112 protein-coding genes, 3 pseudogenes and 4 riboswitches (1 of these 119 running past the window's edge) are annotated in these 115,343 nt (G+C 51.7%); of the genes and pseudogenes, 26 read left to right on the plus strand and 89 right to left on the minus strand.

Going from position 1 to position 115,343, the window contains the following annotated elements; translation table 11 throughout:
* Positions 1 to 430: 430 nt before the first annotated feature.
* From thpD to PBA01S_RS04475, 9 genes and pseudogenes are all read right to left on the minus strand, one after another.
* The gene (gene thpD, locus PBA01S_RS04435; RefSeq protein ID WP_127575430.1) at positions 431 to 1,339 is read right to left on the minus strand and encodes an ectoine hydroxylase; all 909 of its coding nucleotides are present in this window, start codon (positions 1,337 to 1,339) and stop codon (positions 431 to 433) included.
* Between the two features lie 39 nt (positions 1,340 to 1,378).
* Entirely contained in the window at positions 1,379 to 1,756 is a 378-nt protein-coding gene (locus PBA01S_RS04440; protein WP_028538877.1) for an ectoine synthase, read from the minus strand.
* Positions 1,753 to 3,041 (minus strand): annotated as a pseudogene (gene ectB, locus PBA01S_RS04445) (diaminobutyrate--2-oxoglutarate transaminase). Before ectB ends, PBA01S_RS04440 begins: the two are co-directional and overlap by 4 nt.
* Positions 3,042 to 3,054: 13 nt before the next feature.
* Positions 3,055 to 3,564: a diaminobutyrate acetyltransferase gene (ectA, locus tag PBA01S_RS04450; RefSeq protein ID WP_085279669.1), complete on the minus strand. Its 510-nt coding sequence runs from the start codon at positions 3,562 to 3,564 to the stop codon at positions 3,055 to 3,057.
* Positions 3,565 to 3,580: 16 nt separating this feature from the next.
* Positions 3,581 to 4,369 carry an ectoine/hydroxyectoine ABC transporter ATP-binding protein EhuA gene (gene ehuA, locus PBA01S_RS04455; RefSeq protein WP_084628878.1) on the minus strand — a complete coding sequence of 263 codons (789 nt, stop codon included), beginning with the start codon at positions 4,367 to 4,369 and terminating at the stop codon, positions 3,581 to 3,583.
* 16 nt (positions 4,370 to 4,385) lie between these two features.
* Positions 4,386 to 5,048, minus strand: a complete 663-nt coding sequence (gene ehuD, locus PBA01S_RS04460; RefSeq protein ID WP_028538874.1) for an ectoine/hydroxyectoine ABC transporter permease subunit EhuD — start codon at positions 5,046 to 5,048, stop codon at positions 4,386 to 4,388.
* Between the two features lie 3 nt (positions 5,049 to 5,051).
* A complete protein-coding gene (gene ehuC / locus PBA01S_RS04465; protein ID WP_028538873.1) occupies positions 5,052 to 5,705 on the minus strand; it encodes an ectoine/hydroxyectoine ABC transporter permease subunit EhuC in 654 nt (217 codons plus the stop codon).
* Between the two features lies 1 nt (position 5,706).
* The gene (gene ehuB, locus PBA01S_RS04470) at positions 5,707 to 6,600 is read right to left on the minus strand and encodes an ectoine/hydroxyectoine ABC transporter substrate-binding protein EhuB (protein WP_085170175.1); all 894 of its coding nucleotides are present in this window, start codon (positions 6,598 to 6,600) and stop codon (positions 5,707 to 5,709) included.
* Positions 6,601 to 6,824: 224 nt separating this feature from the next.
* Positions 6,825 to 6,964: riboswitch (cyclic di-AMP (ydaO/yuaA leader) on the minus strand.
* Between the two features lie 126 nt (positions 6,965 to 7,090).
* Positions 7,091 to 7,360, minus strand: a complete 270-nt coding sequence (locus PBA01S_RS04475) for a hypothetical protein (RefSeq protein ID WP_051416922.1) — start codon at positions 7,358 to 7,360, stop codon at positions 7,091 to 7,093.
* Positions 7,361 to 7,559: 199 nt separating this feature from the next.
* Here PBA01S_RS04475 and PBA01S_RS04480 point away from each other — a divergent pair, with 199 nt between their 5' ends.
* Positions 7,560 to 8,789 carry an aminopeptidase gene (locus PBA01S_RS04480; protein WP_127575431.1) on the plus strand — a complete coding sequence of 410 codons (1,230 nt, stop codon included), beginning with the start codon at positions 7,560 to 7,562 and terminating at the stop codon, positions 8,787 to 8,789.
* A gap of 128 nt (positions 8,790 to 8,917) precedes the next feature.
* On the opposite strand, the gene PBA01S_RS04485 is transcribed toward PBA01S_RS04480, so the two are convergent.
* The 12 genes from PBA01S_RS04485 to PBA01S_RS04540 all read right to left on the minus strand — a co-directional run bounded on the left by PBA01S_RS04485 (position 8,918) and on the right by PBA01S_RS04540 (position 23,178).
* Positions 8,918 to 9,682, minus strand: a complete 765-nt coding sequence (locus tag PBA01S_RS04485; protein WP_127575432.1) for a MerR family transcriptional regulator — start codon at positions 9,680 to 9,682, stop codon at positions 8,918 to 8,920.
* 74 nt (positions 9,683 to 9,756) lie between these two features.
* Entirely contained in the window at positions 9,757 to 10,830 is a 1,074-nt protein-coding gene (locus PBA01S_RS04490; protein WP_127575433.1) for a Gfo/Idh/MocA family protein, read from the minus strand.
* A gap of 28 nt (positions 10,831 to 10,858) precedes the next feature.
* A complete protein-coding gene (locus PBA01S_RS04495) occupies positions 10,859 to 11,962 on the minus strand; it encodes a Gfo/Idh/MocA family protein (protein ID WP_016312229.1) in 1,104 nt (367 codons plus the stop codon).
* A 20-nt stretch (positions 11,963 to 11,982) separates the two neighbouring features.
* Positions 11,983 to 13,602, minus strand: a complete 1,620-nt coding sequence (locus tag PBA01S_RS04500) for a response regulator transcription factor (protein ID WP_016312230.1) — start codon at positions 13,600 to 13,602, stop codon at positions 11,983 to 11,985.
* A 64-nt stretch (positions 13,603 to 13,666) separates the two neighbouring features.
* Positions 13,667 to 15,469 (minus strand): cache domain-containing sensor histidine kinase, encoded by a 1,803-nt coding sequence (locus PBA01S_RS04505; RefSeq protein ID WP_127575476.1) that lies wholly within the window; start codon positions 15,467 to 15,469, stop codon positions 13,667 to 13,669.
* 96 nt (positions 15,470 to 15,565) lie between these two features.
* Positions 15,566 to 16,408 (minus strand): carbohydrate ABC transporter permease, encoded by an 843-nt coding sequence (locus PBA01S_RS04510; protein WP_016312232.1) that lies wholly within the window; start codon positions 16,406 to 16,408, stop codon positions 15,566 to 15,568.
* Complete coding sequence (locus tag PBA01S_RS04515) at positions 16,405 to 17,367, minus strand: carbohydrate ABC transporter permease (RefSeq protein WP_016312233.1); 963 nt, start codon at positions 17,365 to 17,367, stop codon at positions 16,405 to 16,407. The genes PBA01S_RS04510 and PBA01S_RS04515 overlap by 4 nt, the downstream gene beginning before the upstream one ends.
* Positions 17,368 to 17,483: 116 nt before the next feature.
* A complete protein-coding gene (locus PBA01S_RS04520) occupies positions 17,484 to 19,559 on the minus strand; it encodes an alpha-glucuronidase family glycosyl hydrolase (protein WP_127575434.1) in 2,076 nt (691 codons plus the stop codon).
* A 14-nt stretch (positions 19,560 to 19,573) separates the two neighbouring features.
* On the minus strand, positions 19,574 to 20,350 hold the full coding sequence (locus PBA01S_RS04525) for a Nif3-like dinuclear metal center hexameric protein (protein ID WP_127575435.1): 777 nt from the start codon (positions 20,348 to 20,350) through the stop codon (positions 19,574 to 19,576).
* A gap of 77 nt (positions 20,351 to 20,427) precedes the next feature.
* Entirely contained in the window at positions 20,428 to 21,744 is a 1,317-nt protein-coding gene (locus PBA01S_RS04530; RefSeq protein WP_127575436.1) for an ABC transporter substrate-binding protein, read from the minus strand.
* Positions 21,745 to 21,886: 142 nt separating this feature from the next.
* Entirely contained in the window at positions 21,887 to 22,828 is a 942-nt protein-coding gene (glsA, locus tag PBA01S_RS04535; RefSeq protein ID WP_127575437.1) for a glutaminase A, read from the minus strand.
* 59 nt (positions 22,829 to 22,887) lie between these two features.
* The gene (locus PBA01S_RS04540) at positions 22,888 to 23,178 is read right to left on the minus strand and encodes an alpha/beta-type small acid-soluble spore protein (protein WP_016312238.1); all 291 of its coding nucleotides are present in this window, start codon (positions 23,176 to 23,178) and stop codon (positions 22,888 to 22,890) included.
* Between the two features lie 147 nt (positions 23,179 to 23,325).
* Here PBA01S_RS04540 and PBA01S_RS04545 point away from each other — a divergent pair, with 147 nt between their 5' ends.
* Positions 23,326 to 24,198 carry a YitT family protein gene (locus PBA01S_RS04545; RefSeq protein WP_016312239.1) on the plus strand — a complete coding sequence of 291 codons (873 nt, stop codon included), beginning with the start codon at positions 23,326 to 23,328 and terminating at the stop codon, positions 24,196 to 24,198.
* 3 nt (positions 24,199 to 24,201) lie between these two features.
* On the opposite strand, the gene PBA01S_RS04550 is transcribed toward PBA01S_RS04545, so the two are convergent.
* Positions 24,202 to 25,248: an ABC transporter substrate-binding protein gene (locus PBA01S_RS04550; RefSeq protein WP_127575438.1), complete on the minus strand. Its 1,047-nt coding sequence runs from the start codon at positions 25,246 to 25,248 to the stop codon at positions 24,202 to 24,204.
* 202 nt (positions 25,249 to 25,450) lie between these two features.
* Here PBA01S_RS04550 and PBA01S_RS04555 point away from each other — a divergent pair, with 202 nt between their 5' ends.
* The gene (locus PBA01S_RS04555; protein WP_036624964.1) at positions 25,451 to 26,431 is read left to right on the plus strand and encodes a FecCD family ABC transporter permease; all 981 of its coding nucleotides are present in this window, start codon (positions 25,451 to 25,453) and stop codon (positions 26,429 to 26,431) included.
* Positions 26,431 to 27,480 (plus strand): FecCD family ABC transporter permease, encoded by a 1,050-nt coding sequence (locus tag PBA01S_RS04560; RefSeq protein ID WP_016312242.1) that lies wholly within the window; start codon positions 26,431 to 26,433, stop codon positions 27,478 to 27,480. The genes PBA01S_RS04555 and PBA01S_RS04560 overlap by 1 nt, the downstream gene beginning before the upstream one ends.
* A gap of 300 nt (positions 27,481 to 27,780) precedes the next feature.
* On the opposite strand, the gene PBA01S_RS04565 is transcribed toward PBA01S_RS04560, so the two are convergent.
* The 10 genes from PBA01S_RS04565 to PBA01S_RS04610 form a co-directional block, all read right to left on the minus strand.
* A complete protein-coding gene (locus PBA01S_RS04565; protein ID WP_028538854.1) occupies positions 27,781 to 28,566 on the minus strand; it encodes an ABC transporter permease in 786 nt (261 codons plus the stop codon).
* Between the two features lie 7 nt (positions 28,567 to 28,573).
* Positions 28,574 to 29,377 carry an ABC transporter permease gene (locus tag PBA01S_RS04570; RefSeq protein ID WP_036700098.1) on the minus strand — a complete coding sequence of 268 codons (804 nt, stop codon included), beginning with the start codon at positions 29,375 to 29,377 and terminating at the stop codon, positions 28,574 to 28,576.
* Positions 29,370 to 30,428 carry an ABC transporter ATP-binding protein gene (locus PBA01S_RS04575; RefSeq protein ID WP_028538852.1) on the minus strand — a complete coding sequence of 353 codons (1,059 nt, stop codon included), beginning with the start codon at positions 30,426 to 30,428 and terminating at the stop codon, positions 29,370 to 29,372. Before PBA01S_RS04575 ends, PBA01S_RS04570 begins: the two co-directional genes overlap by 8 nt.
* A 235-nt stretch (positions 30,429 to 30,663) precedes the next feature.
* Positions 30,664 to 31,356: a response regulator transcription factor gene (locus PBA01S_RS04580; RefSeq protein ID WP_028538851.1), complete on the minus strand. Its 693-nt coding sequence runs from the start codon at positions 31,354 to 31,356 to the stop codon at positions 30,664 to 30,666.
* A complete protein-coding gene (locus PBA01S_RS04585; RefSeq protein ID WP_028538850.1) occupies positions 31,353 to 32,891 on the minus strand; it encodes a sensor histidine kinase in 1,539 nt (512 codons plus the stop codon). The genes PBA01S_RS04580 and PBA01S_RS04585 overlap by 4 nt, the downstream gene beginning before the upstream one ends.
* A 24-nt stretch (positions 32,892 to 32,915) precedes the next feature.
* Positions 32,916 to 33,665: an ABC transporter permease gene (locus tag PBA01S_RS04590; RefSeq protein ID WP_028538849.1), complete on the minus strand. Its 750-nt coding sequence runs from the start codon at positions 33,663 to 33,665 to the stop codon at positions 32,916 to 32,918.
* Positions 33,637 to 34,395 carry an ABC transporter ATP-binding protein gene (locus PBA01S_RS04595; protein ID WP_127575439.1) on the minus strand — a complete coding sequence of 253 codons (759 nt, stop codon included), beginning with the start codon at positions 34,393 to 34,395 and terminating at the stop codon, positions 33,637 to 33,639. Before PBA01S_RS04595 ends, PBA01S_RS04590 begins: the two co-directional genes overlap by 29 nt.
* Positions 34,396 to 34,464: 69 nt before the next feature.
* Positions 34,465 to 35,409 (minus strand): hypothetical protein, encoded by a 945-nt coding sequence (locus PBA01S_RS04600; protein ID WP_127575440.1) that lies wholly within the window; start codon positions 35,407 to 35,409, stop codon positions 34,465 to 34,467.
* A 238-nt stretch (positions 35,410 to 35,647) separates the two neighbouring features.
* Entirely contained in the window at positions 35,648 to 36,649 is a 1,002-nt protein-coding gene (locus tag PBA01S_RS04605; protein ID WP_127575441.1) for a glycerophosphodiester phosphodiesterase family protein, read from the minus strand.
* Between the two features lie 31 nt (positions 36,650 to 36,680).
* Complete coding sequence (locus PBA01S_RS04610; RefSeq protein WP_028538845.1) at positions 36,681 to 37,367, minus strand: FHA domain-containing protein; 687 nt, start codon at positions 37,365 to 37,367, stop codon at positions 36,681 to 36,683.
* A 201-nt stretch (positions 37,368 to 37,568) separates the two neighbouring features.
* On the opposite strand from PBA01S_RS04610, the gene PBA01S_RS04615 reads away from it, so the two are divergent.
* Positions 37,569 to 40,898 (plus strand): DEAD/DEAH box helicase, encoded by a 3,330-nt coding sequence (locus PBA01S_RS04615; RefSeq protein ID WP_127575442.1) that lies wholly within the window; start codon positions 37,569 to 37,571, stop codon positions 40,896 to 40,898.
* 66 nt (positions 40,899 to 40,964) lie between these two features.
* On the opposite strand, the gene PBA01S_RS23050 is transcribed toward PBA01S_RS04615, so the two are convergent.
* The gene (locus tag PBA01S_RS23050) at positions 40,965 to 41,357 is read right to left on the minus strand and encodes a discoidin domain-containing protein (RefSeq protein ID WP_341860322.1); all 393 of its coding nucleotides are present in this window, start codon (positions 41,355 to 41,357) and stop codon (positions 40,965 to 40,967) included.
* 30 nt (positions 41,358 to 41,387) lie between these two features.
* Positions 41,388 to 42,635: pseudogene (locus tag PBA01S_RS04620) on the minus strand (family 8 glycosyl hydrolase); the annotation flags it as partial.
* A gap of 214 nt (positions 42,636 to 42,849) precedes the next feature.
* Between PBA01S_RS04620 and PBA01S_RS22680 the strand changes: the two are divergent.
* Both PBA01S_RS22680 and PBA01S_RS04625 read left to right on the plus strand, forming a co-directional pair.
* Entirely contained in the window at positions 42,850 to 43,026 is a 177-nt protein-coding gene (locus PBA01S_RS22680) for a hypothetical protein (RefSeq protein WP_016312251.1), read from the plus strand.
* Positions 43,027 to 43,179: 153 nt separating this feature from the next.
* Entirely contained in the window at positions 43,180 to 44,037 is an 858-nt protein-coding gene (locus PBA01S_RS04625; protein WP_127575444.1) for an SDR family oxidoreductase, read from the plus strand.
* 7 nt (positions 44,038 to 44,044) lie between these two features.
* On the opposite strand, the gene PBA01S_RS04630 is transcribed toward PBA01S_RS04625, so the two are convergent.
* The gene (locus tag PBA01S_RS04630) at positions 44,045 to 45,310 is read right to left on the minus strand and encodes an MFS transporter (protein WP_127575445.1); all 1,266 of its coding nucleotides are present in this window, start codon (positions 45,308 to 45,310) and stop codon (positions 44,045 to 44,047) included.
* Positions 45,311 to 45,336: 26 nt separating this feature from the next.
* Complete coding sequence (locus PBA01S_RS04635; RefSeq protein ID WP_255315289.1) at positions 45,337 to 45,792, minus strand: MarR family winged helix-turn-helix transcriptional regulator; 456 nt, start codon at positions 45,790 to 45,792, stop codon at positions 45,337 to 45,339.
* Between the two features lie 166 nt (positions 45,793 to 45,958).
* Here PBA01S_RS04635 and PBA01S_RS04640 point away from each other — a divergent pair, with 166 nt between their 5' ends.
* Positions 45,959 to 46,735, plus strand: coding sequence for a YheC/YheD family protein (locus PBA01S_RS04640; protein WP_085279027.1), 777 nt, complete (start codon positions 45,959 to 45,961; stop codon positions 46,733 to 46,735).
* A gap of 63 nt (positions 46,736 to 46,798) precedes the next feature.
* Here the strand turns inward: PBA01S_RS04640 and PBA01S_RS04645 are convergent, their stop codons facing one another.
* The 7 genes from PBA01S_RS04645 to PBA01S_RS04675 all read right to left on the minus strand — a co-directional run bounded on the left by PBA01S_RS04645 (position 46,799) and on the right by PBA01S_RS04675 (position 57,794).
* On the minus strand, positions 46,799 to 47,872 hold the full coding sequence (locus tag PBA01S_RS04645; RefSeq protein ID WP_127575446.1) for a glycosyltransferase family 4 protein: 1,074 nt from the start codon (positions 47,870 to 47,872) through the stop codon (positions 46,799 to 46,801).
* Between the two features lie 82 nt (positions 47,873 to 47,954).
* On the minus strand, positions 47,955 to 48,371 hold the full coding sequence (locus PBA01S_RS04650) for a PaaI family thioesterase (protein ID WP_085279025.1): 417 nt from the start codon (positions 48,369 to 48,371) through the stop codon (positions 47,955 to 47,957).
* 74 nt (positions 48,372 to 48,445) lie between these two features.
* Complete coding sequence (locus tag PBA01S_RS04655) at positions 48,446 to 50,140, minus strand: long-chain-fatty-acid--CoA ligase (protein WP_127575447.1); 1,695 nt, start codon at positions 50,138 to 50,140, stop codon at positions 48,446 to 48,448.
* A 26-nt stretch (positions 50,141 to 50,166) separates the two neighbouring features.
* Complete coding sequence (locus PBA01S_RS04660; RefSeq protein ID WP_085279023.1) at positions 50,167 to 51,951, minus strand: acyl-CoA dehydrogenase FadE; 1,785 nt, start codon at positions 51,949 to 51,951, stop codon at positions 50,167 to 50,169.
* Positions 51,952 to 51,978: 27 nt separating this feature from the next.
* The gene (locus PBA01S_RS04665) at positions 51,979 to 53,160 is read right to left on the minus strand and encodes an acetyl-CoA C-acyltransferase (protein ID WP_016312260.1); all 1,182 of its coding nucleotides are present in this window, start codon (positions 53,158 to 53,160) and stop codon (positions 51,979 to 51,981) included.
* A gap of 22 nt (positions 53,161 to 53,182) precedes the next feature.
* On the minus strand, positions 53,183 to 55,579 hold the full coding sequence (locus tag PBA01S_RS04670; RefSeq protein WP_016312261.1) for a 3-hydroxyacyl-CoA dehydrogenase/enoyl-CoA hydratase family protein: 2,397 nt from the start codon (positions 55,577 to 55,579) through the stop codon (positions 53,183 to 53,185).
* 37 nt (positions 55,580 to 55,616) lie between these two features.
* Positions 55,617 to 57,794: a (Fe-S)-binding protein gene (locus tag PBA01S_RS04675; protein WP_085279022.1), complete on the minus strand. Its 2,178-nt coding sequence runs from the start codon at positions 57,792 to 57,794 to the stop codon at positions 55,617 to 55,619.
* A gap of 329 nt (positions 57,795 to 58,123) precedes the next feature.
* On the opposite strand from PBA01S_RS04675, the gene fadR reads away from it, so the two are divergent.
* The 3 genes from fadR to PBA01S_RS04690 all read left to right on the plus strand — a co-directional run bounded on the left by fadR (position 58,124) and on the right by PBA01S_RS04690 (position 60,760).
* Positions 58,124 to 58,708, plus strand: a complete 585-nt coding sequence (gene fadR / locus PBA01S_RS04680; RefSeq protein WP_028538832.1) for a fatty acid metabolism transcriptional regulator FadR — start codon at positions 58,124 to 58,126, stop codon at positions 58,706 to 58,708.
* A gap of 272 nt (positions 58,709 to 58,980) precedes the next feature.
* Complete coding sequence (locus tag PBA01S_RS04685) at positions 58,981 to 59,748, plus strand: electron transfer flavoprotein subunit beta/FixA family protein (protein ID WP_028538831.1); 768 nt, start codon at positions 58,981 to 58,983, stop codon at positions 59,746 to 59,748.
* Between the two features lie 19 nt (positions 59,749 to 59,767).
* A complete protein-coding gene (locus tag PBA01S_RS04690; RefSeq protein ID WP_028538830.1) occupies positions 59,768 to 60,760 on the plus strand; it encodes an electron transfer flavoprotein subunit alpha/FixB family protein in 993 nt (330 codons plus the stop codon).
* A 53-nt stretch (positions 60,761 to 60,813) separates the two neighbouring features.
* Here the strand turns inward: PBA01S_RS04690 and PBA01S_RS04695 are convergent, their stop codons facing one another.
* A complete protein-coding gene (locus tag PBA01S_RS04695) occupies positions 60,814 to 60,996 on the minus strand; it encodes a hypothetical protein (protein WP_127575448.1) in 183 nt (60 codons plus the stop codon).
* Between the two features lie 140 nt (positions 60,997 to 61,136).
* Between PBA01S_RS04695 and PBA01S_RS04700 the strand changes: the two genes are divergently transcribed.
* Positions 61,137 to 62,963, plus strand: coding sequence for an ABC transporter substrate-binding protein (locus PBA01S_RS04700; protein WP_232228327.1), 1,827 nt, complete (start codon positions 61,137 to 61,139; stop codon positions 62,961 to 62,963).
* 49 nt (positions 62,964 to 63,012) lie between these two features.
* Here PBA01S_RS04700 and PBA01S_RS04705 read toward each other — a convergent pair whose 3' ends face one another.
* The 3 genes from PBA01S_RS04705 to PBA01S_RS04715 all read right to left on the minus strand — a co-directional run bounded on the left by PBA01S_RS04705 (position 63,013) and on the right by PBA01S_RS04715 (position 64,374).
* Complete coding sequence (locus PBA01S_RS04705) at positions 63,013 to 63,609, minus strand: nitroreductase family protein (protein ID WP_028538827.1); 597 nt, start codon at positions 63,607 to 63,609, stop codon at positions 63,013 to 63,015.
* Positions 63,610 to 63,711: 102 nt separating this feature from the next.
* The gene (locus tag PBA01S_RS04710; protein WP_028538826.1) at positions 63,712 to 64,029 is read right to left on the minus strand and encodes a DMT family transporter; all 318 of its coding nucleotides are present in this window, start codon (positions 64,027 to 64,029) and stop codon (positions 63,712 to 63,714) included.
* A 3-nt stretch (positions 64,030 to 64,032) separates the two neighbouring features.
* Positions 64,033 to 64,374 (minus strand): DMT family transporter, encoded by a 342-nt coding sequence (locus PBA01S_RS04715; RefSeq protein WP_127575449.1) that lies wholly within the window; start codon positions 64,372 to 64,374, stop codon positions 64,033 to 64,035.
* 57 nt (positions 64,375 to 64,431) lie between these two features.
* Positions 64,432 to 64,540: riboswitch (guanidine-I (ykkC/yxkD leader) on the minus strand.
* A gap of 178 nt (positions 64,541 to 64,718) precedes the next feature.
* Here PBA01S_RS04715 and namA (PBA01S_RS04720) point away from each other — a divergent pair.
* From namA (PBA01S_RS04720) to PBA01S_RS04735, 4 genes are all read left to right on the plus strand, one after another.
* Entirely contained in the window at positions 64,719 to 65,729 is a 1,011-nt protein-coding gene (gene namA / locus PBA01S_RS04720; protein WP_016312271.1) for an NADPH dehydrogenase NamA, read from the plus strand.
* A gap of 231 nt (positions 65,730 to 65,960) precedes the next feature.
* Entirely contained in the window at positions 65,961 to 66,971 is a 1,011-nt protein-coding gene (gene namA, locus PBA01S_RS04725; protein WP_028538825.1) for an NADPH dehydrogenase NamA, read from the plus strand.
* Positions 66,972 to 67,158: 187 nt separating this feature from the next.
* Complete coding sequence (locus PBA01S_RS04730) at positions 67,159 to 67,839, plus strand: futalosine hydrolase (protein ID WP_127575450.1); 681 nt, start codon at positions 67,159 to 67,161, stop codon at positions 67,837 to 67,839.
* Positions 67,836 to 68,672 (plus strand): 1,4-dihydroxy-6-naphtoate synthase, encoded by an 837-nt coding sequence (locus tag PBA01S_RS04735; protein WP_085279017.1) that lies wholly within the window; start codon positions 67,836 to 67,838, stop codon positions 68,670 to 68,672. Before PBA01S_RS04730 ends, PBA01S_RS04735 begins: the two co-directional genes overlap by 4 nt.
* Before the next feature lie 70 nt (positions 68,673 to 68,742).
* On the opposite strand, the gene PBA01S_RS04740 is transcribed toward PBA01S_RS04735, so the two are convergent.
* The 3 genes from PBA01S_RS04740 to PBA01S_RS23240 all read right to left on the minus strand — a co-directional run bounded on the left by PBA01S_RS04740 (position 68,743) and on the right by PBA01S_RS23240 (position 70,861).
* Positions 68,743 to 69,627 carry a radical SAM/SPASM domain-containing protein gene (locus PBA01S_RS04740; protein WP_016312275.1) on the minus strand — a complete coding sequence of 295 codons (885 nt, stop codon included), beginning with the start codon at positions 69,625 to 69,627 and terminating at the stop codon, positions 68,743 to 68,745.
* Positions 69,628 to 69,683: 56 nt separating this feature from the next.
* The gene (gene fosB / locus PBA01S_RS04745; RefSeq protein WP_085279016.1) at positions 69,684 to 70,100 is read right to left on the minus strand and encodes a metallothiol transferase FosB; all 417 of its coding nucleotides are present in this window, start codon (positions 70,098 to 70,100) and stop codon (positions 69,684 to 69,686) included.
* A gap of 89 nt (positions 70,101 to 70,189) precedes the next feature.
* Positions 70,190 to 70,861 carry a DUF4183 domain-containing protein gene (locus PBA01S_RS23240; RefSeq protein ID WP_127575451.1) on the minus strand — a complete coding sequence of 224 codons (672 nt, stop codon included), beginning with the start codon at positions 70,859 to 70,861 and terminating at the stop codon, positions 70,190 to 70,192.
* Positions 70,862 to 71,072: 211 nt separating this feature from the next.
* Here PBA01S_RS23240 and PBA01S_RS04755 point away from each other — a divergent pair, with 211 nt between their 5' ends.
* The 4 genes from PBA01S_RS04755 to PBA01S_RS04770 all read left to right on the plus strand — a co-directional run bounded on the left by PBA01S_RS04755 (position 71,073) and on the right by PBA01S_RS04770 (position 73,618).
* The gene (locus PBA01S_RS04755) at positions 71,073 to 71,486 is read left to right on the plus strand and encodes a DUF4183 domain-containing protein (RefSeq protein ID WP_016312278.1); all 414 of its coding nucleotides are present in this window, start codon (positions 71,073 to 71,075) and stop codon (positions 71,484 to 71,486) included.
* Positions 71,487 to 71,535: 49 nt separating this feature from the next.
* A riboswitch (Fluoride riboswitch) is annotated at positions 71,536 to 71,598 on the plus strand.
* Positions 71,599 to 71,639: 41 nt separating this feature from the next.
* The gene (crcB, locus tag PBA01S_RS04760) at positions 71,640 to 72,029 is read left to right on the plus strand and encodes a fluoride efflux transporter CrcB (RefSeq protein ID WP_371859496.1); all 390 of its coding nucleotides are present in this window, start codon (positions 71,640 to 71,642) and stop codon (positions 72,027 to 72,029) included.
* Entirely contained in the window at positions 72,026 to 72,397 is a 372-nt protein-coding gene (gene crcB, locus PBA01S_RS04765; RefSeq protein ID WP_028538920.1) for a fluoride efflux transporter CrcB, read from the plus strand. Before crcB (PBA01S_RS04760) ends, crcB (PBA01S_RS04765) begins: the two co-directional genes overlap by 4 nt.
* A 105-nt stretch (positions 72,398 to 72,502) precedes the next feature.
* Positions 72,503 to 73,618 (plus strand): chymotrypsin family serine protease, encoded by a 1,116-nt coding sequence (locus PBA01S_RS04770; RefSeq protein WP_085279015.1) that lies wholly within the window; start codon positions 72,503 to 72,505, stop codon positions 73,616 to 73,618.
* Positions 73,619 to 73,643: 25 nt separating this feature from the next.
* Here PBA01S_RS04770 and rpoD read toward each other — a convergent pair.
* A pseudogene (gene rpoD / locus PBA01S_RS04775) lies at positions 73,644 to 74,531 on the minus strand (RNA polymerase sigma factor RpoD); the annotation flags it as partial.
* A 267-nt stretch (positions 74,532 to 74,798) separates the two neighbouring features.
* Complete coding sequence (locus PBA01S_RS04780) at positions 74,799 to 75,437, minus strand: DsbA family oxidoreductase (RefSeq protein ID WP_028538922.1); 639 nt, start codon at positions 75,435 to 75,437, stop codon at positions 74,799 to 74,801.
* A gap of 203 nt (positions 75,438 to 75,640) precedes the next feature.
* Between PBA01S_RS04780 and PBA01S_RS04785 the strand changes: the two genes are divergently transcribed.
* On the plus strand, positions 75,641 to 76,327 hold the full coding sequence (locus tag PBA01S_RS04785; protein WP_127575453.1) for a metal-dependent hydrolase: 687 nt from the start codon (positions 75,641 to 75,643) through the stop codon (positions 76,325 to 76,327).
* A gap of 54 nt (positions 76,328 to 76,381) precedes the next feature.
* Here the strand turns inward: PBA01S_RS04785 and PBA01S_RS04790 are convergent, their stop codons facing one another.
* The 5 genes from PBA01S_RS04790 to PBA01S_RS04810 form a co-directional block, all read right to left on the minus strand.
* Complete coding sequence (locus PBA01S_RS04790) at positions 76,382 to 77,620, minus strand: MFS transporter (protein WP_085279014.1); 1,239 nt, start codon at positions 77,618 to 77,620, stop codon at positions 76,382 to 76,384.
* Positions 77,621 to 77,684: 64 nt separating this feature from the next.
* On the minus strand, positions 77,685 to 78,293 hold the full coding sequence (locus PBA01S_RS04795; protein WP_028538925.1) for a TVP38/TMEM64 family protein: 609 nt from the start codon (positions 78,291 to 78,293) through the stop codon (positions 77,685 to 77,687).
* Between the two features lie 29 nt (positions 78,294 to 78,322).
* Positions 78,323 to 78,838, minus strand: coding sequence for a GNAT family N-acetyltransferase (locus PBA01S_RS04800; RefSeq protein WP_085279013.1), 516 nt, complete (start codon positions 78,836 to 78,838; stop codon positions 78,323 to 78,325).
* Positions 78,839 to 79,057: 219 nt separating this feature from the next.
* A complete protein-coding gene (locus PBA01S_RS04805) occupies positions 79,058 to 79,360 on the minus strand; it encodes an antibiotic biosynthesis monooxygenase family protein (protein ID WP_016312289.1) in 303 nt (100 codons plus the stop codon).
* The gene (locus PBA01S_RS04810; protein WP_127575454.1) at positions 79,350 to 80,300 is read right to left on the minus strand and encodes an NAD(P)/FAD-dependent oxidoreductase; all 951 of its coding nucleotides are present in this window, start codon (positions 80,298 to 80,300) and stop codon (positions 79,350 to 79,352) included. The genes PBA01S_RS04805 and PBA01S_RS04810 overlap by 11 nt, the downstream gene beginning before the upstream one ends.
* 92 nt (positions 80,301 to 80,392) lie before the next feature.
* On the opposite strand from PBA01S_RS04810, the gene PBA01S_RS04815 reads away from it, so the two are divergent.
* Positions 80,393 to 80,761, plus strand: coding sequence for a DUF2512 family protein (locus tag PBA01S_RS04815; protein WP_127575455.1), 369 nt, complete (start codon positions 80,393 to 80,395; stop codon positions 80,759 to 80,761).
* 74 nt (positions 80,762 to 80,835) lie between these two features.
* Here the strand turns inward: PBA01S_RS04815 and PBA01S_RS04820 are convergent, their stop codons facing one another.
* The 29 genes from PBA01S_RS04820 to metE all read right to left on the minus strand — a co-directional run bounded on the left by PBA01S_RS04820 (position 80,836) and on the right by metE (position 110,155).
* The gene (locus PBA01S_RS04820; RefSeq protein WP_016312292.1) at positions 80,836 to 81,633 is read right to left on the minus strand and encodes an ABC transporter ATP-binding protein; all 798 of its coding nucleotides are present in this window, start codon (positions 81,631 to 81,633) and stop codon (positions 80,836 to 80,838) included.
* A complete protein-coding gene (locus PBA01S_RS04825) occupies positions 81,633 to 82,547 on the minus strand; it encodes an ABC transporter permease (RefSeq protein ID WP_085279011.1) in 915 nt (304 codons plus the stop codon). Before PBA01S_RS04825 ends, PBA01S_RS04820 begins: the two co-directional genes overlap by 1 nt.
* Positions 82,548 to 82,585: 38 nt before the next feature.
* Positions 82,586 to 83,665 (minus strand): ABC transporter substrate-binding protein, encoded by a 1,080-nt coding sequence (locus PBA01S_RS04830; protein ID WP_016312294.1) that lies wholly within the window; start codon positions 83,663 to 83,665, stop codon positions 82,586 to 82,588.
* 279 nt (positions 83,666 to 83,944) lie between these two features.
* A complete protein-coding gene (locus PBA01S_RS04835; RefSeq protein WP_028538930.1) occupies positions 83,945 to 84,451 on the minus strand; it encodes a metallophosphoesterase family protein in 507 nt (168 codons plus the stop codon).
* Between the two features lie 5 nt (positions 84,452 to 84,456).
* Positions 84,457 to 85,398 carry a DUF7916 family protein gene (locus tag PBA01S_RS04840; protein ID WP_127575456.1) on the minus strand — a complete coding sequence of 314 codons (942 nt, stop codon included), beginning with the start codon at positions 85,396 to 85,398 and terminating at the stop codon, positions 84,457 to 84,459.
* A gap of 94 nt (positions 85,399 to 85,492) precedes the next feature.
* Complete coding sequence (locus PBA01S_RS04845) at positions 85,493 to 87,190, minus strand: glycoside hydrolase family 13 protein (protein WP_127575457.1); 1,698 nt, start codon at positions 87,188 to 87,190, stop codon at positions 85,493 to 85,495.
* A 599-nt stretch (positions 87,191 to 87,789) separates the two neighbouring features.
* On the minus strand, positions 87,790 to 88,299 hold the full coding sequence (locus PBA01S_RS04850) for a hypothetical protein (protein ID WP_127575458.1): 510 nt from the start codon (positions 88,297 to 88,299) through the stop codon (positions 87,790 to 87,792).
* 327 nt (positions 88,300 to 88,626) lie between these two features.
* A complete protein-coding gene (locus PBA01S_RS04855) occupies positions 88,627 to 89,556 on the minus strand; it encodes a hypothetical protein (RefSeq protein ID WP_028538933.1) in 930 nt (309 codons plus the stop codon).
* 91 nt (positions 89,557 to 89,647) lie between these two features.
* Complete coding sequence (locus PBA01S_RS04860) at positions 89,648 to 90,580, minus strand: Gfo/Idh/MocA family protein (protein WP_127575459.1); 933 nt, start codon at positions 90,578 to 90,580, stop codon at positions 89,648 to 89,650.
* Between the two features lie 158 nt (positions 90,581 to 90,738).
* The gene (locus PBA01S_RS04865) at positions 90,739 to 90,969 is read right to left on the minus strand and encodes a hypothetical protein (RefSeq protein ID WP_127575460.1); all 231 of its coding nucleotides are present in this window, start codon (positions 90,967 to 90,969) and stop codon (positions 90,739 to 90,741) included.
* Positions 90,966 to 91,994, minus strand: coding sequence for a TIR domain-containing protein (locus PBA01S_RS04870; protein ID WP_255315290.1), 1,029 nt, complete (start codon positions 91,992 to 91,994; stop codon positions 90,966 to 90,968). Before PBA01S_RS04870 ends, PBA01S_RS04865 begins: the two co-directional genes overlap by 4 nt.
* A gap of 36 nt (positions 91,995 to 92,030) precedes the next feature.
* Positions 92,031 to 93,296, minus strand: coding sequence for an MFS transporter (locus PBA01S_RS04875; RefSeq protein ID WP_085279004.1), 1,266 nt, complete (start codon positions 93,294 to 93,296; stop codon positions 92,031 to 92,033).
* 141 nt (positions 93,297 to 93,437) lie between these two features.
* Entirely contained in the window at positions 93,438 to 94,187 is a 750-nt protein-coding gene (locus PBA01S_RS04880; RefSeq protein WP_127575462.1) for an SDR family NAD(P)-dependent oxidoreductase, read from the minus strand.
* Between the two features lie 9 nt (positions 94,188 to 94,196).
* Positions 94,197 to 95,087 (minus strand): NAD-dependent epimerase/dehydratase family protein, encoded by an 891-nt coding sequence (locus PBA01S_RS04885; RefSeq protein WP_127575463.1) that lies wholly within the window; start codon positions 95,085 to 95,087, stop codon positions 94,197 to 94,199.
* A 41-nt stretch (positions 95,088 to 95,128) separates the two neighbouring features.
* Positions 95,129 to 95,527, minus strand: a complete 399-nt coding sequence (locus PBA01S_RS04890) for a hypothetical protein (RefSeq protein WP_127575464.1) — start codon at positions 95,525 to 95,527, stop codon at positions 95,129 to 95,131.
* 299 nt (positions 95,528 to 95,826) lie between these two features.
* Entirely contained in the window at positions 95,827 to 96,429 is a 603-nt protein-coding gene (locus PBA01S_RS04895) for a nucleotidyltransferase family protein (RefSeq protein ID WP_127575465.1), read from the minus strand.
* Positions 96,429 to 97,676, minus strand: coding sequence for an MFS transporter (locus tag PBA01S_RS04900; protein ID WP_371859497.1), 1,248 nt, complete (start codon positions 97,674 to 97,676; stop codon positions 96,429 to 96,431). Before PBA01S_RS04900 ends, PBA01S_RS04895 begins: the two co-directional genes overlap by 1 nt.
* A gap of 37 nt (positions 97,677 to 97,713) precedes the next feature.
* A complete protein-coding gene (locus PBA01S_RS04905; RefSeq protein WP_028538940.1) occupies positions 97,714 to 98,559 on the minus strand; it encodes an aldo/keto reductase in 846 nt (281 codons plus the stop codon).
* Positions 98,560 to 98,729: 170 nt separating this feature from the next.
* Positions 98,730 to 99,221, minus strand: a complete 492-nt coding sequence (locus PBA01S_RS04910; protein WP_127575466.1) for a sigma-70 family RNA polymerase sigma factor — start codon at positions 99,219 to 99,221, stop codon at positions 98,730 to 98,732.
* Positions 99,222 to 99,414: 193 nt separating this feature from the next.
* Positions 99,415 to 100,506, minus strand: a complete 1,092-nt coding sequence (locus PBA01S_RS04915) for a sensor histidine kinase (protein ID WP_127575467.1) — start codon at positions 100,504 to 100,506, stop codon at positions 99,415 to 99,417.
* Complete coding sequence (locus PBA01S_RS04920) at positions 100,496 to 101,200, minus strand: response regulator transcription factor (RefSeq protein ID WP_028538942.1); 705 nt, start codon at positions 101,198 to 101,200, stop codon at positions 100,496 to 100,498. The genes PBA01S_RS04915 and PBA01S_RS04920 overlap by 11 nt, the downstream gene beginning before the upstream one ends.
* Positions 101,201 to 101,305: 105 nt before the next feature.
* Positions 101,306 to 102,370: a sensor histidine kinase gene (locus tag PBA01S_RS04925; RefSeq protein WP_051416948.1), complete on the minus strand. Its 1,065-nt coding sequence runs from the start codon at positions 102,368 to 102,370 to the stop codon at positions 101,306 to 101,308.
* Positions 102,367 to 103,047: a response regulator transcription factor gene (locus tag PBA01S_RS04930; protein ID WP_127575468.1), complete on the minus strand. Its 681-nt coding sequence runs from the start codon at positions 103,045 to 103,047 to the stop codon at positions 102,367 to 102,369. Before PBA01S_RS04930 ends, PBA01S_RS04925 begins: the two co-directional genes overlap by 4 nt.
* 1 nt (position 103,048) lies before the next feature.
* On the minus strand, positions 103,049 to 104,788 hold the full coding sequence (locus PBA01S_RS04935; protein ID WP_255315291.1) for an ABC transporter ATP-binding protein: 1,740 nt from the start codon (positions 104,786 to 104,788) through the stop codon (positions 103,049 to 103,051).
* A gap of 198 nt (positions 104,789 to 104,986) precedes the next feature.
* Positions 104,987 to 105,700 carry an MgtC/SapB family protein gene (locus tag PBA01S_RS04940; RefSeq protein WP_016312315.1) on the minus strand — a complete coding sequence of 238 codons (714 nt, stop codon included), beginning with the start codon at positions 105,698 to 105,700 and terminating at the stop codon, positions 104,987 to 104,989.
* Positions 105,701 to 105,940: 240 nt separating this feature from the next.
* Entirely contained in the window at positions 105,941 to 106,144 is a 204-nt protein-coding gene (locus PBA01S_RS04945; protein ID WP_028538946.1) for an ATP-binding cassette domain-containing protein, read from the minus strand.
* Between the two features lie 15 nt (positions 106,145 to 106,159).
* Positions 106,160 to 106,894: a hypothetical protein gene (locus PBA01S_RS04950; RefSeq protein ID WP_127575469.1), complete on the minus strand. Its 735-nt coding sequence runs from the start codon at positions 106,892 to 106,894 to the stop codon at positions 106,160 to 106,162.
* A gap of 187 nt (positions 106,895 to 107,081) precedes the next feature.
* The gene (locus PBA01S_RS04955; RefSeq protein WP_127575470.1) at positions 107,082 to 107,708 is read right to left on the minus strand and encodes an FMN-dependent NADH-azoreductase; all 627 of its coding nucleotides are present in this window, start codon (positions 107,706 to 107,708) and stop codon (positions 107,082 to 107,084) included.
* Between the two features lie 128 nt (positions 107,709 to 107,836).
* On the minus strand, positions 107,837 to 110,155 hold the full coding sequence (metE, locus tag PBA01S_RS04960) for a 5-methyltetrahydropteroyltriglutamate--homocysteine S-methyltransferase (RefSeq protein ID WP_127575471.1): 2,319 nt from the start codon (positions 110,153 to 110,155) through the stop codon (positions 107,837 to 107,839).
* A gap of 145 nt (positions 110,156 to 110,300) precedes the next feature.
* Positions 110,301 to 110,496: riboswitch (cobalamin riboswitch) on the minus strand.
* A gap of 219 nt (positions 110,497 to 110,715) precedes the next feature.
* Here metE and PBA01S_RS04965 point away from each other — a divergent pair.
* From PBA01S_RS04965 to PBA01S_RS04980, 4 genes are read left to right on the plus strand one after another with little or no spacing between them, the layout of a single operon-like run.
* Positions 110,716 to 111,714, plus strand: coding sequence for a multicopper oxidase domain-containing protein (locus tag PBA01S_RS04965; RefSeq protein WP_127575472.1), 999 nt, complete (start codon positions 110,716 to 110,718; stop codon positions 111,712 to 111,714).
* A gap of 43 nt (positions 111,715 to 111,757) precedes the next feature.
* A complete protein-coding gene (locus tag PBA01S_RS04970) occupies positions 111,758 to 112,312 on the plus strand; it encodes a DUF2249 domain-containing protein (RefSeq protein ID WP_127575473.1) in 555 nt (184 codons plus the stop codon).
* 13 nt (positions 112,313 to 112,325) lie between these two features.
* Positions 112,326 to 113,567 carry a heme-copper oxidase family protein gene (locus PBA01S_RS04975; protein ID WP_051416951.1) on the plus strand — a complete coding sequence of 414 codons (1,242 nt, stop codon included), beginning with the start codon at positions 112,326 to 112,328 and terminating at the stop codon, positions 113,565 to 113,567.
* Positions 113,568 to 113,593: 26 nt separating this feature from the next.
* On the plus strand, positions 113,594 to 113,893 hold the full coding sequence (locus tag PBA01S_RS04980) for a metal-sulfur cluster assembly factor (RefSeq protein WP_016312323.1): 300 nt from the start codon (positions 113,594 to 113,596) through the stop codon (positions 113,891 to 113,893).
* A gap of 56 nt (positions 113,894 to 113,949) precedes the next feature.
* Here the strand turns inward: PBA01S_RS04980 and PBA01S_RS04985 are convergent, their stop codons facing one another.
* From PBA01S_RS04985 to PBA01S_RS04995, 3 genes are all read right to left on the minus strand, one after another.
* Positions 113,950 to 114,336 (minus strand): cupredoxin domain-containing protein, encoded by a 387-nt coding sequence (locus PBA01S_RS04985; protein WP_028538952.1) that lies wholly within the window; start codon positions 114,334 to 114,336, stop codon positions 113,950 to 113,952.
* A gap of 109 nt (positions 114,337 to 114,445) precedes the next feature.
* Complete coding sequence (locus PBA01S_RS04990) at positions 114,446 to 115,093, minus strand: response regulator (protein ID WP_016312325.1); 648 nt, start codon at positions 115,091 to 115,093, stop codon at positions 114,446 to 114,448.
* A protein-coding gene (locus tag PBA01S_RS04995; RefSeq protein ID WP_016312326.1) for a sensor histidine kinase crosses the window boundary here: on the minus strand, positions 115,065 to 115,343 show its final stretch. The gene runs 585 nt beyond the window's last position; only the last 279 of its 864 coding nucleotides appear in the window; its start codon lies beyond the right edge, outside the window; the stop codon is at positions 115,065 to 115,067. Before PBA01S_RS04995 ends, PBA01S_RS04990 begins: the two co-directional genes overlap by 29 nt.

Consider the following 115,343-nt stretch of genomic DNA (forward strand, 5'->3'; position numbering starts at 1 on the left):
GTTATTACCTTATCGGCGACAACTTTTATATCATATCATGTCAGCAAGATTCATTGCAAGAAGTAATTCTTACCAATTCGCTTACCGCCTACCGTTCAACCGGCAGGACATTTAATATATCACATCAGCAGGGCTCTCATCAAGGCGTAAGTTTTTCCAAATCACTTCGATGATCGCTTATTGATGACCGACTCTTGCTCAACATCGTTAGGATGCCATTGCATAGGGCGGATTATTAATATATCACTCACATAAGTTACCCAGCAAGAAGTAAATCCTTCCAGTCCTTTGTGACCGCCGGTTTTTCGGCCGGATTCATAGATTACCACGGTGGCGAACCTAAAGCAACCATAATCTTTTTCCAAATTAAATCCCTGTGATTAGAAATGAAAGACCATTGTCCCAGAGGACAATGGCCTTTTTCCATGAATTAGATCCCTTGACGGGTCGCTATAAACTCGGGTCTCGGGTTTTGTCCGGAATACGGCTGAACCACCTTATTCTCCACACTGTTATATACCATAAAAATATTACTGCGAGGATACGGCGTAATATTACTATTGGATCCATGCATGATATTGCAATCAAACAATAGAATTGAGCCGGCTGGTCCCACAGGGGTGTCAATGCCAAAGCGCTTTACCATTTCGGTAAGGCTTTTATGATCGGGAACACCGTACTGCTGTTTGCGAAGCGACTCTTTATAATGGTCATCCGGCGTTTGACCGATACAAGGCACAAAGATATGCTGCGAGCCGGGAAGCACCATCAACGGACCGTTAAACGCATAGTTATCTTCCAGCGCGATAGAGCAGCTGAGTGCTCTCATTCGAGGCATCCCATCCTCCACATGCCATGTTTCAAAATCCGAGTGCCAATAAAACTCCTTGCCCGTAAATCCAGGCTTATAATTGATCCGAGATTGATGGATGTAAACGGAGCTGCCTAGAAGGAATTCGATGATCGCCAGAAGCCGCGGATGCTGTGACAGCTCGCGAAAGACCGGCTGGCTTCGGTGGACCGCAAAGATGGACCGCACTTCATCCCCGCCGGGTTCGCGGATAATTTCGTCCGCCTTAAGCCCACGCGAAGATTCTTGCAAACGCCGTGCTTCTTCTTGGTATCCTTGTAACTCTTCTTCTGCGAAAAAACTTTCCAAGAACAAGTACCCGTTCTTCTGATAAAATTCCACCTGCTCCTTGCGAATCGGACTCTCCGAGCTCCATTCGGAGTACACCACCAGATCCTGCCGGGGAAGCCATTGGGGATCTGTATCCATCCGAGAGGGGTAAACATCCTTCGTCAAGTCAAGATCCATAGAAACATGTTGTCCGCGCATTTCACTTCATCCTTTCTAACCTAACATTTTTCAGACAAGCTACAACAACGGATAAGTCCCTTCTTCATCATGCACTTCCCGTCCCGTTAGCGGTGGATTAAACACACAGATCATCCGCATTTGCGATCGCGCCCGCAGGTAGTGCTTTTCATGTCCATCTAGCGCATACATCATGCCAGGGGTGATTGGATAGGTCTCCCCCCCAATGACTTCAATTTCCCCTTCTCCCTCAATGCAGTAAACAGCTTCCACATGATTTTTGTACCAAATCAGCGTTTCTGTACCTTCTTTAATCAACGTATCGTTCAGCGAGAACCCCATCTTGTCTTTAGCCAGAAGCAATCTTCGAGAGTTCCAAGTTTCCGTATCTACGTCATCCAGCGTCCCAACCAAGTTGTTGAGATGTTTAACGATCATACTGAAGCCTCCTCTGCTAGTTGGTTATAACAATGCTCAAGTATTTGAAGACCTTGTTCAAGCGTCTTATTTTCAATCGTTAGCGGCGGCATGAGTTTGGCCACTTCATGGTTCGGACCCGAGGTTTCCAGAATCAAGCCCGATGCAAAAGCGAATTCGGCCAACTTCTCCGCCATCCCGGGTTGTTCAAATGCAATGCCTTGAATCATCCCTTTACCGCGAAGTTTCCCACGCAGTGCAGGCTGATGTTCAATCAACGTCTGCAATGAAGAGGTCATCCGGTTGGCTTTGTCTTCAATTTGCTCCCGAAAATCCTCGGTTTTCCAATAATCCAGGGCTTCCGAAGCCCCTACAAACCCAAGGTTATTACCTCGAAAGGTTCCGTTATGTTCCCCGGGCTTCCAGGCATCCAGCTCCGGTCTAATTAAGGTAAGCGCTAAGGGCAAGCCGTAACCACCGATGGATTTGGACAAGCAGATGATGTCCGGCTCGATCCCCGACGTCTCAAAGCTGAAGAACGAACCGGTTCGGCCGCAGCCCATCTGAATATCATCGAGAATTAACAAAATCCCTTTTTGGCGACAAAGACGTTCCAGTCTCTGCAACCAAGCATCGGAAGCAACGTTTAATCCTCCTTCTCCTTGAACCGCCTCCACGATAATTGCGGCAGGCAGAGGAACACCGCTCCCCGGATCGTCGAGTAACTTCTCCATATAGGAAATCGTATCGACCGATTCGCCAAAATACCCGTCATAAGGCATAAAGACGGAGTGAGTCAAAGCCATTCCTGCCCCTTTACGCTTAAATGCATTTCCCGTGACAGCCAGCGAACCCAGTGTCATCCCGTGAAAAGCGTTGGTAAAGCTAATGACCGTCGTGCGTCCTGTCACTTTACGGGCAATTTTTAAGGCACTTTCTACAGCATTCGTTCCCGTAGGCCCCGGAAACATAACTTTGTACTGCAACCCACGCGGCTTTAAAATGACTTCATCGAATTTACTCAAAAAATGCTCTTTGGCATGCGTCGCCATATCCAAACTATGGGTCACGCCATCATCAAGCAAGTAAGCGATCAACTTATCACGAATCTTACGATTGTTATGACCGTAATTTAAAGCACCGGCACCTGCAAAAAATCGATATATTCCCGTTCTTTTGTATCCCAAAGCTTGGCATTCTGCGCCTTGTGAAATACCGTTCTGAAGTTTCGGCAATAGCTTCGGACTTCCGATTCAAGCTGTTCGAACACGTTCATACTCGGTGTTTCAAGAGTTTGGGTCTGCATCTCATACCTCCATTTATCGTTGTGGTGTAAAAGGACCAATTCGGTACAACGGCTCCTCCTCATGATGGATCTCTGGAGGAAACATTTCCGCCTGATATCCGCATATGATCTCAATCGGTACGTCATAAGCCGCGGCTATCCTCGTAAACAGACGGGTCGAGGCCTCATTACTCCGGGAGATGGTGGCTTCCAAATAAGTTATCGGGGGCGCCGCAGTCTCCGAGAGCAGATACGTCAGCATCCGTTTACCGATCCCCTGCTTTCGATGGGAACCCGCGACCGCGATCTGCCAAACAAACAGTGTATCCGAACAGAGCGGCGATCGGAAGGCGGACAGAAAGCCAACCACCTGCGATCCTCCCTCTGCAATCACACATGTTTCACGAAAATAATCACATAATACCAAGTAGGCATAAGCCGAATTCAGATCCAACGTTTGACTGTCTCGGACCAGCTGATAAACGTCTCGTGCATCTTGAGGATTTGGCCTGCGAATTACAAGCTCGCCATTTGTATTATTCATGGACGCCACCTGCCCATCATGCCATCGAATACACAGCAGACCGGAAACGTTTTAAGAATGACTGCAACCGTTCCGTTTGCGGGTGTTCAAATATCGCCTCTGGCGTTCCTTCCTCAACGATGTTTCCATCCGCACAGAAGATCACGCGATCCGCGATTTCTTTAGCGAAGTCCATTTCGTGCGTGATGAGCATCATCGCCATCTCTCCCTCATCCGCAATTTCTCGTATAACCTCCAGCACTTCGCCAACCAGCTCGGGATCCAACGCCGATGTCACCTCATCCAACACCATGACCTTGGGCCGCATAACGAGCGCTCGAGCCATCGCCACCCGCTGTTTTTGCCCGCCGGATAATTGAGCGGGGTAATCTGCTAATTTATCGTCCAATCCCACTTTGCGGAGCATCTCAAACGCGCGTTCTTCCGCTTCTTCTTTGGACAGTTTCAGCACTCTTCTTGGCGCTTCCGTTATATTCTGCAGCACCGTTCTATGCGGGAATAAATTAAAATGTTGAAAAACCATTCCTACATGGCCCCTCATTTCATGTAAATGCTTCTCATTGGCACGAACCAACCGCCCTTTCTTGGACATATGCCACAAATGAACACCGTCAATTTCAATCGTGCCAGTCGTCGGTTCCTCCAACGTCATCAGCATGCGTCCCAATGTTGTTTTGCCGGAACCGCTTGGACCAATGATCGCTACCTTTTCTCCTGGCGCGATGTCCAAATCGATGCCCTTCAGCACCTCACGGTCGCCAAAAGATTTCGTAACACCCGTATATTTCACCATCGGCATAATCATAAGTATCACCCCCCATTTATTTGCCCCTTTGGAGATTCATCCGCTTTTCCAATCGCCGGACCAACAGGGAGGACGGATAGCTGATCGCCAGAAACAATAAGCCAACTAACGTATAAGGCTCAAATACCCGGAAGGATTCCGAAACGATATTTTTCGCGGTCAACAGCAATTCGACCAAGGTAATCGCGGATAAGATCGGCGTTTCTTTAAACATGACAATCAGATAATTGCCAAGGACCGGGATTATCGGTGGAATGGCTTGCGGAAGAATCACTGAGCGCCAAGTATCCAGCTTGGTATAATTCAGCGCAGTCGCTGCTTCCCATTGCCCTCGGGGAACAGCCTCAATTCCAGAACGGTAGACCTCCGATAAATACGTGCTGTAGTGGAGACCTAATCCTAAGATCCCTGCATAGAAAGCGGGTAACGAAATGCCGGTCATCATCGGTAAACTGTAGTAAATAAAAAATACCTGTACAAGCAACGGGGTGTTTCGTATAAACCCATTAAACCCTTTCGCTGTCAATCGCAGCCAGACCCATCGAGAGCGTATGGCGAGAGCCAGCAGCAATCCCCCGATCACAGCGCTCAGAAAACCCAACAATGTAGCAATAACCGTCATCCTCAGCGCGATGAGAAGTTCCGGAAGGATTTCCAAAGCGTAATTCCAATCCCACATCGGTTACATCCTCCCTTCGGACCATTTACGCTCCCACACCCGGATGCCGAAAGAGACAAGCGACGTCATCACTAAATACATCAGCAAGAGCAAGAGCAAAATCTCTGAAGTCCAGGAAATGTAGTTGTTCCGCAGAACCATCGCTTGGTATGTGAGATCTGCCATGGTGATGAAGTAGACGAGAGATGTGGATTTAATCAATTCAACAAGCAAATTGCCAAACGGAGGAAGCATTCTTAAGGCGGCTTGAGGCAAAATGATATAGCTCATTCGCTGCCACGGCGTCATATTTAAGGCGATCGCCGCTTCCCATTGCCCTTTCGGCACGGCCAAGATCGCGCTGCGTACAACCTCGGATCCATAAGCTCCAAAGTTTAATCCTACCGCCAACACGGCCGCAAGTAACTTGGGAAGTTCAATCCCCGCAAAGGGCAAAGCAAAATACAACCAAAACAACTGCACGAGCAAGGACGTCCCACGAAACACCTCGACGTATATTGAAGAGATCCAGCGAATAAGGCGCAACCGGGATAAACTCATCAATCCTGAGGCGAAGGCTGTTACAACCGCTAGAAGTGTTGCCAAGATAGCGACGGTAACAGTAATTTTGGCTCCTTCTAGTAGAGTGGGGATAAAATCAATCCAGGATTCTGGCATATTATCCTCCGCAAAGCTCGGCTGCTGTCATGTCTCCGGGCAGTTCCTGCTCTGTGAATCCGAATTGCTGCAAGATTTCCAAGAGCTCGCCCGATTCCTTCATCTTGGCCAGTTCCGCGTTATAAGCCTCTTGAAACTCCTTATCCGCCAAACGGAACGCCGTTGCCCCGTAACCGCGAACACTTTGACCGTCAATCACCGGTTGCGTAAACTCGCTTACTCTTTCGATGTCTTGATCCCCCGCAGATTCAAGCATGGCCTGCAAGGAAGGTCCCGTCATCGTGATCGCTTCGACACGTCCAGATTGAAGCGCGCTAATGGCCGACGCCTGATCTGGAACTTGAATGATACGTTCATCCGGTACACCGGATTTCTGCAAATAACCGATTTCGACTGCACCAGTCATTACGGCAACCCGTGCTTTTTCGTTATTAGCGATATCTTCATAGCTGCCGAGGCCGAGAGGATTCCCTTTTTTGACGGCAATCGCTTCACCTATGCTATACTCCGGGTTGGCAAACAACACGGCTTCACACCGTTCCGGGTTAACGAACATTCCAGCGGTAATCAGATCAAATCGGTTCGCCTGCAAACCGGCAATTAAGGAACCGAATTCCGTCAACTCCCCCTTCATCTCGTGAATGCCCAGCCTTTGGAGAATTACTCGTGCGATCTCCACCGCTTCACCGGTGAGTTCTCCGTTAGCATCTTTGTAGGCATAAGGCTTCTCATTAGCGAACCCAACCGTTATAGACCCGTTTTGAATTGCCTTCGCCAGCGTCCCTTCTGCCTTAGAATCCGACTCATTTCCTGAATCAGCGTTCTGCCCTGAGTTGCAGGCAGTTAACGATACCGCTACTAGCAATGAAATCAACAACCATGACACTTTCCTCAACCATCCTCACAGCCTTTCTTTCCTATTTTTTGCATCGGTTTAGTAGGTTTTGAATCAAGTTCAATTCCGAAGCCCAGCCCCCCTCCTTTCTTCTTCATGTCGGGGTAAATAAAAAGAGACCCCTCGCTTGGGGGAAAGCATAGCTCCGCCAGCAGGGGTCCACACAAAAAAATATAAAATGGCCCTTAATAAGGGCCATGGAAGTTTTCGTGAAGTTAATTGAAACTAGACCCATCCACTGCTGACGAGGTTAGCTGACGGACTCGGGTAAGATGGTACCCTACAATCGTTAAAGAATGATTCGCCCCAAAAAATGGTTCCCCCGCTTTCCAGTAATGAACTGGAAACTAAGCGTGTGTCTATAGTAAAGGCTATTCCAGTCAATGTCAACCCATTATCTGTAATTTTAACATTTAAACTGTTAATTCATCATATGAAGGATGGAAGATTCAACCCAAATCTCTGGATGGATCCCCGCCCCCAGGCTTCATTATGATTCCAGTTGGTTTTCCACTTCTGCCAATGCAGCTTGATCCTCGGCCAAGTCTTCTTTGGCCCGTTCGATCGGTTCCGGATTCATCCGGCCTTCGGCCTGGGAGATGGCGTTTTCCGCTTTTTCGATCGCGTTGCGTGCCCCCTCCAACGTTTCTTCACGAGGATGCGATTGAGCTTGGGTCACCGCGCGATGCGCTTTTTTGACCGATTGTTGTGCAAGTGAAATTGGATTTTGGGATTGTAAGCTGGAAAATGGATTTTCCATGTTCAGTTCCTCCTCGAGCAATGATGAGATTAGGATGTGAAAATACAGCTCAAATCATGCACGATTTATGGCATATCCAATAGAACCTATGCGCTTCCCATCACTAACTTTTTCTCTCTCCGCTAGTTCCATGCTACAATAAGTCTTGTTTGCAATTCCGGAAATACGAATATTATTGAACCTATTGGAGGAATACATGATGGAAGCTTTTGAGGTTCTTCTCGAAAAATACGCCGAATTGGTCATCCGCGTTGGCGTCAACATCCAACCCGGTCAAAACCTGATGCTGACGGCACCGCTGGAAACGGTGGATTTCACCCGCCTGCTGGTGGCTAAAGCCTACGATGCCGGAGCCAGATACGTCCACGTCGATTGGGAGGACGAGCAAATTACCCGCATTCGTTATGAGCATGCAACGGACGAATCCTTGGCCTACTACCCGCAGTGGCTCGCTGATATGGCGGAACAGTTCGGTGAGGAAGGCGGTGCGATCCTTCGGATTAAAGTGCCCGATCCGGAGTTGTTCCGCGGCATCCCTTCCTCCAAGGTGTCTACCGCAGTCAAAGCAGCAGCAAAAGCGCGGGAGAAGCATTCCGCCCAAACGCGCAACAACCGGATCACTTGGTCGCTGATCAAAGCCCCAACGAAGGCTTGGGCCGACAAAGTGTTTGCCGATTTACCCGAAGAACAGCGGATTCCGGCAATGTGGGAAGCCGTATTCAAAATGAATCGCGTTGACCGCGAGGAACCGATCGCGGCCTGGCACGCGCATATCCAACAGTTAAAAGAACGGCAAGAGCATATGAATGCCAAACGTTACAAAAAACTGCATTACCGCGCGCCGGGCACCGATCTCCACGTCGAGTTGCCTGAAGGCCATTTATGGCTTGGCGGAGGTGATTACAATGCGGCAGGGAACTATTTTGTCGCCAATATGCCAACGGAAGAAATCTACTCCATGCCGCACCGTACCGGTGTGAACGGGACCGTCGCCAGCACGATGCCGCTGAATTTGAACGGCCAGCTTGTGGAAGGCCTTACGCTGACCTTCAAAGACGGTAAAGTCGTAAGCTTCGACGCCAAATCCGGACGGGAGCATATGGAGAATCTGCTTCAAACCGACGAAGGAGCCCAGCACCTTGGCGAAATCGCTCTGGTACCGCATGATTCGCCTATCTCCAAACTAAACCGAATCTTCTATAACACCGGGATCGACGAGAACGCATCGTGCCATTTCGCCTTGGGCAGCGCGTATCCGGTGAATATCGAAAACGGCGCTCAGCTAAGCAAAGAAGAACTGCTCGCCAGAGGTGCCAACGTCAGTCTAACGCACGTGGATTTTATGATCGGCTCCGCAGAGCTCAACATTGATGGAGAGCTCGCGGATGGAACGATTGAGCCGGTATTCCGCAACGGAAACTGGGTTTAAGCCGCAATTGATTCACCGATGAATTTAGGCTTAGCCTAACGCCAGAAGATTCTAGAGCCATTTCAATTCACGCCCCTCGCGTAAAAAGAACTCCGCGGCATCCCGTCGCGGAGTTCTTCTCAATACTACTATTTCTTCATCCCGGTATAGATTTGAATCGCATCCCGCAGGAACTCGGCCGCTCCAGGCTGATCCTTGTCGTAATAAGCTTTAAAGCGCTCATCATCGACGTACATCTGCGCCAGCCCGGCATGGGCTTCCTTGCTGTACTCGTTCCAGTAGAACGTCAACCACTGCTTGTGTAAATCCGCAGCCTTTTGAGCGAGTTCACCGGCAGGATCGCCCGTTTTCATGGCCTCGGCTAATGCGACCTTAACTTCGTTCTCGAGCTGCGTAACCTTCGCATATTCCTCTTGGGTCATATTCATCAGCTTCTGATTGGATTTCTCTACCTTGTCATCCCCATATTTTTCCCGGGTTTCCGAGCCATATTTACGCTCGTTCTCGTCGATCAACTGCTTCTTAAAGCCTTCAAATTTCTCTTGATCTTGCATCGTGATTCTCCCTTCATGTGACGCGATCGTTTTTTCCACATTCGCGATTAACGCGTCGAGTTGCTTGCGTTTGTCAAGGAGCTGATTCCGATGTTCTCTCAGTGCCCGGGTACCGTCGAATCCGGGATCGGTGACGATGGACCGGATATCTTCCAGACTCAGGCCAAGTTCACGATAGAACAAGATCTGCTGCAGCAGATCGACTTCCCGACGGCCATAGATGCGATATCCCGACGAGTTCGTTCTTGCCGGCTTCAGAAGTCCGATCTCATCGTAATAACGCAGCGTCCGGGTACTGACCCCGGCCAGATTCCCCAGCTTCTGAATGGTGTATTCCACAAGCTCACCTCCTGACAACACTCATGATAAACGTTGACGTTACGTGAAGGTCAAATCTTTTTTTGAGAAAAATTTCAGGCCCAGCTCGGACGAGCTGCAACCACCGTCTCACCGGTACTCGCTGCCCGTTCGATCATCATCCCGAGATAATGATCCTGTGCGGCCTCCCACAAACCGTAAAATTCCGGCCCGCCCTGAACATATTCGCCCATCTTTAACAGGCAGGTCGCAATCGCCAATTCATCATCGTATAATCTAGCCGGGGCAAACGGATTGGTATACAGCCATTGTTCCCCGCAGAGAATCCCCTGTAGAAAATAACCCTCCTGATTCTCTAACTCACCTTTATTTACACGCTTCAGCTCCAGTTGCAGCGGGGTCGTATCCTCCTGTTGGATTAAAACCCGAGAATCAAAAATTTCACCCCGTTCGCCGCGGACACAGCAATGATTAGAGCGAATCCAAGAACGATGCTGATCGCGGGTAAAATCATAGATCCCCAACCGATCACCGAAATCAAGCCATGCCAGTTCTCGTAATGAAGGGACAAGCCGATCCTCCGTTGGCGGACCACTGCGCGTTGGCCCCTGCACCCAACTTGATTCGAACCGCATGGCACGAATCCGTACTTCTTCAAAAGCAACTCCCAGCAACCTGCGAATCAGGCTGACACCATGGTATAAATGGGAGATCGAAACGGTTGCTTCCGTGATCCTTCCCAGCCGTCCCGCTTTAATCAACTGGAGTCTCGCTTGCTGAATCGGATGCAGATGATACTGCTCTGCCACCTGGATTTTCGCCCCGCTTTGGCCAAGCCGTGCATACAGCAACTCAAGTCCTGCGAGGTCCGCAGCCGGTGGGGTTTCCGAGAGGACGGGAATCCCCGTTTCGGCCAGTTTTAGCAAGTAAGGCAGCATCTCTGAGCCGCTCACCGACAGCACAACAAAATCCTGCTGCTCTTGCTGGAGCAGAGCTTCCACCGAGCGGTACGTTCGGACGCCCCACTGACGCTCCATCGCGAGCGCCTTCGTTTCCTCGCGGACAACCAGGCCCCCGATTTGGAAACGATCCGGCATCGCCTCGGCAATCCGTATATAATATTGGGCACGAAAGCCCGCTCCGCCGATAATGCTAAATGTGATGGCCATGCCTGATTCCTCCTCCATAATCATCGTCTTATGCCTGTTTGTGAAACCTAGGGGCTCGACCGATAATACTCTCCCGTGAATAAAAGATTGAATCTTTAGCCAATGGCAACGTAACCACTTTCCCTGTTGCAGCTGATTCATAAATCGCCATGATCAACTCGATCGTGCTTCGCCCCTCATTCCCGTCGATCAGCACCTGCCGAGAGCCCGTTTCAATGGCGGTAAGCACATCGTCAATTTGCCCGGCATGTCCGGTGTATTGAAGCGGCACGACCTCCTCCGCTGCTCGTTGGATCTCCACTTCCAGATCCGGATTCCGCTTCGGAAATCCGCCTTCACCTTCTTCCGAGGCATACAGTTGCCAAGGAATTCCCACCTTCGCGCGCTCCCCCTGAAAAACAAGCCGTTGTTCTTCACCATGATGAACAACGGAACTGGTCACTTGCGCAAGACCTCCGTCGGGATACTCCAAGACCGCGATAGACAAATCCTCGACCTGGGAATTCCCGTGCGACGTATTGGCGGTAACTGCGTGGACTCTAGAAGGCATCCCCCGAAGCCATAGCAGCAGGTCCAGATGATGCACCGCGTGGTTCATCACACAACCACCACCTTCATTTTCCCACGTTCCCCGCCATTCCACATCGTAATAGCTGCTGCCGCGCCACCAATAGGAATTCACCTCGGTATGGACAATGCGGCCAACCAAGCCGGCATCAATCACCCGCTTCACCCGGCGAATCGGATCATAGAAGCGGTTCTGCCCCACAACGGACAACAGCGCTTGACCTTGGGCAGCTGCCTCCAGCATCCGATCACATTCGGACAATGATGGAGCCATCGGCTTTTCCACCAGTACATGCTTGCCCGCAAGCAGAAAATCCGAAGCAATGTCGGCGTGAGTTGACGGCGGTGTACAGATCGATACTAAATCCACCGATTCTAAGCTCAACACTTCCTTGTAATCCGAGTAGATCGTGCAGTCCAATCCAAAACGTTCTTTGAGCTTGGACGCCTTCCCTCCGCTTCGATCGACCAGCGCCATAATCCGGCAACGGTCACGAAAGCGGGCAAACGCCTCCAGATGGGTACTTGCAATCGAGCCTGTGCCAATAATGGCGATGTTTATCATGATATCTCTCCCCAGTTTCTTTATTTAATCAAATCGGTTGGGCTCATACCGGTGATTTTTTTGAACAGTGTGCTGAAATAAGGCACATTCTTGTAGCCGACCTGTTCGGCGACCTCATAAACAAGCCGATTGCGCTCAAGCAACAACTCGCGGGCTTTTTCGATCCGAACACGCGTTAAGTAGTTGTTGAATGTTTCGCCGGTCATGTTTTTGAATATGATCGACAAGTGGTTGCGGGAAATGTACAGCTTTTCCGACAACTCCGCTAGCGTAATATCCTCGGCATAATGCTCATGGATATAGCCGGTCATATAATCCACTACCTGCCGGTGCTTACTGTTCCCTCGCCACTGGCGGCTGCTGCAGATCAGCGTAATTTTATCCGACAACCATTCGGTCAGCTGCTCTGGCCCCGTTAAGCCAACCAACTCTTTGGTGATCTGCCCTTCGGGGACCAGATCATTCAGCAGCACCCCAGTTTCATAGAGGCAATACGTAAATACCCCCCACAGCTCGCAAGCTAAAATTTGTACCGTTTCCGGAGTCATCGCTTTCTGCAGCTCCAGCCGGTTCATGTAATCGGCCACTAACTTCTTAGCTTCCGCTTCCTGGGACGCCTTCAACGCCGAAGCCAATTCCACGTAAAATTTCACCGAAAATAAATTCGCCGCTGCCGTGTTTCCGTCTTCTTCGTCCAGATAATGATATAACGCGTACGTGGAATCTCGCCGTCCCAACCTCATGTCGATCGCGCGGAACGCTTCTTCCGTTGAATCCGGAATGTGCTGCCACTGCGCTTTCACGCCTCCAATCCCAACGCGGACAACCAGTTTCAGATAACTTTTAATCGCATCGATCAGCTTCACACCCAGTTCATGCAGCTTCTGCTCCAGCAATTCCTTGGGCTCCTCTGGACGCGGGTGGAGGATTAAAACAGCCCTCGTGCTGTGCAACTCGGTATATTCCACAGTCCCGAACCTTTTGCGGGCCACCTCGCAAACAATATTGCTGATCGCAAAACGGAACAGATTCCAATCCGTCAAGGAAAATTGGCCAACGCGCGCATCCCGGACAAGATCGATCCCGATCGTCACATGGCGAAAATCCGTCCAATGCCGATAAGGCTCCGGCAATCGCCCAGCCTCGCGGTAAGAGCTGTCCAGCGTTCCGACAACCGCCGAGCGAACCCATTCCTTCTCAATAAACGGCTCATACAGGCTCAGCTTTCGCTCCATCTCGCCCTGTTTTCGACGGTTTTCTTCCTCCTCGGCCAACTCATCGATCACCTTGCCCAGAATTGACTTCAATGTTGGCATACTGATCGGCTTGGAGACATAATCGCTGACATTAAAGCGAAGAGCTTGCCGCGCATGCTCAAAATCGGAGTAGCCGCTAAAAATAATGACTTTCCCGTCATACCCTTCCTTCCGCAGCTGCTCAATCATATCAATGCCATTCATCGCAGGCATGTAAATATCCGTGATGACGATATCCGGATTGGTTTGCCGGACCACCTCCAGGCCGTCCTTCCCGTTCTGGGCTTCCCCAACCCAGGTCGCCCCAAGCTGTTCCCACGGAATCGCCCGTTTCATCCCCTGCAGCACTTGGCGTTCATCATCAATGATGGCGATTTTCCACACCCTCAACTACCTCCTTGACAGTTCTCTCCAAGATGTTTTAGATGTTTCGGCACGGACCTACGGTTTATGCAGCCGGTCCGGGTTCAAGCGGTTCGATCAGCTGAGGCACCGGGGGCTCCAACAGCTTCGGCAACGTAATCACCACACGGGTTCCCCCTTCCTCCCGTTGAGATAACTCCACGCCGTAAGCGCCTTCAAAGTAACCCGCGATACGCTCCTTCACATTGCGGATGCCGTAGCCTCCCGTTCTCCGCTTCCGCTCACGAGGCACGGCCTGCTGCAGTCCAGCGCCGTCGTCATCGATCGTAATCACAAGCTGGTCCGACTGTTCCTCCAGCGTGATCCACAACTTCCCGCAAGTACGTCCGTTAAAGCCGTGGACGATGGCATTCTCAACGAACGGTTGCAGCGTCAGCTTTGGAATAAACAACTCCTGAACGGAGAACGGAGCATCGATCGTGTAGTCCAGTTCACCGCCGCCTCCGGCTTGCCAACGAAGTTGCTGAATTTCCAAGTAACAATGGATATGCTCCAGCTCCTCGCCAATGGTAATAAAGCTATTGCCGTTGGATAAGCCAATCCGAAACATCCTGCCCATCAGCTCGAGAATCCGGCTAAGCTCGTCCTGTCCTGCTTCGATGGCCATCCAGTTTAGTTGATCCAGCATGTTGTACAAAAAATGCGGATTGATATTAGCCTGCAGCGCTTCGATTTCCGCTTTACGCTGCTGCTCGTATCTTAGTCGCAGTGACCGGTACAACTCTTCAATCTGCTCCATCTGCTTGCGATATCCATCAAACAGATACCCAAACTCGTTCTCGTAATCGTTGGGCAGATCAACGGGATGCTCGCCGCTGCCTGCTTCTTCTCGTCCGCCTACGAAATATTGCCGCATGGCGGTAACCAGCTGTTTGATCGGTTTGGTAAACTGGCGGCTTAAGTAAAGCGTAAGCAACAAGACAAGCAAAATGGCGATCACGCCAATCACGCCGATGACCAGTGCCAGACGGAAACTGCCGCTCGTAATTTCACTCCAAGGCGTGACTTCCACGAGCATCCAATGAGAATCCTGCATCTTGGAATATACCAGCAGTGAATCCCCCAGCTCTTTGTTCCCCCGGATATGAACGTATCCGGATTGATCCGTTTTTACATTGATCCATTGGGATAACTCGGTATGCTCAGGCACCAGGCCGGTTTTTAGTGTCAGCTGGCCCAACGTGTCAATCATTATCCGATTCGCCGGCGCAGAATGTCCGGCTAAGAGTTGTTCAATCTCTTTGGCTTTGACGTGGACGACGAGCACGCCGAGATATTTGTTCTCCTCGACGATTTTGCGGGCGAAGCTGAGCACCCGCACGTTCCCTTGGAAACTGGGGACTTCATGCTCGCTAACCCATGCAAAATCATTCTTGTCGAGCGCCTCCACCCAATCTTGCATAGCCAGATCGCCTAGACTACGGAACTGGATATAGCTGTTGGCGTCCCCACGTAACGGACGCTCCATATATAAGTCGATTCCTTGGATGATCGGAATCGAATAGGTCAAATTCGCTAAAGCGCGCTCCACACTCACAGAGCGGCGATGCCGATCGTATTCATCCTGCCGATCGCGCAGGAACGTAATCAGTTCATTATCGCGTGATGTCGACAACGAAATTTGCTCAATCGTCACCAACCGAGTGGTAATTTCGTTATTAAGCTCATCCAGCAACAACTGCTGGTAATGGGAACTGGTCTTGGCCAGTTCATTCGATGAAATAAGATAGCTGGCCCAGGCAATACAAGCCAAGACGACCACCATAAAGATAGAAGAACTGCGAAAAAACAAACTGTCAATTCTGAATTTCTTAAACGGATTCGTCATGCGCAAGGCTGCACTCCCTTCAGGTGTAAGGAAAAAACGGTAAAGCTGCGAAGGTCGTTCACGCTTTACCGTTATATAATTGGCTATTCGCCACCCTTATCCCTTTATTCCGGTTGTGGCAATCCCTTCAACGAAGTATTTTTGCAAGAACATAAAGATCAAGGTAGCCGGAATGATGGAGACGAGCGACATCGCCAGTAGTTGTCCCCATTCTTGAGCCGACTGGGAATCGTTAATCATCCGCAGCGCGAGGCTAACCGTATATTTGTCTACCGAATTGAGATACAACAGATGTCCAAGGAAGTCGTCCCAGTTCCACAAGAAGCAGAAGATGGTGACGGTCACGATCGCCGGAACCATCAGCGGCATGACAATCCGGAAGTAGATCCCGAACCACGAGCAGCCGTCGATTTTGGCCGATTCGTCCAGCTCCTTCGGAATGCCGCGCACGAACTGGATTAGCAGGAAGACGAAGAACGTCCCGCCCGCACCGCCCGCAAGCATATGCGGCACGATAAACGGTAAATACGTATTCACCCATCCGAGCTGGTGGAACAGAGCGTATTGCGGAATGATCAGCACCTGCCCCGGCATCATTAAGGTGAGCATAAACAAGGAGAACCAGAGGTTTTTCAAAGGGAAATTCAATCTTCCGAACCCAAACGCTACGAGCGTGCTGGATACCAGCGTCGCAGCAATAACCGCGGCCTCTAAGGCGAAAGTGTTCAGATAGAAATCGGTGAAAGTGTGACCCGGCACCGAATTCCAGCCCTTCACAAAGTTGCTCCATTGAGGAACCGAAGGAAAAATATTCGGCGAAGCCAGCTCGCCGTTCGTCTTCAGCGACGCGCCGATCCACCACAGCACGGGGTAGATCATGACCAAACTAAACAGAATCATAAAGAAGTGCCGAACCAGCGGCTTCCATTTAAAGGTCATTTGCCATTTCTCCCTTCCGGTTCCGTCTCGTAGAACACCCAATATTTCGAAGTTCCGGCAATGATCAACGTAGCAATCACGATCATCACCAACATGATCCAGGCAAGTGCCGACGAATAACCCAGCTGATACCGGCTAAACGCCCGCTCGTACAAATATAGCGCATACACAAACGTCGAGTTCATTGGCCCGCCATTTGTGATGACAAACGCTGACGTAAACATTTGGAACGCGTTGATCACGCCCATCACCAGGTTGAAGTACAATACCGGCGAGAGCATCGGCAGCGTGATGTTGAAGAACTGACGAAACCTACCGGCGCCGTCCACGGCGGAAGCCTCATACAGTTCAGCCGGGATTTGCTTAAGTCCGGCCAGGAAGATCACCATCGATGAACCGAACTGCCAGACCGTCAGCAACACCAGCGTACTTAACGCCGTATCGGGGCTGGTGATCCAACCTTTCCCCTCAAAGCCAAACGCTCCGATAATTTTGTTAAAGATCCCGTCTACACCAAAAATATTCCGCCAAAGCAGCGATACCGCGATACTGCCGCCGATCAACGACGGGAAGTAAATCGCCGTACGGTACAACCCGATCCCCCGCACCGCCCGGTTCAACACCATGGCGACAAGCAACGCTGCGATCAGCTTGAGAGGGACCGAGGCTAAGACGTACAGGAACGTAACCTTAACCGAGGTGACAAATTTGGAGTCTGCCGTAAAGATCAGCTCGTAGTTTTTGGTCCCTACCCAATTAATCGGTTCCAACAACGTGTAGTCCGTAAACGAGTAGTACAACGATAAAATCAGCGGGTATGCGGTCAGCCCGAGAAACCCGAGCAGCCACGGTGAAATAAATAAATAGCCGGCCACCGGAGCATTCCATCGTTTGAGGAAGACCCGGCGCTTGGTGCTGACTGGTGCGTCCTTTAAGCTCATGGCCGCGGAACTTTTCATGCTTGCTTCACCTCTGCAGTTTCTGAATGCCTTATAGTTCAAGTATAGGGCGGGCCCACGGCCGGTTGTAGAAGAGGAATCCTCGAAATCTTTTAAAATATCACGAAAAAATAATCTTAATAAATCCGACGTCCTTGCTGATCGTTAATGCCGCTTTTGCGGTAGAAGTACGTATTGATTTGGTCACGCCACTCCTTGGCATGCTCCGCTTGCTCCGCCAATCGCTCGGCAACCTGCTGATGCAGCGAATCTTCCATCAAGCCGGATAGACCAGCCCACAATTCCACCAGCTCCTCGGCTCGCTCAACCCCTTCAAAATGAGTATCGTAAATATGCTGAATGACCGTCTTGCCGGATTGGAGCACATGGGTGTACGGCACGTGATGGAAGAAGAGCAACAGCTCGTCGGGACACGTCTCCAGCTTTTCGTATAAACTTTGATTCGGCTCTGCATATTGTGAGGTATATCCCGTTCCCGTAGCTTTCGTGCGGTCCACACCGATCCCGTGGCAATCCGCAAAATGATACGTCCCCCACATCGAGTATTCATAACCATCGACATTCGGGCCATAATGATGGTTTGGATTCACCATAAAGCCAATGCCTAGCGGAGCGGTGTAGCTTTCGTAAATACTCCAGGAATCCATCAAAATACGAAGGATCACTTGGTTGACCCGCTCGTCGCTCCCAAATACGAGCTTAATCCATTCCTCCGCAATCGCTTCAGCGCTAAGGTCTGGATTCCAGGCCAGCCGCCCATAGCCATAAAAGTTCGCCTGTGCCAGCAAATGACCGGTCCAGTTGGCATCGTTCCCGATATTGGAAACCGCGGCAAACCCGCTGTAACGGGAACCATGCAGCGTACCGTCCACAATCCGTTTGATGGTCGAGCCCTCACCCTTCAGATGGGTGTCGAAGTCCAGCACTTCCTTCCACTGAGGTACGAGGTAGCAAACATGACGTTGCTGCCCGGTATATTCTTGGGTGATTTGGAACTCAATCATTTGATTTGTCGCAGGCATCGCACCTAGCAGCGGCGATACGGGCTCGCGCACTTGAAAATCGATTGGGCCGTTTTTGACCTGCAAAATCACGTTCTCTTTAAACCGTCCATCGAGCGGCACGAAATGATCATAGGCAGCCCGTGCCCGATCTGTTTTGCGATCTCGCCAGTCCTGCTTACAGTTGTAAACGAAGCAGCGCCAGATCACTAGTCCGCCGTAAGGTTCCAGTGCCTCGGCCAGCATATTGGCACCGTCTGCATGATCCCGTCCATACGTAAACGGTCCCGGTCGGTTCTCCGAATCTGCCTTCACCAGGAAGCCGCCAAAGTCCGGGATCGCCTGGTAAATCTCATCTGCGCGCTCCCGCCACCATGCTGCAACCTCTGGAACCAGCGGATCGGCAGTAGATAATCCGCCGATTTCAAGCGGCGCTGCGTAATTAATGCTGAGGAACAGCTTAATGCCATAGCTGCGGAAGATTTCAGCCACCTTGGCGACATCTGGCAGAAATTCCTTCGTAATCAGCCCGGTCTCGACCCGATGCACATTGACATTGTTAATGGAAATCGCGTTGATCCCTGTTGATGCCAGCAGCCGCGCATAGTCGGTAATACGTTCCAGGTTCTGTGTGAACCGATGATTTTCGTAAAAAATCGAAGCTCCTGCGTAACCGCGCTCAATACTGCCGTCCATGTTGTCCCATTGATTCACCATCCGCAGTACGTTCACCGGGCGCTCCGAAATATTCAGTCCTTGCAGCGACTGTCCGGTCCCCAGGCGGCGCAGCAAGTCAAACACCCCGTACAATAAACCGGAGGCATTCTCCGCACCGATGGCGAACCGAGCGGAATCCGGTTTATATCGTAGAGCATAGCCTTCCAACCCCAATTGCAAGGAAGCCTTCCCTTCCGAGAACACCTCATCTAGGATAGGACTATGCCCCAACAGCCCCAGCACAAAACAAGGACGGTCCCCTGCACTTTCCATAATAGAAATCTCACGCCCCAGCATTTGGGATAAACCTCTCGACAGCTCCTGAGCAGCAGTGTGCGCCGCCGGTTCATCCGGGCCATCGATAACGATGCCGTCAAATTGATCTAACTCTGTCCATCTCTCTCCCGGTTCAATCCTCCGGTATCGAAGCCAGGCATCATAACCAACTTCCGTCATTGTAGTTGTTTTGCTCATGGAATCTCCCCCTGTCATATCCATTGAAATAACGTTTCATTTTCGATCACATGCACCGGAAGGGTTGGGAAAGCCAAACGAAGCTTGCCGGCTAACCGCCTCATTCCAGGCGCTTCGCTGGGACCGTGGCCAAGGAACATCATCGCCTTCTCCCGCCCTTGATAGACAGCATCCCGCACATACTCAGGCGCTTCCCATTCCGGGCCTTCGCCTGCAATGATGAGATCGACCTCTCTAAGCAGCGGGATCGCCAGATCCCCGCCGCCCCGGTAACCAACCAGCACTCCAATTTTCCGACATATCAGCTTCGGATTCCCCGTAAACCGGATAAACGGTACATTCAGCTTCCGCTTTAACAAGCTGGCCAGCTCCTGCAGAGTCATGCCCGGAAGCTCTAAAACTGCGGACGCCGGGCGATATTCCCGCACCGCATCCTGCCAATCGAGCTCCTCAATCACCCCGGCGGTAATGCCGTCCGGAGTCTCCCGGTGAATACCGTCATGGTAGCGATAGATCGCAAGGTCCAGCTCCTTTAGTCGCTGCAGCTTATAACGGGCAACAGGATCCTCTTCCAGAAGCTTTGTCGTGTCCATCTGATGCCTGTAAAATACTCCTTCATGCGATATCAACAAGTTAGCTCCCAGCGAAGCTGCCTGCTCGATCGCCGCTTGCGTGGCCATAAACGTCACCGCGATTCCGCGCACTTGGGATTCCGCCTTACCGCTGACTAAACCATCTACCGTAGGCTGGACCCGTGTTAACTGGTCGAGAACATCTTGAATGCGCAGCATGCATTGACCTCCCCCTTCCCTGGTAAAAATCAACCCGGAACGAGAAACCTGTTCCGGGCTGAAGTCGAATGTAAATCTTATTCGTAAGCCATAGCTGCTTCTTTCAATTGCTTATAGGCTTCTTCTGGTGTAATCTTGCCGAAGCTCAGCTGATCATGGACCAGAGGGAAGTCTTTATCGATATAGTTCGTCCAGCCGCCTGGACCAGCTGTCCAGGTTTGGCCGTCTTTCTCAGTAGCGCGGAGCAGCTCCATGCCTACTTTATCCACTTCGCTCATGCTGGACTCCAACGCAGTTGCATTATCCTTGTTAACTGGCAAGCCCCGCGAGGTTTTCAGGATTTTGGAAGCTTCCGGATCATTGACGAACCAGTTGATAAACTCTACTGCCTCTGCCTTATGCTCGGAGTTCTCGGACACGGACAGGTACATCGAAGGTTTCAACCAACCCCCGGCTTCCTCAGCTCGCGGCATCGTAACGAGCGCGTAAGCGCCTGGCTTGATGCTGTCCCATGCCCCGTAGTTGTTGGAGAAGCTGTAACGGAACAAGATTTTACCGGCTACCATCAGGTCCATTTGCGGATCGAACTCTTTGTCAGAGGAGTTGACGTCCGCCGGCGGTACTAACCCTTCGTTGCGCAGTTCCTCAAAATGCTTGGTCCATTCCATGAAGGAAGCTTCATCGATGTTAAACTTCCCATCATCCGTAATGACCGTGCCTTTACCTTTACTATATTGATATGCCGAGTACATGAAGTAGTTAGCTGCATAATCTTTGGTAAAATACTGACCGCTTGGCAGCTTGCCTTTCAGTTCCTTCGCCAGGGCGAAGAAATCATCCCAAGTCCAGCCGTTTTCCGGATTTTTGACGCCCAGCTTGTCCAATGCGGCCTTGTCATAAATCATCCCAAACGCCACAGAACCGAGCGGAATCGCGTATTGCGTTCCATCCAGTTGACCGCCGGCCAAGAGCTTCGGATCGATCTTCGACACATCAACCCCATCCAGAGGAGCCAATTGCTTGCGGCTAGACCAGTCTGGCGTCCAGCCCGGATCAAGTTGAATGATGTCCGGTGCATTTTTCGCCGCCGCTTGAGTTGACAGCTTGTCCAAATAACCGTCCATCCCAGAGTATTCCGGTTCAAAAGTGATGTTCGGATGGTTTTTCGTGTACAAATCAAGAGCTGCCAAGGTGGCTTCATGCCGTTCCTGAGCCCCCCACCACATAATCCGCAGTTTTACAGGCTCACTGCCCGCACTCGTTGCGGCATTGCCTTCTCCAGCTGCTCCAGCCGGTTTGGCTGCATTGCCGTTCGTACCGCCGCCGCAGGCAGCCAGTGCCCCAACCATGGTTACCGCTACCAGCGTCGTCAGTAAACGCTTCCATTTAAACATTGATAACCCTCCCATTTGAATCGTAAATATCTGTTTACATCTTTATAGTAACGACTTCAAACGGAAGTGAATATGAGAGCAATGCACAATTTGTTTTAAAATTGCCCGAAAATTTTGATACACCTAAGTAAGCCCTTTCCTATTAAAATAGGCTCCAATCCAACGTTTGCGATAGCCGTTCTATTAACTGGACGCCTGCGATGCTATTACCTTTGGAATTGAGTGCAGGCCCCACCACGCCAATTCCGTAACGTCCAGGCACTAGCGTCAAGATCCCGCCGGATACGCCGCTTTTTGCCGGAAGCCCTGCTTCGATGGCAAATTCTCCGGACCCGTTGTACATTCCACAAGTCACCATAAACGTTTTCGCGATTTGCACATACCGTCGAGGAATCAGCGTCTTGCCCGTCAAGGGGTCCTTCCCGTCAAAGGCCAGAACCAGCGCCATCCGCGCTAAATCCTCACAGCAGACCTTAATTGCACAATGCCGGAAGTAAATGTCCAGCACTTCTTCAACGCCGCAGCCCAATACCCCTTTATCCAACAAAAAATAAGCGATCGATCGATTCAAATGCGCCGTCTTCGATTCGGAAAGATAGACTTCCCTATCGTATTCCAGGTTGGGGTTGCCGGCCAATTCGCGAAAGAATGACAAGATCCGCGCCGATTTCGCCTCCGCATTTTCCCCTTTGATCATGGAAGACACCACGATAGCGCCAGCATTAATTAGCGGATTAAAGGGAATCGCCGGCTGCATCAACTCCAGCTTCATGATGGAGTTAAAGTGATCACCGGTTGGTTCCATGCCGACCTTAGAGAAAACAGCGGATTCCCCATGGTCCATGAGGGCCAGGATCAACGTGAAAACTTTCGAAATGCTCTGCATCGTAAAACTGTCCTGAGCTTCCCCCGCAGAGATCGATCGCCCCTGAGCATCCAGAATATGAATCCCAAGCAAATCTGGCTTCGCCTTGGACAGCTCCGGAATGTACTCCGCAACCTTGCCTGCAGCGCTTGTCTCTCGGCATTCTTCCACCCACTCCTGAAGGTGGAGCTTCAGTTGATCCCATTCACTCACAGCCATGGTGAACCCTCCTGCACGTTCTCTCATATGAATCGCAACTGGATTTCCAGGATCCAACTTTACTGCGGATTGTTTAAGCGTTCTTTCGCCAAGCGAATCATTTCCTTGACCATCGCTCCGCCGATGACACCGCCAACCTTGCCGGCCTTCGCGGTCGTTAAATCACCGTTATCCCCTTCGCGCAGCGGAACGCCTAACGATTGGGCCACTTCATATTTCACATCATCCGGCCGCTCTGGAGGGGCATTGTATCCCTCACGCATCATGACTTCCGCCTTAAACCGGGCCAGGCGCAGTGCCGGGTCCGTCTCTTGACCACCATTCCCGTTATTCCCTTTTGGTTGTACCATGGATATCCCTCGCTTTCAAGTGAGTATTCTCCAATAAGATTCCCCATCAGCGGTGAGATATGTCATAGTCGGTGGTTGTGATAAAAAAGATAATTTTAGCCGATAATCATATCTTAAAAAAACGTTATCTCTAAGGAAGGCGCAGATATGAATTTGGACCAGTATCGTCCGATGATCGAAAAACCATTACGAGCATGTTTAAAACCTACGCAGGAGATCGCTGTCATCCTGCTCTCTGCCGTACTCGTAGCTGCAGGGCTCAATTTGTTCCTGATTCCGCATAGACTGCTGTCTGGGGGCGTCACAGGCCTTGCATCCATCATCGTGTATTTGACGGGATGGAATATATCACTTGTCTACTTTCTACTGAATGTCCCCTTAATCCTATGGGGCTGGAAAGCTGTTGGACGTCGTTATATCGTGCTTAGCTGTATCTCTGTCGTCAGCACCACCTGGTTTATCTCTATCATCCCCGAGGTGCAAGTCACCCGAGATCCAATTCTGGCCGCCGTATTCGGCGGAATCATCTCTGCAGCAGGCATCGGATTTTCGCTGCGGGTCGGAGGCTCGACCGGCGGGTTCGATATTCTTGGATCCATCGTCACACGAAAAAAGGACGTCCCCATGGGGAACATCCTCTTTCTGCTTAACGGGCTTGTTATTTTAGTGCTTGGCTTTTTTCAAAGCTGGGATCTCGCCCTGTATTCAATGTTATCGACCTTTGTCAAAGGGAAAGTCGTTGATATGATTCACGTCGGTCATATCAAAGTGACCTGCTTCATCATTACGAAGCGTAAAGATGAAATGCTCTGCCAACTGCGCAAGCTGCATCATGGTATTACCTGCCTCAGTTCTGAGGGCGGATATCACGAAGAGAAAAACTATACCCTGATGACCGTGACAACTAGATACGAGCTCGCTGCCGTCCGTAAAGCGGTCGTGAGTACAGACCCGCACGCGTTCATGAATGTAGTCGAATCCACAGAGATTGTTGGACGTTTTTCAAGGCCGGTTCAATAGTGACTACTTTTCAATCTCATAAAATTTGTACAAGTCGTCCAGCATCAAGTTGGCTGCTTTGATCCCGCCGGCGGTATTCCAGATGGCGTCGTCCACTTTGTAGGCTTTGCCGTTCTTGACGGCGCTCAGATTGTTCCATAACGGATCGTTAGTCCAATCCTTCTCGGTTTGGCTGGCATTGCCGTTGCCGGTTTCGTACGTGAAGTAGAAAATTCGATCGGCGTCTACTTCAGGCAGCCGTTCCTTGGTGATTTCATCAACAAACGTATCCTTCGCATTTAGAGTCATGGCATTTCGGGCAATACCCAGCTGTTCAAAAATAATCCCCGAGAACGTATTCGTGTGGTACACGCGGGTCTTCCCGTCCATAAAGCGAACGACGGATACCGTTTCGTCCAACTTGTCTCCGGCTTTAGCTTTAAAATCAGCAATTCGTGCGTCGAAGTCAGCCAGCAACTCATCCCCTTTATCGGTTAGTCCCAAGGCTTCGGCGTACAATTTAAAGTTGTTCATCCAGTTGCCGCGCAAGTCCTCGGACATCACGGTAGGGGCAATCGCCTGCAGTTGCTCATATACTTTCTCCTGACGCATCTTGTTCCCGATAATTAAATCAGGCTTCAGGCCAGCGATCAGCTCAAGGTTCGGCTGGCTTTCCTCACCAACTACCGTTACGCCCTCCATCTCGTCCTGAATATGTGGATACCACGGATCCCCGAGCCAGGAGCGCACGGCTCCGACTGGCTTTATTCCCAGTGCTAATAGCGCTTCCGTACCTTCGTTTGTCAAGACCACAACTTTTTGCGGGGTACCTGTAATTTCCGTTTCCCCCATCGCATGCTTCACAACCCGTTTGCCATCTGCCGCGGCGTTCGTGCTGTTGTCTGCCGTCTGGTTCTCGGTTGCCGAGCTTCCGTTGGTATCGGTATTGTTGGACGATCCTTGCGTATTGCTATTCCCACATCCCGCAACAACGAGTGCCAGCGCCATAACCGCGAAAGCCCATAAGACTAAGCGCCTGCGATTTGTTTTTTGGGTATGAGTATGGTTCATAATCCTTCTCCCCTTTTGCCATTTTAATGTCCTCTTTGAGTGATAATGATTATCATCTTCATGAATATAGGACATCCCCCTTTAGTTTGTCAATACAATTACAATTAAGAATGATTATCAGCCTCATTGACAGACTCTTCCCTATCTTCTAAGATTTAAAGGTCATTATTATTTTGATCTAGAAAGTGGGTAATCTAGTCCGATGAAAGGTTTAGGCTTGTTGATTTGCACGCTGGTATTAGCCGCAGCCGTCGTATGCAGTATTAGCTTTGGCGTGACGGACATCCCATTTTCTACCGTCTGGGAATCCTTTGTCCATCCGAACGGAAGCAATGAACACCTGCTCATTCAGACGGCCCGTGTACCGCGCGCTTTGATCGCTGCCTCCGTCGGGGCCTGCCTCGCCGTTGCGGGCGCATTGATGCAAGTCATCACCCGCAACCCCATCGCTTCGCCCAGCACGTTGGGCGTAAATTCCGGGGCCGCTTTCTTTATTATCCTGGCCTCGGGATGGCTTGGCTTATCGGGGATTCAAGCCTTAACTTGGGTCGCCTTAATCGGAGCTGCGCTTAGTGGAGCAGTGGTATTTCTTCTCGGCAGCCTAGGACGAGACGGCATGACGCCGATCAAGATCACGTTGGCAGGGGCTTCGATGGCAGCGTTTTTTTACTCGTTGACTCAAGGGCTTATGCTCTCCGACGGGAAGATGTTCGATCAAGTGCTCGTCTGGCTCGTAGGTTCTGTGACCGGGCGCGGGACGGAGCAGCTGCTGAACGTCCTTCCTTATATGGGAATCGGCATGGTTCTTGCTCTCTTGCTCGCTAGACAACTTAACGTATTGGCGATGGGCGAAACCGTTGCGCAAGGACTGGGCCAACGTACGGGCTTAATTAAAGCGTTAGCCGCTGCAGCCGTCATCCTGCTCGCCGGCGGCTCTGTTGCTGTTGCTGGCCCTATCGCCTTCGTTGGCATTATCATCCCGCATATCATTCGGCATTTTGTCGGCACGGATCATCGTTGGATATTACCCTATTGTGCCTTGACGGGGGCCATCCTGCTCGTATCGGCCGACATCGGCTCCAGATACATCGCCATGCCTAAGGAGATTCCGGTAGGCGTGATGACAGCGATCTTGGGCGTTCCGTTCTTCGTATACATCGCAAGAAGAGGGGTGAAGAACTGATGGCTAAATCCAACAAAGCTGCATCGCTCCACGTCCCTTCGTCGCATCGGGCCAGAAGAAGCAGAACCCTCTGGATCTGCCTGCTCCTCGCTATCCTATGTATCGTCATGATGATCATCAGCGTAGGGGTCAGCAGCCAATATCTCCCGCCGATGACCGTCTTGAAGGCCTTGTTTGGCATGGCCGAGCCGGGAGAACAAGTCATCGTCGTGAATCTCCGTCTGCCGAGAATTCTCATCGCTGTGCTGGTTGGCGCTTCTCTGGCCGTGGCCGGGGCGATCCTGCAAGGCGTAATCCGAAATCCGCTTGCTTCCCCCGATGTCGCGGGAATTACGGAAGGAGCTTCGCTCGGCGCGATTTTGTTTATTTATGTGTTTCAAGGCACGATTTCAATCCATTGGATGCCGCTGGCATCCATCCTTGGCGCTTTCTTCATTACCGCGCTCTTATATGTACTTGCTTGGAAAAAAGGAGCCTCCCCGCTGCGGATCATCCTCATCGGGATCGGGGTATCTGCCGCGATCAAGTCGTTCTCGTATATGCTGATCATCTCCGGACCGATGCAGCTGGCGAATCAGTCACTCACATTTATGACCGGCAGCATTTACGGCGTCTCCTGGGATAACGATGTGCTAACGCTGCTGCCTTGGACGACCGTGCTGCTCGTTCTCACCTGGTTGCAAGCTCGCCAAGTCAACATTCAAGCACTGGGTGACGACATCGCCACCAGCGTGGGCTCCCGCGTTCAGCTGCAGCGTTTGCTTCTGATCGTGCTCAGCGTTTCGCTGGCAGGATCTGCGGTAGCCATCGGCGGAGCCATCTCCTTTATCGGGCTGATGGCGCCGCATATGGCTCGCAGGCTGACCGGGCCGTCCTTCACCGGCGTGCTCCCGGTCAGCGCGTTGCTCGGCGCATTGATCCTGCTCGTGGCGGATCTGATTGCGCGCACGGCTTTTTTGCCGCGGGACGTGCCGGCAGGCGTGTTGACCGCTGCGATTGGTGCGCCGTTCTTTATGGTTCTGCTGTATAAGAACCGGAACCGGTTCTGATTTGCGAGCAGGCCGCTTGTTTTGCCGGCGCCCTCTGTCTTTACGGCCAACTGCAAAAGTACATTTGAAACAGCCCTAAACCCACGGTTTAGGACGATAAAATGTAAAAGTGCAGTTAGAAACGAAGATTTCTCGTAAATCGACTCCAAATGCCGGAAAGGAACTGTACTTTTACATCTAAATCACGAAAATAGCCTGTTTCTGCAAAAATGAACTGCACTTTTGCAGTTGAAGCAGCTGACGAGAACGAACAAAAGCCGGTGCCCCATGAAGGGACGCCGGCTTTATACCTACTAATGTTTACGATCCAGCCCCGCGATATCGCTTAACCCCATAATTCCAAGCGGTCAGGCCAATCGCTAAGAATACGATGCCAACCAGCGGGGTGAGCCACGCCATCCGCCACATTTCCTCGCGCTCCAGGAACAACGAAGCCGGATAGACGCCAACAAAAGCAAACGGTAAGATCCAGGTCAGCAGCACTTGAATCGCCCGGTTGTAAATCGTCACCGGATAGCGCCCGTACCCCTGCACGTTGTACATCAACGGCAAGATCCCGGTTGGCGCATCCGAATAAAACGACAAGGACGTCAACGTCGTGTAGATGCCCGTGTATATCGCTACTGCGCTAATCGTAAACAATAGCATCACAGGAATCGTCCACCACTCGAAGCTAAGCCCCAGCTGCCCGCCGCTGATCAGCATAATGATGCTCCCAATGATCGAGCCGACGAGCGCTGGCGGATCTACGTTTTCCAGGAAGATCTGGAACAGATTATACGCCGGACGCGTCATAATCCGGTCCATCTCCCCCTTCACAATATACCGCTCACTGAAGTTCCACAGGTTGACAAAGCAGCTAAACACACCAAACGGCACCATAAAGAAACCGTAGACGAACACCACTTCGCTTTCACTCCAACCGCCCAAGCTGTTGGTGTGCATAAAGATCACAAAGATAAAGATCAGGTTGGTTGCCTGAAACAACAGATCGGAAATGACCTCCACCCAAAAGTCAGCGCGGTAGGTCATCCGGGTTTTCATGTAATTTTTCAAGTATTCGCCCATGAGGCCTAAGTAGTACATGCTTCCCTTAACCTCCTTGCACGAACAGGCGTTTCCGCGAAGCACGGTACAGCCCAATCATCGGAATGAGCAGAATCAAGAACCAGATCACCTGAATGCCCAGCACGTTCCAAATTGAAGCGCCTTGAATTCGGCCGGTAAAGACCGAACCCGGCAAATAGGTAATCGCCTGAAAAGGCAGGAACGCCATAATGCCGCCCAGCCAGGCCGGGAATAAGCTGATCGGTATAATCAGGCCGGAGAACAAATCCACAACCACCCGTTTCATACGCATAAAGCCCTCGTTATTCTCCACGAAAAAAGACATCAACCCCGTGATCACGTTCAGCTGTGAATTGATCAGGAAGCTGAAGAACAACATCACCAGGAACCCTGCCCAAGCGCTTAATTCAGTTGGCAATTTGACCGGAAAAAGCACCATCGCAATCGCCATGCCCGGGATCATCAGCATCATGAAGCGGAACATCCCTTCGCCAAGTCCTTGCATCATTTTGACGATCAGGTAGTTATAAGGGCGGATAAATTGAATCGCAATGCTTCCATCTCGAATATCCGTGGAGATTTCACGATCCAGATTATTAAAATAAAACGCCCGAGCCATCCAGGATACGGCCAGGTAGGTCGTCATCTGTGAAGCGGTAAAACCGCCAAGCTCGCCGCCGTCGCCGTAAATCGCCTTCCACGTGAAATAATAAACCCCGATGTTCAAGGAATAGATCAGAATACCCGAATAATAGTTCACCCGATACGCCAGCATTGTCAAAAATCGGATGCGGATAAAATCGAGATAGGCCCCCCACTGGTTAGACATGGATGACTGCACCTTCTTTGCTCTCCACTTCCGCTTCAGAGTTCGCCGGTTTGTCCGCCGAGCCGGATTGGTAAATGCTGCGGACGATTTCGTCGGTGTTGGTTTCGATAATTTTGATGTCGGTGATGTCCGCTTGGCCGACCACTTGACCCAATACCTCGGAGACACCGATATCCCGCGGAATCCAGACCTTGGCGTTCAGGTCGTTCTCAGCCGTCCAGATGACGGGAAGCGTGCCCGTCCAGCTCCGCAATTGATCGAGCTTGGTGGCTGTTCCGAACTGGAATAAGACTTCCTTGCCCGTCCCCCAGCGGTCCTTCAACTCCTCTAAGCCGCCGTCGTAAATGATCCGCCCGTCGTCGAGCATGATGACGCGGGAGCAAAGTGCCTCGATATCCTGCAGGTCATGGGTTGTCAGCAAGATCGTTGTTCCGTGGTCGCGGTTCATATCTTTAAGAAAATCGCGAATTTCCGATTTGACTACGATGTCGAGACCAATCGTCGGCTCGTCCAGGAAGACGATCGACGGGTTGTGCAGCAGCGCCGCGACCAGCTCACAGCGCATCCGTTGGCCTAGACTGAGCTTACGTACCGGACGGTTCAGCAAATCCTGCAGCTGAAGGCGCTCCACCAGCTCGTCTAGGCGTTTCTTATAATCGGCTTGCGGCACGCGATATACCTTACGCAGCAGTTCAAACGACTCGATGACGCCGATATCCCACCAAAGCTGGCTGCGCTGGCCAAAGACGACGCCAATATGCTGCACGAACTTTTCGCGCTCAGCGTATGGCACGAAGCCGCCAACCTTCAAATGTCCCGACGTCGGCACCAAAATACCAGTCAGCATTTTGATGGTGGTCGATTTTCCGGCTCCGTTTTCCCCGATATATCCGCAGATCTCTCCCTCTGGAATCTGAAAAGAAATATCTTTCACGGCGGCCACTTCGTTGTATTCCCGCTTAAATAAATCAAGAAAGGCCCCTTTGAGGCCTTCGCGGTTTTTCTGCACCTTAAAAGTCTTGCGCAAATCGCGCACTTCAATGGCAGCCATGATGTATCCCTCGCTTTTTTGAATCAATTTATGAGTCCGCTAAAGATTATATAGTAACTTCCAACAAAGCACCACCCCTAAGGGATGAGGGTTTTTAGATCCATACGTCATCATTATCCCTTTGGGTCAGAGAGCAAGAAGAAACACCAACTCTCCGCAAACTCACGGAGGTTTTTGCTCCCTTAACGAAAGGGATAATCCTGTAAAAGAAGCAGCAAAACGGTCATAGGCATATCTACAAATTAAAGCGGTAGCCAACGCCCCAAATCGTCTCGATATATTGCGGCTGCGAAGGGTCCTGCTCAATTTTTTCCCGAAGCTTGCTGATGTAGACGGTGACGGTGGCCAGATCGCCCAGCGAATCCATCCCCCAGATCTTCTCAAACAGATCGTCCTTGGAAAATACCCGGTTCGGATGCAACGCCAAAAAGAGCAGCAGATCGTATTCTTTTCCAGTCAGCGACAGCTCTTTGCCGTTCACCCAAACCTTCCGCGACAATTTGTCAATGCGCAAGCCACGGAGCTGCAGCTCGTCCTGGTCAGCCGGACGGGATTGGCTCGTCAGCCGCTCATACCGGGCCAAATGCGCTTTGATGCGAGCCATCAGTTCACCAACACTAAATGGTTTGCTCACATAATCGTCTGCACCTAAGCCGAGGCCGCGGATTTTATCGATGTCTTCCTTTTTCGCAGAGACCATGAGAATTGGAATATCCCTGGCTTCACGAACTTGCTTGCAGATCTCAAAACCGTCCACGCCCGGCAGCATCAGATCAAGTACAAGCAAATCGTAAGGCTCCGCAAGTGCAAGTCGAAGCCCTTCATCTCCGCTCGAAGCGATATCCGCCGCATATCCGCTTGCCTGCAAATAATCCCGCTCAACCTCCGCAATTACAGGATCATCCTCGATAATCAAGATTCTTTTCATTTCATCTCACCTCCCTTACGTGGTAGTCCTGGCACATGCCGCGGCAGCGAAAACGAGATTGTTGTCCCCACGCCAAGCTGACTGTCCGCCCGCACCATACCACCGTGCGCTTCGATAATCTGTCGAACGATCGCCAAGCCCAAACCGCTCCCGCTGCGGCCGTTTTGACTGCTCCGTGAAGCCTCGGCGCGGTAAAAGCGCTCGAACACCTTCGGCAATGCCCCCTCATTTATTCCATCTCCATTGTCTCGAAAGCGAACAAGCGCCTCGCTTGGATTCGACTCGAGCTCCAGAGTCAAGCGTTTGTCCGGCTTATTCATATAATGTAAGCTGTTATCGGCAATATTCATCAGCACTCGCTTGAGCTTATCCCGGTCAGCGGTGACGTAAAGCGGCGGTTCCGCAGAAGCAACAAACTCGACGTTCACCTCAGCAAAACGGGGATCCGCCTTCAACTCCTCACTACAGCTTTGCAGGAAGTTATACAAATCTACCGGCTCAAAATCAAAAGGCAGCCGTTTCAAATCCAGCTTAGAGAACAAGAACAGTTCCTCAATCATCCGGTCCATGTCGTCTGCTTTTTGCCCTATCATGGAGATGTATTTGTCACGTTTCTCCTCCGTATCCGCCACTCGGTCGCGCAGCCCTTCAACGCAAGCCTTGATCCCGGTGATCGGCGTCTTCAGATCATGCGAGATGTTCGACAACATTTCCTTCCGATTCTCCTCGTACTGCAACTGCAACTGGATCGAGTGCTTTAGGCGCTCGCGCATTTCCTCGAAAGCTTCGCCCACCTCGCCAAACTCATCTGTGCGCTGCATCTGAAGCGGATGATCCAGATCGCCCTCCTTGATGCGTTCCGCGGCACGTTTCAGCGTATACAGCGGACGAAGGATGCTGCGAGACACGAAAAACGTCAGTAGCAGATTGGTTAGTCCAATGATCAGCAGCAAAATCAAAAACATCAGCGGCATAAACCGCGACATTTTGCCCAGCAGCGGACTTAAATCAGACAGCAGGTAAAGCGTTCCTGCGCTCCCATCTGCAAAGGTGAAGTCTACACGTTCCGCAGTATAACGTCCGGCAACTTTGGGTTCCCTGTGCATACGCTTCATCCATTTCGCATGGCTTTCCCCCTGTTCTGCACTAATCCGGGCCAGTTCTTCTTCCAAACCCTCTTGCTCCACATTAGAGGAAGCGAAGGCCACCTGGCCGTTCCGAACAACCACAAATCCGGCTTGCAGATCCTGCAGCGTATCTCCGGTTTTGGTCAGAAACTTGAGATCGGCCAGAAGCTCGGGAGCTTGTTCCGCGACGAATTTGACACCGTTCATCCGCTCTTCGCGCTCGCTGATTTTGGCCCAAAACTCCGACAACGCATGCCCGTGGAACTGGAAGCTGCCTTTTTCGCTGTCAGCGGAGTCTCCGGCGCCAAAAAAGACACGCGTCAGCACCATTGCCATCACCATCGTGAGAAGGATCGGAATCAATACCATCGCAATATAGGATAAAATCAGTCTTAAGCGGATCGTCATTGGCGGCCGTTCCTTTCGAGAGCATTAAAATGTCTTGCGTTCAAAACGCGTTACGCTGCTTACATAAGCCATCATACTATAAGCGATCAAGATGAAAAACGATTGCAGCAACTTGCCGGTACCCGCCCCGTCTCCAAACCACAAGGTGTGCCAGTCCATATAAGCAAACGGTGACCAAATCGTAAAGATCGGGAAGATCACCGGAAGCAGCTTCATAGCCACATATACCAGGATCATCGATCCAATAGCGGCAGCGCTGTTCGCAAAAAACATCGCAATCCATACGGCGATCAGACTCAACGCCACCAGCGGCACGATCGATACTATATAGGCGATCAAGCTGTCCGTCCACTCGCTTGCCGTCAATACGGGGAACGACAATAAACTGCTAACGGCGCAAACGATCCATGCGACAACCAATATCACTGCAGCGGCTGAGCTTAACGCCAGCACCTTGGACGCGAACAGCTTGGCGCGGGTTACGGGGCGGACCAACGTAAGCTTCATCGTGCGTGCCGCGGTCTCACCTGCAAACATCTCGGCAGCTGCTATAAATAGATAGAGCGGCAACAAGTAACCCGTTAGCAAGTTCAGCGTAATTACCGATACTTGCCCGCCTAGCGCAGCGGTCAATGCGAAGGTACGTCCAAGCAGACCTAAACCCAGCGTGAGCAATATCGGAATGAGGACGGATAGGGCAAGTACCGCCCTCGTTCTTTTTCGCAGCCACAGTTTCTCCGCTTCATTATGCCAGCTGGTCAGCAGTGCGTTCATAGGTCTCTCCTCCTGGTTCAGAGCGAATCGCGTCCAAATAATACTCTTCCAGCGTCATGCCCGGCGGAACCAGCTCATAACGTCGGCCAAACTGAACCAATTCTCCGTGGTGTAGAATGCCCAAAGAAGTTACGATGGGCTCAAGATGGCTGATCATATGGCTGGAGATGAGAAAAGCAATCCCTTCTTCGCGCGCCAGCCGATCAATTGTTTGGCGAAGCTCCACCATGCCTTCGATATCCAGCCCATTGGTTGGCTCATCGAGAATGACAAGCCGCGGTTTAGGCAGCAAAGCCGCCGCCAGCGCCAACCGCTGCTTCATGCCCAGCGAATAATGTTTCGCCTTCTCATTTTGATATCGCGTCAAGCCCGTCATCTCCAGCACCTCATCGATTCGTGAAGGTGGTAACTCCGGATAGTACCGTGCGGCTTGCCGAAGGTTCTGCCTTCCGGTCATATAGTCGTACGCATCCGCCGCTTCAATGACGCACCCTACTTGGGCCATAGCCTGCTCATAGTGTGAGTCCAGATCATAGCCAAACATGCGGATATTCCCTTCATCGGGACGACATAAACTGGTGATGACTTTGAGCAGAGTCGTTTTACCGGCTCCGTTCTGTCCGAACAGCCCAACGATGTCTCCAGCTTTAATGTCCAGACTGATCCAGCCAATCCCGCGGCCGTTCCTGAACCTTTTCCGGACCCCCTGTACCTCCAAAAACGTCTCCACATCGTCAACTCCTATCGTCAGGTTTTAGTTCAAATGATGCCGGGCCGTTTGGCCCGGCATCCGGTAAGGTTATCGATGCCAACGCGGCGTATGTTCCGATCGTTCGATCACTTCAACTCGTTTTCCGGTTAAATCTACGATATCCGGGGTCGTCTGACCGAATCCGGACAGATCAAAGCTGATTTGGATGACAATCTTGTGGGCTTGACCGGCATCATCTGTACCACGAATGATGATCTGCCCTTGTTGATGCTCCACCAATTGATCCTTGTTAATGTCCGCTGCCAGACGGATGTCCTCAACCTTCACATCCTTCGTTAAGGCGGGGAAATCCAAGTCCATCAAAAGAGGATGCACCGGCATCACCGCATCGGAGGACGATCCCATTATCCCGTGACTCATCTGCGTACGGTGATCGCCTTCCGCCATCATCTTGTCGGCAGCACCCATGTGGCTGACCGCGATGGTTCCGGCCGCCTGCACGATCGCCGGAATTTGGCTGCCGCTTAAATGCAGTGAGGTTTGCTTTCCGCCGGACGGCAGCTCCTTCACCACAGCCAAATCTTTGATATTGCCCAATAAGATTTCCATGAACTGCTCAGCGTGCTGCGGCGGTTCAAAGTCCCCGTCCCCGAATCGCCGCTCCTCTTCCGGCAACTGCAGGACACGATAGGTGTCAGAATCCTCACCGACGACAAACACCATCTTTCCGTCTTGCTTATATACCTGGAACGTTTGAGGCTCCGATGCACCGGCCAACTCGATATTTGCACTCAACGCCTCCTTCCTCTTGTCCAGCTTTACCTCCAGCTTGGCGTCAACGATCGTCTTCCCGTTATCGGTCACCACGAGGCTACCTTGGTTCGTTAAGCTGGATGCAGCATGCGTATGCTTGATAGCGGCTTTATACGTTTCATACCCGTTCGTTCCAGCCATAGCGGACAACCCGCTGCCGAGCAGCAAGGCTGCTCCAATCCCGAATACCGCTCCGCGCTTGATCCATTTTGAGTTCATCTTCAACTTCCTTTCCCTTTGTTTTGTCTCACCTTCCTAAGCTTAGCCCCCGGGTCTAAATTGCTTCTAAACGAAATCTAAAAAAAGTGTAAAAAAGCCGGCTCAATGTCTATGGAAAGACATCAAGCCGGCCATGGAGTCAGTAATTATAGAGATTTTAAGATATTTCGTATGACTCAAGTGTAAAGAGGAAGATCACTGACAGATGTATTTCTACCTCTTAAAGGTTGTTTCGTCCTCAATTGTTCATCCTAGTTCCAGTTTGAACCGCCTTAGCGATTCGGTCGACTCGGTTCGTCCAGATCCAGCCGCTGTATCCGGCGGGCAGACGCTTCACGTCTTCCAATGTATCGAAGCCGCTGGAGAAATCACTGCCGTCCCCTCCGACGATAACAACACGGGTGTTTGCTCGCTCCATACGGCTTAGGAATTTATCCGGCCAGCCCCACAGCCAAGGCGCGATTTTCTCAGGGATGTGCAGCTCGGTGTTTCGGCAAGCATCAGGGATGTACCCTGTCCAGCCGGAAGCCTCATACGAGAGCAGACATTGCTTTAACGTTGCCTTGGACATGACCCGCAGGTCCGGCAGGCGCTCCTTCAAGACCGCAATGGGCAGATCGCCGCCATAAACGGTTATCCCGTCCCGCTCCTCCTTCTTTAACGTAGACAGGTATGCCGCAAGCTGCTTCCCTTCCTCGGGGTCATCACTTTTGATGTGCAGTAGCAGCGCCTTGCCGGGAAAATGCTCCACCACTTCAGGTAACGATGGCATCAGCCCAACCCCTTTGCCGCGAAACGGATACGTCTTGCCTTGATCGGCGGTATATCCGTACCCGATATCCAACATTTTCAGCTCCGCCATCGTATAGTCTTTCGTTGTGCCTTCCGCATTGGTCCGGCAATCCAACGTCCAATCATGGAACACGGCAAACTGCCCGTCCTTGGTTGGCTTCAGATCCAATTCCACCATATCAGCCCCGGCTGCAAAAGCGGCTTCCATAGATGTCAAGGTGTTCTCCAGAAACTCGTGCTCCGGTTCATATATCCGTTCCGCTGTGCACGTATCGTTCTCGATCCCCTCCATCGGGAAGGTTTGCGCCAGACCACGATGCGCCAGCAGCTTAGGTTCCCCGCCCTGAGCTGCGGTCAGATGAGGCGTATTGTTCAAGTAAACAAAAGCAATAAGGGCAAGCAATATCCATAGCGTTCTGCTTCTATATATCTTCCTGATCTTGCTCAAGCCAGTCTCCCCCGATCCTTCCTAACCCGTCCTATTCTGTCTCTAAAATATATCCGCTCCCCCGGATCGCATTGATCTGGAACGTATCGCGTCCATATTTCTTGCGAATCCGATAAATTAATGTCGTTAATTCATCGATCGTCACATCCGGTAACCCGTCAGGACCAGGATTACGGTCATACCACACCGTCTGCTTAATCTCACGGATCGTCACCAGACGGTTCGCGTGATCATGAAGCAGCTGCAGCAGCAAATATTCTTTTTCCGACATCGAAATTTTGACGCCGTTCACAATGCATTCCCGTTTCTCCCAATGGATCGTCACCGCTCCCTCGGTCGTCTCCGAATGCGTCGATTCATGTACGGGCTCAAACTCCAGCGTTTGTTCTCCAGGCGAATAAGAGAAATGCAGTACACAGGTGCCCCGCGCCAATTTCAGGATATCATTCGTTTCAAGCACATAAGGGGCATGCGGGATCATCCGGACCCCGTTCAGTTCCGTCCCATGACGGCTCCCCAGATCGTAGGCGACAGCACGGTCCCCTTCTTTCCGAATCATTAGATGTTTACGAGAAATAAAGATATTCGTAAAGGCCATATCCGGAAAACTCTCGGAAGACGTCCGACCGATTTCCGTCGTCTCTTGATCCAGGTAGATGCAGGTTCCCGGACGAAACGGGTCCCCGCGAAGAATATAAATACAGGCAAAGGTATCCATACCTAAGCTCCCTCCATTTTCTATACCATCATCATCTTATCTTAAGGGACGTCTTAAGAATATAGCAACCGCAGTGATATTATCCTCACAGCAGGCTGATTTCAACGCTCGTTTTTCAATAGTCGATTTTCTGTTATCATAGGGGGAGAACAAAAGGCGAACACCTGACGAACGGAAATTATACGAGAAAGGAATCCGTGCATGAGTTTTCAGTTAACGGAGCGCGTCATTAAATTGTTATGCGGCCGAATCGCTTACGAGCGTGGAGAAGCATATTACCGGACCGGGAAAGTGGCCTTTCTCCGGATGGACCACGGCTCCCGTGTCTATGAAGCGGCAGTGTCTGGAACCGGACACTATCATGTGTCGCTGCAAATCGATGAACACGGCGACGTGCATGCGGAATGCAACTGTCCCGCCTTCTATTCCTATAACAACTATTGCAAGCATATTGCCGCCGTCTTGCTGGGGGTTCATGACATGCTGCAAGGCGGTAAGGCGCCGGTTCGTCCGTTTCCGTCTCTGCTGCGGCAGCAGGATGACCTTCTAGATTCAATGGACGACGATCGCAATGGATCCTACGGCCTGATCCAGCGTAAACAACCTGGGGACATCCCTTCCCGCGATATCTGGATCGCCCGTGATATGATGCGCTTGTTTGAAGAGACTGCCCCGCCGCCGCTGCGGACTGGACTAAGGTTTGATCAGCGGACGCCGCTGGAGGTGGAATTAACACTCCATCCGGTGCCGTACGGCTACCGTAAGTACTTGTTCGGTCTGGAGCTGAAGATCGGCGAGAAGCGTCTGTATATCGTCAAGAACATTCGGGATTTTCTCGATAAAATCTCACGCGGCGAGCCATACAGCTTCACCAAACATTTCAACTACGACCCGGAACGTTACGCCTTTCGGCCGGAGGATGAAGCGATCCTGCAGAAGCTGGCGGAAATCCAACGCAATGAGCAGATGTTTCACGAGAGCCTCGGAGGATACTCCCTTAAATCGAATGGGGTTTCCGATCGACTGTTACCGGTGCCGCCTGTCTTTTGGGACGATCTGCTGCCGCTGCTCACCCAAGCTCCGCTCGTGCAATTGGAGCAAGATGGCCGCATCTGGCCGGGGCTTGAAGTGACAGACGGAACGCTGCCACTTAGCTTTCAACTCGGCCAAGCCGGGGACGAGAGCTATCAGTTTTCCGCCCAGGGCCTGGATGATGTTCTGGTCATGGACGTCTATGGCATCATTTTATCGGAAGGTAAGCTGATCCGCCTCTCGCCCGCGCAAACTCGCCGGCTCGCTGAATTAAAACATATGATGATTACTGCGCGGAAACCGTATATCCTGATCTCTCCAGACCAGATCGAGCCCTTTGTTGAACGGGTGCTGCCCGGGTTGACAAAGTTCGGAACTATCCACGTCGAGGAAAAGGTCGCCAGCCGTATGGTACGGACCCAGCTGAAAGCCCGGCTGTACCTTGATCGGGTTAAGGACCGGCTCCTGGCGGGCTTGGAATTCCAATACGGTGATATCGTGTTTAACCCCTTGGATGATCATGGTCCCAAGCGAGGTACGGATTTAATCTTGCTGCGCGATACTGAGAAGGAACGGGAGATTATAAATCTGTTGGATTCCGGCTACATGACCCGAACCGAAAGCGCCTATTTCCTCGATGATGAGGAGGCGGAATACGAATTTCTGTATCATGTCGTGCCAGAACTGGAGAAGCTCGTGGACATATATGCTACCTCGGCAGTCAAGACCCGGCTCATCACCGACCTTCGACCGCCGAAAATATCCGTGGAGCTCGACGAGCGTACGGATTGGCTGGAGTTTCGCTTCAGCATGACCGGGATCGGTGAATCGGAAATCCGCGGATTGCTTCAGGCACTGGAGGAGAAGCGCAAATACTACCGGTTGCCAAACGGTGCATTAATGCCGCTTGAAAGCGAGGAGTTTCAGGAGATCGTCAAGTTCCTGAACGAATTTGGCTTGCGCCAAAGCGATATCCGCGGGCCGGAATTCCGTGTACCGGTGATCCGCGGATTGCATATCCAGGAAGACCGTGGACAAGGCCCAGTGAAGCTGGGCAAAGCGTACCGCGAGTTGCTGCATAACCTGCAGCATCCCAGCCACCTGGACTTTCCGGTGCCGCCACAGCTCTCCGATGTACTTCGCGACTACCAGGTTTACGGTTATCAGTGGCTTAAGACACTGGCCTACTATCGCTTCGGCGGCATTCTTGCCGATGATATGGGGCTTGGAAAGACGCTGCAAAGCATCGCTTATCTCATATCGGTGCTGCCGGAGATCGCCGAATCTGGACAGCCAGCGTTGATCGTCTGCCCTGCTTCCCTGGTGTACAACTGGCGGAACGAGCTGACGAAATTCGCACCAAACATTAAGGCGGTAATCGCCGACGGAAGTAAAGCTGAACGGGTGCGAACCTTGCGCGAGGCGTCGCAAGCGGATGTAGTGATCACCTCCTATCCACTGCTGCGCCGCGATATTGAGCAGTTCGCTGAACTGACGTTCCATACACTGATTTTGGACGAGGCTCAAAGCTTCAAAAATCACGCCAGCCAAACGGCCCAAGCCGTGAAGAGCTTGCAAGCCAAGTACCGGTTCGCCTTAACCGGCACTCCGGTAGAGAACTCGCTGGAAGAGTTATGGTCGATTTTTAGCGCCGTCTTTCCAGAGTTATTCCCTAGTCGCCAGGCGTTTAACGATTTGTCCCGGGAGACGGTAGCCAAACGCATCCGCCCTTTCGTCCTGCGCCGGCTGAAAACCGACGTGCTGAAGGAGCTGCCGGAAAAAATCGAGTCCCTTCAACCTTCTGAGCTGCTGCCTGAACAGAAGAAGCTGTACCTGGCCTACCTGGCCAAGCTGCAGCAGGAGACGCTTAAGCATTTGGATGACGACACGTTCGGGCAGAACCGTATTCGCATTTTGGCTGGCTTAACCCGGCTGCGCCAGCTATGCTGCCATCCGGCCTTATTCGTTGACGGCTATGACGGCGGTTCAGCGAAGTTTGACCAACTGATGGAAATGATCGAAGAATGCCAAAGCGCCGGCAAACGCGTACTGATCTTCTCCCAATTTACGGAGATGCTCGGATTGATTGGCCGAGAGCTGGGCTACCGAGGGTTGCCTTTCTTTTATCTCGATGGGAAGACGCCAGCTGCCGAACGGGTAGAGTTATGCGATCGCTTTAACGACGGGGAACGCGATTTGTTTCTCATCTCGCTGAAGGCCGGAGGCACTGGCCTGAACTTAACCGGTGCGGATACCGTCATTCTTTATGATCTATGGTGGAATCCCGCGGTCGAGCAGCAGGCGGCGGACCGGGCTTATCGGATCGGGCAGAAGAATATCGTACATGTCATTCGCATGGTTGCCCAAGGCACCGTGGAAGACAAAATGTACGAGCTGCAGCAGAAGAAAAAGCACCTCGTCGAAGAGGTGCTGAAGCCTGGACAAGAGGCCATTTCCGCGCTGACCGAGCAAGAAATTCGCGAAATCTTGATGATCTAATCTGTAACTTAAAAAAGGGATCGAAAAGCGCCGAATCATTTCGGCAGTTCCGGTCCCTTCTTCATTTCACTGACCTGTCACTTCAAACTCGTAAAGGGAATACCCGTAAGGTGTCCCCCGCTCGATGCCATACATGCGGACATATCTTGCCGGCTGCGGCGAAAGCGGGATTTCATCAAGTCCTCCATCTCCGCTTGAAGTCGAATATACTTCCTGCCAATGCTCTGGCGCTCCGCTGTCCGTGGAGATTTCAATCTTGTACCGCTTGGCGTATGCCACCTCCCACCGCAGCTTGACGCCGGTGATTTGATGTACGGCACCCAGATCAACGTAAATCCATTCCGGATCGGTCCCCTCGCGACTGGCCCAGCGCGTCATCTGGTTGCCGTCTATCGCCTTGTCCGGTTCAAACCCCACGCCTTCCATTGTGCTGGATACCGCTGTTTTATTCAGGGCCAGATTCGGAGCTTCCGGTACAGTTGCCCCGCCGGGCTTCCACCAATTCCCCGATAGGAACAGCAAGTTCAGCAAATTGTAGGTATCGCTGAAGTAATCCTCTTTCTTATTCTTCATCCAGTCCCAGCCCGCATTCACCCAAGCTTGATGATTGGAATTCGCCGTTCCCGCCGAGATGAACGGAGCGACAAATACCGCTGTGGCATAATTTCCTATGGCTGTGCCGTCCAGCTTGTAGCCATTTTTGATATTTGCAGGTGCACCGCCGGTTTTCGTTTTGATCCAGCTCACCATTTTGTCGGCGAGCGCTTTCGCTCTGGTATCGCCGTATAACGCATAATCCATAACGATGCGCAGCGGTACACGGCTTGCATTATAGTAATATTGATTCGTTTCTTTGAACTCATCCAGATACCACTCTGGCGCAGGTCTTGGCGGGTTACCCACCACAAAGTCAGAGATCAGTCCGGTATTCGGAGAATATGTTGCGCTAAACTGTTGATACACGTCGTACAAATGATCTATCACATGAATCCAAGTCTCATCCCCTGTGACCTCATAAAAAGCGCGCAAATGACTGAGCATCCAGTCCGACGGCCGCGTATTCAGCGCATCCTTACCGTCCCAATCTCCAAGATTAAGCCGATTACCAGATGTAACATAGCTTGCTTTAATGCCGTCGGTAATCATTTTTTTCGCTTCTTGCAAATAGTTGATCGCCCCGCCCGAGCCCCACTGGTTGTGAGCTAAAATCAACGAATAAGCGATGTCCAAATCACCGTCGGTAGCTGACCCAAAATGGCCTTGAGCGGCTTTGCTGTCCGCTACTACCCAACCCATCAAGTTCGGATTTCCGCTGCTCTTATATGTACGTGCCGTCTTAAACAATCCGTCATAAATCGTCTTGGCGTTCGGATCATAACCTGCCATCAGCACGGTGATGATCATGCCGTAGCCCTGACCTTCGGAGGAACCAAGCGCGGTAAACCCGTCGGGATCTCCCGTAATATTGCCCTTCACATAGTAACCGCCCGGCAAAGAAGACAAATTGTTGCGAAGATAAGTCGCTTTCCAATAATCGTAATATGACGCCACAGCCTGATTCATCGCGGCTTGGGTGACGTGGCTTGGCTTGATGATTCCCGGATAGCTGATCTGCTGCGGGAACGGCTTCATTTCCCCTGCGGCGTTGGCGGGAGCAGCCGATGCAACGGCCCCAAACGTGGTGGCTATAAAGAAACACAGCAAAACTAGACAAACCTTTTGAAGCTTCATCATCATTCCTCCTCAAAGCGAAAGTGGAGAGCCTGTCTTTCGTTAAGCGACTTCGGAGTTGCAACGAATGAAACGCAAGGATGTCCCAATTCCTATTTTATTCCAGCTTTTTATAAATATAAACTAATTTCTACAGGTCTGAAACATGAAATCACCGTGATCGGGATAACCTATGGAAGGTAATGACTACTACCGAGAGAATCACTTAAGGAGGATCAGCATGGAGCATCAAAATCAACAAGCCCGCGATGAGGCTGAACTGCGTAACAAATTAAATGAGCAAGGGGATTCACTAGCGGAGAAGAAGAAGATTGAAAACGGCGTGGACATCGAGCCGGAAGCCGATGAATGGGTGGCCAAGCCGGTGCCGTTCACCGATACAGATTCCGCGAAATAACCTTCCTCTTCCGTTGATCATCCGCAGGGTTCCTTGATGGAGCCGCTGCGGATATTTTATTATCCACCAACGCTTCCCAGACGACAGGATAATGAAGTTTTAGCACGAATATCATGGTACAGAGGTTGATTTGAAATCTGGGAGCGTGAAGATATGGAAGCGTTCACACAGGATTTATTGAAGGATAAGGTGATTCTGATCACCGGAGGCGGTACAGGGTTGGGACGGGCGATGGCTGGTCGGTTCTTACAACTCGGCGCGAAGGTCGCCATCTGCGGACGACGTGAAGAGGTATTGGAGCAAACCGCTGAAGAACTATCCTCTGCTTATGGCGGTGAGGTATACCGGCAGCGCTGTGATGTTCGCGATCCCGGACAAGTCCACAATTGCGTGGATGACGTGTGGCAACATTTCGGTCGGATCGATGTGCTTGTCAACAACGCTGCCGGCAATTTTATCAGTCCGACGGAACGCTTGTCGCCCAATGCTGTCAACGCAGTACTGGGTATCGTATTGCACGGTACGTTTTACATGACATTAGAGGTTGGAAAACGGTGGATTGAACAGCAGCTGCCCGGAACGATGCTGAACATTGTCACGACCTACGCTTCGACCGGATCGGGATACGTCGTGCCCTCCGCCGCTGCCAAAGCTGGCGTACTTGCGCTGACCCGCTCCCTCGCCGTCGAGTGGGCACCTCACGGGATCCGTCAGGTGGCGATCGCACCCGGACCGTTTCCGACGGAAGGCGCCTGGTCTCGCCTCTCCCCTACTCCGGAGCTGGAGGCGAAAATGCTGGGACGCGTACCGCTTGGAAGAACCGGCCGCCCCGAAGAGCTGGCGGACCTAGCCGCTTTCCTCGTCTCGGATGCCGCCGGATACATCAACGGCGAGGTGGTCACGATTGACGGTGGGGAATGGCTGCGCGGGGCCGGACAGTTTAACGACCTTGCCGAGGTGACAGAAGAACAGTGGGATCGCTTGTCCGAGTTAACGCGCAAAGGGAAATAGCTGCGCCTTAGCTCGTGCTGCTTACCTTCACTTCAGCGCGGTCTGCCGGATCATTTTTCGTGGATAACCGCTTGTTCCCCAACAAATGTGACACAACGTAAAAGATCAGGAACAATCCCATAACCCCGGCGGAATAACGGTACATCACCGCATAATTCGTGGCGGAAGCGATGGCTCCCAGAATGATTGCACCAATGGCAACACCAAAATCTGTGGTATTAAAAAACATGCTGTTCGCCATTCCGTATTGCTCCGGTGTGCTGGATCGCAGCATCCAAGCCTGCAGCGTAGGCTGGGTCGCCCCGAAGCCAAGTCCATACAGTAACGCCGAAACGATCAGCATTGGCAGCGACTGGGTGAAGGACAAAACAACCATGCTCGCAACTACCAAAAGCGCCGCAGGAATCAGGACGGCCCCAGGGCCCTTCGCATCAAAGATTCTGCCGGAGATCGGACGAATGATGACCACCGTGGCCGCATTAAACAAGAAAAATAACCCCACTTGTTCCAAGTGGATAAATTCGCCGAAGAGAGCGATAAAGCTTAACAGACCGCTGTAGGTGATCGACAATAACATATTTAGAAATGCTGGCATCAAAAATTTACGGTTAAACGACGTACGACGTTCCAGGGCCGGGGCGCTGGCTCTCGGCGTCGTTTTCTTCTCGCTTGCTTTCATCTCTTGATTATGGTTTCTTGGCAATGCTCGGGTAATTAGCAACAACGGGATCACCACCAGAACAGCCAATGCCCCCGTCAAGGTCAATGTGCCAAAACCGTACTTCTGCAGCATATTTAAACCGATCATTGGGCCGATCGACATCGCCAAGCTGCTCGACAACCCATAATACCCAATGCCTTCCCCCATTCGAGTTGGCGGAATGATCCGTGATGCCAACGTTGGCAAAATGGTGCTGCCAATCCCAAAACCAACACCGTACCCGGCCCGTAACAGCATCAATCCTTCAACCGAACCCGCCCAATGATTGAATTCAGTCATAAGTGCTGCGATGATTAAGCCAGTGAACAGCAGAACGTTAGGTGAAAACTTCCGCAGCATCGCTGCTGTGAGGAAACGAGCCAAGATCGCGGATACCGCAAAAACGCTGGTCACGAGACTGACCTCTAAATCACTGGCGGCAAGGTCATTTTTGGCATAAGATGAAAGTGAAGACAACAACATTTGCAAATTCAAAAATAACAAAAAAGCAAAGATCGTTAATGATATAAACGATCTCGTCCATAATCGGTCTGATTCCTTGTGTAAATTCATTTCTTCGCCTCTAATCTACTTAGTTGTCAACCTTTGTTTTGCGATTCTTCACCAAGCTGAAGATGGATGCGCTGGAGCAGCTCCACGAGCTTCTCGTATTCCTCCGCATCCATGAGCTGCTTCACCTCTTCATTTACGCCCCGTTCAATCGGCAACGTTTCGCAGATCAGTTCTCTTCCCCGCTCGGTTGCAAATACGACAAACGATCTTCGATCCCGCTCCCCCGCTTGCTTGCGAACGAGTCCTTTGCTTTCCAGCAAGTCGATAATTCGAGTAATCGTTGGCTTGTCCTTTCCGGTTCGATCCGCAATCTCTTTCTGGATCAAGCCATCCGAATTATAGATCTTATGAAGTACGGACCATTGCTCAGTAGTAATGTCATAATCCTTCAATCGATGCTGCAGTAATGCTGTGATTTTGCGGTAAGCCATCCCCATGATATATCCGATGGCCAGCTCGTGCTGAGAGTGGTCCCTTCTCACCATATGTCACACCTTGCTTTAATAGTTGTCTTGACAATTATATGCCAACGAACTAATTCAGGTCAATCATCTGTCTATTTTCAGGGCGAGTAGGTGATCATCTTTCCCTTTTCCAGTGCGGACGAATACATTACCATAAAAAACATCTCGAAGGGGAACCGCGATCATGAAAACTGCTCGTCACCCGCGTCATATCACAAGCAAGCTGAAAAAAAATGAAGCGTTGATGAAAAGCAAGACGCTGCGGAGCTATCTCCCTGAAACCCGCCGATTTACTAAAGAGAATTTGCATAGTATGCTGCTGAGATACCATATGGTCTACGTTAAGCCAGTGAACGGCACATGGGGAAAAGGCGTCATGCGGGTCGAATATAAACCTTACTCCAGACACGGGATCTACCAACACCAGCTTGACAAAAAGGTGTCGACCCATCATTCAGTGGATGAACTCTATCACTCGATTCGAAAACATAAGCTGAAAGGTCGTTATCTCGTTCAGCAAGGCATTGAGCTGCTCAAATATGATCAGCGGCGCTTCGACCTGCGTGTCATGGTGCAACGTACCCCGCAGAAGGTTTGGAAGACAACCGGCATAATTGGCAGACTGGCCCACCCGAAGAAGATTGTCACCAACTATCATAATGATGGGAAGCTTATGCCGGTAGAGAAGCTGCTTTCCCCCTATTTGAAGGGATCGCGGCTCAAGTCTTATACCAATATACTGGAGGGCTTTGGGGAGGACATTGCCAATCACTTAAAGAAGAGCTTCCCCGGGCTGCGCGAAATCGGTGTCGATGTGGCGCTTGACCAGAAGATGCGGCCTTGGATTCTTGAAGTGAACACTTCGCCGGATCCGTTCATCTTCCGGAAACTGAAGGATAAGAGTATCTTCCGCACCATCATGAAATATGCTCGTGCTTATGGCAAATACAAGCGGAAATAAATAAAAAGCGGACGAAGGCCATGCCACAGGGCATCCTATCGTCCGTTTTTGGTAGGATAAGGTTTATGAACCAAACTGCCGATAGATTCCCATCAGCTTCTTGGCCGTTTGCTTCCATCCGAACTTCTCTACAGCGTCCTTCCGCGCTTGTCTGGACATTCGAGCGGTCAGCTCCCGATCCCGTGCCAGCTTCAGAATCCACTTCGCATGCTCTTCAGAGTTGCGGTAGGCATCGACGAGGTAACCATTCGAACCGTGTTTGACGATCTCCCCAATCCCGCCAATATTGGATGCGACGACGGGAAGACCCGATGCCATCGCTTCCACATTCACCAGACCAAACGCTTCATGCTCCTGTGACGGACACGCAAACAGATCGGCCTGCTGGAACTTGCGGTGAATGGAACGATGCGGAACTTTGCCGGTAAATATGACAGGCACTCCCTTCGCCCTGGCTAAACGCTTGAGTTCTCTTAAATATCCGGGTTTACCGCCGCCAACTACGGTTAAGCTAACCGGCCCATATTCCTTGCGCACACGGCTGATCGCCCGGATCAGAACCGGAACCCCTTTGCGTGGAATGACCCGCCCCGCGAACAAGACGCGGAATGTTCCAGAGTGCCCTGCTCCGCTTGCCGGGCTAAACCGAGCGGTGTCTACACCAAGATGCACCTTGCGCAGTTTCCCCGCATGCCGTGGGAAGCGCGCTGCTAAATTCGCTTTCAGCGAATCGCTGTTGGCAATAATCAGGTCGGCTCGGCTCAGACTTTCGTTCACTTTGGTGGTGGGTTTCACAAACGTCAGCGAATGCAGGAACAACGTGACGGGAGTATGGGGAAACGCCGCCTTGATTTTGGCCATATAATGCGGACGATTATCGACTTGAATCAGGTCATACCGTCTCCCTTTCAAGTAATGCAAAACGGAGGCGATATACTTACTGGAGCTTCCGCTGCTCACCCGGACGATCGTTAAGTTCCCCATCCGGCTGACGCGGGGTAAGTTTCGGGCCTTTCTGCTGATCAGCGTAACGCGATGATTCACGGCCAATTGCTTGGCGATGGCCAGCATGCTGATCTCCACGGAGCCGTTCCCGGGAACCGGGATCTGCTCGGGCGCCACCATCAAAATATTCATAGGCTCCTCCTAACACATATGTCCTTGCGTTTATTCACCATATGCGTTAGGAGGACTTCCTGCGCAGGTATCCACCTAAACGTCAGGTCACGCGGAACGTTCCTGTTCCAAATGCGCAGATTTCACCTTGATCCAGCCGTGCATACGCCATCGTGGTCACCGATTTACGCGATATGTGAACCAGTTCAGCAGTCACAGTGATCGATCCTTTCACGGCTTTGGTGACGTAATTTAAGTTTAAGTTCGTTGTCACCACACTGGCTTCCGGTTTGGCAATCATCGCCAGCAGTCCCATCGCCGAATCGATCAACGTCGCATGAACCCCCCCGTGGACGATGCCGATCAAGTTCAAATGATGCGGCTGAATCTGAAGGCGCATCACAACCCGCTGCTCATTCGCTTCAACCACTTCACAGCCGAGATAATCCACAAACGAGCCAATCGCCGCTTGATTCCACAACGCTAAACGTTGCTGCAGCTCTTCTGAATCCGCTTTCATTTCAGATAACCTCCGTTCATCCCGTTCGCTGCCAAAAAGCCCTGATTCTGCCTCGGATTTAAGCACACCAACGGTTACTTCTCTTTCGTTTGAGCCGGATTCTGACGCTCCGCTTCTTCTTCCACGAGCTTGCGGCGCAGCACTTTACCGGCCAACGTTTTCGGAAGACTATCCCGAAATTCGTAAACCTTCGGCACCTTATAAGCAGCGAGCTTCTCCTTGCACCAGCGTTTGATGCCCTCCTCGTCCGGTACTGCCCCTTCTTTCAGAACGATATAAGCTTTGACCGTCTCGCCGCGATATCGGTCGAAGATACCGGCCACAATTGCCTCTTCCACGTCCGGATGCTCGAACAACACCTCTTCGACCTCCCGCGGATAAATGTTATATCCTCCGGCAATGATCAAATCTTTGCGCCGATCTAAAATGTAGAAGAATCCGTCTTCATCCATCCGCCCCAAATCTCCGGTGAGCAGCCACCCGTCACGCAGCGTCTTGTACGTTTCTTCCGGGCGGTTCCAGTATCCCCGCATCACTTGAGGGCCCCGTACGGCCAGCTCGCCGACTTCACCAACCGGCACCTCCTCGAGCGTATCGGGCTGTACGATCATCGCATCAGTATCGGGAAATGGGATGCCTATTGATCCGGTTTTCCGCATCCCCCAGATGTTGTTGGCATGCGTGACCGGGGAGGCTTCGGTTAATCCATAGCCCTCGATCAGCTTGCCGCCGGTGATTTCCTCAAACCGGGTTTGGACCTCAAGCGGCAACGGAGCCGCACCGCTGACGCAGACATTAATCGAAGATAAATCATACCCGCCAACGTCCTTATGATTAATGATTGCAACATACATCGTGGGTGCGCCAGGAAATACCGATGGTTTCTTGAGATGGATCGTCTGCAGCACCTGATTAATTTCAAAACGAGGCATCAGCAGCAGAGTTCCACCTAAAGAAACAGATTGATTTAACAGCACCGTCATACCAAACACATGAAAAAAGGGGAGAGCCGCCAAATACTTCTCCTTTGCCGGCCTAGCCCGGTAGAACCAAAGCTGGTTTTGAATCGTATTGGCTACCAGATTCATGTGCGTCAGCATGACCCCTTTGGCAAAGCCCGTGGTCCCGCCGGTGTATTGCAATAACGCTAAATCCTGCTCGGGATCCACTTCCACATGGCAGGGTTCGGGGCTGCCGCTGGCAAGAAAGGTTGGAAAAGCGATTAAGCGATCATTGTAGTTTAAATGAACCAGCATGCCGTCTTTTTTGGCTTTGATCGGATACAGTAAATTTTTGGGGAAAGGTAAATAGTCCTTAATCGAGGTTGCAATGATATATTCCATGGGATGTAGCTTGGTCGCTGTTCTAACCCGCTCCACGAGCGGATCTAACGTCACGATCACGCGTGCGCCTGCATCCGTGAGCTGATGCTCCAGCTCCCTAGGCATATAAAGTGGATTCGTCATGACGGCGATCCCGCCCATGAGCAGTGTTCCGTAATAGGCGATCACCGTCTGCGGGCAATTCGGCAGCATGATGGCTACTCGGTCCCCCTTGCGAATGCCCAGCTTTCGCAGGGCATTCGCAAATTGGTACGACTGTTGCAGCAGAGTGCGGTAATTCATCTTTTTTCCCATAAACTCCAGAGCCGTAACTTCGGGGTAACGAGCAGCCGTAACTTCTAAAAAGTGGGCGAGATTTTGCTTCGGATAATCATAGGTCGGTGGTACTTCAGCAGGGTAGAACTTCAGCCAAGGTTTACTCGACATACGCCTTGCCTCCCAACCTCGCAATTTTACAGTACGTATTTCTCCGCCCGAATCACTTCGGCGGCAATTTGCCGTTTTAATGACAGCGTATTCACAGCCGAGCGCTTTGTCAATTTTTTCAGGATGGAGAGTTGTGTGCGCAGCATATCCCCTGTCTCCATATAACTTAACGTTTCCTTCGCCAAGGCTTCAATCTTGCCAAATTCTTCTTGAATAAACACCGTTGTCATGGCGATATACAGCGCGGCCTTGTCTTCACCCGCTTGTGCAATGCGCTTCTTCGTACGAAGCAGCGCGCTTTCCATCGCATAGATGGCGATCATCATATCCGCTAAATGGCTGAGCACTTCCTGCTCCCGCTCCAGTTTGAGCTGATATTTTTGCACCGCTTGGGCGCCCGCCATCAGGAAGATCTTTTTGGCCATGGTCAGCAGATAAGCTTCCTCTTCCAACGTGCCTTCAAAAGTGCGGCTGGGGATCGGCTCCATCAGTTCTGCCTGCAGCTTTTGCGCCGCCTGGAGCAGAGGAAGTTCCCCCTTCATTGCGCGTTTGACCAGCGCGCCGGGAATCAGGAGGCGGTTGATTTCATTAGTGCCTTCAAATATCCGGTTGATCCGCGAATCGCGGTAGATCCGCTCGATTCGATATTCCTGGGTAAACCCGTAGCCGCCATGAATTTGCACGCCTTCGTCCGCGACGAAATCGAGCACCTCCGAGCCAAACACCTTGTTGATGGAGCATTCCAGTTGATATTCCGCGATTTGCTTCGCCGATTGGTAGCCCACATCTGCACTGCTGTAATCGACATCTGCTAATCCGACGTCAAACAAGCCCGCTGTGCGATAGACCATGCTTTCCAGCACGAACGTCCGCGTATTCATCTCCGCCAGCTTTTTGCCGATGAGCGGGAAGGACGATATCTTTTGCCCGAATTGGGTACGTTCATTAGCATATTTCGCCGCATATTCAATCGCATCCTTGGAGGAACCGAGACATCCTGCCGCCAATTTGAAGCGTCCGATATTCAGAATGTTGAAGGCGATCAAGTGGCCTTTGCCTACTTCCCACAGCAGGTTTTCGACCGGCACTTTCACGTTTTCCAGGATCAACGGGCACGTGGAGGAGCCTTTAATACCCATCTTCTTCTCCTCCGGACCGATACTTACCCCTTCCATGCTCCGTTCAACGATAAACGTACTGAAGTCAGTGCCGTTCACCTTGGCGTATACAATGAAAATATCCGCAAAACCCGCGTTTGTAATAAACTGTTTGGTTCCGTTGAGCACATAATGCGTCCCGTCCTCCGACAGCACCGCAGTTGTCTTAGCCCCCAGCGCATCGGAGCCCGAGGAGGGTTCAGTTAAGCAATACGCCGCAAGCAGCTCCCCTGTCGCCAGCTTCGGCAAGTATTTGCGCTTCTGGGCATCGGTTCCGAAGAACACGATAGGCAGTGTCCCGATGCCGACATGGGCTCCGGCGGAGAGGGCAAATGAGGAGGCTTTCGTCAGTTTTTCGCTGATTAACGTGGTGCTGACTTTGTCTAGCCCCATGCCGCCGTATGCCTCCGGCACGTCTGCGCCGAGCAGACCGACTTCTCCCGCTTTCCGCAGCAGGTTGGCGGTCAGCTCATAATTCAAATGCTCAATCTCTTCGTCCCGCGGAAGAATTTCCGTGCGAACGAATTCCTCCGTCGTCTCGCCGATCATGCGATGCTCCTCGCTGAAATCCTCCGGGGTCACCACCTGACGGTAATCGACATCGGTAATGACAAAGCTGCCGCCTACGATTTTTTCCTTCGTTTCGTTACTCATGCGATCCTCTCCTTTATTCAAATGGATTCAAGGGTGAACTTCAAAAACGCCGGCCGCGCCCATACCGCCGCCAATACACATCGACACGACCCCATATCTGCCGCCACGACGGCGCAGTTCATGAATCAGGGATATCGACAACTTCGTCCCGGTGCAGCCGAGCGGATGTCCGAGAGCAATGGCGCCGCCATTGACGTTCACTTTGTTCTCATCCAGACCCAGCTCGCGTATCACGTGGACGCATTGCGAGGCGAACGCTTCGTTGATTTCAAACAGATCCACATCGTCCAGCGTGATCCCTGCAGCTGCCAGCGCCTTCGGAATCGCCTTGACGGGTCCTACGCCCATCAATTCCGGCTCCACGCCCGCTACCGCAAACGAACGGAACGTTGCCAACGGTTGAAGCCCTAACGCATCTGCCTTCTCCCGGCTCATGACGACGACTGCGGCTGCCCCGTCGTTCATCGGCGAGGAGTTCCCTGCCGTCACGGTTCCACCTTGCTTGAAGCTGGGTTTCAGCTTCGCTAAAGCTTCAAGGGTCGTGTCGCTGCGGACGCTTTCGTCGGTGTCGAAGACAAAACGCTTCACTTTGACCTTCCCACGCTCATCCAAGCTGCGCAGCTCTGCCTCAAACGGGACGATCTCCTCCTTGAACTTGCCTTCGGCGATCGCTTGAGCAGCTTTCTGATGGGATACATAAGCGAACCGATCTTGATCTTCCCGGGAGATGCCAAAGCGTTCGGCGACGCGTTCCGCCGTATGCCCCATCGCGATGTAGACCTCCGGCATTTCCGCAACGATCCGCGGGTTGGGCGACACCTTGAACCCGGTCATAGGCACATGGCTCATGCTTTCCACGCCGCCGGCGATCAGCACGTCAGCCTGACCTAGCATAATCCGCTCCGCAGCAAAGGCTATCGCCTGCAAACCCGAAGAGCAAAAGCGATTGATGGTGATGGCAGGCACCGTGACCGGGAACCCGGCGTAGAGCGCCATGATCCGCGCAAAATTAAGTCCCTGCTCCCCCTCCGGCATGGCACAGCCGATGATGATGTCCTCGACATCTTCTTTGTTCAGACCAGGTGCGCGCTCAATGGCGGCTTCCAGCACGATTTTACCTAAGTCATCGGCGCGGGTTTGGACCAGGCTGCCTTTCTTGGCTCTGCCCACCGCCGTCCGGGCCATGGATACAATCACAGCTTCCTTCATCTAATTTCATCCTCCCCCTCGTTTAGTTCCGCAGCGGTTTGCCTTTGCTCAGCATGTGCTGCATGCGCTGCTGCGTCTTTGGTTCACCGCATAAGCTCAGGAATGCCTCGCGCTCTAGGTCAAGCATATATTGCTCGGTTACCAGCGTTCCGGCGGGCACGTCGCCTCCAGCAAGCACATGGGCGAGTTTGTTGGCGATCAGCAGATCGTGATCGCTGATATAACCGCCCTCGTACATGCCAAGCGCGCCTAGCTGCAGTACCGCTTTGCCTTCGGAGCCGACAACGCGGAACTTCGTCTCGGGAATGGGCTCATATCCGCTTCCCGCCAGCTTTAATACGGCCTGCTTCGCTTCGTAAATCAAATGGTCGGGATTTAGCACCACCCGGTCGGTAGATTTCATGAGCCCAAGCCGTTTGGCGTCATGACCGCTGCTGGACACTGTGGCAGTCCCCACCGTTTGGAAGTAGTGGTTGATGTAGGGCTGCAAATCAGCCTCCGCCAACATCGCCTGTTGGCTGGCCCGTAGCGCCAGCTCCTTACAGCCGCCGCCCGCCGGAATCAGGCCGACGCCCACTTCAACGAGCCCGTAATACGTTTCAGCAGCGGCGATAACCTGATCTGCCGGCATACACGCTTCCACGCCGCCGCCCAGCGTCATGCGGTGCGGCGCCGCTATCACCGGCTTCTCAAACCGTTTCAGGCGGTACATCGTGTTCTGGAATAGACGAATAATGTCGTCGATTTCGTCCCATTCCTCGTCCTGCGCTTCCATCAGCAGCAGCATCAGGTTGGCGCCAACGCAGAAGTTACGTCCCTGGTTGGCAATGACCAGCCCTTCGAAGTTAGCCCGCACCTCATCCATGCTCTGCGAGATCATCTGTAAAATATCCGCCCCAATCGCGTTGTTCGGCGAATGGAACTCCAAGCATGCCACGCCGTCGCCAAGATCGATCAGGCTGGCGCCGCTGTTGCTGCGCACCACTCGATTCTGCGCCTTCAAGTCGCGAAGCGAGATCTGTTCCGGCGGCAGCTTGACTGGTGCGTAACCTCGGGCGGCGGCTTGGAAGAGGGAGCCCCCTTCTTTTTTGTAGAACGAAGTGTTGCCCTGTGCGATCCAGTCCTTCACCCAGGCCGGTACCGTCAGCCCTTCCGCCTCCATCTTCTCAACGGTACGCACTAAGCCGATGGCATCCCATGTTTCAAACGGGCCCAACTCCCAATTAAAGCCCCATTTCATCGCTTCGTCGATATCGCGGATGTTGTCCGCAATTTCCCCCAGCTTGGCGGCGGAATAGATCAGCACCTGCTTCAGCACATCCCAGGCGAGCTGCGAGTAGCGGTCTTGCGTCCCAAGCAGCGCCTTCGTTTTGGCAGCTGCCCCTTTCGCCAGCTTGGCAGCCTCCAATGAAGCGGAGTTCACCTTGCGCTGCGGTGCGTACTCCATCGTCTGCAAGTTCAAGGACAGAATTTCGCTGCCCTTCTCCCCTTTGATTTTGCGGTAAAAGCCTTGCCCGCTCTTCTCACCGAGCCAGCCCCGTGACACCATATCCTTCAGTGAGGCTGGAGCAGCAAACACCTGCTTCTCCGCTTCGTCCGAGACGTTCGCATACACGTTGTCGGCCACATGCAGGAAGGTGTCCAAGCCGACCAGATCCAAGGTGCGGAAGGTGGCGCTTTTCGGACGGCCCATGGCAGGTCCCGTCACGGCGTCCACCTCTTCAACGGTGTACCCCTTCTCGGCCATCTCGCGCAGCGTCACGAGCAGGCCATATGTGCCGATGCGGTTAGCGATAAAGTTCGGTGTATCTTTGGCCAGCACGACCGTTTTTCCCAGCTTCTGCTCGCAGAAACGGCTTAAGCTTTGAACCAACTCCGGATCGGTCGTCTGACCCGGAATGATCTCCAGCAGCTTCATATAACGCGGCGGATTAAAGAAATGGGTTCCAAGAAAAGACTTGCGGAATTCCTCGGACCGTCCTTCAACCATCGCGTTGATCGAGATCCCCGATGTATTGGAGCTGACGATGATCCCCGGCTTCCAGTGGCGCTCGACCTGAGCGAGCAGTTGCTGCTTAATGGCGAGGTTTTCGACTACGACCTCGATCACCCAATCCACATCCGCAATCTGGTGCAGATGATCCTCCAAATTGCCCGGCGTGATTCGCTCCGCGAAAGCGTTGTCATATAACGGTGCGGGTTTTGTCTTGGAGAGGCCGGCGATCGCCGACATTGCTAAGCGATTGCGTACGGACGGATGGTCAAGCGTCAACCCTGCGGCCATCTCCTCGTCGCTCAATCGCTGCGGAACAATGTCAAGCAACAGGCAGGAGATGCCCGCATTCGCCAGTTGGGCAGCGATGCCGGAGCCCATGATACCGGAGCCGATAACGGCTGCTTTTCGGATCGGTTTGTTCATTTGATCTACCTCCTAGGTCCTTCAAAATTCATTGAGATCATGCGGGGACCGGATCCGCCGCCTGTTCACCAAACACAGATAACGCTAAAATCTCAGCAATGTCCCGCGCCTTCACCTGGCTTTCCACTTCCTTAAGCTTGGTGCCGTCTTCCAGCATCGTCAGGCAATACGGACAAGCGCTGCTGATCATGCTCGGACCCACCTCCAATGCCTGCTCCGTGCGGGCCAAGTTAATTCGTTTGCCGTCGGTTTCCTCCATCCACATCAGCCCGCCGCCTGCTCCGCAGCACATCCCGTTCTCTCGGGACCGGTTCATCTCCACCAGCTCCACCCCGGGCACGGCCCGCAGCACCTCACGCGGCGCATCATAAACCCCGTTATACCGCCCAAGATAACAGGAATCGTGATAAGTCACTCGTTCGTTGACCTGGTGAGTCGGCTTTAATCGTCCTTCGCGGATCAACTGCTCCAGCAACTGTGTATGGTGCAGCACTTCCACTCCCTCCAAGCCAAATTCGGGATATTCGTTTTTCAATGTATTAAAGGTATGCGGGCAAGCCGTAACGATTTTACGTACGCCGTACCGTTGGAACGTTGCAATGTTTTCATGGCACAGTTGTTGGAACAAGAACTCATTGCCCATTCGGCGCGGCGTATCTCCGGAGTTGCGTTCCTCGTTGCCAAGAATGGCGAAGTTAACGCCCGCTTCGTGGAGCAGCCGGACAAACGCCCGCGTCACTTTACGGCTGCGCAGATCATAAGAACCCATCGAGCCGACGAAATACAGATACTCAAATGACGGATTATCCTTCACTGTTGGCACAGGGATGCCCTCCAGCTCGCCCGTCCAGGCTGCGCGGTCGCTGCGGCTGATGCCCCAAGGATTGCCTTGGCGCTCGATGTTTTGCATCGCCCGTTGGCCTTCTGCAGGTACGCTGCCTTGCATGAGGACCAGGTGACGGCGCAGGTCCACGATTTTGTCAACATGCTCATTCCCCACTGGGCATTGATCCTCGCAGTTCCGGCAGGTCGTGCAGGCCCAAATTTCATCTTCGGTCATGACATCCCCAATCAGCTCAAGCTCGGTGACTGCTTTACCTTGAGCGGCTGGCTGCCAAGCCGCCTTCTGCCAGTCCAGCGTCGGGCGAATGTCGGTGATGCCCGAGGCGCGCCCCCAGTCCGGTGCGGCAGATGCCACGCCTGCCGCCACCGCATGGACGCCGTCCGAGCCAAATACATTCGCCGGTACCCACGGCGATTTGCCCGTAACGGCGGCGCCCTTCTCGGTGAGATGATCGCGCAGCTTCGTGATCAGATGCATCGGCGACAACGTTTTACCGGTGCTCGCCGCCGGGCAGACGCTGGTACAGCGCCCGCATTCCACGCAGGCGTAGAAGTCGAGCATTTGCTTTTGCGTGAAATCCTCGATGCAGCCCACTCCGAAGCTTTCGGCTTCTTCGTCTTCAAGATCCAGGCTCTGCAGCTTGCCATGCGGTTCCCGGCGGCGCAGCCAGATGTTAATAGGTGCAGTGATGAGATGGAAGTGCTTCGATTGAGGGATGTATACGAGAAAAGAAAGCAAGATCAATAAGTGCAGCCACCAGAATACGTAAAATACAGCTTCTGCAACAGCTTCAGGCAACCAAGTGAATACTGCAGCAATGGCTGACGAGACCGGGGCGTACCATGAAAACTCCAGCCCCATCCATACACGTTCGAACCCTAATGACAGCAGAACGGATACCATCAACGCATAGATGAAAATTACAACGATTCCGGGTTTCCAACCCTTTTTGAGTCGCGGCAGCTTTTCAATATAACGGCGATAGGCGGCGTACCCCATCGCAATGAGGATAGCCAGTGCGGTAAACTCCTGGAACCAGCCGAACAGCTCGTAAGCCGGTAGTGGCAGATGCCCGCCGCGCGATACCCCTTTGACGATCAGATCAATCGCTCCAAATTGCAACACGATAAATCCGTAAAACACAACGATGTGCATCAAACCGCTTTTTCGATCCTTGAGCAGCTTCTTTTGCCCAAATACCTGTGACCAGAATTCCCCCTGGTCTCCCCCTCGCCTAGCACGGAAGTTGGTGGGTCGGCCTAGCCGCAGGTAAAGGTAACGACGGAACACGGCCTGATAGAACACATAAATGGCGTATCCCGTAACGGCGGCAAACAGCAGAGCGTTTAGCGTAAGCCAGAACGTAACCATGAGAAGGCGTCCCTCCTTCGAATATTTTCTTATGAGAAAAAGAGATCGCTGGTGGTTCAAGTGCGTCAATGTGTGCGGGAAAAGTTGCTACGTACATGAAGAGAGATTATTGAAATGCTGAGGTTCGTGTGCTTCAGTATTGCGATGTGTTCCTGACACGATGGAAGATGGCTCTCGTACAAGTGAACAGGGGTAAACGGTTACAACATGGAGTGAAATGAAAAATCTTAAGGAACGTCCCTTGACAACCGGTAAGTTTTTCCCCTAAGATTAAGAAAATGAATGACGGTTCATTCAGTTGTTTTAAATTTTAGCATTGAGGTGGCTCGATGACAAGTAGGAAACAGGAAAAATTTGAAATGATCTTGGATGCAGCGGAAAAAGTCATTGCAGAGAACGGGTTCCACGGCTCCCAAGTCTCTAAAATCGCCAAAGAAGCTGGAGTCGCGGACGGCACAATTTATCTATATTTCAAAAATAAAGAAGATATCCTGATCTCCCTCTTCCAGGATCGACTGGGCAAGCTGGTTGAGCTGTTCCATCAGAACATCGCCGAGACGAGCACAGCCGAAGAAGCGTTGCGTAAGGTGTGTGAAATTCACTTCACTCATCTGGAGCAGAACGTAAATTTTGCGTACGTGACCCAAATCGAGCTGCGACAAAGCTCCCTCGAACTGCGCAAAGCGATCGGTCTGGCGGTGAAGCCCTATATCACGCTGATCGAGCATATCTTGAAGAGAGGGATCGAGGAAGGTTCGTTCCGCGACAACCTGGACACCAAGCTATCCCGTCAGCTGATCTTTGGAGCCTTGGACGAAGTCGTAACCTCTTGGCTGATCTCTGGCATGAAGTACTCCCTATCCGCTCAGGTGGAGAACACGGTGGACTTTTTCCTGCGTGCACTTAAGAAGTGAGCCGTTATTTTTGAGCAATACCCCACCTATCCAATCTGCTCTAACGCTTGTGATCAACCTTATTCGCAGCAAAATTAACATCTGCAACATATAACGCTTGACACGAAGCTGATTTGCTCGTTTTTGAGGCAAATCCCCCAAAATCATGCCAATAACGTTACGGGTCAGCGTTAGAATTGAAACTCACTTCATAACAACCCAATAAGTGCGCTGGCAAGCGTTAGCATGTACTTGAGGGGAAACATTCTTGAATTTGAAAGGAGTTGGCCCGCATGCATGTCGTTGTCATCCTGAAACAAACCTTCGATACGGAGGAAAAAATCGTCCTCACCGACGGAAAGATTGTTGAGGACGGCGTTAAGTTCGTCATTAACCCTTACGACGAATATGCGGTTGAGGAAGCGCTGCGTCTGAAAGAAGCCCACGGCGGTACGGTGACAGTCGTGTCGGCAGGCCCGGAAAGAGCGGCCGAAGCACTGCGCACCGCGCTGGCGATGGGCGCGGATGAAGCGGTACGGATCGTCACAGAGACGATCGATACGGATGAATATGGCATCTCCCGCCTGCTCGCCGCCTATTTGCAAACGCTAAGCTATGACCTCATTTTGGGCGGCAACTTCTCCGTCGATAACGGCGCCGGTCAAGTCGCTGTGCGGCTTGCCAAGCTGCTCTCACTCCCCCACGTCTCATCGATTACGGAGTTGACCGTAAGCGGAGATCGGGCAACTGTCGTACGGGATGCGGAAGGTGACGCAGAAACGCTGGAAGTTGCATTACCCGCAGTACTCACGGCCCAGCAAGGCTTAAACGAACCACGCTATCCATCGCTCCCCGGAATTATGAAAGCGAAGAAGAAACCGTTCCGTGAACTGACCCTTTCTGATCTTAGACTCAACGAAACCGACATCACCCCTAAAACCCAACGGCTTGGCCTCACCCTGCCGCCGGCCCGCCAAGCTGGCAAACTGCTTGCCGGTTCGCCTGCCGAACAGGCAGCGGAACTCGTGCGACTACTGCGCTCTGAAGCAAAAGTCATTTAACCCGAAGGAGGCGTTAAACATGAGCAAAACGTACGTGGTGATCGTCGAAACGAAGGATGGTAAACTTCGTCAAGTCTCTTTGGAAGCGCTTCACGTTGCAAACACGCTGCGTGGCGAAAGCGACCGTCTTACAGCGGTACTGCTGGGTCACCAGCTGGATGATGCTGCTGCCGAGCTGAGCCGCCATGTGGAGGGCCAAGTGCTCATCCTGGATCATGCCGAACTCCATGCCTATCAGCCGGAGTTGGCCTTTGAAGCAGTGCTGCAAGCCCTAGCTGTACTGCCGGAAGAACCGAGACTGATCCTGCTTGGTCATACCGCCATCGGCCGCGATCTCGCACCTCAATTGGCAGCCCAGCTAAATTGCGGGCAAATTTCTGATGTGACCTCTCTCACCAAGGACGGCGATAGGGCCGTGTTCACGCGTCCCCTTTATGCCGGGAAAGCCTTCGAGCAAAAAGAACTGACAGACGGCACGGGTATCGTGACCATTCGGCCCAACAACTTCTCCCCTGCAGCCCCTGCCGCTGCCCCAGGGACGCTCGTACCGCTGGAGTTTACTGCGCCTGCAACGCTGCACACGATCCTCAAGGATGTGGTGCGCAAGGTATCCGGCAAGGTCGATCTCACCGAAGCGAAGATCGTCGTATCCGGAGGACGCGGCGTGAAAAGCGCCGACGGCTTTAAAGTGCTGGAGGAACTCGCAGACACCCTCGGCGGCGCTGTCGGTGCTTCACGTGGCGCATGTGATGCCGGCTACTGCGACTATGCGCTGCAAATCGGCCAAACGGGGAAGGTCGTCACACCAGAGATTTACATCGCCTGCGGGATCAGCGGTGCAATTCAGCATCTGGCTGGCATGAGCCAGTCGCGAGTGATCATTGCCATTAACAAAGACCCGGAAGCACCGATTTTCAAGGTAGCTGACTATGGCATCGTCGGCGATCTATTCGAAATCGTTCCACTGCTAACCGAGCAATTCAAAGAAGTTCTCGCTGAACGGACCTCTTGATAAACCAAATGCCTGCATCTCATGATGCAGGCATTTTCCTTGTCAGGTTGTGATCAATAAAACATATTCAAGATCGACCGCAGCACCTTCCCCATACCGCTCGCTTGTTTCCGCTTCTTGACCGGTCGCTTGGGCAGGGTCATCCCCTCCAAGCCGTTAGGGGTGCCCGGTCTTCTCAACGACTGATGGAACTCTTTAATCTCCCGCTCTCTTACATAAAAATCTAGATAATTCATGGGATAACCTCCTTGCTTCCAGGGTGGCCATGACCGACCCTTTTGTTATTTCCATTATCTTCTTCAAAAGCAGGAAGAAAAAGAGTATACTATTTCAAAGTCATTTCCCCTTTTGCCGTTTGCAAGGAGGACGGGGGGGTATGGAGGTGTGTATGGTCGTGTTAACCGCAGAACGTTATTTAGCGTTGCTGAATCATTATGCGGAGGGAATCGGCGATTCGGCAGAGCCTCGCGAAGTTGAGGTCGCGCTGGAGGATTTAACGAAGTTGTTTCACTGTACGGAGCGGAACGCTAAGCTGGTCATTCGTAAGCTGCAGGAGGAAGGTCTAATCGACTGGTCGCCGGGTCGAGGTCGCGGGCACCGCTCCCGTCTCGTGTTTCGGGTGAATCGGGAAAATTTCTTGATCGATCTGGCCCAAAGGCTGGCGGAAAAAGGGGAATACCGCTTGGCCTTCGAATTCCTTCATCAGCACGAAGGCGATATCCATGCGCGAGAGCGGTTTATTCAGTGGCTAAATGACCAGTTCGGCGCGGAACGACAGCTCGCCGCAGGCCAAAGCTGCCGTGACATCTTTCGACTGCCGGTATATAAAGCTCCGTTTACGCTGGATCCGGCCAAGCTGATTTACGACTTGGATTCCCACCTCGTTCGGCAAATCTTCGATCGGCTGGTGCAATACGACCAGACGATCGGTCAAGTGACCGGCATGATCGCCCATCACTGGGATCATGATGAGACTGGGACGGTATGGACGTTCCATTTGCGCAAAGGCGTGCGTTTTCATCATGGAAAAGAGCTCACCGCCGAGGACGTCGTTTTCACCTTTTCTCGGCTGAGGGAAGTCTCAACCAACCGCTGGCTGGTATCCAGCATTGATCAGATCGAAGCCTTGGATACGCGAACGGTTCTGTTTCGGCTGCACCAACCGAACTGGCTGCTCCCTCGCCTGTTTTGCTCCTCGTGCGCTTCGATACTACCTGCCGATTTACTCGGTAAGGACGAGACGGCGTTTTGGCAGTTTCCAAGCGGTACCGGCCCGTTCCGACTCACGCATTGGAGCTTGAACCGGATGGAGCTTGAGGTCCATGCGGGATATTTTCTCGGGCGGCCTTATTTGGACGGCGTCACCCTGGTCTTTCTGCCCGACGATATTCCGAATTCCTCCAAGTTGAGATGGGAGCAGCTAATCGTCAACGATTCACGGGTTCCCACCAAAGCCGGGGACGATTGGAATCGAATCCAGACCTTAAGACGGGGCTGCAGCCTAATTTCTTGGAATCGCAACCGACTGGGGCCGCAACAATCGCTGGCGTTTCGGCAGGCGATTAACCTGGCGATTGACCGCCCCGGGCTGATCCAAGCTACGGGCAAATCCGGTTATCCGGCACGTAGCTTCCAACCCACCGAAGACACCATCCTGGGGGTTCATCGGCACGATCCGGCCGCCGCAAGACAGCTGCTGGAGGCGCACGGTTATAATGGTGTGCCGATCCGCCTGGCAGCCCATCATCTCGATCGAGAAGAAGCTGAATGGATTCAAGCCCAATGCGAAACGATCGGAATTCCGGTTGAGATTGTGAAATATGAAAAAGGCGATATGGCAAGAACGGCTGCCCTTGAAGCCGATGCCGTCCTCTTATGCCTCGTCTTCGCTGAGGATGAAGTGTGCGAGTTGGAAAGCTTCTTGCAGGAAGACAGCTACATCCGTTTGCATATGCCGCCGGAATTAAGCCGTTGGGTGTTCAGCATGGTGGATGAAGTGTTTGCGTCCAGAAGTCCTGAGAAACGGCGGGTGTTGCTGCAGCAAATCGAATATCGCCTGCAAGATGAAGCGCAGGTCACTTTTCTAGTGCACAGCATGTTGAACACGTATGTCCACCCTTCCATTCGCGGTGTTGCGATCAACAATCTTGGCTGGATGGACTTTAAAGACATCTGGTTGACCTCTGCTTCCTCAGCGGGATGAATTGCCTAAGAAAAAAGCGTCTGGCCTTTGAGCCAAACGCTTTTTTGGATTAATTGAACACCTTCATTCGGTTGTCAATCGGCGCAAACTCTTTGTCGCCTGCCGGAGCCTCGATCTTGCCAAACGGCATTTGTGCAATCAGCCTCCAGCTTTCCGGTACGCCCCATTCCTTCCGCACTTCCTCATCGATTAAAGGATTGTAATGCTGGAGCGACGCGCCGACGCCTTCATCCGACAAGGCTGTCCAAACAACATATTGCAGCATGCCGTTGGATTGCTCTGACCACACCGGGAAGTTCTCAGCGTATAAGGCAAATTGCTTTTGCAGCCCTTCAATCACCGTCTGGTCCTCAAAGAACAATACGGTACCGCGGCCGCTCCGGAAGGAAGCCATCTTCTCTTCCGTTGGGCCAAAGTTGTCCGCCGGAACTATTTTGCGCAATGTTGCCTTGGTAATGTCCCAGAGCTTCTCGTGCTGCGCATTAAACAATACAACCACTCTAGCACTTTGCGAGTTAAATGAAGATGGCGTGTAGAGCACCGCGTTGCTTACAATCTCCTTTACCCGCTCTTCAGTAATGGGAATGTCCTTCCCGATGGCATAAATGCTTCGTCTCTTTTTGACGGCGTGCCAAAAATCGCCCATTCGTTCAGTTTCACTCCGTTTCTGCCTGGATTGATGTCAATGGAACCTTCCTTAATATATCCCAATCGACATCAATCCAACCGATCCTGAAGCTAGTTCCACCTACTCACTGATGAGCTTTAACCCCATTGCAGCCCCTAAAATAAAGGCAATAAACAGCAATCGCCGCCACTCGCGAGATTCACCATAAAGCAGCATCCCCGCGATAGCACTTCCCGCCGTACCGATACCTGTCCATACCGCATAGGCCGTCCCCATGGAAATGGTTCGCATCGCCAAGGTCAGAAACAGGAAGCTAAGCAAAAAACCGCCGGCCATCCAGACATACGCCCCTAGGCTCTTACGGGTGTTGATTTTGTTGATCCCAATCACGCCCAGCACCTCGCCAAATCCAGCGAGCACCAGCAGAATCCAATCCATCGCTTACGCTCCTCCTTCCGTCCGCTTCTCCCCATCGGTCACCAGCTTCAAGCCGATGACACCAACCATTAACAGCAAAATGAGCAGCAGCTTGGCCCAACGAAACGGTTCCCCAAACAACGCCATCTCCGCAATCACCGTCCCTGCCGTACCGATCCCCGTAAATACGGCATAGACCGTGCCAATCGGAAGCCGTCGTCCGGATAAGATCAACAAATACATGCTCATCCCGATACAGATTGCCGTCCCTACCCAGCTGAGCGCATCCCCGGCATGCTTCAGGCCGATGACCCAACCGATCTCAAATAAGCCAGCAACGCCGACCAAGCCCCAATCGCGTTTCATGCGTATGCCCCTCTCCTTTATACAAAAAATAAAACCCGAAAGATATCACCTTGCGATATCTCCCGGGCTTTTGTCCCTCCGTGTCCACGGCCTATGAAGCGCCGCGCGTTCCCTCTTGGACCAGTCCGGTCGGCAGATCCGCCGCGGAACCCTAGGGAACAATTCGTTAGCTATCTTAACCGATTCCTGCTTCAGGGTCAAGAAGTATGGATCGGATAACAGTATCAAAAACTATACTATAGAACAATTTAGTACGTACTTGTAAGTTATAATCCGATTGTCTAACATGGAAATGACATAGGTTTATTCTATTAACCCCCAATCCAAAAGGAGGAGTGGTCGAGATGAACGCCCAACTATTTAGCCCATATACGATCAAACAGGTTACGTTCAAAAACCGGATCGTCATGGCTCCCATGTGCCAATATTCTGCCCACGATCAGGACGGAAAAATCCAGGATTGGCACCGAGTTCACTACGCATCCCGTGCCGTCGGCGGCGTTGGCTTGATCATTATTGAAGCGACAGCCGTTCTGCCGGAAGGACGGATTTCGTATCGAGATCTTGGCATCTGGAGCGATGAACATGTATCCGGGTTAAAGGAGCTGGTTGATCTAGTGCACCGCAATGGTGCGAAAATCGGGATTCAGCTCGCCCATGCTGGGCGGAAAGCGGAGCTTGAGGAAACGATCATTGCTCCGTCGGCGATTCCGTTTCCAGACAAAAAAACGCCAAAAGCTGCTGAATCCGGGGATATTCGCAGGATTGTAGAAGGCTTCCGAGATGGGGCACGTCGCGCGAAGGAAGCCGGTTTTGACGTGATTGAGATCCATGCAGCCCATGGGTATTTGCTGAATGAATTCCTTTCGCCGGTGACCAACCATCGGGAAGATGAGTACGGCGGAAACGCCGATAACCGTTACCGGTTGCTGGGCGAAGTGATCGAGGCGGTCAATTCGGTTTGGTCCGGTCCGCTGTTTGTTCGGGTCTCGGCGAATGAATACGATCCGCAAGGTAATTCGCTGGAACAATATATCGATTATGCCCGCCGAATGAAAGCGCAGGGCGTGGATTTGATTGATTGCAGCTCTGGCGGATTGGTCCCGGCACAAATTCAAGCGTTTCCGGGCTATCAAGTGAACCTGGCGGAACAAATCCGCCGTCAAGCTGAGGTGGCCACGGGTGCGGTTGGCTTGATCACGGAGCCCTCCCATGCGGAGGAAATTCTCGGTAACGGCCGGGCAGATCTGGTGCTGTTAGGCCGTGAATTGCTGCGCAACCCTTATTGGGCGTACGAGGCGGCTAAAGCCTTAAATATAACGCTAGATCGTCCGGTTCAATACCAAAGAGCTTAATACGACCCGTGCTGCAGGCCCGTTTTCGCGATTGGCGAAGACGGGTCTTTTTCCATTCGGGCAGGAATCATCGCTCCGGTTACACCAAATAGAGTGGAGAGGATCTCACTTCAACATCGGGATGAGTTCATTTTTAAGGCGTACTTGCAAGTTATCGTCTGATTGACTATTATTGTTATTGACTTATTTTTTATCATTAACTTACTAAAAGAAAGAGAAGGAGTGATCTAGATGAGTGCCACCCTGTTTTCCCCTTATACGATCAAACAGGTTACGCTTAAAAACCGGATCGTCATGACCCCTATGTGCCAATATTCTTCCCACAATCAAGACGGAAAAGTCGAGGATTGGCACCGAGTTCACTACACATCCCGCGCCGTTGGAGGCGTTGGATTGATCATTGTGGAAGCTACGGCCGTCCTACCTGAAGGACGGATAACATATCGGGATCTGGGCATCTGGAGCGATGAGCATGTCTCCGGTTTGAAGGAGCTAGTTGACCTTGTGCATCAAAACGGTGCTAAAATCGGGATTCAACTTGCCCACGCCGGACGAAAAGCAGATCTTGAGGAAACGATCATCGCTCCGTCGGCGATTCCATTTCCCGGCCAAAAAACGCCAAAAGCCGCTGATGCTGAGGATATTCGGAGAGTTGTGGAAGGCTTCCGCGAAGGAGCACGCCGCGCGAAGGAAGCTGGTTTCGACGTCATTGAGATCCAGGGGGCCCATGGTTTTTTGCTGAACGAATTCCTATCGCCGGTAACCAACCATCGGGAAGATGAATACGGCGGAAACGCGGATAACCGTTACCGGCTACTAAGCGAAGTGATCGAGGCGATCAATTCGGTTTGGTCCGGTCCGCTGTTCGTCCGGATCTCGGCGAATGAATACGATCCGCAAGGCAATTCGCTGGAACAATATATCGACTATTCCCGCCGAATGAAAGCGCATGGCGTGGATCTGATTGATTGCACCTCCGGTGGATTGGTTCCAGCACAAATTCACGCGTACCCAGGATATCAAGTGAACCTGGCAGATCAAATCCGCAACCAAGCGGATATCGCCACCGGTGCAGTTGGCATGATCACCGATCCCTCCCATGCCGAAGAAGTACTTTGCAACGGGCGAGCTGATCTGGTGTTCTTAGGCCGCGAACTGCTGCGCCACCCATATTGGGCATATGATGCTGCTAAAGCTCTGAACACAACCTTAGAGCGCCCGGTTCAATACCAAAGAGCCTAAAACGGACATGTGTTGCAGACCCGTTTTCGTGATTAGCGAAGGCGGGTTTTTTTGCTTAGGTCAGTGCTCTTCACACTTGGCGCAGTCGGGTTTGGTGATGACGAATAACCTGACTTGGTTTTCCTGCAGCAGCGTTTTATAATTTGAAGAGTGAATTTGTCCACGGACTAAGGAGTTGTTCTTATCGATGCTAAATCGTTCACATTCCAAAATTCTGATCATGACGGCGGTGGATGCCGAACAGCAAGCCGTCCTGCGCGGACTCGATGGCTATGAAGGCGCTGATGTGCAGCTGGCTGGTGTTGGTCCGGCATCAGCGGCTGCTTCGACAGCTACCGCGCTGGCACGTGCTGTCCAAACTGCCGACGGCCCGTACAGCCTCGTCCTCAGCGCCGGCATTGGCGGCGGATTCGCCGAGGTCGCCGGCGTGGGCTCGCTGGTCGTTGCGAGCGAAATCATCGCCGCCGACCTTGGCGCGGAGACGCCTGACGGCTTCGCCGGCGTGGACGAGCTGGGCTTCGGCTCGCCGCGGATCGCCGTAGCGGACGAGCTGGCGGCTCGCTGGGCAGCGGCGCTGCGGGAGGCCGGGCTGCCGGTCCACCACGGCCCGATCCTGACGTTATCCACCGTCACTGGGACGGCGGAAACGGCACAACGGCTTGCCAAGCGTTATCCCGGCGCCGGCGCCGAAGCGATGGAAGGCTTTGGCGTGGCTGAAGCCGCCCGCCAGTTCGGCGTTCCCGTGCTGGAACTGCGCGCCATCTCGAACGCTGTAGGTCCAAGGCAACGGGAACTTTGGAAAATCGGCGATGCTTTGCAAGCTTTAGAGCAAGCTTGCGCTAAACTACCGGAGGTGTTGCAATCATGAAAATCGCTTTTTCGCCTTGTCCTAACGATACTTTTGTGTTCCACGCGTGGGTTCACGGCTTAATCCCGGGCGCTCCGGAGCTGGATGTCTCATATGCGGATATTGATATTACGAACGGTTGGGCGGCTTCCGGCACCGGACCTGAGGTGCTGAAAATTTCCTATGCCGCGCTCCCTTGGGTGCTGGACGAATACGCACTGCTCCCGTGCGGCGGAGCGCTGGGCCGAGGCTGCGGACCGCTTGTATTAACGGCGAAGGCATCCTCGGCTTCCGACCTGTCGGGCCGCCGCGTAGCGGTGCCAAGCGAACGTTCCACCGCTTACCTGCTGTTTCGGCTCTGGGCAGCAAAGCATGTGCCCGGCGGTGTCGGCGAGATCGTCGTCATGCCGTTTGACGAGATCATGCCGGCCGTTCAACGCGGCGAACTGGATGCAGGCTTGGTGATTCATGAGGCGCGTTTTACTTATCAAAATTATGGACTCCATCTGCTTCAAGACCTGGGCAACTGGTGGGAATCTGACACGGGCTTGCCAATCCCCCTCGGCGCCATCATCGCTCGCCGGTCGCTGGATCTAGCCTCGATAGCCCGCTGGACACGGGAATCCGTGGAATATGCTTGGGCGCATCCGGACGCTTCGGCGGACTATGTGATGAGCCATGCGCAGGAAATGTCGCCCGAGGTGCAGAAGGCGCATATCGGACTGTATGTGAACCAATATACTGCCGATTTAGGCGAGGACGGCTATGCGGCCATCCGCGGTTTGCTGGACCGCGCGGCGGCCGAAGGCTTGGTGCCCAAAATCGATCCAGCCAAGCTGAATCCCAGCTGGTGAGCCATATCAATCGATCTAACAAAGAAAAAAGGAGCCGAATCTCGGCCCCTTCTTTCCTTGGATAAGGGACTTACGCCCCTCCGCCGAACCGCTTGCGATACCCGCATTTCCGGCATAGCTCCTCTACGGCCTCGCGCCGAGAGAAGCCTTCGTATAGACGGTTCGCCCGTTCTCCTTCCACTATCTCTGAAAACGGCGTCTTGTACACATTCCCAAGATTAATGATCCCTTCCCCATCCAGACAGCAAGGAATGACCGTGCCGTCCACGAGAATTCCGGCTTGGTTGCGCAGCGCATGGCAGAAGCCTTTGCCATCGTCCTCCGGAGCGCGCAAGTCCGGCCAATCAAATTCGTAATCTTGGTTCAAGTAGATCCGCTCGGCTAATTTAACCCCGCTTCCCGGTGTGACCTTCTCCTCAATCCGGTAATCTAGGTTGAATTCCTCCTCAATGATGGCGAGCGTCTCCCGGTTACGCATCCGTTGCAGGTTCGTCTCATTATCCTGCGTCAAATTCCACAGCCGGAACGAAACGATCAAATCGGACGCAGCTACCGCCTCTCGCACGAAGGACAAAACGTTTCGCAAATACCCCTCCCGGTCAGTTGAACCTTCATGTCCATCAAAGCTGTGCAGCGAAAAATTCATCTGCCGCAGCGCCGGCTTGCCAAGCAGCTTATGCCGCACTTTGGGGAGCAGCGTGCCGTTCGTGGTGATGTTGACCTTAAACCCTTTTTCATGACTGATGTCGAGCAACTGATCGATCTTGGGGTGCAGCAGCGGCTCGCCTTTGACATGGAAATAAATATAGTCCGTATGCGGCTTGATGTCGTCCAGAATTTTGCGAAAATCCTCCACCTTGATAAACTGCGCCTGGCGATGGGTAGGCGGACAGAAGCTGCAAGCCAAATTGCAGATGCTGGTCGTTTCGATATAGAACTTTTTAAATTTTTTCATGCTGACCTACTTCGTTTAAATTTTAGTTACTGTCTTATTCTATCAATGAATGGCGGTTAGTAAAAGATCATATGATCTTTGTCCGCTTTATAGTAATCCAGTCGGTCTTGCAAAGTCCCAGTGTGGAATTCGAACATATGGCCGTCCGGGTCCAGAAAATAAATTGACTTTTGGTCGCGCGCATCTCTTTCACGCCCCGGCAGTACTTCGACGTTGAATTCCCGAAGTCGATTCTGAAAAGCCTCGAAATCCCGCTCGTCGATCGAAAAAGCGATATGCGTATATGTACGGTGCTGCTTGTCCCTCGGAAGGTCTTCCTGATTTAAGGCGATCCACAGTCCGTTCAAGTCGAAGTAAGCGAGTTTGCGCCCTTTCACCAGGGGGCTCGCGCCAAAGACCTGCTCATAAAACGCCATGGATCGATCCAAATCAGATACGGAGAAACAGAAATGATTAATGCCATTAATCTTCAAGCAAATCCTCCTATTCTCTCAAACAGAACGTGACAAGGCCTGGTGCCCTGCCACGACGATCAATCTTCATCTTGCTTCGTTTTCCTAGTTTAGGATGTAGCTTTGGCGGTGATTCGCACGTTTTCCACAATAATCGGCGTGCCTGCCCCTATCATATCCTGCCCCAGCGCCAACGTCAAAGACTCCGGCTCCAGTACAAACAATCGGCCTTCCTGCGGCATGCCGTTGATAAATAAATTGGTGTACGCCCCGTCACCAATCCCGGCAAAAACCACAGGCGTATTCCCTGCGTCGTCCGTAAATTGATTGGCAGGGATGTGAACGGTCCCGGTCAAATCGGCAAGCGGCGCAAAAAAGTAACGGAATACGGCTGGGGTTACGAGAATTTCGACTGCAGGCGGTCCCGGCGGTCCTGGCGGTCCCATTGGCCCGACTGCTCCTGACTCACCTTGGGGTCCCGGCGGTCCCATCGGCCCTCCGCTCCCTGGCATGCCCTGCGGCCCCGCCGGCCCGGGAACTCCCCTTATATCGGCCGGGTCTCCCGCTTCTCTCTCACGTATCCACCGCTCATACTGCCACAGTGCACGACGGTAGTCCCGCATCAGACTCACTGCTTGCAGATAACGATCCCGCAGTGAAGACACGGTCCGCTTCCGGCGTCGACGACGCGAGCTTGCCGGGCAGTGCTTCACCTTATGGGCTTGTTGTCGCCGTTTGTTTATGCGCATCGCCTTTTTACGCTCAGCTCTTACCGCTCCCATGCACCGCTTCCCCCTGGCCAGATGGTTCTTCAAGCCTTACTTTCCTATCCTATGAATAACCCGCCTTGGATGCTTGGGCAAATGGCTTCACATCGTTCCAAAAATCCATATTCAACGGAGGCTGTCTGCCCTATCACTTAACGAAGTTGCATCATTATATATGATATATCGGACACCTTCGATACCATCAAAGATGAGGAGGTAATGTTAGATGCCTGTAATAAAACCCGTATTTACGGCAGTAGCATCCGCTCCAGTCGCCTCTGGGGGTGAAGTTACTACTGTAATTACACCAACGGTCTCCCGTTACTTCGCCACGTTAACAGCCGACATGATCGGTGCTACTGAAACGACCATTCCTGCCGACAGCTTCGTTGACGATGCCGACGCACCGATTACGGATCTGCCTGAGCTCACCACCACTGATTATCTCAACGTTTACATTAACGGCGTACTTCAACAAGCTTCGTTATCCACGCTGACCACGGCCAGCCTCGTGCTCGACACCGTGGACTTGACCCCGGGGATTCCCGTTATGATTGAAGTGGGCAGCTTCAGCAACGTCGTTTCCACGATCACGACCCCGCCAACGATATCGGCGCCTACGATTACGATTATCACGTAATCCATATTGACGAGCCGTCGCCTCATGGCATAAAATATTGCCAATGATAACGCAATAAGGCGATGGAGTTCGCCTGAACCGCTCATTTGGAGCTGATGACTCCTACCAGATTCTCTGGTAGGAGTCTGTCTATTTTTCAGGAGGTCGAGCATATTGAATATCCTTGCATTGATTGTTGGGGGCTTCCTCGGTACCCTGCTCCGCTACGGTCTGTCCCTCTGGATTCCAAACATCGGAGCTTTCCCCCTATCGATCCTGCTCATCAACTGGGCCGGTTGCCTATTTCTCGGGTGGTTGTTTACCGTCGCAGCTTTGCGAAAAATCCATCCCAGTCTACGCATCGGGGCTGGAACAGGATTTGCCGGTGCATTTACGACGTTCTCTACCTTCACGGTCCAGACCGTTGATGCGGTACATACCGGACAGCTGGTTGCAGCACTAGCCTATCTGTTCATTAGCTTACTCGGCGGTCTTCTCATGGCTTGGATTGGAGTCCGCTTAGGTCAAAAACAACAAGCTCCTAAGGAAGGTGATCCCGCATGATCGGTATCGTAGGACTTGGCGGCATTCTCGGCACGTTGCTTCGTTACTACTTAGGCCAATGGATCTCTACCCAAACCGCCTCTCGCGGTTCGCAATTCCCTTGGGGAACTTGGGTGATCAATCTCAGCGGCAGCCTCCTGCTTGGCATCCTAGCCGGACTCCATACACGGCAGGCCATCTCTGACTGGAGTTGGTTGATGATAGGCACGGGATTTTGTGGGGCCTACACAACATTCTCCACTTTTGGATATGAAACAATCACCCTAATCAACAAGGGGCAAAAACAAAAGGCTATCGTGTATGTGCTCACCTCGGCTTTACTCGGCGTGACTTTCGCTTGGTTCGGCAGCTGGCTTGCCTCATACTAGCGATACCGCTCATTCCAAAGGCATCCGCCCGTATAACGATCAAGCGTCTCGGCTCCAGCATATAATGCAGCAAATCCGCAAACATGCGAGAAAAGGTGATTCCAATTGGCCAGTTTTCGTAGAGCTTATTTGCTGAAACAACGCATTGCCGGGAAGATGCTCAGGTTGAACGGAGTTCATGGTGTAGGTGTCGGTTTGCGGGACCCCAAACACCCAAAACGAGGCGCAGCCATTATTGTATATGCCGATACTCTGTCCAAAGCCGCTGCTGCCAAAAAAAACAAGTCACCCCGCACCACAGCATTACCTCGTTATCTCAAACCTCGGGCTGGCGTGCCGTTTCGAATCGTTCGTTCCCCCAGGTTCTGTAAACGTTCCGGTAACGGTCCGAGCACCAGGTTCACTCGCCGAATTCGCCCGGTCGTGGCCGGCTACAGCGTGGGCACTTCGGATTCCTCCGGCACAGCTGGTTTGATCGTCAGCGATGCCTCCGGATGTGAACGTCTGATCCTTAGTAACAACCACGTTCTCGTTAATAATAATACCCGGCGTTTCTCTGCCACGGTGCAGCCGGGAGGCGCCGATGGAGGTACCGTTCCCAAGGACCGCATCGGTCAGCTGGACCGTTTCGTTAAGCTGAGCCGCAAACGGGCGAATTATTTGGACGCGGCCACCGCCAAACCTTTGCGACGCTCTTTGCTGAGACCAGCCTATGCCGTCTTTGGCATCGTCCCCGGGCATGTACGATCCTATAAAGTTGGCGATCGTCTCAAGAAGGTAGGACGGACGACCGGTGTGGTGACCGGTACGGTGGAATCGATCCATACCGATGTTCAGGTCGACTACGGGGATTACGGCAATTTGGGGACGATTACCTTCAAGAACCAAAGCGTGATCCGCGGCAAGCGCCCCGTCTCCCTGGAAGGCGATTCCGGCTCCGTGTGGCTGACGAGCAAAGGCAATCTTGCCGCTGCAGTTAACTTTGCGGGATCGGAAAACGGAATGTTGTCTATCTCCTATCCCATTGAATGGTTTATGCAGGTGTTTGGCACGAGGGCAGCGAAGCCTGCGTCGGGGCGACTGCTGCGAGCCCAACGGGGGAAGAGCAATAGGTTTATATGCATTCGGCCATTACCGGCGAAACTGGTCAAATCCCTTCGACCGATTACGGCATCTCCTCGACCACTCCGTCGGCATGCTACAGCAAAAAAAGCTCCCTAAGGGTATCCTTAGGGAGCTTACGATGTTATTCCATAAAATCTTTCAGCCGCTTGCTGCGGCTTGGATGCCGAAGTTTGCGCAGCGCTTTGGCTTCAATCTGACGAATCCGTTCGCGCGTTACCCCAAACTCCTTGCCAACCTCTTCCAACGTCCGCGTCCGGCCGTCATCCATCCCGAAACGCAGGCGAAGGACATTTTCCTCACGCTCTGTCAGTGTATCCAATACTTCTTCCAACTGCTCCTTTAACAACTCATAAGCTGCAGCTTCTGCCGGAGCCGGAGCATCGTGATCTTCGATGAAGTCGCCGAGATTCGAATCGTTCTCTTCACCAATTGGCGTTTCCAACGAGACCGGCTCCTGAGCAATCTTCATGATCTCCCGCACCTTATCCGGCGTTAGATCCATCTCCTTCGCGATCTCCTCCGGAGTCGGCTCGCGTCCGATCTCCTGGAGCAACTGCCGGGAGACACGGATCAATTTATTAATGGTTTCCACCATATGAACCGGAATTCGGATCGTCCGGGCTTGGTCTGCAATCGCACGGGTAATCGCTTGACGAATCCACCAGGTGGCGTAAGTACTGAACTTGAATCCTTTCGAATAATCGAACTTCTCCACCGCTTTGATCAAGCCCATGTTGCCCTCTTGAATCAGGTCCAGGAATACCATCCCGCGCCCAACATAACGACGGGCAATGCTGACCACCAATCTGAGATTCGCTTCAGCCAATCTGCGCTTCGCTTCCTCATCCCCGTTCTCGATGCGCTGCGCAAGCTCAATTTCCTCCTCTGCGGACAACAGAGGCACGCGCCCGATTTCCTTCAGATACATTCTGACCGGGTCATCGATTTTAATTCCTGGCGGTAACGTCAGATCGTCGGTGTAATCCAATTCATTATTCTTCAAGTCCTCTGTCATCTTCCAGACCCCCACCCTAAAAATTAAATGCGAAAACCACTTCTATATCTCTAAAGCCACAAATCCATTTGACAAATGATTGATTTTATGCTATTATTGAGGAGATTATTGCGTGAGTGTTTTGTGATTGGCTATCCGTCATTTTACCACAGTTCATTATTTTATACAACATTTATTTATTTTTAATTTTGTTCGCAGAGTGAGACGCTGATCCTTCCGGATCAGCGTTTTTTGGTTTGCCTATGACTCTAAATCGATCAATCAAGACAGATCTTCCCAAGCCCGTAACAATGCCCCTTGGAAAATTTCCAACGGTTGTGCCCCTGAGACTGCATACTTCCCGCGCAGCACAAAGAACGGTACGCCGCGAATCCCAAGTCTTCTTGCTTCATTCTCATCCTCGCGAACAGCATCGGCATACGTATTTTGCTCCAACACTTCCCTAACGGCGGCACCATCCAAGCCCACCTCTTCCGCCAAACGAACCAATGTGTCCCGGTCCCCGATATGCAGCGAATCCGTAAAATAAGCCCGGAACAACCGCTCCGTCATCTCCTTCGCCTTGCCCTGTTCCCCAGCATAATGCGCTAAGCGATGAGCATCAAACGTATTCGTAGGAATGATCGTATCAAAGTTATACGTCAAGCCTTCCGTTTGAGCCTGCTGTGCAACATTGCGGTTAGATTCCTTCGCCTGCTCCAGGCTGAGGCCGTATTTGACCGCTAACAGTTCATGAATGCTCGACTCTGTATCCTTAGGTGCCCCTGGATCCAGTTCAAAGCTGCGGTATACGAGTTCGATCTCATCTCGATGACTAAAAGATTCTAAAGCCCTTTCGAGGCGACGCTTGCCAATATAACAAAACGGACAGCCAAAGTCCGACCACACTTCAATTTTCACATCAATCTCCTCCTTTTTTAGCGCAAGCTCCTTGCCGGATTAGCCCTCATTCGCTGCCAGCTCTCCGACAAGGATGAATTGTTCAATCACCATCATATGGGATTTCCTTGCGTTTATGCTGCACCTTCCCGCAAGATGTGACTTGCTTGTCTAAGGCAGCTATAATAAACAAGTAAGGATATTTTTCCATAAGAGGTGATTCTATGAAAGTGACTTATTTGGGACATTCCTGCATCCTGGTAGACACAGGAAAGCATCGGTTGATCATTGATCCATTCCTCACCGGAAATCCTTCGGCAGCTGTCGCAGCCGATGACATTCAAGTCGATTATGTGCTGCTGACTCATGGTCATTCCGATCATATCGCAGATGCGGAAAGCATCGCCCGGCGAAACAATGCGCCGATTCTCGCCATTGTCGAGCTGGCAGATTATTTTGCTGGCACTGGACTGCAAACGGTTGGCATGAACCTTGGCGGCTCCCGTACGTTCCCGTTTGGTAAATTAAAATGGGTGCCTGCGCTGCACAGCTCGTCCGTTAATCATAACGGCGTAAATGTATATCTTGGCGTGGCCGCTGGAATCCTGCTCGATCTTGACGGAACAATCCTTTATCATGCCGGAGATACCGCCTTATTCAGCGATATGAAATTGGTTAGCTCTCGCGGCCCGGTCGATCTCGCATTCCTGCCGATTGGCGATCATTTTACTATGGGACCGGAGGATGCTCTAACCGCAGCTGAATGGATTGGCGCCAAGCACGTTGTCCCTGTGCACTACAATACGTTTGATGCCATTGCCCAGGACGGGGAACAATTTGTCGCAGATCTCGCACGGATCGGCATTACAGGTCATGCCTTGAAGCCGGGCGATTCTTTGGACAACTTCTAAATTTAAACGGATGAACAGCAAAATGGTTGCACTTTGCAGCAATTTTGCTGTTTTTTAATCCGCCAACTCCTTCCCCCGCGTCTCGGTCCCCAACCAAAACACGGCCAGTGCCCCAATTAGAATCGTCACGAAGAACATCCAGAAGATTCCTCCGATGGCGACGTGCCGGGCAACCAGCATGCCAACCAAATACGGAGCGATGACCCCGCCGACCCGTCCAAAGGAAGCGGCCAAGCCAACTCCGGTAGAACGCACCCGCGTCGGGTATAGTTCCGGGGTATACGCATACATGCCGCCCCATGCCCCCAGATTAAAGAAGGACAAGCAGATCCCGGCAGCAATCAGCATACCTTCGCTGGATGCAATGCCAAACCAGGCGGCGCTGGCTGCAGTGAGCAGCAAATACAACACCAGCACAAACTTACGCCCAAACTTCTCGATGAAATAGGCGGCCGTAAAATAGCCTGGTAATTGCGCCAACGTCATGATCAGCACGTATTCAAAGCTTTTGACCAAGCTGAAGCCTTTCAGGACCATCACCGAAGGCAGCCACAGAAACATGCCATAATACGAAAAGACAACGGTAAACCACAAAATCCATAGCATCACCGTCGAACGGCGGTGCGGAGAAGCCCAAACGGACTTAAACCGCTCCCCGAAAGAAAGACCCCGCTCTTGTAGATGACCCGTCTGCTGTTTAAATCGGGCCGGCTCCTGGATGGATTGGCGCAAGTACAGCGCGTATAACGCAGGGATCGCACCGATGAGAAAAGCGGCCTGCCATCCATAATCCGGTATGATGAAATACGAGATCAACGCCGAAGCAATCCAACCGGCAGCCCAGAAGCTCTCCAGCAGCACGACGGATTTTCCACGTTCCTGAACCGACACCGATTCAGATACCAATGTGGAAGCGACCGGAAGCTCACCGCCAAGCCCAAAGCCGGCAATAAAGCGAAGCAAGCAAAGGATCGCAAAACTTGTAGCGGCAGCCGACAAACCGCTGGCGATCGAGAAAATCAACAGTGTCCATAGAAGTACGGATTTGCGGCCAAACTTGTCCGCCATATAACCGGCAATCGCTGCGCCAAACGCCATCCCTACGGAGTTGATCGCGGTAAAGAAGCCGGTCTGCTGCGGCGTTAAGCTCCATTCTACCGCAAGTGCCGCAGCGATAAACGAAATCATCCCGACGTCCATCGCATCAAACATCCAGCTGAGCCCGGCGCTGAATAGCAGCTTCCGCCGTGCTGACGCGGGTCTTCCTTGGAAAGCCTGTTCCTGAGCATTCAAACGACTCGCCCCCTAACCAATCTTGTTCTAACTGTAGCTTATCCCGGAAAGCGGTCGATCCATGCTAAGATCTCATGCCTTCTTTCTTCTTGGACAGGATCCGGTTGCGAATCACGAATATGACGCCCAGCACAAGCAAGAATAAGACGTAGGAGAAGATCAAGTCCTGAAGATTTACCCCCGGAAACACGATCGATGCGCTTAAGATCCCAAACAGCCAGATACTTGACAGGTTCCCAACCAGGTTAGACCAGACATAAGAATGGAGCTTTAGATTCGAAATCGCCGACATAAACGAAATGAGATTGTTGGGCATAATCGGAATGGTGCGGAGAAAGATTACTGCCCATACCCCATAGCGGTCTAACCCTTTTTGCCATTTTTCGTATTTTTGCAGCTTAACTAACCACCGACGGTGAAACCAATCCGCAAAAAAGTATCTGCACATCAGATAAACGACCATCCCCGCCGCCGTACCAGCAATCCAGCTGGCGAATAAACCGTTCGTGATCCCCAGCAGGGAGAGATGCAGCATCACGATCGTGGCAAATGGAAAAAATCCAAAAAGCCCCTGTACAACTGCGAGCGGGATCGTAAGAAGCAGGATCGAGTATCCGCCCAACTGCGTCGTCTCCAAGAACCAGTCCGTGATTTCTTTAACCCATTCGTTCAAATGATTTGATCCCCATTCCCCAAAGCATTTTAAGCCTCAACAACCCGTTTTCCCAAAATAACGAGATCCCGTTCTACGCCATCCAAATTGGCTACCCGGGGCAAATGCGCCCAACGTTCGAAGCCGAACTTACTAAGCAGCTTTAGGCTTGGCTCGTTATGACCAAACACGAATCCAAGCAGCGTGTGTACCCCAATCTCAGGACAAACCGCAAAAGCTCGGTTTAACAAGATTCCTCCGATTCCGCGAGAACGGTAGGCTTCTGTAATATAAATACTGATTTCGGCTGTTCCGTTATAGGCCGGTCGCCCGTAAAAGGACTGAAAGCTGAGCCAGGCGATGACTTTTCCCTCGGATTTCATGACCAATAGCGGCCGGAAATCAGGCGAATGCTCATCAAACCATTTCCGTCTGGCTTCAACGGTCACCGGCTCCAAATCGGCGGTAACCATGCGTCCAGCGATCGTCTCATTGTAAATCGCCACGATCGCCGGCAAGTCCTCCGGCGAGGCGTCTTCAATTGTATATTCGAAATGTTCCGTCATATGTACATGCTCACAGTCCTTACACAATTTTGTTGTACAGCTTAAGCACACTAAAATGCATGCCTTCATGATACGTTGTAAAATTGATTAACTGGCCGACGGTTTCAATCCGATAGCCGGTATCGTTCTTACCAGCTTCAAAGTTTGGGGCCGTACAAAATCAAGCTGCCGCCAAATCATCTCTTCCATTCCCTATCGCTCCTAGTCTCCCTATCGCTCCTAGTCCATTTCATGTTTAATTTGAACGTAGTGCTCCACTGTAGGCATGGGATCGTAGAATGGATGAAGCAGCGTTTTCCATTCCTCATAATCAGGAGATTGACGGAAACCTACCTCATGGGCAGAAATCGATTGCCAACGCACTAGTAGAATATATTTATTTTCGGTCTCTACACACTTATGAAGCTCATGTCCTAGATAACCGGACGCCCGGCTGATAATTTTCGAAGCCTTGCGGAATTGGCTTTCGAAATCATTGATCATTCCGGGCTTCACATGCAGCTCAGCTACTTCAAGAATCATCCTCTGCATCCCCTCCGTTCAACTGATTATAGCACGGACTTAGTGCTTTATGAATCCAAATTGCGGCAATTGAGCCTTCCCCCATAGCCACGCTAACCTGTTCCGCATGAAGTCCTAGATCTCCAGCCACCCACACACCAGGGACATTCGTCTGCTTCGTCCGGGGATTCGTCTCGATATGACGGTTCTCGGCAATGCGCACTCCCAACTGAGCGGCTAAACCGGAATGAACTTCATTGCCGCCAAACGCAATAAATCCCCGTTCTGCTGCTAAGCTCCGTCCATCCTGTAAGTTCACGCTGCGGATGAAGCCTTCGGATTGCTTCACTTCGGCGATGGCCGCTTCCTCGTAGCGAATCCCGTGTTCCTCCATCCGTTTCAGGAGCGATGGAGCAACAGGTGTCTGTTCATGATTCACATAAGTTAAATCACGGGTCCGCTGGATGAGCAGCAGGGCCATCTTGGCACCGGTGTCCCCCGCCCCCATTAATACCGTATTACGCCCTTCAATTTCGTATCCGTCACAATCCGGGCAGACGTAGACGCTTAGCCCAAGCGTAGGAACCAAACCAGGGATATCGGGAAAACGGTCCAATACACCGATCGCGAGCAGCAAGGTTCGACCTGAATACGTTTGGCCGGTTAAAGTTTTTACCTGAAATCCCTCCTCCCGTTTCTTTGCCTCGATTACGGTATCCTGCACAAATTTCACACCATAAGACTTCGCCTGTGTTCTCCCCCGGCTGCGTAATTCTTCGCCGGAAATCCCTTCCGGGAACCCCAGCAGATTATGATATTGCCGGCATAACGTAGATCTCCCGTAACCTGCGTCAATAACGAGTACATTGTGGACCGAGTACCGACCTAGCTGAATCGCGGCTTGTAATCCTGCAATACCGCCACCAATGATCATGCAGTCGTAGTTTGTGATTTGAGTCATGTTGTTATCTCGCTTTCCTTAGTGTCGTTCACTCAGTGTATAGCCACTTTCCCCTTAGGAGAAAATTAAAGCGTAAAACAAGGAGGTGAAAGATGTTGGACAAGTTTTTCGTCAAGCTACTTGGCAATGGAATTATCGTCATCGTCATGGTGATGCTCTTAAGCAACGCTTCATTCATCTCAGCGCTTTTAACAGCTTTAGCGTTGTCTATTCTAGCCTATTTATTCGGGGATTACTTCATCCTTCCGCGGACGAACAATGCAATTGCAACCGTGGTGGATGCGTTTCTCGTCTTTATCCTCCTGTGGGCGATTGCCGCCAACGCGGAATGGACGTTGTCCCTTAGCGAAATCCTTGCCATTACCATCGTGATGGGTGTGTTTGAATGGTTCTTGCACACTTGGATGCTGCGAGACGGCATTCGCAGGGATAGCAGCGTACGAGTGCGTGATGCTCGATAAACACAACGAAAAAAGCGCGAGTACAAGGGATTCCCCTATGCACTCGCGCTTTGTGTAGATGGTTTAGTTGCAATTTAGCTGCCCAGCATGACGCGATCATCGGACAACTTGTGGCCGCTGATGCGCTCAAATTCACCTAGCAGCCGTTCGATCGTTAACTCGCGTTTGTTCGTTTCATCCACATCGAGAATAATCCGCCCGCCATCCATCATGATAAGGCGGTTCCCCAATCGGATCGCTTGCTCCATGTTGTGGGTGACCATCAACGTAGTTAGCTTCAGCTCACTAACGATCTCCTGCGTAAGCTTCGTCACCAGCTCAGCCCGGGCTGGGTCCAGTGCAGCAGTATGCTCGTCTAGAAGCAGTACCTCCGGTTCGGTAAACGTCGCCATCAACAGGCTCAGCGCCTGGCGTTCCCCGCCCGACAATGTACCGACCTTGGCGCGCAGCCGGTTCTCCAGGCCAATGCCCAGCCTGCGTAACTGCTCTTGGAACATGGAACGGCGCTTCGCGTTCACACCGAGCACAAGGCCGCGTGTCTTCCCGCGAGAGTAGGCCATCGCTAAGTTCTCCTCGATGGTCATATGCGGAGCAGTACCGGCCATCGGGTCCTGGAACACACGGCCAATCCACTTGCTGCGGCGATGCTCCGGCAGGTGGCTGATGTCGACGCCGCCTAGGCGAACCTCGCCGGCATCCGGCTTAATGACACCGGAGATCATATTCATCAACGTCGACTTTCCTGCCCCGTTACTGCCGATCACCGTTACGAAATCACCGGGGTTCAGGTGCAGATTGACATCAATGAGCGCGATCTTCTCATCCGGCGAACCGGGATGAAAGAGCTTCGAGACCTGGGTTAACTTCAGCATTAGAACCCACCCCCTGCGCTCTTCTGTCCGGCAGTTTGCGTAATTTCAGCGGCGCGCCGACGAGCAACCGCTTTTTGCTTCATGTTTCTTTGGACGGTCGGAACCACTAGTGCAATAATAACGATAACTGCCGTAATCAACTTCAAGTCAGTTTGCTCCAACCATTCAATCCGCAGCGCCAAGGCGACAACCACCCGATAGACGATGGATCCGAGTACCGCTGCCAGAGTGGCCCAAAATACCGTGCGCGCCCCGAAGATCGCCTCCCCGATAATCACCGATGCCAGCCCAATGACGATCATCCCGATCCCTGACGAAATGTCGGCGAAGCCGGACTGTTGAGCGATGAGTGCCCCGGACAAAGCCACAAGTCCGTTAGACAAACTGAGCCCGAGTATAATCGTATTGTCCGTATGGGCACCAAAACTGCGGATCATCCGTTTATTGTCACCGGTGGCCCGCAGAGCCAAGCCCAGCTCCGTCCGGAAGAACAAATCCAGCAGCAGCTTGATGGCGATCACAACGATCGGCATGAACACCAGCGGCGAAACCGAGGTGAACAGCGTCGTCTCCCCAAGCAAGCCTACATTCGGTTTGCCCATGATCCGCATATTGATGGAGTACAACGCAATCATCATCAATATCCCGGAGAGCAGTCCATTAATCCGTCCTTTGGTATGAATGATGCCGGTGATCGCACCGGCGGCCAAGCCGCCCAAAAAAGCGACGATCGTAGCAATCCAGGGGGAGCTTCCCCCTGTGATCATAACCGCAGCGATCGCACCGCCGGTCGTAAAGCTACCGTCCACCGTCAGATCCGGAAAGTCGAGAATGCGGAACGTAATATATACGCCGAGCGCCATAAGCGCATACAGCAGGCCGGATTCCAGCGCCCCCAGCAGCGAGTTCAACATGGTGAGTACCTCCTCAAGAAATTAGGAGCGAGTGCTGCCTATTCGATCAAATTGTTTTCCTTATCCGTAATTTCATCCTTCATCGCATCGGTCACTTCGATCCCTTGCTCAGCCGCCGCTTTCAGGTTCATGATCAAGTCGAGCTTATCCGGCACCGTCACTTTCAGATCACCGACGTTTTTGCCGTTCTTCAGCACTTCAACTGCCATTTGTCCCACTTGATACCCGTGGTCATAGTACTTGAACCCGACCGTTGCAAAAGCGCCCTTCTCCACCGTATCGCGGTCACTCGAGAAGAACGGAATGTCGTTATCGTTCGCGACCTGGATCACCGTGCTGACAGCTTCAACGACCATGTTATCGAGCGTAATGTACAGCGCATCTACACGCCCTACCAACGATTCGGCTGCTTGCTTCACTTCCGACGTATTGGTTACCGAGGCTTTCACCAATTTGATGCCGTGAGCTTCCAGCGCCTTCTCAGCATGGTTTGCCATAACAACGGCGTTGGGTTCCCCTTGGTTGATAACCAAACCTACGGATTTCACATCCTTAAAGTGCTCAGCAATGAAGTCCATCAGTCTCGTAATCGCTTCCGGGTTCGTATCCGAAGCCCCGGAGATGTTCCCGCCCGGATGATCCAAATTGTCCACCAATTTGGCATCCACCGGATCCGTGACCGCCGCGAACAGGATCGGCGAGTTCTTCACCTGTTGCGCTACAGCTTGTGCAGGCGGCGTAGCGATCGCGAGCACCAGATCGTATTTCTCACCGGCAATTTTTTGCGCAATGGTCATATTGTTCGTTTGATCCCCCTGCGCATTGTTGTAATCCAGGTCCAAGTTCTCTCCTTCCACAATGCCTGCGTCCTTCAAAGCATCTAGGAAGCCTTCCCGCGTTGCATCCAAGGAAGGATGCTCCACGATTTGTGAAATCGCGATTTTGTACGTTTTCTGATCGGAATCTGACGTATTCCCCGCACCCGTGGTATTTTCTGTTCCGGTTCCCCCGGCGTTCCCCCCATTTGCAGCATTCCCATTGCCGGCATTGTTACCGCAAGCAACGACGCCGACCAGCAGCAGCGACATGGCGAGAATCATCCCAAGCTTCTTCTTCATGTTTTGTTTCCCCTTTCTCTCTCATGAAATTAATGACCCTGCAGTGTTGGAGCAGTAAAGCACAATCTGTTTAACGCTTTTAATGATGAAAGGATTAAAGCGCCCGTGGACAAGGATTCGCCCAACATGGACACGAAGTATGATTTCTATATTAAATGGTGGTCAATTATACGTCAATACAGGTTATAGGACTTCTGCCTTAAGATTGATATAATAAAGAGCCCTCCAAAGCAAAACCGAAAATCGGTCTCGCGTTGGCAGCTCCACATAAACCTGGATCTACTTTTTAGCCTCTAAAAAGATATGTCTTGCCTTGATCGCTTGGGGAGTAATCTCCAGCACGCCAAAGCTGTATTTGGGTTCCCGCCGTTTGTCAGTAGGAGACCCGGGATTAAACCACAGGATGCCCCCGCTTTCCGCGAGGTAAGGCTTGTGCGAGTGACCAAACAGCACAGCGTCTACGGGTTGGCCAGCGAAGACCCGCTCTGCATTGTTCTTAGCCCCATGCCCGCCGCCTGGGAGATGACCATGCGTCAGTCCGATCCGCCTGCCGCCCAGCTCGAGAACTTTATGCCAGCCGAACTTTCGGATAATGTCATTGGGATCATTGTTTCCAGCCACACCCTCAACCGGCGCAATCGCTCTTAATTGCTCGTAAACCTCCATCGTCACCCAATCCCCCAGGTGGAGAATCATATCGCAGGTGCGGAAGGTTTGGCGAAGTTTGACAGGCAGCTCCGATCCACGGCGCGGAATATGGGTATCCGATACGACTCCGATGCGCATACGCGTTACCTCAACGGTGAAGCGGCCATGCGCACATAGGTGTGCCGACGCCCGCGGATGGCGATGGATGCCGCTTGGATATTTTCTGGGATGGCCATACCCGCGTAACCAGCATCCCCGATGTGTACGATGTCGGCGCCAGAACGTTTGGCGCTGAGGGCAATCTGCCGCACCGTAGATTCGTCCGCACCTTCCTGACTTGTGCCGATCGCCGCCAAAACCAAAGCCCCCCGCGCCTTAACTTCCGCGATAACTCGGGCTAACTCCTCCTCGCGCACGCCCGGGACGGTTCCCGGAGCTGGCAGCAGCACAACATCCGCGCCGGCTTCAGCGAACCGAATTGCAGCCTCGCTGTCCAACACGCTGCCGCGAGTACCCGCGCCATGCATTTTGCCAGCAATGATCAAGCCATCGAATTCTCGCTTGGCCACATGGATCGTATGCAGGATGCGTTCATGGGTCACGCCGGTTTTCGGGTTGCCCGTCAAGCACACGAAATCCACGCCCAGCCGCTTGGTTTCGGCCAAGCTCAGCGCCGTTGCCTTGCGTCCTTCAGGCAGCTCATTAAGCCCTTCAACCGCATCAGCCGACTCATCGACCGGCTCCAAATTGATGCCAACCGGCAGTCCCGTGAGTCGCTGTAGTTCTGCGATCGGGTTTCGCGTGCTCGTCGCGCTCTCCTCACTGCCGCGATCCGGGGCAAACAAATCCCGCGACGCAATACCGCGAATCTGCGGGTGAAATACATCAAAGACGTTCAACAAGATCATGTCCGCGCCGAAAGCTTTAGCCAGCTCCGCATTGGTGATCTCGGGCAGCAGCGGCTGTGATGTTACCACCGTTTCCGCCATCACCGTTCGTCCTTCTGCTGCCAAAATGGCTCCCTTTAGAGCTTCGCGATCCATCTGACGAAAATCCGAAGCCCGGCAGTCCAAGATCCGTTTCATAGGCTACCCCTCCATTCGTTCCAAGTTCTGCACATCACCTGTATCACCAGTGTAGCACGCCCAAATGCTTCAGACTATGCGAACTTCCTGTGAATCAGTATCGTTTCAAATAAACCCTTGCTTCATAGGGGCGCAACGGTAAATTCAATAGATCCTCGTGCTCCTGCGGAGCGTAGTTGGAGATTAATAATTCAATGTCCTCCGGCTCCATTGCCTCTACCGGCCATTCGAATACCGGCTCCTCGGAACTAAAGTTCAGGATCACCAGCAAGCGGCTCTTCTCCAACTTCCGGGTAAACGCATAGATCTGTGGATGATCGGGAAGCAGCAGCTCGTATGCGCCGTAGACAATCACCGCATGTTCTTTTCTTAAACGAATCAGTTCTTTGTAGTAATGGTATATCGAATCGGGATTACGGATCGCTTCCTCCACATTGATCCGTTCGTGATTCGGGTTCACTCGGATCCAAGCGGATTCGGCTGTGGTAAACCCGGCCTGTGGTCCAGCATCCCAATGCATGGGGGTGCGGGCGTTATCCCGACTCTTGAGATGAATCGCTCGCATTATGTCCGCCTCCGGAACACCGTTTCTCCGCTGCTCCTCGTAGTAGTTAAGCGTCTCTACATCACGATAATCGTCAATCGAATCAAAGACCACGTTCGTCATGCCGATTTCCTCACCCTGATAAATGTACGGCGTTCCCTCCAGCATATGGAGGAAAGTCGCCAGCATTTTCGCGGACGGTATGCGGTAAGGCTCCTGATCGTTTCCGAAACGGGAAACTGCGCGCGGCTGGTCATGATTGCACAAATAATTGGCGTTCCAACCCCTGCCATGCAGCACGGTCTGCCAGCGGGAGATGACTTCCTTTAAGTCCGTCAGCTTCCACGGTACAACATCCCATTTGCCGCTGCCCGCAGAGGCCGCATCCAGAAACATATGCTCAAACTGAAACGTCATATTTAGCTCCCGACGGTCATCGCCAACGTAACATAGCGCCTCCTCCGGACCTAACCCTGACGTTTCGCCTACGGTCATAATGTCATAGTAGTACAACACGTTATCATACAGGTCTTGCAGAAGGGTATGTACATCATCCAGGTTTGAAAACAACTCGTACGCCCGTACCGTCGGTGTCTGCTGCGGATTGTCCGCATCCGGCAGTCCTTTTGCCTTGGCGATATGCGCGATGGCATCAAAGCGGAAGCCGTCCACACCTTTTTGAAGCCACCACTTCACCATATCATGAAGCTCACGGATGACGGCCGGATTTTCCCAGTTCAAGTCGGGCTGATGTTTGGAATACAAATGTAAATAATATTCGTCGGTACGTTCATCATACTCCCAGACCGAGCCGCTGAAATACGACTCCCAGTTGTTTGGCGGACCTCCGTTTTTGCCCTTCCGCCAAATGTAGTAATCCCGCTTCGGATTGTCCTTGGACTTCCGGGATTCCAGGAACCAGGGATGCTCGTCCGAAGTGTGGTTTAGCACCAGGTCCATCATCAACTTCATTCCCCGCGCGTGCAAACCTTCCAGCAGCTCATCAAAGTCCTCCATCGTGCCAAAAGCGGGATCGATCTTATAATAATCGCTAATATCATAGCCGTTATCATGCCCCGGCGATTGATAGATCGGACAGATCCAAACGACGTCGACCCCAAGGTCCTGCAAATAATCCAGCTTGGACAGGATCCCGCGCAGGTCACCCACTCCGTCCCCATTCGAATCCTTGAAGCTGATCGGATAGATTTGGTACACGACGCTTTCTTTCCACCATTTCGGGTTCATCAGTTCAGCCTCCTGGTGTAATCAGTTTGTTCCATGTTGATGGTATTGCTTAGTATGACTGTTCACCCAAGTTTCAAAACATGAGTCTCGCCGCCCAACAAAGCCTGAATTTTGATGGATATACCGCTTGTAATATGAGAATGAAGGAATTGGTAGCGAGCCTATTACACATGACCTTCCCGTTTGATCAGATATGTTCTGACAATATAGTGGTCGGACTATCCTCTGAAATTGCTGCGATACTTTCTACACTAAGTTGTCGCAGTTCTGAGGGAACCTGTACTCGTTCTTGGGCGTTTTGAAACGTTGCAAGGAAGCCGCTACTTTTTTAAATGTTGATGTCAAAACGTTATACAATTGGGAAGCGGATAAAAAAACGCCTTCTCTCAGGAAAAAGACCATTGTTGAAAAGTTTTCTTAATATCCTAAAACAAGAAGAAGCCCCGGCCCCCCGGTGCTTCTTCTTTCTGCGCTGCAATTACCATCGATCTTCACACACTATCAACATTCTTCAACCGTGATCGCCAATTTCAACTCCTTGTCACAGCACTTGCTGTATAAGGTGTGTTTGTAATCGTTGGGTTTCTAAAATGAACTATTTAGTGGGCAATTTCTGATTTTTCTTCAGCTAATCGAACACTTATTGTACCGGATAATGTCGAACCATCAGTTGATGTGATACTAACGTACCTTCTACCAGTTGCAGCATTATTATTTCTAATAGTATTAGTACCACCAGCCGACACTTCAAACTCGCCTTGATTATTGCCATTATCATCTTTGATTAGGATTTTATACTTTACTTTACTTGTGTTGCTTACCCAAATTCTATACCAACCATAAGTTTTGGAGGTATCAAAGTATACACTTTGGGAACCAGTTTTTGAATTCAGAGTCTCATTTACAGCAACATAAATCGCCATTGGTGTTATTTCTGGAGGCTGCTCATTAACAATAATGTATGTACCGTCAGATGATTGAACATTGGGAACGTTAACTGAGGTTTTGGAGAATTCACCAGCATTGTTTTTGGCACTGACGAGTGGAACGGCAGCGACAGATAGAATCAGTGCGGTATTAAATAATGTTGTAATCAATCTTTTCATCATTTAATTTTCCCTTCTAAAAAAGTTTTTTTGTGGTGTCCCATCCCCGCATTCCTCATTTTACCATTAAAGTATAAAAAGTTTCTATTCCAATTGGCTCCGTCATTTCCGTACGCCGATCATTTTCATTACCGAATAGTCATTTGCCGTTGATCAGGGTACTTAATTTGCCTCCAGCCTATCTCGGATTCCACCTAACATAATAGGCGCTTGATCATAGCTCGTGATTAGCTACTATCCCAACGCATAGCGGACTACCACCGTCTTTAGAATCATACTTGAAGACCAAAAAAAGCCCAGGAACCCAAAAGTTCCCGAGCTTGAATACATTTAAGCGTAATGCTCCACCACTTGGACGTATTTCCGATGCACTTCCGCCCGTTCCGTTTCCAGCTTGCGCTTCGCGGTTTCCAGCTGGCGTTGCACCTCGCTTACCGCCGAAATCTGGTTCCGGACTTGATTTAAACCGTTGTTGATTCGTCCCTGGACCATCCAATCCGAGAAAATATCGTCAAAGAAATAGTCCGCAAACTTCAGCAGTCCGCCGATTTCCAAATCCATGGATATGCTCGCTCCGACGTCGCTGAGCTCCCGTTGATACACACGCAGACTTTGCCGTGCAGCTGTCACATGGTCCATTGCCTCATCAATCCGCGAGTGCTTGATATGCGTCGACAACATCCCGCCGCCCAGCATGTCGTACGTCCCCCAATTTTTCGCAGAACGCAGATCTTCTTCCGCTGCATTTAGATCATGCAGGGCGGATCGCCCAGCTTGCAGCGCTTCATCCACCTCTTTCAACTGCACAGTGAGGACCGCTTCGCGTTCAGCCAGCTCCCGCAGCTCTCCATCCTCCTCCAGGATCTTCCGCTCTTTGGCTTGAAATACACGTTCATACTCGTTCTTCCATGAACCCAGCTCGAGCAGTTTGCGCTCAATCTCCACAATTTGCCGCTCCATATCGCGCACCGCAGCTTCTGCGGCATCATATCTCATCTTGGCTTCCAGCACTTCCTGCTGCTCCCGATCCAGCTTCTCGGCTTTGTTGCCAAGTAAGGTAGCCAATAAGTTGGACACTGACATTGACGACAGCTTCCGAACATCTTCTTCCTCTGCAGCCAGCTTCTTCTGCCACCGGTTCCGTTCTTCTTGCAGACCAGTTAACTCTTGCTTCAGGTTTTTAAGGCGTTGCTGCCACTTCTCCTGATTCCGGCCCTTCTCTTTCAGTTCTGCCATGCGAGCGTTAAGATCCTCGAACAACCTAAGCTCCTCCCTTTCCCGCCGGAACGGTTGTCCTGTCCGGCCTGCGTAGTTTCGATATCCTGTTCTACGTTGGTCAAGAGCGAAAGTTTCAAAGCGGTCGTTCCCAAGCTGCAGCGCCATTCGCCTCAGCACTCTTCACGATCTCCTCACACAGCCGATGGGTTTCCAACGAATCTTGCAGTGAGATAGCCGGTTTCATTCCTTCGCGAACACAGCGGATAAAATGGTCGATAATCTGTACGAATCCCCGCCGATACAACACCGGATCCCAGTCCTTAAAAGTCAACCGTTTCGCCTCGCCGCCAGCATAAAGCTCCGTCGTGTTCAACCCGTCTACCCGCCATTTCTGACCAGGGCTCATCACTTCCAGGATTTCATCGTTAGCCCCTGAGTCACGGTTCATGATACCGATGCAGGTAAAGCCGTCACCCTCCAACTGAAGTGTGACATGGTACAGCTTGCCCTCCTGTACTCGGGTGGAGATGTGAAAGTTTTGGACGTCACCCGGTGCTAGAAACCGCAGCGTATCCACCACATGAATATAGTCGTCGAGCACGAAGCGGCGAGCATAGTCGGGCGAAGGCGTGCGATTTTTCTGCAGCAATACAAGCCGGCGATTCGGTTGATCCTTGAGGGCTGCGTTCATCGGAGCAAACCGTCGGTTGAAGCCCGTCATAAGCAGTACGCCTTTTTGCTCCGCTCGTTCGCTGAGCCGCTTGGATTCCTCGAAATGATAAGCGATTGGTTTATCCACGTAGACGTGGATTCCGTTCTCAATCAGTTGCTCCACCACCGCCGGATGGGACTCCGTTGCCGAATGGACGAACGCAGCATCCACACCGGACTTCACGAGCTCGTCCACGCTTCCAACCGTCTCCGGTATACGGTATTTAGCCGCCAGTTTGGCAAGTGTCTCCTGATTTCGTGTACTCAAGACAAGTTCGACGTCCTCCCTCGCCGTAATCACAGGCAAATACGCTTTTTGCGCAATATCGCCGAGTCCGATGATTCCGATACGCATCTTTTTGGCCTCCTGAGCATAGCTTCATAATTTCGTTGGAGTAAATGGGTCAACGTTTCCTTTCATTTTGGCATAGGGGAAGGAAGATGTAAATTTATCCGCAGCAAAAAAATACCCCCCCCATGTTGATCATGGGGGGGGTGTGTTCGACTGATCGATTAAACGAAGGAAGGTTTCGTACGGTCTACATCACCCGTGAGAACCTTCACATATTCCTTATCTCCGCCTTCGACGGAAGGACCAATATAGAGAATGCCTTTAGGGCGGCTGGATTGAAGCTTACGTCCCTTTGTACGCTTGGCATCCATCATCATCGATGGGGACAAATGCTTGGAAGCCTTGGGAACCGGGGCAGTGCCTTGCTTCAGTTTCAAGTTACCTCGCTTCATACCGAATCCCCTCCAAGGATATAATGAATGGTCCGCAGCAGTTCATTGTTATCAGATACGATGAGGCCTAACTGCTCTTCGGTCAAGTGATGCCTTCCGGAAAAATGAACCGAAAGCACATGTTCTCTACCTAAAGGATAGCATAGGATGTATACCTGTTCAACTTCAAGACGTCTAAAGAAAGCCCATTTTGAGGTTAAATACGCATCTAACACGTAGATCGGCTGTTGTCCGGATTCCACCCGCATTTTGTTTTCATGAAAGGTAAAAAATCTGCCTTTCCCTACGTTGCCTCCTACCTGCCCCATCCCCTCATCTCCCTGTGCCTTCCATAGCGCAGCACCGGTTACCAGATACCCCGGAGGGGGAAGAATCGACGTCCGAATGGCTTCGCTCAAAGCGTTGTAACGTTCCTGCTCATCGGGTACGGTTATATTTTTATTATAAGTCCAAAAGAGATGCAGGATTCGGCGTTTACGCTCCAGCTCCATTTCCATTCTTGCAAGTTCATCGCGCGGGTCTTGGTAACATCCTTCTTCTTGAATTGCTTTGATAAGCGAGCGGCAGGCGACGGCGACAGCCGCCTCGTCATTCCCATCCGTTCGAACCTCATATCTTAGCAACGTTAAGCCTTGAAGATCAGATAAGAGATGATATTCTGAAATTTTCTCCCCTGGAATGAGATCGTCACACTCTCTGATCTCCTGCGGGATGATGGCATAAACCCGCCTTCGTCCCAATCTACCCCAAAACAATCCCATTTCAAAAAGGGTATTGTCCCGGGTGATCAAAACAAACTTCCCCCGATAGAAAACGACATCATCCGGTGCAAATATGAACACTCCAAAGTCGTTCTTGCCAAGTTGCTTCTCCAGCGATTCCATCGTGTAGTCATTGCCTTCGAACGCGCCGGCATACCATGGAGTTACCTGGGCATATCGGTTGATCTGGGCCTGGATCCCGCTCGCGATCCCGATCGCTTCCCTTGAAGATCCAATAAAGACGTTCGGCTTGGTCACATCCACAACTCCACAGCTCCTTGAAAAACGAATCATCTTTTCCTAATTATACCATCCCGATTCGTTCTGTGCAGGTGGATGGAATACTTGGCGATGTCGTACTCCGATGAAGACTGAAAGTACGCTCCACCCTCCTGCCAGCAAGTAAACGTAGATAATTCCGAACCCCTCCGCGATGAAGCTCATGAGCAGCAGAGATATTCCAAACAGGAAATTCTGCAACGCGGATTGAGCTGATAGTACTTTGGGCAACTGATCCGGACCGGCGCTGCGTTGCGTAAACGTTTGGCGGGCAACTCCGACTAATTCGGAAAACGGACCGGTCAACAGCACTATGCCCAGCGTCAAAACAGCGGAAGTGTTTAACGCAAAGGCAAAGGTCAAAACGGCATATCCGAGCATACCGATCAGCAGTGCTGGGTACAACCGATTCTCCAACTTGTTTACCAGAGCTACAATCCACAGTCCGCCTAATACAGCCCCGGCAAAATAACCAGCGTTGATATACCCCCACCATGATTCATCCCGGTGTAAAATATCGCGCACAAATACAAGCAAAAATGCCCCCGACCATATCGAACCGCCTAACAGTTCCATCATCTCCATCCAGGTTAGTGCACGCAATCTTGGCAATCGCCATAGGGTGATCCACCCCTCTTTTAACGTTTCCCAATGAGAGATGGCCCGTCTGGATCCCCTATCTCCATTTGTTGCCATAGATGTTGTATTTCGAAGTTGCCCTCCGATCGGATCTACGATTCGGGTCGTAGCCAACATAGCGATTCCGTAAGCTCCAGCAACCGCAACAAGCACCGGAAACGAACCAAACTTCGCCACAACTACACCGCTGAGCGCCCATCCTGCAAACTGGATGATTTGATCCGTCACCGCGATCATACTGTTCGCTTTCAGCAACGTATCGTCCCGAACCAGCCTGGGAATCAGGGCATTCCTCGCAGGTGTCGTCCATCCGTCGAGGAAGGAAATCACTAAGATCACTCCATACAGAATGCCCGGGGCAGTTCCACCAACCCATGGGGAGACATACAACGCAAGCAACGAAAATAACAGAAACTGACCGCCTTGCGATATCGATAATATTGTGGTCAGTCGAAATCTGTTGATCACCAAGGGAGCCAGCAAGCTGCTGATTAACTGGGAACTCACCCGAATCAAAGGAACCAACGTCGCAAAGATGATGGATCCGGTCTGATCCAGGACCAGCGTAATAAAAGCGACAATATACAGGACGTCCGCCATGTTAGACAAGGTTTGCGAACTCCATAACCAAAAAAAGGACCGTTTCATCCCCGTATCACTCCTTTGTTCCAAACCAAATAACCCGGAAAATCCGGGGTCAAAAAAAAGGTTAGGTTCAAGAGTGAAGGATCAAATCGGTCCCATGCTTAATCTCCCTATATCTATCGTGTTGATTCGGATTTGCTCGCCTTAAGGCTCGTAAATCATCTTCCGCGTCATCCCGCCGTCAACTACTAGATGCGCGCCGGTCACAAATGTATTGTCCGGGTGAGTCAAGTACAGGCAGGCCCGGGCGATATCCTCCGGAGTTCCAACGCGTCCTGCCGGATGCTGCTTGTGATCGATCTCGCGCAAAGCATTGTAATCGCCGGTTTCAATCCACCCCGGACTGATGCAATTCACGCGGATGCCGTCCGGGCCAAGCGATACAGCCAGCGCATGCGTAAGCGATACGATGGCTCCCTTGGAAGCGGCGTACGCCTCCGAACCAGGCTCAGACATGAGCGAACGTGTAGAGGAGATATTCACAATGGCTCCACCCCGGCCGCTCCCCTTCACACGTTTGGCCATCTCACGGGAGGCTATAAACGTACTTCGCACATTGGTGTTCAGCACATCGTCCCATTCCTCTACCGTGAGCTCATAGGTGGATTTAAATCGCGATACTCCCGCATTGTTAATCAAAATATCGATCCGCCCCAGTTCACGCTCAGCTGTCTCCATTAAACGAACAATGTCTGCCTCCTGGCGAACATCGCACGGCACGAATATGGCCTGGCCCCCGTTCTTGCGGATTGCCTCCGCTGTTGCTCTGCCGGTTTCTTCATTGAACTCCGCCAGTACGACAGACGCACCTTCCCGAGCATAAGCTTCAACCACACCGCGGCCAATGCCCTGCCCTGCTCCCGTGACAATGACGGTCTTGTTTGCAAAAGACATCCCCAAACCTCACTCCTTCTGTCCGCTCTCCGCAATGTGACGGATTAATCCCGGCAGCCAATCGCCCAGCGCTTCAAACTGATATCCTGCTTCACGTGCTTTGGTATTGTCCATTACCCATGAGCTTGGGATGCCGAATGGTGATTGATGCTCCTGAGCCGTTTCACGTTCGATCAACGCTGTTTTGCCGGTGATCGATTCAATTAAGCGGATAATTTCGCCAATGGGAATTTCGCCATCAGAACAAGCGTTAATCGGGCCAGTCAGTTCGTTATCCCCCAGCCAGGCCAAGAACTTCGCCGTTTCCGCTGAAGTGATAAAGGAGATCGATGCGTCCGGATTTGGAATCCCGATCGGCTGCCCCAGCTGGACATGCTCGACATGAAAATGCAACCGACGCGTATAGTCATCCGGCCCTAATACGATCGGAATCCGCAGGGCGCTCACCGGGAAACCTGCCTGTTGGAAAAAAGCCGCTTCAGCCAGTCGTTTCCCTTCCCCATAATCAAACGCCTGCTTATCCCCAAGCTTCAGCTCATAATGATAAGGATCGAAGTCTTCTTCGGCCAATGGCGATTTGCCGAGCTTATAGACCGATAAGGTGGAAGTCAAAATATACTTCCCGACGCGCCCCTTGAATGCCCGCGCCGCAGCAAGCGCTTCGTTTGGAGAATAACAGATATTATCGTACACCAGATCCCAAGGTCCCGCCGCAGCCGCTTCTTGCAACGATTTCTCATCTGTACGGTCCAGCCGCAAATGCGTGACCGGCGCATCAAACTGGGCCTCCGTTTGGCCGCGGGTCGCAACCGTAACCTCATGCTTACCCGAACTTGCCAGCAGGTTAACCAGTCTTTTGCCAAAATAACGAGAACCGCCGAGTACTAGAATCTTTGCCATTTCTTCTTCCTCCGATCATCGGCTAATTCCCTTTCACGGGATTAACGCGTTGTAAACGTGCTTTTGATTAAGGATAAAGCGGTAAGCATCCCAAAGAAAAACATTTGCGGGTCTCGCACAATCTCAAAGTAATCCACGATATAGATCTGTTTCACATACATCGTAATGATTGGATAGATCAGCAACAGGAAGCTGGGCACAAAAACGAAAGCAAACAACGGGCGGTGGAACTTCCGCCGATTTGGAAAGCCGTTCAAAAAGCTTAAATACAATCCAAATGCTAAGCCATAGGCAATTTTGCCAATCAAGCCGTAATCGATTTTACCCAGCGTTTGTGTCTTATGATTCATCATGTCAGTAAACTGATGTCCATAATACATCAATACCAGGGCTCCAAGCATCCAGATGAAATAATAAAAATACCCTTTTGAGCTCTTCATGTATCTACTCTCCCTATGGATGGATCAAAAAGCCAATAACCAAATTTTATCATGAAAATGCAGGGAGAAGCAGGTTTTGTTGGCGGGAGGGATTGGATGAAGTTCTAACGAACCACAGAGCCCTTATTTCATTGATTTTGTGCTTGATAAAAATTTAACGGACTTCAATGACCTTATTCACGCTCAGTTTGCCTTGAAAGGAGCAATTTCCGGGAAATAAGGCCTCTGGGGTCCGTGAATGATCGTTTAAAAGCGTTTGGACTCAAAATAACGTCATCTGAGTCCGTTATCCGTTAGGTCTAGGTGAGGCCCCCCTCGTTCAATGAGGAACCCGCAGCTCCCTCCTCAACCAGCTTTAGCAGCGGCCAGCGTCTGAGCCATTCTTTGTCGTGGACCCGATTCTGGAACACGTGATGATCGTGAAAATACGGCCCTTGCCGAACCCGAAGCGACAGGAGATCGTCCAGCCCGAAGGGCGCGATCAGCTCGACCTCCCCCGCTGCGTTCAAGCGTGCGGCCACCGCCGTTGCCGTTTCCGGCCAATACCGCATAGCATCCTCAACCGAACGGTAAGGCGGAGTACCGTTGCGCAAATGCATGCGCGCCTGATTTTTCACCGACCAATTCAACCGAGGATTTCGTTCGCGCAGTTTTGCATCATTGGCTTTCTCCGCCTCCTCATCTAGACACGATGGATCATAATACAGCACATCCACATCGTGCAGCGGCGTCCGTTCAGCATAGCAATGCAGCACGTCCCAGACAAAGTTGCGAATATATCCGGCGGCGATGCAGCCCTGAGGCAACTTCAGCTCAGCAACAAGCTGCAGATCCGTCATCATGTCCGGCTGCCGGCGAATCGCCTCAATCAAATCGGCAGCACCAGTAATCGTTGATATCATCAGCTCCCTGCCTCCTGCTGTTTTAATGCTTCATCCTTGGGCAGCAGGACGGTGAGCAGACCGATCAACGGCAGCAAAGAGCAGACCTGCATAATGAACAAAATGCCCGCCTGATCGGCAAAGTTCCCCAACACGGCAGACCCTAAGCCGCCAAGCCCAAAGGACAAGCCAAAGAACAAGCCCGAGATCAGCCCGACCTTTCCCGGCAATAACTCCTGCGCATACACGACGATGATCGAAAACGCCGAGGACATGATCAGGCCGGCAATGACAACGAGTACGCCTGACCAGAACAGGTTGGCATAAGGCAACAACAGCGAAAACGGCGCCGTCCCGAGGATAGATACCCATATGATATTGCGCCGCCCATAGCGGTCCGCGATCGGCCCGCCAAAAAACGTGCCCACCGCCGAAGCCGCCAAAAAGGCAAAAATATACCATTGAGCCGTATCTTTCGCAACGCCATAGTGGTCCATAAGGAAAAATGAATAAAACGTCGAGATACTGATCGAGTATACGTTTTTAGAGAACAACAGCAGCACAAGCACGGTAATAGCCAGCATGATTTTGCCCCGGCTGAGCCGGCTCTTCGGTCGAGCTGCTCCACCTGCGGCTTTCGAACCCGCTGCACGCAGCTTACGTGGTTTCAAATCCTGGCCGCTGTACCATTTTGCTACGAAAAACTGGATGACGATCGCCGCAACCGCTGCCAAAGCAAACCAAGCTACGCTGGTCTGACCTAACGGGATAAAGATCAAAGCTGACATGATCGGACCTAACGACGCCCCGATGTTCCCGCCGACTTGAAAGATCGACTGCGCTAGGCCGCGTCTTGGACCCGCCGCTAAATAAGCTACACGCGACGACTCCGGATGGAACACCGACGACCCCAGCCCAATAGAGGTAACTGCCAGCAGAATCAAAGGATAACTGGGAGCAAAGGCCAGCATAACGATGCCCGCCAGCGTGAAGCAAACTCCAAGCGGTAGAATATAAGGCCGGGGCCGAACATCAGAGTACAAACCAACCAAGGGCTGGAACAAGGAGGCTGTCATGTTCATGGCGAACGAAATCCAGCCGATTTGGCCATAGGATAACAAGAGGGATTCGCGCAGCACCGGGAATAAGGCCGGAATCGCGGATTGCATCGTATCGTTTAATAAATGCACCGTGCTGATCGCAAAAAGAATCGGATAGACTGTAAGTACAGGATTCGCCGACTTCACGGCGGTTGACTGGTTCATCATGACCTCACATTTTTTCGGTATAGAATGGTTGATTCATTTATTTGGGTATGTTTTTATCTGGATCTGATCCGAACCGTTGGTTGCGGTTTAATCCATCGATCGCCTGCATCTCCTCGGCACTTAATTCGAAATCAAAGATATCCGCATTCTCTATAATCCGAGCTTCCCGGATCGATTTCGGAATGGTGACGACGCCCAGTTGTACATCCCAACGCAAAATAATCTGTGCCACCGTTTTGCCATATTTGCTGGCAATGCCTTTCAGCAGCTCATGCTCCAGCAAATGACCTTGGCCCAGCGGCGACCAGGCCTCCAACTGAATGCCTTTCTCCGTGCAATAGCGAAGCAATTCTTTTTGAGTCAAATAAGGATGAAACTCCACTTGGTTGACGGCCGGCACAACCTTGGCTTCGGACAACAAATCCTCCAAATGGTGGATTTGAAAATTACTTACGCCGATCGCGCGTACCTTACCTTCGGCATACACTTTTTCAAGCGCCCGATACGTCTCCTTGTACTTCCCCTTCACGGGCCAATGCACGAGAAATAAGTCCAAATAGTCGAGCCCTAATCGCTTCAGGCTGTCGTCAAACGACTTCAGTGTCGTCTCAAACCCTTGATCCGAGTTCCACACCTTGGACGTTATAAATACATCTTTCCTTTGAAGACCGTTCTCTTGCAGCGCCTCCCGGACACCTTGACCCACGCCTTCCTCATTGCGGTAAGCGGAAGCGGTATCAATACTGCGGTAGCCCGCGCGGATTGCCGCCTTCACAGCTTGCACGACTTCCTCGCCTTCCTTGGCCTTAAAGACGCCAAGTCCCAGCCAAGGCATTTGAACTCCATTGTTTAATGTCACGCAGTCTTGCAGATGATTTGGCAACTTCGACATGGGTTTCGTCCTCCTTTATGTTCAGGCGATTTCTGGTAATATCCTACATCAAGTCAACCGAAATGAACAGAGAACAAACCAAAAAGACCGCCCAAAGGCAGTCTCAGAGGTAGAAAAATCGTATTCCTATCGTTAAGTATTTAAGAAGGATAAGTATCAGATCAGGCAGTTTCTCTGGATCGACGCAGCTTTTGTCTGGCGCGGTACAATACGATTTTGAAATGGGATAACGAGATACCCATCAAATCCGCCGACTCCTGATAAGAGAAGCCCTGTACGTCATACAGCAGCACCGCATGTTGTTGGTTCGGCTGCAGAAAAGCCAGCTGTGCGTAGAGTTCCTGGCGGCTCTCTTCGCCAAGCACGGATTTCTCCGGAGTATCGTCGCTCGGATATCGGTGAAAAAATTCATTTTCGTACGAAGACGACCGGCTTTCCTTCCGCAGCAAGTCGATATAAGCGTTACGGGCGACGCGAAGCAGCCAGGCCTTGGCTCTCTTCCCCTCTGCTTCGTGCAGGTGCATCAGCGCCCGGCAAAACGTCTCTTGCATCAAATCCTCAGCGATATGCGAGTTGTGGCACATGCTATACAAATATCGAAAAACGTCATTTTTATATTCGCGGTAAAGCAAATCCATAGAACGAGTCTTCATGATTGATTCCTCACTTTCTCCCGGCTTTCAAAAAACAAGGCTGTCTTTGTATCTCCGCCTTACTTGGTCCATTATGCCGAATAGAGTTTGCGTCCCGACTAAGAAATTGTTAAGTTTTCCTTAAGAATTTACTGCGTTTTCCTTAAACAAAAAGACGCCATCTGGCGTCATCGTGCGAATTCTAGTTGATATTTCAGGCGTCATCCCGGCGCAACCGTACCGTAAACGCGGTACGATACTCGTTGCTGTCCGCCGAGATGGAGCCATGGTGCAAATCGACAATATGCTTGGCGATCGCGAGGCCGATGCCGGAGCCCCCTGTCTGGGAAGCGCGTGACTTCTCCACACGGTAAAACCGATCAAATAGATGCGGCAAGTCCACAGTCGGAATCGGATCACCGTAATTGACAACTTCGGTGACGATTTCTTCGCCTTCCTGCCAGCCGCGAATATCCAGATACTTCCCCTCGTGACCATACCGGATCGCATTGGTCATCAGGTTCTCGTAGACCCTGCGAAGCTTGTCCCCATCCGCCTGAACGTACAGCGGTCCGTGCAGATACAGCCGGCATTCCATGCCATTCTCCTGCAGCTGCCAGCCGAAATGCGCAGCCATTTGGTGAAGCATCTCCGCGAGATTAATCCGCCTGAATTCCAGCTTCATCTCCTTATTTTGCATACGCGTGTATTCGAACAAGTCCTGTAGCAGCTGCTTTAGCCGAAGTGACTCCTCGAAGGCCATGTTGACATAATAACGCAGCTCCACCTCATCGCGGTAACGGTCCTCTTCAATGAGTCCCAAATAACCGATAATCGAGGTAAGCGGGGTGCGTAGATCATGGGATACGTTGGTAATCAGCTCATTTTTCGTCTGCTCCGCCCGCCGTTCATCCTCGATGGAGGTGACCAGCCGGTCGATCATCCGGTTGATATCGGTCGCAAGCTGCCCGAGCTGCCCAACGTTCTGTACGGGGATTTTCCGTACGGAGCCGGCTTCAATTTTATGGACCTCTTCGATGAGCTGCTCCAAGTAGCGCTTCTCTTGACGACGAAGGCTGCGGCGGTAAAAATACAACGAAAACAGCATTAGAATCGGTACGCCGGTCAAATAGTACGCTTCCGGGAAACCGATATTTCGGTTAATCCACAGCACCACATTGTACACCGTCATACTAGGGAAGCTGATAAAAAATAACCGCGCCAGCAAAATAAGCAAAAACAGCGCAATTAGTGAAGTGACGACGGTCCAGAACAACCAGGCTACAAAACGCAGGCTAGCTTTCAAGTTTGTAGCCAACCCCCCAGACGGTACGAATCAGCTTCTCCCCATCCATTTCCTTCTCCAGCTTATCCCGGAGGCGGCTGATATGCACGGTAACCGAATTGCTGCTGTCCAAATATTTATCCTTCCAAATCAATTCGAAGATTTCCTCAGAACCAAATACCCGTCCGGGATGGCTCGCCAACAGATGCAGAATGCCAAATTCGATTGGGGTCAGCTTCAGCGGGTTGCCGTCTACGGTCGCCGTGTGCGTTTCTTTATCGATCGCCAATGAGGCGATCTTGATAATATGATCCTGCGATGGCTGTGTTGAGCTTGGCGGCTGCACAGTATAAGAGGATCGACGAAGCAACGATTTGACCCGGGCGACCAACTCCAGCGGATTAAATGGCTTCACCATATAATCGTCCGCTCCGGTCATCAGCCCGGTTATCTTGTCCATATCGCCGTCCTTGGCGCTTAACATAAGGATCGGCGTGGTCTTGGATTCACGAATCTTCATACAAACGGAGATTCCGTCAAGCCCAGGGAGCATCACATCAAGAATCACCAAGTCCACTTCCTCCTGCTCGGTGATCTCCAGCGCCCGCAAGCCGTCCTCCGCCTTCAGTACATGATAACCTTCATTTATAAGATAGATTTCGATTAGTTTTGCGATTTTTTCGTCATCATCGACAATCAAAATACGTTTACTCATTCATCCAATCATCCTTTATTTGAGCTGGTTAGACAAGAGCACACAATACCATCATATCATGTCTCTTGCCTCCAAATCCAAATAAAAGGTTACAAATTCCAACCATTATTGTTTCCAATGGAAAGGGATGAACACGTGAAATCTAGAGCCTTTACCGAGCTCAGAAGCGACGGTAATCTCACCTTGATGGATGTCCACGATTTTTTTAACGATCGACAATCCAAGCCCGCTGCCCCCATCTTTGCGTGTACGAGCTTTGTCAGCTTTATAGAAACGCTCAAAAATATGAACCAAATCCTCCTCGGACATGCCAATCCCGTTGTCCGCCACCATAACTACTGCCCGCTCCTCTTCAGACGTAAGCGACACTCGGATTTCCCCGCCTTCCGGCGTAAATTTGATACTGTTATGAATCAGATTCATCCAGACCTGGCTGAGCAGATCCTCGACGCCCTCAATCTCCAGCTCGGAAACCTCCATCTGGATTTGAATGTTTTTGGCTAGCCACTGAGGCTCACAGGCTAATACCACATTTTGCAGCTGGCGGTCCAGCCGAAACCGGTTCGTCTGCAGCGAGGTACGGTCTGTTTCCAATGCGGAGAGCTTCAGTAAATTATCGCTCATCTGCGACAAACGGCGGCTTTCCGATTCGATAATCTCCAGGTAATGGTTCCGTTTCTCTGGCGATAAGTCCGGTCTGCGCAAAGCTCGGGCGAAGCCGCGGATTGAGGTTAACGGGGATTGGATTTCGTGGGATACGTTGGAGATGAAGTCCTGCCGCATCGTTTCCATTTGTCCCAATGCCCGTGCCATCTCATTAAAGCTGTTCACGATCGTTTCAAACTCCCTCATCCGTTCAAATCCATCGATCCGAACCGAGAAATCCCCTTGGGAGATCCGGCGAATCGCATCGATCACGCGGTTCAGGCTTCTCAGTTGACGAGGCCGGAACATCGCGGATATCAGAAGCATGATCAATAATAATAAGATGACACCGAAAATGACATTAAGCAGATCGATAACATAAGCCGAAAAAGGAGGCTCCCATCTTCGGTAAATCGCTGCAGTTCCCCAGCGCGCCAAAGACCAAGTGATTCCGAAACATGCGAGGATAATCAGAAACTGGCCGATTCGGAGCAGGATCTCTCCGGCTCTCTTCCAGAAGATCAACGTTCCCCCACCTCCAAACGGTAACCGAGACCACGGATCGTACGAATTTTAAATCCAAACGTTTCTTCGGGAAACCGTTCGCGCAATCGATTAATATGCACATCCAGCGTGCGTTCATTTCCTTCAAAATCGTATCCCCAGATGTCCTCAATCAGCTGTTCCCGGGGGAGGGTACGCCCTGCATAGCTGCCCAGCTTGAACAGCAGTTCGAATTCCTTCAGCGGCAGCGTAAAGCTGGCATCGCCATTTTCAACTTCAAAGGTTTTGCGATTCATTCGCAGCGTACCGATGGTCACGATCTGCGAGATCGACACTTGATACCGCTTGAGCAGCGCCTTCACCCGGGCAACGAGTTCGGCGGGTTCAAACGGTTTGACGAGGTAATCGTCCGTGCCCAGTTCAAAGCCCTTGACCACCTGCCGGGTCTCCCCCTTCGCCGTTAACATGAGCAGCGGCATCTCATAGTAACGGCGCAGCTCACGGCAAAGATCCCAGCCGTCCATCTCCGGCATCATGATGTCGAGGATCACCATGTCGACCTTTTCTGATTCCACTAGGGCCAGAGCCTCCCGGCCATTTTCAGCTTCCAACACTTGATCGATACCCGCTTCCTCCAGGAACAGGCGAACCAGCTCACGGATATGTTGATCGTCGTCCACAACGAGAATTTTAGCCATGCTACATCTCTTCCTCCTCGTTATCAATCGGTTCTGACTCTTCTTGGCTTGCGGCGATTTGCAGCTGCTGTGAGGCGAACTCGCGATACATGGCGTGCTGGCGCAAGAGCTGCTCATGTGTGCCTCGGCCCGTAACCTTCCCTTTTTCAATAAAAATCAACTGATCTGCCCCAATGACGGTCGAGAGCCGGTGGGCAATGACAATCGTTGTCCGACCCTTCATCAGGTTATTCAGTGCCTTCTGAACTACAATTTCCGAGCTGCTGTCCAGGCTCGAGGTAGCTTCGTCCAGCATGAGGATGTTCGGATCACGCAGTAATGCACGCGCAATGGCGATCCGCTGTCGCTGTCCCCCGGACAGCTTAACCCCGCGTTCGCCGACATCGGTATCGAACCCGTTTGGCAGTTCGGCGATAAAGCCATCCGCATACGCCATCTCCGCCGCCCGCTTCAGCTCCGCTTCGCTGACTTCGCGCTCGATGCCGTAGCACAGATTCTCACGGATTGTTCCGGCGATGATCGGACTTTCTTGTGAGACGTAGCCAATCATTCCGCGCCAGGAGCGCAGCGAGAATGAATCGATGGGGGCGTCCCCCAAGCGGATGCTGCCCTGCTGCGGTGTATAAAACCGCTCCAACAAGGCAAACAACGTCGTTTTGCCGCCGCCGCTGGGGCCTACAACTGCGGTTACGGTTCCCGGTTCCATCGTAAACGAAACGTCCTGCAGTACCGGCTCTTCCGGATTGTACGCGAAGGTAACTCCGTCCACGATTAACGGCTGATCCGCCTTGGTAATCTCCTGTCCTTGGTCAAAAGGCTCTTCCTCGGCATCCAGCGTTTGAAGAATCCGCTCGGTTGCCCCTTTCGCTTTCTGAAGTTGGGTGAAAAACGTCGTCAACTGCGTCATCGGCATGACAATCTGAACGAGGTACAAAATAAACGCCACCAATTCTCCGGCGGACAGCCCGCCGTTCGCTACCTGCATCCCGCCGTAGCCAATCACCACGACAAGCAGCATCATCATCACAAAGGCCATAAAGGGGCTAATCCATGCCATGACTTTACCCTCCCGTACACCGAAGGAGAGCAGTCTGCCGATCGCTTGGTTGCCGCTTTCGTATTCCTGCCGCTCCGCATTCGATGCTTTGACCAGGCGGATTTCGGACAACACCTGGCTTAAGGCCGCTGTAAACGAGGCGGTCTCGTCCTGCATAGCCAGTGAGATTTTATACATCGTCCGGCCCAGCGGCACAAGGATCAGTGCGGCGAGAGGGATCACCGCGGACATGACCAGGGTCATTTTCCAGTTCAAATAAAACAGGACGGCTACCGCACCTAGTATCGAGATAATCCCGCTGATAAAGCCGGAGACTTGTTCGGAGATCAACGTTTTGAGAATTCCGGTGTCATTCGTCATTCGACTGACCGACTCCCCGGTTCGAGTATTGTCGAAGTAGGATACCGGCAAGCGGAGCATCTTCTTCCACAATCGATCCCGAAGGCTGGCAACCATGCGCTGACCAGTATAATTCAGCAGGAAGATCGATACGCCGGAAGCGACGGACATCCCGATAAATGCAGCACCGATCCACAAGATCTGCGACCCGCTGATGGAAGACAGCGAAAAACCGTCAACGAGATTTTTCGTGAACATCGGAATGACGAGGCTGACCAACGTTGACAGGAGGCTGAGGACGATCGCGACAACAAAGAGCGGCAGCGGCGGTTTCGTTTCTCGCATCAGGCGAAAAAACGCCTTTGAACTTCCTCCGCTTTGGCTCACTTGATCATCTATATTTTTTAAGTTAGGGTTATTCCTTGGCATGTGGTTCTCTTCCCTTCCCTCTCTATCTGAAACAAGACGAGCCGGACATACCGGCTCTAGGAAAAAGACTACATATCGAATTTAAACTGAAGTTAAACAATGTTAATGTTGAAACTAGAGATTTTCTACTTCCACACTGATGACATGGTTAATCTTCCGGAGAAAATGGTACAGCTCCGTCGTATACTCCTTCTCGGATGCGGTAATCACCATATCGACGCGCTGGCGGCCCTCCTCCAGGTCTTTGATCTTCAGCCGCCGAATCCGGTGCTTGTTCATCTTCGATGTTTGTTCCAGATCCCCGCTGCATTCAATGATCCGAATCAGTTCGGTGACGTTGCCATGATCCTCCATGACGATTTTGATGGAGACGTCACGTTGATTCAGCTTATATGGTCCAATCCATTTAATGATATAAGGTACAACATTCACGGAAATGATGAGTAAAACCACCGTTAATGCAGCCGCGAGGTAGAAGCCGGTTCCGATCGCGATACCAATCCCTGACGCTGCCCAGATCATCGCCGCAGAGGTCAGGCCGGAGATTCCTTCATTGCTTCGGCGAAGGATCGCCCCTGCCCCCAGGAAACCGATCCCGCTGACGATTTGCGCTGCCAGCCGCATCGGATCCATGTTCGGATGATCTGGTCCAGCGAATTTAGCAAACGCCTCGATCGACACAATCGTAACCAAGCAGCTGGCAATACAAATGACCATACTTGTCTTGATGCCCAGCGGTTTCTGCTTTAATTGCCGATCGATCCCGATAAATAGCCCGAACAATAGCGCGAGACACAGTTTTACAACGATTTCCATTTCGTTCATCATGATCGCAACTCCTCCAAGTATATAAGGTGAGTATAATTGTATTCGGCACTTTGGTGCAAATCGAACATCCCCTCCCAAAATATGAAAAAGAAACTCATGCGACTGGACACGCTACCTAGCCAGCAGGAGTTTCTTGGGCTTACTGTGTTAAACGTTCAGCAAAAATATCGTCGGGATTCGCATCAGAATAAGATTTCACAAACTGATCATAGGTACCTTCAAATGTGAACCTTCCTTGGTTCAGGAGATGAATTTTACAATCCACTTTCTGAAAATCATGCAGGGTATGGCGCCGGCGATTAAATCAAAAAGAGTTGTTTTTCCTGAACCATTTTTTCCAATCAAGACCTGAATCTTCCCCGCTTCAAAGTCTGCACACAAATCGTTTAAGACCTTACGATCGGACTTCTTATAGGTATAGCTTAAATGACGAATGGTGATCATCGGTTCCTCCTTCGTTCAAGTGCGGTAAGTGGGGGATACAATTTTAATCCATTTGAAGCCTGTCGTTCCCAACCCCATGTAAAGGCCTGTGATAAGAAATAGATAAACGGAAGACAAGTGGCTGATCGGTTGGCCTGTAAACCACTCTGCAAAGACGAAAGTCAAATTCCGAACGTACTCCAGCGGGTTAATGAAAGCCATCACATGCCCAAGCGGAAACGGCAAGGAATCTGAGTTGGCCGATATCAAAAACATCACCAGCACCGAGATATTGAGAAGGGTCATTAATGCTTCCTGTCGGACAGGCAAGAATAGAATGTTCAGAACAAACAGGGAAACCGCAAGCCCTCCAATCAGGCTGGACGTTAAAGCGGTCATTACAAAGGGGAGAAAATGCGCATAACTGTTCAAATATAAAGTCCCTGTAATTGCGGTGAACAACAGAATCATGAGGATGAGGAACACAAGCTGGCTGATCAATTTGCCTAGTATTACGCCATTTTTGCTGCCAGAAACGAATTTAAACATTTTTAAAAAGCCCGTTTCTCGTAACGAAATTAGACTTGTAGTCACTTCTACAGACATCACTAAAGTGATATAGGAGATAAACAAGCTAGACTGATGAATAAAAGTGTCTTCTTCCGGTTGCTGCATTAGCCATGGTGCATGATATACAAAAAAGAGAAAGAGCGGAAACACCAGATACCATAGGAAACCGATTTTGTGGTTCATCGTCATGATCGCAAACAACCGAACATACTCGTACACGATTCTCATTATTATAACTCCTTGATCAGTGACTATAGGGATATTTTTCTAATATTGTTAGAATTTCAATTATTCTCATTTTATTTATTCCCTGCTTCATTGGTCAAGAAGAAAAAAGCCTGAACCATCATGAAACGGCTCAGGCTTCTGAATTAATGAATCAGTTCAATTAGAATTTAGCAGCCAGTTCGGCAGCGCGTTTTACGCCATCATGAATGATTTCTTCGGCGCGGTCTTGGAATTGGTTGTGTCCTTCAACCACAACGACTTCCGGATCGTTAATGCCCCAGAAGGCCAGGGTGTTCTTCACATAGTTCAGGGACATTTCCAGCGCAGTCGCAGGACCTTCGGAATAAACACCGCCACGCGCTTGCAGCAACGCTACTTTCTTATCGCCAACCAAGCCCACCGGACCTTGTTCGGTGTACTTGAACGTTTTACCCGCTTGGTTCAAGTAGAACAGGTACGTCAACAGCTGTGCTGGAATCGTGAAGTTCCATAGCGGGAATGCAAATACGACCTTATCCGCATTCAGAAATTGCTCCAAATAGCCGTTAGCCAAGTCAGCAGCTTTTTGCTCTTCTGGCGTTGTTGGAATCCCGTTATTGACTTTGAACAGCCCGTTCAGCATATCCAAATCATAATAAGGCAGGTTCAACTCAAACAGGTTCAATTCGATGATTTCATCATGAGGATGAGTTTCTTTGTACGTTTGCAAGAAGCTTTCGTACAACTTTACGGTAGCAGATTGCTCTGCTGGGCGATTATTAGCCTTAACAAATAAAACTTGAGACATTTGTGTTTCCCTCCGACTCTTCTTTTCTACTTTATTTTCCTTAGTTACTATATATTAGCTTGCAACTAGTTTAACAATAGTTATAATAATCACTAACTACCACTTTGTCAATTACAGATTCAAAAAATTCAAACTTTATCCACTTCCGTTTCCGCCTGTATTCCTCTTCTAAATTTGCTGCGAACCTGCTCTGCTGCCGCCGTCATTTGCTTCAAAGCTGCGACTGTCTCCTGTTGTCCCCTCGTTTTCAAACCGCAATCAGGGTTGACCCAGAACAATTCCGGATCTAACACTTGAATCGCTCGCTCGATCAATCGTATCATCTCCTCCGCGGACGGGACGCGCGGACTGTGAATGTCGTAAACCCCTAACCCGATTCCAAGTGGATACGTATGCTTCTCAAAACTGTGGATCAGCTCGCCGTGGCTCCGTGAAGTTTCGATCGAGATAACATCCGCATCCAGCGCACGGATCTCTTCCAAGATATCGTCAAATTCGCAGTAGCACATATGCGTATGAATTTGGGTCGTATCCCGTACCGATGAAGTCGTCACCCGGAACGCCTTCACTGCCCAGTTCAAATAGTTCGACCAGTCCTTCTGCTTCAGCGGCAGTCCTTCGCGCAGCGCAGGCTCGTCCACCTGGATCATTTCAATTCCCGCTTCCTCCAACACTTCGACTTCCTTTCGCAAGGCCAATGCAATTTGATAAGCCACCTGCTCCCGGGACAGGTCACTGCGAACAAAGGACCAGTTCAAGATCGTGATCGGACCTGTTAACATGCCTTTCACCGGTTTGTTCGTCAGGCTTTGGGCGTAGGCCGTTTCCTTCACGGTCATTGGCCCAGCAAATTCGACGTCTCCATAAATGATCGGAGGCTTCACGCAGCGCGTTCCATAGGACTGGACCCAGCCTCCTTGCGTAAACGCAAATCCTGGGAGCTTCTCGCCAAAAAACTCCACCATATCGGTCCGCTCAAACTCACCGTGCACCAATACGTCGAGCCCGATCTCCTCTTGAAACTCCACCCATCTGCGGATCTCCGCTTGGATGAACGCTTCGTACTTCTCCGCGCTCCACTCACCTTTACGCCACTTCTGCCTTGCAGCCCGCACCTCGGCGGTTTGCGGGAAACTGCCAATCGTTGTAGTCGGCAGGAACGGCAGCTGCCACTTCGCCTGCTGCTTCCGCCGCCGTTCGGCGAAATCGCTGGCGCGCTCAGCCGGAGCAGCTGCGGCCTGCGCTGCTTCTTCCCGTACGAATGGAAGGTTGCGGGCTGGATCTGCAGCAAGCGCAGCCAAAGCCCGGCGATTCTCGGTGAACTGCACCGGCTCCGCTCCTTCTCCGTGGGCCGCCTTGCATAAGCTCACCAACTCCTCCAGCTTCTGCTCGGCAAAGGCCAGCGCATCGTGCAATACCGGATGCAGCCGCTCCTCCCTTGTTACAGATACCGGGACATGTAGCAAGCTGCAAGAAGGCTGCACGATGACCTCCGACGCTCCGGCCTGAAGCGAAATCACCTTCAGCAGGTTTAGTGCCTCATCTAAATCCGTACGCCAAATATTCCGCCCGTCAATCAGTCCCGCACCCAGCGTCTTGTCAGCAGGGAAGCCGGAACGCCGGAGTGATTCGAGGTTACCTTCCCGGCCATGAACGAAATCCAATCCCAAACCGTGCACCGGCAGTTCAATCAGTTCATCATACCGTTCGACCGCATCAAAATAGGTTTGGAGCATCAGTCGCAATCCCGGAACCTCCTGCGTAATCGTCTTGTAGATCAAGCGAAGCTGTAGTACGTCCTCCTCACTTAAAGAGACAACAACAGCCGGTTCATCGATTTGCACCCAATCTGCACCCGCTGCCTCCAGTTCGCGCAACACCTGTACGTACAGAGGCAGCAGCTTTTGGGTCCAAGTTTCAGCCTCCCCCGCGGTTTCCCCTTTGGATAACTTCAGCAACGTAAACAGTCCGAGCAGAACAGGCCTTCCGTTGATCCCGAGCTCCTGTTTCGCCTCCAGATAGGCTTGCAGCGGCCGATTGACAGTCAACTTGGGATCACGGTTCCCCAGCTCAGGTACGATATAATGGTAGTTCGTATTAAACCATTTGGTCATCTCGCTGGCGGTTGCTTCGTCATTGCCTCTTGCGATCGCGTAATACAGATCAAGCGAGATTTGTTCCCCGTTCCAAGCGAAGCGCTCCGGTACAAGCCCAAACATCGTCGCCGTATCCAGAACGTGATCATAATACGTAAAATCACCAACCGGTATGATATCAAGCCCCCGATCCCGCTGCACACGCAGGTTGTTCAAGCGAATCTCTTTTAATCGAGCATGAAGCTCCGGCTCTGTGATTTTCCCTGACCAATATGCCTCGATTTGCTTCTTCCAATCCCGTTGTCCACCGATTCTGGGATACCCCAGATTACCACTCAAAAAGTTCCCCATGTTCATTTCCTCCCATTGGTTTGATCAATCATACTAAGTCCGTAAAAAACACAAAAAAGGTCCTCGATAGCATGGCTAAAGAGGACCTTCGATCCGTTGTTCGATGGCTTGCAACTTTAACACCTCCCTATCTCCCGTAGGTACTGCAGTGCTGTTGAAATAGGCAGGTCTCCTGGCTCCGGGATCTTCGCCGGATGCAGCCTTCCCAGTGATTGTCACCAGTGGCATCTCATACATCCGACTCCTCCGTTACAGTGGCGGGACCGCGCCGGTATTGCACCGGACTTCCCTTTTAAGCTTCAGCCATGCTCGGCCGAAACACCTATTTCCGCTATATTCGGTTGGAATATACCTTACATCTTACTTCATCTGTCTTGTGAATACAATACCAAACAGATCGGAATTTACTTATTTGTGTAGCAGGATGGAGCACAAACGACAACATTTTCGACAACATTCATGTGATACATATCACAATCCACCCTCTAGACCCGTCGTACGATGAAAGTACATCAAGGAGCTATTTCCTTCACCATTATAGATAGAAAGAGGAATGACCGATGAAATCGCGGAACATCCCAAAGCTTCTGTTGATTAGCTTATGCTGTCTGATCATGATTGCCGCAGCATGGTTTGCGTTCCCGTCGGAGCCCCCTCAGGTCAGTGCCCCTCCCCTGCAAGCGGAAGAGCTGCATCTCCATCCACCGCCCGTGGAGCCGATCATTAGACGGGAAGGCCATACCGTCCGCATTGAAATGACTGCGCAGCAGGCGGATATCGAGATCTCCGAAGGTGTCACTTATCCGGCTTGGACGTTTAACGGAACCGCCCCTGGTCCGGTGTTGCGGGTAAAGCAAGGCGATCAGCTGGAGTTTACCTTAAAAAACTTAGATCCCGACATGCCGCACTCCATGGATTTCCATGCGGTCCATGCCGCTCCAAACAAGAAGTTCATTGACGTGATGCCTAACGAGCACGGCACGTTTACTTATCCCGCCACCACGCCAGGCGTGTTCATGTATCATTGCGGAGTTAGTCCGGTGCTGCTGCATGTGGCTAATGGGATGTACGGGATGATCATCGTCGAACCGACAGACGGTTACCCAACGGACTCGGAAATCGATCGAGAATATACGATTGTCCAAAGTGAATGGTATGCGGCCAATGATCTGGATGCGTTTCAACAAGGCGATCCGGAGGTTGTGGTATTCAATGGCGATGACTTTACGTTAAAAGACCATCCGTTCCTCGCCAAAGTTGGCGACCAGGTCCGCTTGTACGTCATCAATGCAGGGCCAAATCACGTTTCTTCGTTCCATGTGGTCGGGACGACCTTTGATCGCGTTTATCTGGACGGGAATCCAAACAACCAGCTGTACGGAATGCAGACCGTATTGCTTCCAGCCGGCGGCGGCGCAGTCGTTGAATTTACCGTTACAGAGGAAGGGGATTATCCAATCCTTACCCATCAACTGAGGGACGCCAACCTCGGCGCTACGGCGATCTTGCGCGTAACCCAGGACGGAACGGATCATGGAGCACCGGTGATGAGCCATTAAGGACTAGCCTATTCATGTAAATTCATAAACGAGGTGACGTTGGATGAATCGACAAGATGCCAAAATCATAGAGCTCGACGTCCGAGAGCAACTACGCAACAAGCTGGAGCCGTTCCAGCTCATCATGGACACCGTTAAGAAGCTAGAGAAAGATGATCTCTTCGTGCTACACGCTCCGTTCAAACCGACTCCTCTGCTCAAGCTATTGAAAATGAAAGGGCTCGTGGGCAAATCCGTGATGCAGGACAAAGAGCATTGGGTTACCACATTTGTTCATAAGAAAAACAAAGCATGGCTCGAAGAAGAAAACGAATCGATTGAAGCAACAGCAGATGCTGCTCCGATATCAACGGCGGTTTCCAGCGAAAATACCGCGAGTCCCAACATCATCACGCTGGACAACCGCGGTCTGGAACCACCGCAACCGATGGTCCGGACGCTGGCGGCACTGGATCGCTGTAAGTCAGGGGATGAGGTGCATATTCACAACGACCGAGTACCCGTATTTCTAATCGAAGAGTTAAACAGCTTGGGCTGCACCTATACGGTGGAAGAACAACCGGATGGAACCGCCAAAGTCCAGATCCGCAAACCTTAAGGAGGTGAACCTGATGCAAGCCATGTCCCGCCTGCCTTTTCTCTTTATCGTCACCGGAATCTTCGGATTCGTCCTGTTTCACGCCACCTCCCTGATGTCGCTCACGGGCTGGATCGGCGATGATATCCGCGGCCCGGCTGGCTGGTTCCAGGTCCACCTGTTTGTACTGGGCTGGGCAACCATGCTGGCAATGGGTGCCGTCTACCAGCTGATCAACGTTATTTTGCAGTCAAATATTTACAGTGAACGTCTCGGGTATGTGCATTTTGCGCTGTTTACCATTGGGCTGTTTGGTCTGCTGTTTGGTTTCATTCAAGGCGATACGTATTGGATTGGCGGCTTTGCGACAATTGCATTCTCAGGAGTTGTCTTGTTCGTCTGGAACCTGACCGCTACGTTGCTGCGGGCCAGAACGTGGAACGCAATCACCATGAGCACCGCCTGCGCGATATTTTACCTGCTGCTCACGGGGTTATCCGGGATGGCGATGGGGATCAATTTTGCGACCGGTCTATACAACGATTTGCACGAAAACCTATTTGGCACGCATATTTGGCTAGGAACATTAGGCTGGTTTGGACTGTTGATCACCGGGTTCAGTTATAAGCTGCTGCCGATGTTTTACTTGTCCCATGACTATCCAACTCGTCTGGAATTCGTCGTTTGGGGCGTATGGAACGCAGGAGTTCTGCTGGGCGCGGCTTCCTTTCTGTTTGGTTTACCGACAGGCTTCAAAATCGCTGCACTGCTCCTGATCGTCGTTGCCGTCCTTTGTTATAACGTTCATCTGCTGCAAATCCGTAATAAACGGCATAAGCGCAGCCCGGGGGCAGGCATTGAGTGGACGGTGACCGGGAGCCAAATCTTTGCCGCCTTTGCGGTCATGTTTGCGGTACGGGCGCTGCTGTCACCGGGGCAACTGCTGGAAACCCAAACCGTTCTTACCGCTGGCTTTGTTTACTTAAGCTGCTGGGTCTCGTTTACGGTGCTTGGCTACCTGTCCAAAATTGTACCGTTCCTATGGTGGACCTACAAATACGGCAAACAAGCCGGACGCCCGGGAACCCCGGTGCTGGCCGACCTGTTGAACGAACGGAAAGTGAATCTTGGGTTGACCTTGATGCTTTGCGCGAATTTGACCGTCCTTATTGGCATCGTGACCGGCTCCTCGATCGGGATTGCCGTTGGAGGCGCCGTATTATCTATCGTTTCGGTGGCTTACATCGCTATAATCGCGATGGTGTTTGCTCATTAACGACATTACAAATGGAGGGAGTCGCCATGAATAAAATTGAACAAATCCGTGAATGCCTGCGTGAGGTTTATGATCCCGAGCTTGGGGTAAATATCGTGGATCTTGGGCTGGTATACGATATTCGGGAAGAAGAGGATCAAGTTTACATTCAAATGACCTTAACGACACCTGGCTGTCCGATGCATGATACCATCGTGGGCGGCGTTCGATGGGTACTTCATGATCAACTTGGCATCCAAAACCCCGTCATCGACATCGTCTGGGAGCCGCGCTGGTCGCCGGAGCATATGTCGGAGACAGCCAAGGAACAGTTAGGGTATTTTTGAGGTAATTATCAAAACAAGCTGACGGCTTCATCTATGGGGGATGAGCCGTCAGCTTGTTATTTTACGATCAGGACGCCTTTCATTTGCTTATGGTTCTTCCCACAGGAGATGTTGCAGGAGTACTCAAAGGTTCCGGCTTGGTCAGCCGTAAACGTAATCGTTTTGCCGCCGCGAACTTCTTTGTTGTATCCCTTGATTTTCAGCGAATGCATCCCTTGGGTATTTTCGAGCGTAATTTGCACCGTATCGCCCTTTTTGACCTTAATTTCTGTCAAGTCATATCCTGAAGAACTGGCATAAACAGTAAACGACTTCACCGGTCCTGCCGTTTCCGCTGCCGGTTCAGAACCGCCGATATAGCGCCCGGGGGCGTCAGCACATCCCGTTAGCAATAGCATCCCGGCCGCAATCAACCGGGCAACAGCACCCAAACGTTGGTTCATCAGCCTTTCCCCCTCTTGAACTAAGAGCTATTCTCAGTTTAGAACGGGAAGGATTCATGCCTTGTGATTTCCATCACAACTTCAAGCTTTGTCCCTGATGCTGTTGAAATCAGCCCCGCGAGTCAATCCACCCTTGCTCCAGCGCATAACGCGTGAGTTGTACCCGATTTTCCAAATGCAGCTTTTGCAAGATGTTTTTGAGATGGTTTTTGACCGTCTGGTCGGAAATATGCAGTACCCCGGCAATCTCCCGATTGGTCATACCCTGCGCAACCCAGCCGAGGATCTCCCGTTCGCGGGCGGTTAACGGAGGTTGCTCGCTGTTTGATCGTTTGTTCACCGGAAACTCCTGCAAAATCCGCAATGCCAACTCACTGGATAATGGCGCTTCATCGCTGGCGATGGCCCTTAAATATTCCAACCAGGTTCCGGGCTCCAGATTTTTGAGCAGGTACCCCTGGGCGCCTTGCTTCAGCGCTTCAAACAGATGAGCAGCATCATCCGATACCGTAATGAGGACGATCTTCACATAAGGGTAGCGCAGCTTGATCTCGCGGGTGGTTTCCAAGCCATCCTTGCCCGGCATGCGAATATCCATCAAGATCAAATCCGGCATCCACCGCTCCGTCTGGGCGATGGCTTCGTCGCCATTTTCCGCGTAAGCCACGATTTCAAATGAATCATCCTCGGCCAATATCTCCCCGATCGCTTCCCGCGCATGCGGATGATCATCCACGACCAACACGCGAACCTTCATCTGTACCATCTCCTCCCCGAATTTGAATCATCGTTTCTCCCGACCGGGACGCAACTGTCAGTTCCCAGCCCATCTCGTTCGTCCGCTCCCGCATAATCTGCAGGCCGTAGCGGCCTGGTTTGACTGCAGCCTCTTCCGTGAAGCCGCGTCCGCGATCTGTAATCGTGACGGTGAAACTGTGCGCATCTCCAGATGCCGAGATCTCGATGGCTTGTACGCCCGCATGCTTGGCTGCGTTAATGACCGCTTC

Origin of the sequence: Paenibacillus barengoltzii NBRC 101215 (assembly GCF_004000745.1) — a bacterium.
Classification (GTDB): Bacteria; Bacillota; Bacilli; order Paenibacillales; family Paenibacillaceae; genus Fontibacillus; species Fontibacillus barengoltzii.

Bases quoted from the DNA above. Each gene is read 5' to 3' on its own strand.
- PBA01S_RS04820 (WP_016312292.1), bottom strand. From the start codon at position 81,633: ATGCTGAAGTTAACCCAGGTCTCGAAGCTCTTTCATCCCGGTTCGCCG.
- PBA01S_RS04980 (WP_016312323.1), top strand. From the start codon at position 113,594: ATGAATAAAATTGAACAAATCCGTGAATGCCTGCGTGAGGTTTATGAT.
- namA (WP_028538825.1), top strand. From the start codon at position 65,961: ATGAGTGCCACCCTGTTTTCCCCTTATACGATCAAACAGGTTACGCTT.
- PBA01S_RS04900 (WP_371859497.1), bottom strand. From the start codon at position 97,676: ATGATGAACCAGTCAACCGCCGTGAAGTCGGCGAATCCTGTACTTACA.
- PBA01S_RS04970 (WP_127575473.1), top strand. From the start codon at position 111,758: ATGAATCGACAAGATGCCAAAATCATAGAGCTCGACGTCCGAGAGCAA.
- PBA01S_RS04850 (WP_127575458.1), bottom strand. From the start codon at position 88,299: ATGATGAAAAGATTGATTACAACATTATTTAATACCGCACTGATTCTA.
- PBA01S_RS04660 (WP_085279023.1), bottom strand. From the start codon at position 51,951: ATGAGTAACGAAACGAAGGAAAAAATCGTAGGCGGCAGCTTTGTCATT.
- PBA01S_RS04610 (WP_028538845.1), bottom strand. From the start codon at position 37,367: ATGGATACCTTTGCCTGTATTTATATTCTTCGCGGGGACCCGTTTCGT.
- fadR (WP_028538832.1), top strand. From the start codon at position 58,124: ATGACAAGTAGGAAACAGGAAAAATTTGAAATGATCTTGGATGCAGCG.
- crcB (WP_028538920.1), top strand. From the start codon at position 72,026: ATGATCGGTATCGTAGGACTTGGCGGCATTCTCGGCACGTTGCTTCGT.
- glsA (WP_127575437.1), bottom strand. From the start codon at position 22,828: ATGGCTGTGAGTGAATGGGATCAACTGAAGCTCCACCTTCAGGAGTGG.
- PBA01S_RS04580 (WP_028538851.1), bottom strand. From the start codon at position 31,356: ATGAAAAGAATCTTGATTATCGAGGATGATCCTGTAATTGCGGAGGTT.
- PBA01S_RS22680 (WP_016312251.1), top strand. From the start codon at position 42,850: ATGGAGCATCAAAATCAACAAGCCCGCGATGAGGCTGAACTGCGTAAC.
- PBA01S_RS04710 (WP_028538826.1), bottom strand. From the start codon at position 64,029: ATGGATTGGATTCTGCTGGTGCTCGCTGGATTTGGCGAGGTGCTGGGC.
- PBA01S_RS04840 (WP_127575456.1), bottom strand. From the start codon at position 85,398: ATGAAACGGATCTTGGACTGCCGGGCTTCGGATTTTCGTCAGATGGAT.
- PBA01S_RS04705 (WP_028538827.1), bottom strand. From the start codon at position 63,609: ATGGGCGATTTTTGGCACGCCGTCAAAAAGAGACGAAGCATTTATGCC.
- PBA01S_RS04875 (WP_085279004.1), bottom strand. From the start codon at position 93,296: ATGAAACGGTCCTTTTTTTGGTTATGGAGTTCGCAAACCTTGTCTAAC.
- PBA01S_RS04585 (WP_028538850.1), bottom strand. From the start codon at position 32,891: ATGACGATCCGCTTAAGACTGATTTTATCCTATATTGCGATGGTATTG.
- thpD (WP_127575430.1), bottom strand. From the start codon at position 1,339: ATGCGCGGACAACATGTTTCTATGGATCTTGACTTGACGAAGGATGTT.
- PBA01S_RS04865 (WP_127575460.1), bottom strand. From the start codon at position 90,969: ATGAAGCGAGGTAACTTGAAACTGAAGCAAGGCACTGCCCCGGTTCCC.
- PBA01S_RS04920 (WP_028538942.1), bottom strand. From the start codon at position 101,200: ATGAGTAAACGTATTTTGATTGTCGATGATGACGAAAAAATCGCAAAA.
- PBA01S_RS04590 (WP_028538849.1), bottom strand. From the start codon at position 33,665: ATGAACGCACTGCTGACCAGCTGGCATAATGAAGCGGAGAAACTGTGG.
- PBA01S_RS04675 (WP_085279022.1), bottom strand. From the start codon at position 57,794: ATGGTTACGTTCTGGCTTACGCTAAACGCTCTGCTGTTTGCCGCCGTT.
- PBA01S_RS04815 (WP_127575455.1), top strand. From the start codon at position 80,393: ATGTTGGACAAGTTTTTCGTCAAGCTACTTGGCAATGGAATTATCGTC.
- PBA01S_RS04540 (WP_016312238.1), bottom strand. From the start codon at position 23,178: ATGGTACAACCAAAAGGGAATAACGGGAATGGTGGTCAAGAGACGGAC.
- PBA01S_RS04935 (WP_255315291.1), bottom strand. From the start codon at position 104,788: ATGCGAGAAACGAAACCGCCGCTGCCGCTCTTTGTTGTCGCGATCGTC.
- PBA01S_RS04670 (WP_016312261.1), bottom strand. From the start codon at position 55,579: ATGAACAAACCGATCCGAAAAGCAGCCGTTATCGGCTCCGGTATCATG.
- PBA01S_RS04940 (WP_016312315.1), bottom strand. From the start codon at position 105,700: ATGATGAACGAAATGGAAATCGTTGTAAAACTGTGTCTCGCGCTATTG.
- ehuC (WP_028538873.1), bottom strand. From the start codon at position 5,705: ATGCCAGAATCCTGGATTGATTTTATCCCCACTCTACTAGAAGGAGCC.
- namA (WP_016312271.1), top strand. From the start codon at position 64,719: ATGAACGCCCAACTATTTAGCCCATATACGATCAAACAGGTTACGTTC.
- PBA01S_RS04650 (WP_085279025.1), bottom strand. From the start codon at position 48,371: ATGAAAGCGGATTCAGAAGAGCTGCAGCAACGTTTAGCGTTGTGGAAT.
- PBA01S_RS04550 (WP_127575438.1), bottom strand. From the start codon at position 25,248: ATGAACCATACTCATACCCAAAAAACAAATCGCAGGCGCTTAGTCTTA.
- PBA01S_RS04545 (WP_016312239.1), top strand. From the start codon at position 23,326: ATGAATTTGGACCAGTATCGTCCGATGATCGAAAAACCATTACGAGCA.
- PBA01S_RS04475 (WP_051416922.1), bottom strand. From the start codon at position 7,360: ATGGAAAATCCATTTTCCAGCTTACAATCCCAAAATCCAATTTCACTT.
- PBA01S_RS04825 (WP_085279011.1), bottom strand. From the start codon at position 82,547: ATGTTGAACTCGCTGCTGGGGGCGCTGGAATCCGGCCTGCTGTATGCG.
- PBA01S_RS04690 (WP_028538830.1), top strand. From the start codon at position 59,768: ATGAGCAAAACGTACGTGGTGATCGTCGAAACGAAGGATGGTAAACTT.
- PBA01S_RS04835 (WP_028538930.1), bottom strand. From the start codon at position 84,451: ATGCGCATCGGAGTCGTATCGGATACCCATATTCCGCGCCGTGGATCG.
- PBA01S_RS04640 (WP_085279027.1), top strand. From the start codon at position 45,959: ATGAAAACTGCTCGTCACCCGCGTCATATCACAAGCAAGCTGAAAAAA.
- PBA01S_RS04665 (WP_016312260.1), bottom strand. From the start codon at position 53,160: ATGAAGGAAGCTGTGATTGTATCCATGGCCCGGACGGCGGTGGGCAGA.
- PBA01S_RS04740 (WP_016312275.1), bottom strand. From the start codon at position 69,627: ATGAAAAAATTTAAAAAGTTCTATATCGAAACGACCAGCATCTGCAAT.
- PBA01S_RS04715 (WP_127575449.1), bottom strand. From the start codon at position 64,374: ATGAAACGCGATTGGGGCTTGGTCGGCGTTGCTGGCTTATTTGAGATC.
- PBA01S_RS04810 (WP_127575454.1), bottom strand. From the start codon at position 80,300: ATGACTCAAATCACAAACTACGACTGCATGATCATTGGTGGCGGTATT.
- PBA01S_RS04490 (WP_127575433.1), bottom strand. From the start codon at position 10,830: ATGGCCATCACATTTAGCATTATCGGCGGAGCGGGCTTTCGTGCCCAA.
- metE (WP_127575471.1), bottom strand. From the start codon at position 110,155: ATGGGGAACTTTTTGAGTGGTAATCTGGGGTATCCCAGAATCGGTGGA.
- PBA01S_RS04945 (WP_028538946.1), bottom strand. From the start codon at position 106,144: ATGATCACCATTCGTCATTTAAGCTATACCTATAAGAAGTCCGATCGT.
- PBA01S_RS04655 (WP_127575447.1), bottom strand. From the start codon at position 50,140: ATGTCGAGTAAACCTTGGCTGAAGTTCTACCCTGCTGAAGTACCACCG.
- PBA01S_RS04625 (WP_127575444.1), top strand. From the start codon at position 43,180: ATGGAAGCGTTCACACAGGATTTATTGAAGGATAAGGTGATTCTGATC.
- PBA01S_RS04515 (WP_016312233.1), bottom strand. From the start codon at position 17,367: ATGAAAAGTTCCGCGGCCATGAGCTTAAAGGACGCACCAGTCAGCACC.
- PBA01S_RS04730 (WP_127575450.1), top strand. From the start codon at position 67,159: ATGCTAAATCGTTCACATTCCAAAATTCTGATCATGACGGCGGTGGAT.
- PBA01S_RS04615 (WP_127575442.1), top strand. From the start codon at position 37,569: ATGAGTTTTCAGTTAACGGAGCGCGTCATTAAATTGTTATGCGGCCGA.
- PBA01S_RS23240 (WP_127575451.1), bottom strand. From the start codon at position 70,861: ATGGGAGCGGTAAGAGCTGAGCGTAAAAAGGCGATGCGCATAAACAAA.
- PBA01S_RS04530 (WP_127575436.1), bottom strand. From the start codon at position 21,744: ATGTTTAAATGGAAGCGTTTACTGACGACGCTGGTAGCGGTAACCATG.
- PBA01S_RS04645 (WP_127575446.1), bottom strand. From the start codon at position 47,872: ATGAATATTTTGATGGTGGCGCCCGAGCAGATCCCGGTTCCCGGGAAC.
- PBA01S_RS04630 (WP_127575445.1), bottom strand. From the start codon at position 45,310: ATGAATTTACACAAGGAATCAGACCGATTATGGACGAGATCGTTTATA.
- PBA01S_RS04440 (WP_028538877.1), bottom strand. From the start codon at position 1,756: ATGATCGTTAAACATCTCAACAACTTGGTTGGGACGCTGGATGACGTA.
- PBA01S_RS04785 (WP_127575453.1), top strand. From the start codon at position 75,641: ATGAAAGTGACTTATTTGGGACATTCCTGCATCCTGGTAGACACAGGA.
- PBA01S_RS04985 (WP_028538952.1), bottom strand. From the start codon at position 114,336: ATGAACCAACGTTTGGGTGCTGTTGCCCGGTTGATTGCGGCCGGGATG.
- ehuD (WP_028538874.1), bottom strand. From the start codon at position 5,048: ATGTGGGATTGGAATTACGCTTTGGAAATCCTTCCGGAACTTCTCATC.
- PBA01S_RS04890 (WP_127575464.1), bottom strand. From the start codon at position 95,527: ATGAAGAGCTCAAAAGGGTATTTTTATTATTTCATCTGGATGCTTGGA.
- PBA01S_RS04885 (WP_127575463.1), bottom strand. From the start codon at position 95,087: ATGGCAAAGATTCTAGTACTCGGCGGTTCTCGTTATTTTGGCAAAAGA.
- PBA01S_RS04555 (WP_036624964.1), top strand. From the start codon at position 25,451: ATGAAAGGTTTAGGCTTGTTGATTTGCACGCTGGTATTAGCCGCAGCC.
- PBA01S_RS04505 (WP_127575476.1), bottom strand. From the start codon at position 15,469: ATGACGAATCCGTTTAAGAAATTCAGAATTGACAGTTTGTTTTTTCGC.
- PBA01S_RS04575 (WP_028538852.1), bottom strand. From the start codon at position 30,428: ATGGCTGCCATTGAAGTGCGCGATTTGCGCAAGACTTTTAAGGTGCAG.
- PBA01S_RS04880 (WP_127575462.1), bottom strand. From the start codon at position 94,187: ATGTCTTTTGCAAACAAGACCGTCATTGTCACGGGAGCAGGGCAGGGC.
- PBA01S_RS04805 (WP_016312289.1), bottom strand. From the start codon at position 79,360: ATGATTCTTGAAGTAGCTGAGCTGCATGTGAAGCCCGGAATGATCAAT.
- PBA01S_RS04510 (WP_016312232.1), bottom strand. From the start codon at position 16,408: ATGACCTTTAAATGGAAGCCGCTGGTTCGGCACTTCTTTATGATTCTG.
- ehuA (WP_084628878.1), bottom strand. From the start codon at position 4,369: ATGATTATGCCGATGGTGAAATATACGGGTGTTACGAAATCTTTTGGC.
- PBA01S_RS04570 (WP_036700098.1), bottom strand. From the start codon at position 29,377: ATGTCTAACCAGTGGGGGGCCTATCTCGATTTTATCCGCATCCGATTT.
- PBA01S_RS04800 (WP_085279013.1), bottom strand. From the start codon at position 78,838: ATGACGGAACATTTCGAATATACAATTGAAGACGCCTCGCCGGAGGAC.
- PBA01S_RS04695 (WP_127575448.1), bottom strand. From the start codon at position 60,996: ATGAATTATCTAGATTTTTATGTAAGAGAGCGGGAGATTAAAGAGTTC.
- PBA01S_RS04525 (WP_127575435.1), bottom strand. From the start codon at position 20,350: ATGCTGCGCATTCAAGATGTTCTCGACCAGTTAACACGGGTCCAGCCT.
- PBA01S_RS04735 (WP_085279017.1), top strand. From the start codon at position 67,836: ATGAAAATCGCTTTTTCGCCTTGTCCTAACGATACTTTTGTGTTCCAC.
- PBA01S_RS04560 (WP_016312242.1), top strand. From the start codon at position 26,431: ATGGCTAAATCCAACAAAGCTGCATCGCTCCACGTCCCTTCGTCGCAT.
- PBA01S_RS04685 (WP_028538831.1), top strand. From the start codon at position 58,981: ATGCATGTCGTTGTCATCCTGAAACAAACCTTCGATACGGAGGAAAAA.
- PBA01S_RS04845 (WP_127575457.1), bottom strand. From the start codon at position 87,190: ATGAACCCGAAATGGTGGAAAGAAAGCGTCGTGTACCAAATCTATCCG.
- PBA01S_RS04930 (WP_127575468.1), bottom strand. From the start codon at position 103,047: ATGGCTAAAATTCTCGTTGTGGACGACGATCAACATATCCGTGAGCTG.
- PBA01S_RS04910 (WP_127575466.1), bottom strand. From the start codon at position 99,221: ATGAAGACTCGTTCTATGGATTTGCTTTACCGCGAATATAAAAATGAC.
- PBA01S_RS04965 (WP_127575472.1), top strand. From the start codon at position 110,716: ATGAAATCGCGGAACATCCCAAAGCTTCTGTTGATTAGCTTATGCTGT.
- PBA01S_RS04990 (WP_016312325.1), bottom strand. From the start codon at position 115,093: ATGAAGGTTCGCGTGTTGGTCGTGGATGATCATCCGCATGCGCGGGAA.
- PBA01S_RS04860 (WP_127575459.1), bottom strand. From the start codon at position 90,580: ATGCGTATCGGAATCATCGGACTCGGCGATATTGCGCAAAAAGCGTAT.
- ectA (WP_085279669.1), bottom strand. From the start codon at position 3,564: ATGAATAATACAAATGGCGAGCTTGTAATTCGCAGGCCAAATCCTCAA.
- PBA01S_RS04895 (WP_127575465.1), bottom strand. From the start codon at position 96,429: ATGATATCAACGATTACTGGTGCTGCCGATTTGATTGAGGCGATTCGC.
- PBA01S_RS04520 (WP_127575434.1), bottom strand. From the start codon at position 19,559: ATGAGCAAAACAACTACAATGACGGAAGTTGGTTATGATGCCTGGCTT.
- PBA01S_RS04565 (WP_028538854.1), bottom strand. From the start codon at position 28,566: ATGTACTACTTAGGCCTCATGGGCGAATACTTGAAAAATTACATGAAA.
- PBA01S_RS04955 (WP_127575470.1), bottom strand. From the start codon at position 107,708: ATGTCTCAAGTTTTATTTGTTAAGGCTAATAATCGCCCAGCAGAGCAA.
- PBA01S_RS04700 (WP_232228327.1), top strand. From the start codon at position 61,137: ATGGAGGTGTGTATGGTCGTGTTAACCGCAGAACGTTATTTAGCGTTG.
- PBA01S_RS04480 (WP_127575431.1), top strand. From the start codon at position 7,560: ATGGAAGCTTTTGAGGTTCTTCTCGAAAAATACGCCGAATTGGTCATC.
- PBA01S_RS04755 (WP_016312278.1), top strand. From the start codon at position 71,073: ATGCCTGTAATAAAACCCGTATTTACGGCAGTAGCATCCGCTCCAGTC.
- PBA01S_RS04600 (WP_127575440.1), bottom strand. From the start codon at position 35,409: ATGAACTCAAAATGGATCAAGCGCGGAGCGGTATTCGGGATTGGAGCA.
- PBA01S_RS04830 (WP_016312294.1), bottom strand. From the start codon at position 83,665: ATGAAGAAGAAGCTTGGGATGATTCTCGCCATGTCGCTGCTGCTGGTC.
- PBA01S_RS04495 (WP_016312229.1), bottom strand. From the start codon at position 11,962: ATGATAAACATCGCCATTATTGGCACAGGCTCGATTGCAAGTACCCAT.
- PBA01S_RS04975 (WP_051416951.1), top strand. From the start codon at position 112,326: ATGCAAGCCATGTCCCGCCTGCCTTTTCTCTTTATCGTCACCGGAATC.